General features: G+C 61.7%; 97 protein-coding genes (1 of these 97 running past the window's edge). 46 read left to right on the top strand and 51 right to left on the bottom strand.

Annotated features, from left to right (window positions below; genetic code table 11):
- Window positions 1–14 precede the first annotated feature (14 nt).
- From PQ627_RS11145 to PQ627_RS11125, 5 genes are all read right to left on the bottom strand, one after another.
- Window positions 15–1,811 carry a beta strand repeat-containing protein gene (locus tag PQ627_RS11145; RefSeq protein ID WP_274260962.1) on the bottom strand — a complete coding sequence of 599 codons (1,797 nt, stop codon included), beginning with the start codon at window positions 1,809–1,811 and terminating at the stop codon, window positions 15–17.
- A 97-nt stretch (window positions 1,812–1,908) separates the two neighbouring features.
- A complete protein-coding gene (locus PQ627_RS11140) occupies window positions 1,909–2,958 on the bottom strand; it encodes a hypothetical protein (RefSeq protein WP_274260960.1) in 1,050 nt (349 codons plus the stop codon).
- A 112-nt stretch (window positions 2,959–3,070) separates the two neighbouring features.
- The gene (locus tag PQ627_RS11135) at window positions 3,071–3,961 is read right to left on the bottom strand and encodes an MBL fold metallo-hydrolase (RefSeq protein ID WP_274260958.1); all 891 of its coding nucleotides are present in this window, start codon (window positions 3,959–3,961) and stop codon (window positions 3,071–3,073) included.
- Between the two features lie 84 nt (window positions 3,962–4,045).
- Entirely contained in the window at window positions 4,046–6,217 is a 2,172-nt protein-coding gene (locus PQ627_RS11130; protein WP_274260956.1) for a S8 family serine peptidase, read from the bottom strand.
- Window positions 6,218–6,458: 241 nt separating this feature from the next.
- Complete coding sequence (locus PQ627_RS11125) at window positions 6,459–7,532, bottom strand: hypothetical protein (protein ID WP_274260954.1); 1,074 nt, start codon at window positions 7,530–7,532, stop codon at window positions 6,459–6,461.
- A 954-nt stretch (window positions 7,533–8,486) separates the two neighbouring features.
- On the opposite strand from PQ627_RS11125, the gene PQ627_RS11120 reads away from it, so the two are divergent.
- A complete protein-coding gene (locus tag PQ627_RS11120; RefSeq protein ID WP_274260952.1) occupies window positions 8,487–9,899 on the top strand; it encodes an MFS transporter in 1,413 nt (470 codons plus the stop codon).
- Between the two features lie 272 nt (window positions 9,900–10,171).
- Here PQ627_RS11120 and PQ627_RS11115 read toward each other — a convergent pair whose 3' ends face one another.
- The 3 genes from PQ627_RS11115 to pdhA are packed head-to-tail and all read right to left on the bottom strand — an operon-like array spanning window position 10,172 to window position 13,937.
- Window positions 10,172–11,656 carry a dihydrolipoamide acetyltransferase family protein gene (locus PQ627_RS11115; protein WP_274260951.1) on the bottom strand — a complete coding sequence of 495 codons (1,485 nt, stop codon included), beginning with the start codon at window positions 11,654–11,656 and terminating at the stop codon, window positions 10,172–10,174.
- Between the two features lie 2 nt (window positions 11,657–11,658).
- The gene (locus tag PQ627_RS11110; protein ID WP_274260949.1) at window positions 11,659–12,747 is read right to left on the bottom strand and encodes an alpha-ketoacid dehydrogenase subunit beta; all 1,089 of its coding nucleotides are present in this window, start codon (window positions 12,745–12,747) and stop codon (window positions 11,659–11,661) included.
- On the bottom strand, window positions 12,744–13,937 hold the full coding sequence (pdhA, locus tag PQ627_RS11105; protein ID WP_274260947.1) for a pyruvate dehydrogenase (acetyl-transferring) E1 component subunit alpha: 1,194 nt from the start codon (window positions 13,935–13,937) through the stop codon (window positions 12,744–12,746). The genes PQ627_RS11110 and pdhA overlap by 4 nt, the downstream gene beginning before the upstream one ends.
- 172 nt (window positions 13,938–14,109) lie before the next feature.
- On the opposite strand from pdhA, the gene PQ627_RS11100 reads away from it, so the two are divergent.
- The 3 genes from PQ627_RS11100 to wecB all read left to right on the top strand — a co-directional run bounded on the left by PQ627_RS11100 (window position 14,110) and on the right by wecB (window position 16,361).
- The gene (locus PQ627_RS11100; protein ID WP_274260945.1) at window positions 14,110–14,574 is read left to right on the top strand and encodes an Lrp/AsnC family transcriptional regulator; all 465 of its coding nucleotides are present in this window, start codon (window positions 14,110–14,112) and stop codon (window positions 14,572–14,574) included.
- Window positions 14,571–15,119: a YdcF family protein gene (locus PQ627_RS11095; RefSeq protein ID WP_274260943.1), complete on the top strand. Its 549-nt coding sequence runs from the start codon at window positions 14,571–14,573 to the stop codon at window positions 15,117–15,119. The genes PQ627_RS11100 and PQ627_RS11095 overlap by 4 nt, the downstream gene beginning before the upstream one ends.
- A 99-nt stretch (window positions 15,120–15,218) precedes the next feature.
- Window positions 15,219–16,361 carry a non-hydrolyzing UDP-N-acetylglucosamine 2-epimerase gene (gene wecB, locus PQ627_RS11090; protein WP_443192755.1) on the top strand — a complete coding sequence of 381 codons (1,143 nt, stop codon included), beginning with the start codon at window positions 15,219–15,221 and terminating at the stop codon, window positions 16,359–16,361.
- A 68-nt stretch (window positions 16,362–16,429) separates the two neighbouring features.
- Here the strand turns inward: wecB and galE are convergent, their stop codons facing one another.
- The gene (gene galE, locus PQ627_RS11085) at window positions 16,430–17,446 is read right to left on the bottom strand and encodes a UDP-glucose 4-epimerase GalE (RefSeq protein ID WP_274260938.1); all 1,017 of its coding nucleotides are present in this window, start codon (window positions 17,444–17,446) and stop codon (window positions 16,430–16,432) included.
- A gap of 206 nt (window positions 17,447–17,652) precedes the next feature.
- Between galE and PQ627_RS11080 the strand changes: the two genes are divergently transcribed.
- Window positions 17,653–19,227, top strand: a complete 1,575-nt coding sequence (locus PQ627_RS11080) for a polysaccharide biosynthesis tyrosine autokinase (protein WP_443192753.1) — start codon at window positions 17,653–17,655, stop codon at window positions 19,225–19,227.
- Window positions 19,228–19,676: 449 nt separating this feature from the next.
- Here PQ627_RS11080 and PQ627_RS11075 read toward each other — a convergent pair whose 3' ends face one another.
- The 5 genes from PQ627_RS11075 to PQ627_RS11055 all read right to left on the bottom strand — a co-directional run bounded on the left by PQ627_RS11075 (window position 19,677) and on the right by PQ627_RS11055 (window position 26,146).
- Entirely contained in the window at window positions 19,677–21,065 is a 1,389-nt protein-coding gene (locus PQ627_RS11075) for a hypothetical protein (protein ID WP_274260934.1), read from the bottom strand.
- Between the two features lie 1,141 nt (window positions 21,066–22,206).
- Window positions 22,207–22,629 carry an acyltransferase gene (locus tag PQ627_RS11070; protein ID WP_274260932.1) on the bottom strand — a complete coding sequence of 141 codons (423 nt, stop codon included), beginning with the start codon at window positions 22,627–22,629 and terminating at the stop codon, window positions 22,207–22,209.
- Between the two features lie 87 nt (window positions 22,630–22,716).
- Window positions 22,717–23,826 carry a glycosyltransferase gene (locus PQ627_RS11065; protein WP_274260931.1) on the bottom strand — a complete coding sequence of 370 codons (1,110 nt, stop codon included), beginning with the start codon at window positions 23,824–23,826 and terminating at the stop codon, window positions 22,717–22,719.
- Entirely contained in the window at window positions 23,826–25,061 is a 1,236-nt protein-coding gene (locus PQ627_RS20010; RefSeq protein ID WP_443192752.1) for a glycosyltransferase family 4 protein, read from the bottom strand. The genes PQ627_RS11065 and PQ627_RS20010 overlap by 1 nt, the downstream gene beginning before the upstream one ends.
- On the bottom strand, window positions 25,049–26,146 hold the full coding sequence (locus tag PQ627_RS11055) for a glycosyltransferase (RefSeq protein ID WP_274260929.1): 1,098 nt from the start codon (window positions 26,144–26,146) through the stop codon (window positions 25,049–25,051). Before PQ627_RS11055 ends, PQ627_RS20010 begins: the two co-directional genes overlap by 13 nt.
- A 372-nt stretch (window positions 26,147–26,518) precedes the next feature.
- On the opposite strand from PQ627_RS11055, the gene PQ627_RS11050 reads away from it, so the two are divergent.
- The 5 genes from PQ627_RS11050 to PQ627_RS11030 all read left to right on the top strand — a co-directional run bounded on the left by PQ627_RS11050 (window position 26,519) and on the right by PQ627_RS11030 (window position 32,667).
- The gene (locus PQ627_RS11050; RefSeq protein ID WP_274260927.1) at window positions 26,519–27,955 is read left to right on the top strand and encodes a sugar transferase; all 1,437 of its coding nucleotides are present in this window, start codon (window positions 26,519–26,521) and stop codon (window positions 27,953–27,955) included.
- Window positions 27,956–27,990: 35 nt separating this feature from the next.
- Complete coding sequence (locus tag PQ627_RS11045; protein ID WP_274260925.1) at window positions 27,991–29,304, top strand: UDP-glucose dehydrogenase family protein; 1,314 nt, start codon at window positions 27,991–27,993, stop codon at window positions 29,302–29,304.
- Window positions 29,305–29,982: 678 nt separating this feature from the next.
- On the top strand, window positions 29,983–31,164 hold the full coding sequence (locus tag PQ627_RS11040) for a DUF4012 domain-containing protein (RefSeq protein ID WP_274260974.1): 1,182 nt from the start codon (window positions 29,983–29,985) through the stop codon (window positions 31,162–31,164).
- A gap of 173 nt (window positions 31,165–31,337) precedes the next feature.
- The gene (locus PQ627_RS11035; RefSeq protein WP_274260923.1) at window positions 31,338–31,961 is read left to right on the top strand and encodes an LPXTG cell wall anchor domain-containing protein; all 624 of its coding nucleotides are present in this window, start codon (window positions 31,338–31,340) and stop codon (window positions 31,959–31,961) included.
- Between the two features lie 238 nt (window positions 31,962–32,199).
- Entirely contained in the window at window positions 32,200–32,667 is a 468-nt protein-coding gene (locus PQ627_RS11030) for a VanZ family protein (protein WP_337993562.1), read from the top strand.
- Window positions 32,668–33,699: 1,032 nt separating this feature from the next.
- Here PQ627_RS11030 and PQ627_RS11025 read toward each other — a convergent pair.
- The 3 genes from PQ627_RS11025 to PQ627_RS11015 all read right to left on the bottom strand — a co-directional run bounded on the left by PQ627_RS11025 (window position 33,700) and on the right by PQ627_RS11015 (window position 36,164).
- Window positions 33,700–34,509 (bottom strand): alpha/beta fold hydrolase, encoded by an 810-nt coding sequence (locus PQ627_RS11025; protein WP_274260921.1) that lies wholly within the window; start codon window positions 34,507–34,509, stop codon window positions 33,700–33,702.
- A gap of 44 nt (window positions 34,510–34,553) precedes the next feature.
- A complete protein-coding gene (locus PQ627_RS11020) occupies window positions 34,554–35,462 on the bottom strand; it encodes an alpha/beta fold hydrolase (protein WP_274260919.1) in 909 nt (302 codons plus the stop codon).
- Between the two features lie 249 nt (window positions 35,463–35,711).
- On the bottom strand, window positions 35,712–36,164 hold the full coding sequence (locus tag PQ627_RS11015; protein ID WP_274260917.1) for an SRPBCC domain-containing protein: 453 nt from the start codon (window positions 36,162–36,164) through the stop codon (window positions 35,712–35,714).
- Window positions 36,165–36,236: 72 nt separating this feature from the next.
- On the opposite strand from PQ627_RS11015, the gene PQ627_RS11010 reads away from it, so the two are divergent.
- Window positions 36,237–37,436 (top strand): glycoside hydrolase family 26 protein, encoded by a 1,200-nt coding sequence (locus tag PQ627_RS11010; protein ID WP_274260916.1) that lies wholly within the window; start codon window positions 36,237–36,239, stop codon window positions 37,434–37,436.
- A 75-nt stretch (window positions 37,437–37,511) separates the two neighbouring features.
- Window positions 37,512–38,249, top strand: a complete 738-nt coding sequence (locus tag PQ627_RS11005) for a GAF and ANTAR domain-containing protein (RefSeq protein ID WP_274260913.1) — start codon at window positions 37,512–37,514, stop codon at window positions 38,247–38,249.
- Here the strand turns inward: PQ627_RS11005 and PQ627_RS11000 are convergent.
- Window positions 38,246–38,626: a DUF7793 family protein gene (locus tag PQ627_RS11000; RefSeq protein ID WP_274260912.1), complete on the bottom strand. Its 381-nt coding sequence runs from the start codon at window positions 38,624–38,626 to the stop codon at window positions 38,246–38,248. The two genes, PQ627_RS11005 and PQ627_RS11000, sit on opposite strands and share 4 nt — an antisense overlap.
- A 148-nt stretch (window positions 38,627–38,774) precedes the next feature.
- Here PQ627_RS11000 and PQ627_RS10995 point away from each other — a divergent pair, with 148 nt between their 5' ends.
- The 4 genes from PQ627_RS10995 to PQ627_RS10980 all read left to right on the top strand — a co-directional run bounded on the left by PQ627_RS10995 (window position 38,775) and on the right by PQ627_RS10980 (window position 40,747).
- Window positions 38,775–39,356 carry a DUF1349 domain-containing protein gene (locus PQ627_RS10995; protein WP_274260910.1) on the top strand — a complete coding sequence of 194 codons (582 nt, stop codon included), beginning with the start codon at window positions 38,775–38,777 and terminating at the stop codon, window positions 39,354–39,356.
- A gap of 165 nt (window positions 39,357–39,521) precedes the next feature.
- A complete protein-coding gene (locus PQ627_RS10990; protein ID WP_274260908.1) occupies window positions 39,522–39,989 on the top strand; it encodes a hypothetical protein in 468 nt (155 codons plus the stop codon).
- Window positions 39,990–40,067: 78 nt separating this feature from the next.
- Window positions 40,068–40,472 (top strand): VOC family protein, encoded by a 405-nt coding sequence (locus tag PQ627_RS10985; RefSeq protein ID WP_144659229.1) that lies wholly within the window; start codon window positions 40,068–40,070, stop codon window positions 40,470–40,472.
- On the top strand, window positions 40,469–40,747 hold the full coding sequence (locus tag PQ627_RS10980) for a winged helix-turn-helix transcriptional regulator (protein ID WP_274260905.1): 279 nt from the start codon (window positions 40,469–40,471) through the stop codon (window positions 40,745–40,747). The genes PQ627_RS10985 and PQ627_RS10980 overlap by 4 nt, the downstream gene beginning before the upstream one ends.
- 18 nt (window positions 40,748–40,765) lie before the next feature.
- Here PQ627_RS10980 and PQ627_RS10975 read toward each other — a convergent pair whose 3' ends face one another.
- Window positions 40,766–41,380, bottom strand: coding sequence for a hypothetical protein (locus PQ627_RS10975; protein ID WP_274260903.1), 615 nt, complete (start codon window positions 41,378–41,380; stop codon window positions 40,766–40,768).
- A 122-nt stretch (window positions 41,381–41,502) separates the two neighbouring features.
- On the opposite strand from PQ627_RS10975, the gene PQ627_RS10970 reads away from it, so the two are divergent.
- Window positions 41,503–41,910, top strand: a complete 408-nt coding sequence (locus tag PQ627_RS10970) for a MarR family winged helix-turn-helix transcriptional regulator (protein WP_274260900.1) — start codon at window positions 41,503–41,505, stop codon at window positions 41,908–41,910.
- A gap of 144 nt (window positions 41,911–42,054) precedes the next feature.
- The gene (locus tag PQ627_RS10965) at window positions 42,055–42,234 is read left to right on the top strand and encodes a hypothetical protein (protein ID WP_274260898.1); all 180 of its coding nucleotides are present in this window, start codon (window positions 42,055–42,057) and stop codon (window positions 42,232–42,234) included.
- Window positions 42,235–42,295: 61 nt separating this feature from the next.
- On the opposite strand, the gene PQ627_RS10960 is transcribed toward PQ627_RS10965, so the two are convergent.
- Entirely contained in the window at window positions 42,296–43,759 is a 1,464-nt protein-coding gene (locus tag PQ627_RS10960; protein WP_274260896.1) for a protein adenylyltransferase SelO, read from the bottom strand.
- Window positions 43,760–43,880: 121 nt separating this feature from the next.
- Between PQ627_RS10960 and PQ627_RS10955 the strand changes: the two genes are divergently transcribed.
- From PQ627_RS10955 to PQ627_RS10940, 4 genes are all read left to right on the top strand, one after another.
- Complete coding sequence (locus tag PQ627_RS10955) at window positions 43,881–44,048, top strand: hypothetical protein (protein ID WP_274260894.1); 168 nt, start codon at window positions 43,881–43,883, stop codon at window positions 44,046–44,048.
- 129 nt (window positions 44,049–44,177) lie between these two features.
- Complete coding sequence (locus PQ627_RS10950) at window positions 44,178–44,405, top strand: hypothetical protein (protein WP_274260892.1); 228 nt, start codon at window positions 44,178–44,180, stop codon at window positions 44,403–44,405.
- A 508-nt stretch (window positions 44,406–44,913) separates the two neighbouring features.
- Window positions 44,914–45,162: a hypothetical protein gene (locus PQ627_RS10945; RefSeq protein ID WP_274260890.1), complete on the top strand. Its 249-nt coding sequence runs from the start codon at window positions 44,914–44,916 to the stop codon at window positions 45,160–45,162.
- Complete coding sequence (locus PQ627_RS10940) at window positions 45,104–45,460, top strand: mycothiol transferase (RefSeq protein ID WP_274260888.1); 357 nt, start codon at window positions 45,104–45,106, stop codon at window positions 45,458–45,460. Before PQ627_RS10945 ends, PQ627_RS10940 begins: the two co-directional genes overlap by 59 nt.
- 185 nt (window positions 45,461–45,645) lie before the next feature.
- On the opposite strand, the gene PQ627_RS10935 is transcribed toward PQ627_RS10940, so the two are convergent.
- Complete coding sequence (locus PQ627_RS10935; RefSeq protein ID WP_274260886.1) at window positions 45,646–46,242, bottom strand: TetR/AcrR family transcriptional regulator; 597 nt, start codon at window positions 46,240–46,242, stop codon at window positions 45,646–45,648.
- 159 nt (window positions 46,243–46,401) lie between these two features.
- Between PQ627_RS10935 and PQ627_RS10930 the strand changes: the two genes are divergently transcribed.
- The 11 genes from PQ627_RS10930 (at window position 46,402) to PQ627_RS10880 (ending at window position 57,908) form a co-directional block, all read left to right on the top strand.
- Window positions 46,402–47,175 carry an SDR family oxidoreductase gene (locus tag PQ627_RS10930; protein ID WP_274260884.1) on the top strand — a complete coding sequence of 258 codons (774 nt, stop codon included), beginning with the start codon at window positions 46,402–46,404 and terminating at the stop codon, window positions 47,173–47,175.
- Between the two features lie 92 nt (window positions 47,176–47,267).
- The gene (locus PQ627_RS10925) at window positions 47,268–48,164 is read left to right on the top strand and encodes a VOC family protein (RefSeq protein ID WP_274260882.1); all 897 of its coding nucleotides are present in this window, start codon (window positions 47,268–47,270) and stop codon (window positions 48,162–48,164) included.
- Window positions 48,161–49,765: an FAD-binding protein gene (locus PQ627_RS10920; protein ID WP_274260880.1), complete on the top strand. Its 1,605-nt coding sequence runs from the start codon at window positions 48,161–48,163 to the stop codon at window positions 49,763–49,765. The genes PQ627_RS10925 and PQ627_RS10920 overlap by 4 nt, the downstream gene beginning before the upstream one ends.
- Complete coding sequence (locus tag PQ627_RS10915) at window positions 49,740–50,909, top strand: acyltransferase family protein (RefSeq protein WP_274260878.1); 1,170 nt, start codon at window positions 49,740–49,742, stop codon at window positions 50,907–50,909. Before PQ627_RS10920 ends, PQ627_RS10915 begins: the two co-directional genes overlap by 26 nt.
- A 1-nt stretch (window position 50,910) precedes the next feature.
- Window positions 50,911–52,056: a sedoheptulose 7-phosphate cyclase gene (locus PQ627_RS10910; protein ID WP_274260876.1), complete on the top strand. Its 1,146-nt coding sequence runs from the start codon at window positions 50,911–50,913 to the stop codon at window positions 52,054–52,056.
- Window positions 52,053–52,775: a cupin domain-containing protein gene (locus PQ627_RS10905; protein WP_274260874.1), complete on the top strand. Its 723-nt coding sequence runs from the start codon at window positions 52,053–52,055 to the stop codon at window positions 52,773–52,775. Before PQ627_RS10910 ends, PQ627_RS10905 begins: the two co-directional genes overlap by 4 nt.
- Entirely contained in the window at window positions 52,772–53,122 is a 351-nt protein-coding gene (locus PQ627_RS10900; protein ID WP_274260872.1) for a hypothetical protein, read from the top strand. The genes PQ627_RS10905 and PQ627_RS10900 overlap by 4 nt, the downstream gene beginning before the upstream one ends.
- Complete coding sequence (locus tag PQ627_RS10895; protein WP_274260870.1) at window positions 53,112–54,272, top strand: MFS transporter; 1,161 nt, start codon at window positions 53,112–53,114, stop codon at window positions 54,270–54,272. The genes PQ627_RS10900 and PQ627_RS10895 overlap by 11 nt, the downstream gene beginning before the upstream one ends.
- A 206-nt stretch (window positions 54,273–54,478) precedes the next feature.
- Window positions 54,479–54,925, top strand: coding sequence for a hypothetical protein (locus PQ627_RS10890; protein ID WP_274260868.1), 447 nt, complete (start codon window positions 54,479–54,481; stop codon window positions 54,923–54,925).
- 126 nt (window positions 54,926–55,051) lie between these two features.
- Complete coding sequence (locus PQ627_RS10885; protein WP_274260866.1) at window positions 55,052–56,842, top strand: NAD(P)/FAD-dependent oxidoreductase; 1,791 nt, start codon at window positions 55,052–55,054, stop codon at window positions 56,840–56,842.
- A gap of 10 nt (window positions 56,843–56,852) precedes the next feature.
- The gene (locus PQ627_RS10880) at window positions 56,853–57,908 is read left to right on the top strand and encodes a 2,3-butanediol dehydrogenase (protein WP_274260864.1); all 1,056 of its coding nucleotides are present in this window, start codon (window positions 56,853–56,855) and stop codon (window positions 57,906–57,908) included.
- A 22-nt stretch (window positions 57,909–57,930) separates the two neighbouring features.
- Here the strand turns inward: PQ627_RS10880 and sigK are convergent, their stop codons facing one another.
- Window positions 57,931–58,629: an ECF RNA polymerase sigma factor SigK gene (gene sigK / locus PQ627_RS10875; protein WP_274260862.1), complete on the bottom strand. Its 699-nt coding sequence runs from the start codon at window positions 58,627–58,629 to the stop codon at window positions 57,931–57,933.
- Between the two features lie 112 nt (window positions 58,630–58,741).
- Window positions 58,742–60,028 carry a GAF domain-containing protein gene (locus PQ627_RS10870; protein ID WP_274260860.1) on the bottom strand — a complete coding sequence of 429 codons (1,287 nt, stop codon included), beginning with the start codon at window positions 60,026–60,028 and terminating at the stop codon, window positions 58,742–58,744.
- Window positions 60,029–60,470: 442 nt separating this feature from the next.
- Here PQ627_RS10870 and PQ627_RS10865 point away from each other — a divergent pair, with 442 nt between their 5' ends.
- On the top strand, window positions 60,471–62,021 hold the full coding sequence (locus tag PQ627_RS10865) for a hypothetical protein (protein ID WP_274260858.1): 1,551 nt from the start codon (window positions 60,471–60,473) through the stop codon (window positions 62,019–62,021).
- A gap of 34 nt (window positions 62,022–62,055) precedes the next feature.
- On the opposite strand, the gene PQ627_RS10860 is transcribed toward PQ627_RS10865, so the two are convergent.
- The 7 genes from PQ627_RS10860 to paaA form a co-directional block, all read right to left on the bottom strand.
- Entirely contained in the window at window positions 62,056–63,009 is a 954-nt protein-coding gene (locus PQ627_RS10860; protein ID WP_443192751.1) for a lipid kinase, read from the bottom strand.
- A gap of 78 nt (window positions 63,010–63,087) precedes the next feature.
- On the bottom strand, window positions 63,088–63,867 hold the full coding sequence (locus tag PQ627_RS10855; protein ID WP_274260854.1) for an enoyl-CoA hydratase/isomerase family protein: 780 nt from the start codon (window positions 63,865–63,867) through the stop codon (window positions 63,088–63,090).
- A gap of 9 nt (window positions 63,868–63,876) precedes the next feature.
- Window positions 63,877–65,082, bottom strand: a complete 1,206-nt coding sequence (paaE, locus tag PQ627_RS10850; RefSeq protein ID WP_144659207.1) for a 1,2-phenylacetyl-CoA epoxidase subunit PaaE — start codon at window positions 65,080–65,082, stop codon at window positions 63,877–63,879.
- A gap of 8 nt (window positions 65,083–65,090) precedes the next feature.
- A complete protein-coding gene (gene paaD, locus PQ627_RS10845; protein WP_260842315.1) occupies window positions 65,091–65,648 on the bottom strand; it encodes a 1,2-phenylacetyl-CoA epoxidase subunit PaaD in 558 nt (185 codons plus the stop codon).
- A gap of 5 nt (window positions 65,649–65,653) precedes the next feature.
- Window positions 65,654–66,571 (bottom strand): 1,2-phenylacetyl-CoA epoxidase subunit PaaC, encoded by a 918-nt coding sequence (gene paaC / locus PQ627_RS10840; protein WP_274260850.1) that lies wholly within the window; start codon window positions 66,569–66,571, stop codon window positions 65,654–65,656.
- The gene (gene paaB, locus PQ627_RS10835) at window positions 66,568–66,996 is read right to left on the bottom strand and encodes a 1,2-phenylacetyl-CoA epoxidase subunit PaaB (protein WP_144659204.1); all 429 of its coding nucleotides are present in this window, start codon (window positions 66,994–66,996) and stop codon (window positions 66,568–66,570) included. The genes paaC and paaB overlap by 4 nt, the downstream gene beginning before the upstream one ends.
- Complete coding sequence (gene paaA / locus PQ627_RS10830) at window positions 66,996–67,991, bottom strand: 1,2-phenylacetyl-CoA epoxidase subunit PaaA (RefSeq protein ID WP_144659203.1); 996 nt, start codon at window positions 67,989–67,991, stop codon at window positions 66,996–66,998. The genes paaB and paaA overlap by 1 nt, the downstream gene beginning before the upstream one ends.
- Before the next feature lie 201 nt (window positions 67,992–68,192).
- On the opposite strand from paaA, the gene PQ627_RS10825 reads away from it, so the two are divergent.
- On the top strand, window positions 68,193–68,789 hold the full coding sequence (locus PQ627_RS10825) for an arsenate reductase/protein-tyrosine-phosphatase family protein (RefSeq protein WP_274260847.1): 597 nt from the start codon (window positions 68,193–68,195) through the stop codon (window positions 68,787–68,789).
- On the opposite strand, the gene PQ627_RS10820 is transcribed toward PQ627_RS10825, so the two are convergent.
- Window positions 68,790–69,797 (bottom strand): LysM peptidoglycan-binding domain-containing protein, encoded by a 1,008-nt coding sequence (locus PQ627_RS10820; protein WP_274260846.1) that lies wholly within the window; start codon window positions 69,795–69,797, stop codon window positions 68,790–68,792.
- A 441-nt stretch (window positions 69,798–70,238) separates the two neighbouring features.
- On the opposite strand from PQ627_RS10820, the gene PQ627_RS10815 reads away from it, so the two are divergent.
- Together PQ627_RS10815 and PQ627_RS10810 are read left to right on the top strand one after the other, a co-directional pair.
- Complete coding sequence (locus PQ627_RS10815) at window positions 70,239–73,673, top strand: hybrid sensor histidine kinase/response regulator (RefSeq protein ID WP_274260844.1); 3,435 nt, start codon at window positions 70,239–70,241, stop codon at window positions 73,671–73,673.
- The gene (locus PQ627_RS10810) at window positions 73,670–74,581 is read left to right on the top strand and encodes a GGDEF domain-containing response regulator (RefSeq protein WP_274260842.1); all 912 of its coding nucleotides are present in this window, start codon (window positions 73,670–73,672) and stop codon (window positions 74,579–74,581) included. Before PQ627_RS10815 ends, PQ627_RS10810 begins: the two co-directional genes overlap by 4 nt.
- 17 nt (window positions 74,582–74,598) lie before the next feature.
- Here PQ627_RS10810 and PQ627_RS10805 read toward each other — a convergent pair whose 3' ends face one another.
- The 6 genes from PQ627_RS10805 to PQ627_RS10780 form a co-directional block, all read right to left on the bottom strand.
- Complete coding sequence (locus PQ627_RS10805) at window positions 74,599–75,693, bottom strand: hypothetical protein (protein ID WP_274260840.1); 1,095 nt, start codon at window positions 75,691–75,693, stop codon at window positions 74,599–74,601.
- 249 nt (window positions 75,694–75,942) lie between these two features.
- Window positions 75,943–76,740: a PIG-L deacetylase family protein gene (locus PQ627_RS10800; protein WP_274260838.1), complete on the bottom strand. Its 798-nt coding sequence runs from the start codon at window positions 76,738–76,740 to the stop codon at window positions 75,943–75,945.
- Window positions 76,741–77,883, bottom strand: coding sequence for a glycosyltransferase family 4 protein (locus PQ627_RS10795; protein ID WP_274260835.1), 1,143 nt, complete (start codon window positions 77,881–77,883; stop codon window positions 76,741–76,743).
- Window position 77,884: 1 nt separating this feature from the next.
- Window positions 77,885–80,986, bottom strand: coding sequence for a hypothetical protein (locus PQ627_RS10790; protein ID WP_274260833.1), 3,102 nt, complete (start codon window positions 80,984–80,986; stop codon window positions 77,885–77,887).
- The gene (locus PQ627_RS10785; RefSeq protein ID WP_274260831.1) at window positions 80,976–82,418 is read right to left on the bottom strand and encodes a glycosyltransferase family 4 protein; all 1,443 of its coding nucleotides are present in this window, start codon (window positions 82,416–82,418) and stop codon (window positions 80,976–80,978) included. Before PQ627_RS10785 ends, PQ627_RS10790 begins: the two co-directional genes overlap by 11 nt.
- The gene (locus PQ627_RS10780) at window positions 82,415–83,137 is read right to left on the bottom strand and encodes a glycosyltransferase (protein ID WP_274260829.1); all 723 of its coding nucleotides are present in this window, start codon (window positions 83,135–83,137) and stop codon (window positions 82,415–82,417) included. Before PQ627_RS10780 ends, PQ627_RS10785 begins: the two co-directional genes overlap by 4 nt.
- A gap of 268 nt (window positions 83,138–83,405) precedes the next feature.
- Between PQ627_RS10780 and PQ627_RS10775 the strand changes: the two genes are divergently transcribed.
- The gene (locus PQ627_RS10775; protein ID WP_274260827.1) at window positions 83,406–85,625 is read left to right on the top strand and encodes a S9 family peptidase; all 2,220 of its coding nucleotides are present in this window, start codon (window positions 83,406–83,408) and stop codon (window positions 85,623–85,625) included.
- Window positions 85,626–85,696: 71 nt separating this feature from the next.
- On the opposite strand, the gene PQ627_RS10770 is transcribed toward PQ627_RS10775, so the two are convergent.
- Window positions 85,697–86,509 carry a class I SAM-dependent methyltransferase gene (locus PQ627_RS10770; RefSeq protein ID WP_274260825.1) on the bottom strand — a complete coding sequence of 271 codons (813 nt, stop codon included), beginning with the start codon at window positions 86,507–86,509 and terminating at the stop codon, window positions 85,697–85,699.
- A gap of 20 nt (window positions 86,510–86,529) precedes the next feature.
- On the bottom strand, window positions 86,530–86,913 hold the full coding sequence (locus tag PQ627_RS10765) for a DUF7793 family protein (protein WP_274260823.1): 384 nt from the start codon (window positions 86,911–86,913) through the stop codon (window positions 86,530–86,532).
- A gap of 203 nt (window positions 86,914–87,116) precedes the next feature.
- Between PQ627_RS10765 and PQ627_RS10760 the strand changes: the two genes are divergently transcribed.
- Window positions 87,117–88,757, top strand: coding sequence for a sensor histidine kinase (locus PQ627_RS10760; RefSeq protein ID WP_274260821.1), 1,641 nt, complete (start codon window positions 87,117–87,119; stop codon window positions 88,755–88,757).
- Window positions 88,758–88,914: 157 nt separating this feature from the next.
- Here PQ627_RS10760 and PQ627_RS10755 read toward each other — a convergent pair whose 3' ends face one another.
- Window positions 88,915–89,085, bottom strand: a complete 171-nt coding sequence (locus tag PQ627_RS10755) for a hypothetical protein (protein WP_162239598.1) — start codon at window positions 89,083–89,085, stop codon at window positions 88,915–88,917.
- 106 nt (window positions 89,086–89,191) lie between these two features.
- Here PQ627_RS10755 and PQ627_RS10750 point away from each other — a divergent pair, with 106 nt between their 5' ends.
- Both PQ627_RS10750 and PQ627_RS10745 read left to right on the top strand, forming a co-directional pair.
- Window positions 89,192–90,244 carry a hypothetical protein gene (locus PQ627_RS10750; protein ID WP_274260816.1) on the top strand — a complete coding sequence of 351 codons (1,053 nt, stop codon included), beginning with the start codon at window positions 89,192–89,194 and terminating at the stop codon, window positions 90,242–90,244.
- A 2-nt stretch (window positions 90,245–90,246) separates the two neighbouring features.
- Window positions 90,247–91,800: a putative bifunctional diguanylate cyclase/phosphodiesterase gene (locus PQ627_RS10745; protein WP_274260815.1), complete on the top strand. Its 1,554-nt coding sequence runs from the start codon at window positions 90,247–90,249 to the stop codon at window positions 91,798–91,800.
- Here the strand turns inward: PQ627_RS10745 and PQ627_RS10740 are convergent.
- Window positions 91,793–92,371, bottom strand: coding sequence for a GNAT family N-acetyltransferase (locus tag PQ627_RS10740; protein WP_274260812.1), 579 nt, complete (start codon window positions 92,369–92,371; stop codon window positions 91,793–91,795). The two genes, PQ627_RS10745 and PQ627_RS10740, sit on opposite strands and share 8 nt — an antisense overlap.
- Before the next feature lie 108 nt (window positions 92,372–92,479).
- Between PQ627_RS10740 and PQ627_RS10735 the strand changes: the two genes are divergently transcribed.
- From PQ627_RS10735 to PQ627_RS10725, 3 genes are read left to right on the top strand one after another with little or no spacing between them, the layout of a single operon-like run.
- On the top strand, window positions 92,480–92,950 hold the full coding sequence (locus tag PQ627_RS10735; protein WP_274260810.1) for a hotdog fold thioesterase: 471 nt from the start codon (window positions 92,480–92,482) through the stop codon (window positions 92,948–92,950).
- Between the two features lie 8 nt (window positions 92,951–92,958).
- Window positions 92,959–94,296, top strand: coding sequence for a phenylacetate--CoA ligase PaaK (gene paaK, locus PQ627_RS10730; RefSeq protein ID WP_262275846.1), 1,338 nt, complete (start codon window positions 92,959–92,961; stop codon window positions 94,294–94,296).
- Between the two features lie 36 nt (window positions 94,297–94,332).
- On the top strand, window positions 94,333–94,935 hold the full coding sequence (locus PQ627_RS10725; protein ID WP_274260806.1) for a TetR/AcrR family transcriptional regulator: 603 nt from the start codon (window positions 94,333–94,335) through the stop codon (window positions 94,933–94,935).
- Window positions 94,936–95,173: 238 nt separating this feature from the next.
- On the opposite strand, the gene paaZ is transcribed toward PQ627_RS10725, so the two are convergent.
- From paaZ to PQ627_RS10680, 9 genes are all read right to left on the bottom strand, one after another.
- Window positions 95,174–97,273, bottom strand: a complete 2,100-nt coding sequence (gene paaZ, locus PQ627_RS10720; RefSeq protein ID WP_274260804.1) for a phenylacetic acid degradation bifunctional protein PaaZ — start codon at window positions 97,271–97,273, stop codon at window positions 95,174–95,176.
- 406 nt (window positions 97,274–97,679) lie between these two features.
- Entirely contained in the window at window positions 97,680–98,663 is a 984-nt protein-coding gene (locus PQ627_RS10715) for a glycosyltransferase family 2 protein (protein WP_274260802.1), read from the bottom strand.
- A gap of 54 nt (window positions 98,664–98,717) precedes the next feature.
- Window positions 98,718–99,425, bottom strand: coding sequence for a tyrosine-protein phosphatase (locus PQ627_RS10710; protein ID WP_274260800.1), 708 nt, complete (start codon window positions 99,423–99,425; stop codon window positions 98,718–98,720).
- Window positions 99,426–99,515: 90 nt separating this feature from the next.
- Window positions 99,516–100,424, bottom strand: coding sequence for an SGNH/GDSL hydrolase family protein (locus PQ627_RS10705; RefSeq protein WP_274260799.1), 909 nt, complete (start codon window positions 100,422–100,424; stop codon window positions 99,516–99,518).
- A gap of 256 nt (window positions 100,425–100,680) precedes the next feature.
- On the bottom strand, window positions 100,681–101,277 hold the full coding sequence (locus PQ627_RS10700; protein ID WP_274260796.1) for a GNAT family N-acetyltransferase: 597 nt from the start codon (window positions 101,275–101,277) through the stop codon (window positions 100,681–100,683).
- A gap of 26 nt (window positions 101,278–101,303) precedes the next feature.
- Window positions 101,304–102,167, bottom strand: coding sequence for a 3-hydroxyacyl-CoA dehydrogenase family protein (locus tag PQ627_RS10695; protein ID WP_274260795.1), 864 nt, complete (start codon window positions 102,165–102,167; stop codon window positions 101,304–101,306).
- On the bottom strand, window positions 102,164–102,964 hold the full coding sequence (locus tag PQ627_RS10690; protein WP_274260793.1) for an enoyl-CoA hydratase/isomerase family protein: 801 nt from the start codon (window positions 102,962–102,964) through the stop codon (window positions 102,164–102,166). Before PQ627_RS10690 ends, PQ627_RS10695 begins: the two co-directional genes overlap by 4 nt.
- Window positions 102,964–104,190: a thiolase family protein gene (locus tag PQ627_RS10685; protein ID WP_274260791.1), complete on the bottom strand. Its 1,227-nt coding sequence runs from the start codon at window positions 104,188–104,190 to the stop codon at window positions 102,964–102,966. The genes PQ627_RS10690 and PQ627_RS10685 overlap by 1 nt, the downstream gene beginning before the upstream one ends.
- Before the next feature lie 130 nt (window positions 104,191–104,320).
- Entirely contained in the window at window positions 104,321–104,977 is a 657-nt protein-coding gene (locus PQ627_RS10680) for a pentapeptide repeat-containing protein (RefSeq protein WP_274260789.1), read from the bottom strand.
- A 142-nt stretch (window positions 104,978–105,119) separates the two neighbouring features.
- Between PQ627_RS10680 and PQ627_RS10675 the strand changes: the two genes are divergently transcribed.
- The gene (locus tag PQ627_RS10675; protein WP_274260786.1) at window positions 105,120–105,848 is read left to right on the top strand and encodes a dienelactone hydrolase family protein; all 729 of its coding nucleotides are present in this window, start codon (window positions 105,120–105,122) and stop codon (window positions 105,846–105,848) included.
- A 73-nt stretch (window positions 105,849–105,921) separates the two neighbouring features.
- Here PQ627_RS10675 and PQ627_RS10670 read toward each other — a convergent pair whose 3' ends face one another.
- On the bottom strand, window positions 105,922–107,385 hold the full coding sequence (locus PQ627_RS10670; protein WP_144659176.1) for an amino acid permease: 1,464 nt from the start codon (window positions 107,383–107,385) through the stop codon (window positions 105,922–105,924).
- A 370-nt stretch (window positions 107,386–107,755) separates the two neighbouring features.
- On the opposite strand from PQ627_RS10670, the gene PQ627_RS10665 reads away from it, so the two are divergent.
- A protein-coding gene (locus PQ627_RS10665) for an Nramp family divalent metal transporter (protein WP_274260783.1) crosses the window boundary here: on the top strand, window positions 107,756–108,051 show its 5' portion. The gene runs 955 nt beyond the window's last position; 296 of the gene's 1,251 nt are visible here — the first part of the coding sequence; its start codon is at window positions 107,756–107,758; its stop codon lies off the right edge, out of view.

The following is a 108,051-nucleotide window of genomic DNA, read 5'->3' as shown; positions in this document are numbered from 1 at the left end:
TTTACCGCTCAGCCCTAGCGACGGCTGGCTGCTGCCTTCCGACGACCAAGGGCGGTCAGTACCAGGCCCATGAGGAGCATTGCTCCTGCCCAGAGTACGAAGCTGTTGTTCAGACCAGTTGCAGCCAAGGTCTTGGCGCTTCCGACGGCGGTGGAGGCTGCCGCGGTCACGGAACCTTGGGTAGTAACCAGTGAGTGAACACTGCCCGCGGTCTGGATGGTTCCGCCGGTGAGGCTACCGTTAGTAGCGCCACTGTTCGTTGCGCCACCTGTTACGGCGCCACCGATGGGCTCATCAACACCGGTTTCTCCACCGGTCGAGGGGCTTCCGGTGATCGGGGTCTCGGTCGGAGGCGTAACTACCGGCGGGGTGACAACGGGAGGCGTAACTACCGGAGGGGTGACAACAGGAGGCGTAACTACCGGAGGGGTTACAACAGGAGGGGTTACGTTGCCGGTAGAACCGCCACCGATGCCTACCGAGGTCGAGCCAATGGTGACAGGAGCGGTGATCGGAACGATCAGCTGCGTACCTGAAAGGAGTCCGTCAAAGCCGGAAGTGCTGGCACCCGAAGTGGTACCGGTTGAGCCACCGGTGGAACCGGTCGAACCCGACGTAGCCGAGGAATCACCCAACACCCCAGCCCCGACCGAACCAACGCTCACCGGAGCAGTAATCGGAGCAACAACCTGGGTCCCAGAAGCAATACCGTCAGAACCAGAAGTGCTGGCACCCGATGAAGCAGGAGCCGTGCCGCCGGACGTTCCGTTCGAACCGGACGTAGCCGAGGAATCACCCAACACTCCAGCACCGATGGAGCCAACGCCTACCGGAGCAGTAATCGGAGCAACAACCTGGGTCCCCGAACCAATGCCGTCAGAACCGGAAGTGCTGGCACCCGAAGTGGTACCGGTTGAGCCACCGGTGGAGCCGTTCGAACCGTACGTAGCCGAGGAATCACCCAACACACCAGCACCGACCGAACCAACATTCACCGGAGCAGTAATCGGAGCAACAACCTGGGTCCCCGAACCAATGCCGTCAGAACCGGAAGTGCTGGCACCCGAAGTGGTACCGGTTGAGCCACCAGCGCTTCCAGCGGTGCCGGTCGAACCCGAGGTAGCCGAGGAATCACCCAACACCCCAGCCCCGACCGAACCAACGCTCACCGGAGCAGTAATAGGAGCAACAACCTGCGTCCCCGAACCAATGCCGTCAGAACCGGAAGTGGAAGCACCCGATGAAGCAGGCGCCGGGGCCTGTGCAGGAGCTGTTGTTCCCGAAGTGGCTGCCGAGTCACCCAGGACGCCGACCGACGTCGACCCAACCGTGATGGGAACCGTCACCGGTGCCACAACTTGGGTTCCTGAGGCGATACCGTCGCCGCCGCCTGTGGTGGCTGTCGGCGTCGAACTTGTTGACCCAGCGGGGGCGGCAGGTGTGGCTGAGCTCGTCGCAGTGGAGCCCCCCAGCAGACCCACTGACGACGAGCCCAGGCTTACGGGCACCGTGACCGGAGCGACAACTTGTGTTCCGGAGCCGATGCCGTTGGAACCGGTGGTGGTGGCGGGCGCTGAACCCGAAGCGGCAGCGGGTGCTGCCGAACTGGTTGCTGCCGAGTCCCCTGCCAGGCCCAAAGAAGTTGCGCCGAGACTGACTGGCGCTGTTACTGGCGCCACCACCTGCGTGCCGGAAAGGAGTCCGTCGCTGCCGCTGGTGGTATCTGCGGCGTTTGCCGCGGTGGCGCTGAGGACAATCATGCCCCCGGCAAAGCAGGTGCCGATCAGGCACTTGCGAATGGTCGTGTTCATGGTGTGTTTCTCCTGAAGATCTAGTTTCCGGAGACGTCCAATCACGGATCGTCTGTCGAGCCGTCTGCCGCTAAAGCTGGTCAGCAAGGCAGGGGAACTAGTCAGGAGATGAGCCGGGGTCGAATGAGACCGGCTTTGGATGTTGTTCATCGCTGGCCGTCGCGAGGCCAGGAAGTGCGTCAGCGGGAATGATCAGTGCGTCGTGAAGAAATGCTGCCGCCGGGTTTGGCGGCCCATTGGAGGACGCACCGGAACCACTGCCGGCGAGGCCGGAGGGGAGGGCGTCGAAGTCGCCCGGCAGCCCGGACGGGGCCGCAGGATCGGCAACAGGGGAGGATCCGCCAAGCACCGCTGTGATGCCTGTGGGCCCGAAGTTCCGCGTGTTGGCCAGCCACGACGCGTCCACCGAGAGCCCGGCCTCAGAGGACTGTTCGGCTTGCACAGCCAGGCTGCTTCCGGTTGGCTCCGGAGAACTTTCGACGCCGGCTGATGGCTCGGTGCCCGCGTCCGGGGAGGCCGGAGCTACTGAAGCATCCGCGCCAGGAATGCCAGGCAGATCGGAGTCAGGGACCGTAACCGGTGGCACCACAACAGGTGGAATCGTGATGGGCGGAACCACTGTGTCCAGCGGCGGCAGGACGGTGTCCACGACGCCCACAATGGGTTCCACAACCGGGTTGACTGCGTCAGTGACCGGCTCCAAACGCACCGGTTCCACGAGGGAGTTCACCGGCGGAACCACTACGTTGACGGTTTGGTCCACAGGATCGGTGACAGGTGTCACCACGGTGTTCACGATGGTTCCCGCTGTGTTTGCGGGGAGAATTTGGTTGGCTACCGGGACGGCGCCCACTGCATCATCCACCGCGCCGGCCACGTGCTGAACCACGGGAGTGACTGCGGGGACGGGAACGTTGACCAGATCAGCCGGCAGCAACCCTTTGACAGAGGCCGGGAGAGGAACGTTGGGCACCGGGACGGTGATGGAACTGGACGATGTGACACTGTCCAAAAGGTTCTTGTCCGAGCCTGTGTTCGCATCGGCGGCTGTGGCTGAGAGTGCCATCCAGATGGCGGTGCCTGCGCCCGCGACCATGACAGAGCGGAGAATGCTGGCAGCACGCGGGAAAACGCGTGAACCGCTCATCTCGACACCCCCAGGTAGTCGCGAACCAATGGTCGAATTCATCCTAAGACGGTCTTACGCCATTAGTCCATGCCTGGGAGTAAACAAGATGACAAATTTGTAAGGAACCTTGTTACGAAGGGTAGGAACCCGTCTCACTCGGGCCGAAGTCCGCCGTTCCCAAGGTGGTGCGGCCATGGGCGTTGGTTTCCTGGAGCCTCTTGATGAACCAACGCGACTGTTCCGGGCCGTATGGAAGCACGGGAATGGCCTTGGTTGCGTCAGAGGGCATGTCACGGATGGACTGGGTTGCCTGGCGAACCGCGGTGCTCATGGTGTGGGCCATGGTCTTGACGAACTCGTCGCTGACATGTTTTCCGTGGCCCGGGACCAGGAACTCATAACGGTGACGCAGGGCGGAAATGTGCCGCAGGGCATCAGCCCACTCCTCCGGGTAGGAATCCTCGAATGAAGGATGCGCTCCCTGTTCGACGAGGTCACCAACGTAAAGGGTGGTGCTGGTTCCTACCAGCAGGTCGCCGTCCGTGTGGGCACGTCCCAGGTAGAAGAGCGTTGCAGTGATGCCCCCCAGGTCAACCAGCACAGGCTGGTCGCGGACGAGCGCGTTCGGGACGACGATCTCGACGGCGTCGCCCTCCCCCGCTGCCATCTCGGGTTCGTTGGTGGCCACGAAGCGTCGCTGGTTATCGGCGTCGCGTTCGATAGTGGCCGCACAGTTGGCGTGCGCCCAAAACTCGGTAACGCCGTCGTCAGCGAAGACGGCGTTACCGAAGAAGTGGTCGTAATGCGCGTGGGTGTTCACGACAACCAGCGGCAGCTGGGTTTTTTCACGCACCGCAGCAAGGATCTCGCGGCCTTGGCGCGGGCCGCAGCCGGTGTCGATGACCATGGCGAGCTCAGAGCCCACCACCAGCCCGGTGTTGAGTAACGATCCCTCGGTTTCCAAGACGTAGTTGTCCGGTCCAAGTTCCAGCCAAGCTGACAATGCGTTCTCCGTATCCACTGCAATCCGGCGATGTTCAGGCCTCTACTCTACCCACGGAAAGCTGGGAGAGCGCGGAATGAACCGAGCCGTTGGTACAGGGATTTAGAGAATGGCCGTCATGACGTTCCAGCCTGCGCCTACCTGTGCGGAGTACAGCCACCAGCCTGCGCCGTTGCCTGCGTACAGGATCAGGTCACCGCCCGTGGTGCGGCCGAGAACGTCAACCTTGCCGTCGCCGTCGAAATCGCCGGGAGCTTCGAGGGCGTTGAAGATGTTCCAGCCCGAACCGATCTGGCTGGTACCAAGCCACCCACCCGAGCCGTTGCCGGGGTAGAGCAGAAGTGCGCCGGAGCCATTGCGGGCAATGACGTCAGCTTTGCCGTCACCGTTGAAATCCCCGACGCCGTCGATGGCGGTCATGACATTCCAGCCGGCGCCGATCTGACGCGGCTGCAGCCAACCGCCAGTGCCGTTGCCCGGGTAGAGCCAGAGCACGCCGTTGCCATCGCGGGCGATGATGTCAGCTGTCGCGTCGCCGTTGAAGTCGCCCGGCGCCTTGATGGAGGTCATGACGTTCCAGCCGGCACCGATCTGACGGGCACCCAGCAGACCACCGAATCCGTTACCGGGGTAGAGCCAGAGCACGCCGTTGCCATCGCGGGCGATGACATCTGCATAGCCGTCGCCGTTGAAGTCACCCGGCGCCTCGATGGAAGTCATGCCGTTCCAGCCCACACCGATCTGGGTGCGGGCGCCCTTCCATCCTCCGTAGCCGTTGCCGCGGTACAGCCACAGTGCCCCACTGCCATCGCGTGCAATAACGTCGCTTGTGCCGTCACCGTTGAAGTCGGTGAGCTTCTTGTTCGGCGCTATGGCGGGAGCCGTCCCGCCGAACTTCTTCAGTGCCGCCGTCGCATCCACCAGGCCCGCGCCGCAACCGACGGAGCATCCCCCAGGCAATGGCCGCGCCGTTTCCTTGAGCTGCTGCTCCACCTGGGCAGGGGTAACTGCGCCGCCTTGCGCGGACATGAGAAGCGCTGCAACACCGGCCACATGGGGAGCGGCCATGGACGACCCCTCCATCCAGGCGAAAGCAGGCTCACCAGGAGTGGTTGTCCCGTAGTTCAGCGTGGACAGAATGCCACGGCTGACGTCCACGGACATGTCGCCGCCGGGCGCCGTGATGTCCACGGTGGGGCCGTAGTTGGAGTACGAGGCCCGGGCTCCAGTTTTGTCGCTGGCTCCCACGGCAATCACGTTCTGGCAGTTTGCGGGACTCGCGTCAGCTGCTGGAACGTTGGAGTTTCCGGCAGAGGCCACAACCACGGCGCCTGCGTTGTAGGCAGTATTGATGGCGTTCTGGTACGTGGCGGAGCACACTGCGGTGCCGCCAAAGCTAAGGTTGATCACCTTGGCCGGGTTGGGGTTCACGGGAACATCAGTAACCACGCCACCTGCCGCCCAAATGATGGAATCTGCGATGTCCGATGTGTACCCGCCACAGACGCCGAGGGCCCGGACCGGAAGGATCTTGGCGCTTGGAGCAACGCCGGAGATGCCGATTTTGTTGTTCCCAAGCGCTGCCACGATTCCAGCCACGTGGGTTCCGTGCCAGGAAGAGTTCATGGCAGGACTGCCGGCTTCACACTCTTCCGCGGGTACCCAGTCACCCTGGTCGCTGGGATCGGGGTCCCGGCCGTTTCCATCACGCGCATCTGCAGCACTGGAAATCATGTCGTAGCCGGGCAGCACGTTGGCGTTGAGTTCCGGGTGGCTGGTGATGCCGGTATCCACCACCGCAACCACTACGCCTTCGCCATGGTTGTAGTCCCAGGCTCCGGGAGTGCGGATGCCGGAAAGGTTGTCCCACAGGTTCCACTGCTCCAAGTACCCGTAGTCCTGCGAATGCGAGGTCGGGCGCATGATGGCGTCGGGCTCTGCGTAGGCCACGTTGGGATCTGCACGGAGGGTTTCAACGAAGGCCTGGGCTTCAGATCCCGAGAGTGCTTCGTCGAGCTTGATGACGTGGCCGCCGGTGGCATTCTCGCGGGAACTCTTGGCGGCGACACCCAGCTTGGTAGCTGCATGATCCGCTGCGTTCTCGGCCTTCACTGCGGCTGTTTGGGCGGCGCTGTCCCGAATGCCCACAATGAATTGGTCCGTGGGGACGTCGGCGGCGGGCTTGAGGACCTTCGGGGTGCTCGGAATGATGTCGATCTTATCGGCTGCGGCAGGCTGAACGGCCAAGCCAGCGCCAATTAGAAGAGTGGTCATGGCTATGCCAACGGCTCTTACAGGGCGGAGTCGGGGATTTTTCACTGGGCATCCTAGGGAAAATCGCGGGCAGCCTTGAACGGCTGATCGCGGGCAACTGGAGACCACCAGCTGACCCCCAGAGAATTGTAAGCGGACTATCGGCTCTCTGGTGTAAATGGAGCGATTGTGACGGGGTACAGTGCGGCCCGGAAGCATGAGCTTCCGGGCCGCACTGTTGCCACAGACTAAGCGTCAGGCGTTAGCTGTGACGCGATGCTGCCCTGCGGCGAGCGAGGATCATCAGGACGATACCGAAGGCCAAGAGTGCCGCAGCTGCCGCAACGAAGGGAGCAACCTGGGTTCCCGTGTAGGCCAGACCGCTGCCGGAGCCACCGGTTTTCGATGAATCGCCTGCCGGAGCGTCCGTTGTAGGAACGGAAATTACCGGAGCACCATTCGTCGGCGTGCCCGATTCGCTCGGCCGCGGGGTTTCCGAGTGGCTCGGCCGCGGGGTTTCCGAGTGGCTCGGCCGCGGGGTTTGAGTCGGCGTATCCGTCGGCGACGGGCTCGGCGTCGGCGTCTCAGTCGGGGTATCCGTCGGCGACGGGCTCGGCGTCGGCGACTCAGTCGGGGTATCCGTCGGCGACGGGCTCGGCGTCGGCGACTCAGTCGGAGTCGGCGTCGGCGTCGGCGTTAGGCCGTAGTTGATCTGGGCAGATGCTGAGATCGTCTGAGCCTCGGCGCGGGCAAACACGGCAAACACTTGGCAATTGTCGTCACCGTTGCTGTACCAGTTCAAGCTGTCTTCTGTCACCGGCAGAACCGAGAGGTCAACAGAGACTGTTCCAGCAGCCTGGCTGGTTGTGCAAAGGTCTACGTCCACCGAGGATCCGGCTGAGGAGGGAGTGCTGACCGTCAGGACATCTCCGTTCAAAACGGCGTCAGACTCTCCGGGGCACAGCACAAAGGTACCGTTGGTCGCGGAGAGCTGGATTGGTGTCTCTGCGATGTTTGTGGTCACAGTGATCCTGCTTTCCTGCCCGACGACCTGCGACTGGGAAACCGGCGTGACACTGATTTGCGGCACTGACGGCTGGGAAAGGAAAGCGAACGTCTCGTTGATCTTGTCAGGACTCAGACCAGCATTGTCACAGATGGTAATGCTCGTGCCGGTCAGATACTCGTAGTCCTTGACGCACCAAGCCAGGCGCTGCAACCTGTATCGATCAGCGGAATCGGTGTCCGGCCTAACAAATTTATTGGTGACACCATCGTTGTACTGATAGCCGTTCTGAACAACGTAGGCGAATACACGCCGCTGGAAATCGGTCATATCGGCATTTTTCTCAGGATCATCGTCCAGAGGTCGACCGTCGAAGCACGAGTGCAAGATGACGTCAGTACAGAACATCCAAGCACTAACCGGGCCACCGCCTACGGGACCCCCCTCTGCTTCGGTTTCGTAACGCGTACCGCAAAGAGGCGGAAGAGTGGTGAGACCCTCCGGCCCCTCGCCCTGGTAATTGTAAAGCGGGACTACCAGCCCGTTGTTGTAATTGTCCAGATTCGTTCCGTTGACCGTGGTGTCGGGGGAAGGTTCACTAAACGTAGTCCCCGGACACAGTGGTGCCTCAAAAGTAGTTGCAGCCACTGAGGGTGTCGATGCCACGGCGGCTGGCGATATTGCAAACTGTGCAGCGAACACCCCCGCTGCCAATGTCGTGGTCGCGGCAAGGGCCCCGACGAATCGCTTAAGCATTTTGTTCCTTCATCGAATGAGTTGCGAGACGAATGGGAAGGCATCAAGAGCTGATCACTCCGGGCTGTGTCCGGTCAGCCGGGTTCGTCGCCTGATGCGCAACCACTTATGAAGTAGTAGTCGGCTCCTAAAACGTGACGTGAAAGCCAGTCATAGTGAGCAAGCTCACGGCAGGGGAAGCCTCGGATGCGAAGGGCTGCGTCGAAGAAACAGACACCGCTGGTGAGAACTAATTAACACTCAGGCTATTGACCGAGGCCGATCACACCCCTAGAGTTCTGATATATGAGTCGTATGTCACATTTTTGATGCGCCCGGGTTCGAGGCGCTGATCTCAATGGGTCTCGCGGGAGTGCCGGGCATCAAAACGTGGCTCCGGCGTCGCGGGCCCAGCGCGGCAATCCGCTGGCATCGAGCCAGCCGGCCTCGTCCACTGGTCGCTAAGGTCTGCGACTGTCCGCACGTCTAGAAAACGGCGCTCTGGTGCCGTCAGCGTTTTTCGCTGAAGCCAGAAGGGAACACACCTCCATGATCCACCCGACCAAGACGACGGCCGCCGTCGACGCCCCCGTACCAAAAGAGACCAGCTCCACATTCAAACGCCGCTTCATGTTTCGGCTGGTCGCTGTCTTCATCGGCGGTATGTTCCTCGATGGCTACATCCTCGGAATCATCGGCCCGGTCACGGGACTCATGCGCTCAGACCTCCAGCTCGACGCGCTGTCTTTGGGTTTGATCGCTGCAGGTCCGCTGGTTGGCATCTTCGTCGGCTCCCCGATTGCCGGGTGGGCTGCTGACAAATTCGGACGTAAGCCCATGTTCCTCGTGGACATGGGCCTGTTTCTGGTCGCCTCAGCTGCCCAGTTCTTCGTAACCTCCGGAGACGGCGCAGTAATCCAACTGGCCATCATCCGGTTCTTCATGGGCGTCGCAATCGGCGGCGAGTACTCAATCGGCGGACCGCTGCTGTCAGAGTTCTCCCCTCCCAAGCTCCGCGGGCGACTGCTCGGGCTGACTCTGATCGCCTGGTACGTCGGCTTCATGATGGCGTTCATCATCGGCACGCTCCTGCACGACGCCGGCGCCCCGTGGCGCATCGTCATCGGCACGAGCACTGTACTCGCAGCCGTCCTGTTCGTCGCCCGTATCGGCCTCCCCGAATCGCCGAGCTGGCTCATCACTAAGGGCCGGCGCGACGAAGCGCTGGCGATCGCACGCAAGTACGTCGAATCACCGCAAATGCATGACAGCATCACCGAAGAGATCAACCTGAGGATGCTCCAGGAGGCCCAGGCGGCGCAGAGCAGGAGCACCATCAAGAATGCCTCCTTCTCAATGCTGTTCTCCAAGCAATACTGGAAGACAACACTCTTCACCGCAGGTTTCTGGTTCTGCGCAGTCACCCCCTACTTCGCAATCGCAACGTTCGCCGACGAGGTACTCAACCAATTCGGCTTCGGCGGAGGGTGGGCCGGCGGCGTCGGCCTGTCTGCACTCGCGGCTGCTGGTGTTGTCACCACTGTTCTACTGATCGACAGGCTCGGCCGCCGGATCCTCACAGTCCCTGGGCAGTGGCTCTGTGCGGGAATCCTGCTGGTCATCGGAGTCTGGGCGGACGCACCGGCCATCCTGGTTCTGGCGCTGTTCCTGGCCTTCTCCTTCTTCAATGCCGGCTACACCACGATGACCCAGGTCTATCCGGCAGAGGTCTTCCCCGGTCATCTGCGCGGCGTCGGCATGGGGTTCGCCGCGGCTTTCAGCCGCATCGGAGCCGCGCTCGGCACCTTCGCCTTGCCTTGGGCGATCGCCAACATCGGCATGGGTCCCAGCATGGTGGTGGCCGCCGTCGTCGCATTCCTCGGCGCAATCCTCTCGCAATGGCTCGCTCCCGAGACCAAGGGGCGCACGCTCGCCGAGATCTCGGCAGACTTCAAGCACTGAGGAACTTATAGGAGAAGGACCCCGATTGTTCAAGTCGGGGTCCTTCTCCATGTTTTAGCGGGGGATGTGAGCGAGGGTTCGGCTCAAGCCCGCGGGATGTGAGCGAGCGTTCGGCTCAAGCGCGGGATGTGAGCGAGCGTTCGGCTCAAGCCCGGGGGATGTGAGCGAGGGTTCGGCTCAAGCCCGCGGATGTGAGCTAGCGTGCCGCCCAAGCCCGGGGGATGTGAGCGAGCGTTCGGCTCAAGCCCGGGGGATGTGAGCGAGGGCCGGGGCTACATGTCCGCCAGGGCGCCGCCGGGGTTCTCGATGGCGTCGGCTACGTAGCGGAGGAAGCCTGCGGCGGTTTCGCCGTCGCACACGCGGTGGTCGAACGCCAGCGTAAGCTCGGTCACCTTGCGGACGGCCAGCTCGCCGTTGACTACCCAGGGCTTGTCGATGATGCGGCCCACTCCGAGCATCGCGACCTCGGGATAGTTGATGATCGCCGCGGAACCGTCGACGCCGAACACGCCATAGTTGTTCAGCGTGAAGGTGCCGGAGCCCAGTTCCGTCGGGGTCGCCTTTCCGTCACGCGCGACGGCGGTGAGTCGCCGGATCTCGGCGTCCAGTTCGCGGGCACTCATCGTGTGCGCGTTCCGTACAGACGGAACCACGAGTCCGCGGTCGGTCTGGGCAGCGAAGCCGAGGTTGATTCCGTCGAAGCCCACGATCTCCTGGGACCCGTCAACTCCAGTTTCAAAGCGCGTGTTCAAGGCCGGGTACTTTTTTAACCCAGCCGTGACAAAACGAGCGATGAAGGCCAACAGACCGGGGGTATCGTGCGGCGCGCGCTTCTTGAGTTCGGCACGCATCTCCAGCAACGCCGTGGCATCGACGTCCACCCACACGGTCGCTTCGGGGATCTCAGAACGGCTCTTCGTCATGTTCGCAGCTACGGCCTTGCGCACTCCACGAACAGGCGTCCGCGCCGACACAGCCAGACCTGTCCGGCCATCAACGGAGCCCTCGGCAGCGGAGGCGGCAGCCGGAACAGCAGGAGCCGGAGCCGAAGCAGCCGGAGCCTCCGGCGCAGAAATCGCAGCTTCAACGTCCCGGCGCATGATCAGCCCACTGGCGCCCGAACCCTCGATCGAGTCCAGCGAAACACCGTGGTCACGCGCCATCTTCCGTACCAGCGGGGAAATGACGGCGCTGAGCTTGCCCGGGATACGCGTCCCGGCCACAGCCGGCTCAAACGACGCCTCAGGAACAGCGGCAGGCTCGACGACGGCGACACTCGCCTTCCGCGGTCGGGTCCGGCCACCCGTGGCTCCCCCAGGCGTGCCGTAGCCGATGAGCACGTTCCCCGAGCCAGCCTTCTCCTCGGTCCGGTACGTCTCGGCAGCTGCGGAAACCTCAGCCGAGGCCGGAACACCAGTAGACACAGCATCATCAGCAGCCGCCGGGGCAGCAGCCGGCGCGCCGGCAGCAGCAGCCGAGCCAGCAACCGGACCCGGACCCGACCCCGCACCAACGCGAGCAATCGAGATCAGCGGCTTGCCGACGTCGAGCGTCTGGCCGGCCTCCCCGTGCAGTTCGGCGACGGTGCCGGCGTACGGCGAGGGCACCTCCACCATGGACTTGGCGGTCTCGACTTCGGCGATGGGCTGGTCTACTTTGACCTGGTCCCCCACGGCCACGAGCCAGTTCACGAGTTCGGCTTCGGTGAGGCCTTCGCCGAGGTCGGGCAGACGGAATACCTGCAGATCTGAGCTCATGGTTAGTCCTCCCACTGAAGGTCGTCGACGGCGTCGAGTATGCGGTCGACGCTTGGCAGGTAGTAGTGCTCCAACTTGGGAGACGGGAACGGGACGTCGAAGCCGGTGACCCGGAGGATCGGCGCGGCCAGGTAGTGGAACGCCCGTTCCTGGACGCGGGCCACGATTTCGGAAGACACGGACGCGAAGCCGTGGGCCTCGGCGATCACGACGGCGCGTCCCGTCTTGCGTACGGACGCGCAGACGGTCTCGTCGTCGAAGGGGACGATGGTGCGGACGTCGATGACTTCGAGCGAGCGGCCCTCCTCGGCGGCGGCAGCTGCGGCTGCGAGCGCGGTGGGAACGGACGGGCCGTAGGCGATGAGCGTCGCGTCCGTGCCGGGACGGGCGACAGCCGCGCGGCCCTCGGTGGAGGTTCCGGCGTCGTGCTCTGCGCGCAAGGCACCCAAGTCCACCTGGTCCTTGGACCAGTAGAGCTTCTTGGGTTCCATGAACATCACGGGGTCATCGGAGTCGATGGCTTCGCGGAGCATGCGGTAGCCGTCGGCAACGGTGGCCGGGGTGTAGACCTTCAGGCCAGCGGTGTGGGCGTAGTAGGACTCGGAGGAGTCGCAATGGTGCTCCACTCCCCCGATGCCGCCAGCGTAGGGAACACGGATGACCATGGGCATTTTGAGCTTGCCCTTGGTGCGGTTGTGCATTTTGGCGACGTGGCTGACGATCTGTTCGAAGGCCGGGTAGGCGAAGGCGTCGAACTGCATTTCGATGACGGGCCGCATGCCGTTGATGGCCATGCCCACGGCCATGCCGACGATGCCGGACTCGGCCAGCGGGGTGTCGAAGCAGCGTTGTTCGCCGAATTCGGCCATGAGGCCGTCGGTGATGCGGAAGACGCCGCCGAGCATTCCGACGTCTTCGCCGAAGACCAGGACTGAAGGGTCGGCGCGCATGGCGTCGGCCATTGCCGTGTTGAGTGCTTTGGCCATGGTGAGGCTCTGCGGGCCGCTCGCCTCGGCGGTCGCTGCGGCTGAGGCGGCGGCACTGGCGGTGGCGGCGCTGACGTTTCCGTTCACGGACGTGGTGATGGTCATTTTGCACCCTCCTCGCGGGCGAGTTCGTCAGCCAGCAGCTCAGACTGTTCTTTCAGCTGCGGGGTTTGCTTGTCGAAGACGTACTTAAAGAGGTCCAGCGGCTGCACCGGAACGTCCTCACCAAGGCCTTCGCGGAGCTGGGTGGCAACGTCCTCAGCATGCGACGCAATGCGCGAGGATGCTGCGTCATCCAACAGGCCCTTGTCCGTCAGGTACGACTTCATACGGGTCAGCGGATCCTTGGCCTGCCACTCGGCGACTTCGCTGTCCGGGCGGTAGCGGGTGGCGTCGTCGGCGTTGGTGTGGGCCTGCATGCGGTAGGTGTGGGCCTCGATCAGCAGCGGTCCGGATCCTTCGCGCGCCAGCTTCACAGCGCGGTCCATGACGGCGAGCAGTGCGACGAGGTCGTTGCCATCCACACGCTCACCGGCCATGCCGTAGCCGACAGCCTTGTGGGCCAGCGACGGCGCCACGGACTGGTGGCTCAGCGGGACCGAGATGGCGTATTTGTTGTTCTGCACGAAGAAGATGACGGGCAGGTGGAAGACGGCGGCGAAGTTCAGTGCCTCGTGGAAGTCGCCTTCGCTGGTGGCGCCGTCGCCGCACATGGCCATGACCACGGTGTCTTCGCCGCGCAGCTTGGCGGCATGGGCGACGCCGACGGCGTGCAGCAGCTGGGTGGTCAGCGGCGTGCACTGGATGCCGACGTTGTGCTCTTTGGGGTCGTACCCGCCGTGCCAGTCCCCGCGGAAGATGGTCATCACCTCAACCGGGTCCACGCCGCGGGTCATGACGGCGACGGCGTCGCGGTAGGTGGGGAACAGCCAGTCGCCTTCCTTGAGGCACATGGCAGCTGCCACCTGGCAGGCTTCCTGGCCGTGGCTTGAGGGGTAGACGGCCATGCGGCCCTGCCGGACCAGCGCCGAGTTCTGGTCGTTGACGCGGCGTCCGACGACGAGCTGCTCGTAAGCGGCCATCAGTTCAGCATCGCTGGGCGTGGGGTACTCGTGGCCGGGTTCGGTGCCTTGCTCGTCGTGCGGGCGGAGGGTGCCGTCCGGGTTCACCATTTGGATCTGGTGCCGGGCGGGGAGCATGTAGTCCTCAACGCTGATGCCGAATTTTGTCCGAACGTCAGCAGCCTGGTCCTCTACAGCCGTTTCGGGCGCAGAGTGGTCTGCGTGGATCGTCATTGGTCCGTCCTTCTCTAGCCACTATGTGCTTCCAGTATGTTCCCCGGCGAAGTTTCGTATCCAGCTTTCCGCCAAATCATGGAAGCCCTTGCCTGAACTGGGTATTCTGAAAGACAGATTGTATTTGTGAGCTGGGTTACGCGCCCGTGCTGTAGACGAATTGGAGCGTGCTTTGAGTGAGACGGAGGCGGAGCAGACCGCCATACCGCTGGACAGTGTGGACCGGGACATCATCCGTGAGCTCACCACCGACGGGCGCATGTCCATTACCCAGGTGGCGGAGAACGTGCACATCAGCCGCGCGCATGCCTATACCCGGATTGCCCGGCTCACCGGCGAGGGCGTCCTGACCAAGTTCACGGCACTGGTGGATCCCATCAAAGCCGGCCTGCGCTCCTCCGCGTACGTGACGTTGAAGGTCCAGCAGCATTCGTGGCGTGAGCTGAAGGAGCAGCTGCGGGCCATCCCGGAGATCCATCACATTGCGTTGGTGGGCGGCGACTTCGACGTCATCCTCCTGGTCCGCGCCACCGACAACATCCATCTGCGCCGCGTGATCTTCGACCAGCTTCAGTCCATGGAGGGCATCCTGGATACGCAGACGTTCCTGGTATTCGAAGACGTCGATACCCGGTGACGTTCCGACGGAAGGTTGCCTGGACACTTATTGCCGGCGTGCTCGCCGGGCTGCTGTGGCTTATTGGGGCGTACCAGCTCTTCCATAACCCGCCCCATGCCACTCCCCAGCGGACCGACGCGATTGTGGTGCTGGGCGGGATGAGCGACGAGCGGCTCCCGGCGGGCTTGTCTTTGCGGGAGCAGTTGGACATTCCGGACCTGGTGGTGGTTACCACAGGCCTGCCCGCCAACGCCGGTTCGGATGAGTACTGCCAAACGCACGACGGCGACGCCCATCTTGACTGCTTCCGTCCGGATCCGCTGAACACCCGTGGTGAAGCTGCCCGTCTCAGGGCGCTGGCGGCGGAGCGAGGATGGAAATCGGTGACTGTGGTGACGTCCGATTATCACGTGCTCAGGGCCGGCACGTTGATGAAGCAATGCATCGCTGCGGACGTGCAGATGGTGGGCACCGAACCGCAGCTCTCCCCTGCCGGTTGGTTGTGGCGGTTCGTGGTGGAAACCGGGGGGCTTTTCGATGTATGGATTCGCCCGGAATGCTAAGGGTTCTGGTGAATTTCGGGTGTTTTTGAGCGATTAGGATTGCACTAGTTTCTGGTGCCTTCGGGCCGGTCTTTATGGGGGTAATACGTGCACACCATCATGCCTATTTTTGGGACGCGGCCGGAAGCCATCAAAATGGCCCCGATTGTGCGCGCATTGATGGAGTCGGAGCTGTTTGAGTGCGTAGTGACGGTCACCGGGCAGCACCGCGAAATGCTGGACCAGGTCAATGAGCTCTTTGGGATCACCCCGGACCACGACCTCAACATTCTTCAGCCCGGCCAATCCCTCACGGACATCATGACCCGCACGATGAGCGGGCTCGACACCTTGTTTGCTTCCGGCCGGCCAGACGCGGTGATTGTCCAGGGCGACACCACCACCTCTACTGCCGGCGCCATCGCTGCTTTCTATCACGGCATTCCGGTGGTCCACGTGGAGGCCGGCCTCCGCAGCGGGAACCTGCTCTCCCCCTTCCCCGAGGAAGCGAACCGCAAGATCACCAGCCAGATCGCATCCTTGCACTTGGCCCCGACGACCACCAGCCGGGCGAACCTGCTGGCCGAGGGTGTTTCGGCCGCGGACATCGTGGTGACTGGTAATTCGGTGATTGATGCGCTGCTGACCACGGTGGACAGGCAGGTGCCGTTCTCTGATCCTGCGTTGGAGGCGCTTGCTGCCAGTGGGCGACGTATCTTGCTGGTGACGACGCACCGCCGCGAGAACCAAGGCGATGCGATGCGCGGTGTTGGCCGGGCATTGGCCCGGATCGCCGACGCCGAACGCGAGCTGACGATCGTGCTGCCGGCGCACAAGAACCCCGTGGTCCGTGAGGCGGTGCTCCCTGCTTTGTCCGGGAAGCCGAATGTTTTGGTTACGGAACCGTTGGCCTATGGCGAGTTCACGAGGATGCTCTCCCTTGCCCATGTTGTCCTGACCGACTCCGGCGGTGTCCAGGAAGAAGCACCGAGCCTGGGCAAGCCCGTCCTGGTAATGCGCGACAACACTGAGCGCCCCGAAGCCGTTGAGGCTGGGACGGTTGCCCTGATCGGCACGGATGAGGAGCGGATCGTGGCCGAGGTGAGCCGGCTGCTTCACGACACTTCCCACTTTGAGGCCATGGCGAACGCCGTAAACCCGTATGGGGATGGGTTGGCTGCGGAGCGCACTATTGCGGCTATTGCGGAGCTTTTGGGTGTTGGCCGGCGCGTGGAGGAGTTCGGGATGGAGCGGGTGGGGTAGGGCAGGAACTCGGGGTTTCCCATTCAAATATAGGCTGCGGGCCGATCACATCTCGATCGGAAAAGAACTCATGGCGAGACAAAGCCATTGGGGTTTGCTGCCTGCCAACGCCAGTGGTCTTGGCACATTTGATCCAAACCTCGGCGAGCAGACCACCCTAAATCGGCCAATGCTGCAGAAGGGTCGGCGTAGCTGACTGCGGCATCGCCGGGCCGCCGTTGCACAATCTCATAGGCTATCGGGCGCCCAGCCGCCCGACTGAAAGCATCAATGACTTCCAAAACGGATATCCCCTTGCCCGTCCCGAGGTTCCACCGGAAGATTCCTGTTCTCTGACGGATGTATGTCAAAGCCGCGAGATGTCCGTCAGCCAAATCCATAACGTGGATATAATCCCTGACTCCAGTGCCATCAGGCGTCGAATAATCACTACCGAAGACAAAAACCCGCTCACGCAACCCGACAGCAACCTGGGCTACGTACGGCAGGAGATTATTAGGAACCCCCTGAGGGGACTCACCGATAAGCCCGGACTCGTGTGCACCCACGGGATTGAAATACCTTAGAAGCGCCACGCTCCACCGTTCATCGGAAGCACAAAGATCAGTGAGTATATCCTCAATCTGTTCCTTAGTTCGTCCGTAGGGATTAGTAGCGCTCATTGGTAGCTTTTCAGCCAAAGGAACGTGGGGTGAATCGCCATACACCGTGGCCGAAGAACTGAACACTAAGTGCCTGACGCCCGAAAGTTCCATGCAGCGTAAAAGGTTGAGAGTCCCAACGACGTTGTTGTTGTAGTACTTAAGGGGATTCCCCACGGACTCACCTACGGCCTTTAGACCCGCAAAGTGAATCACCGCGTCAAAGCTGTACATGCTAAACACTTCTTGGAGTGCAGCGACGTCCAAAAGATCAACCTGCTCGAATGCTAGGTCCATCCCCGTCAGCTCCTGAATGCGGCGCAAAGACTCGCGGCTCGAGTTAGCAAGATTGTCGAGGACGACTACGTCGTGCCCTTCCTGCAGAAGGACGAGTACGGTGTGGGAACCGATGAAACCGGCGCCGCCTGTGACCAATATCTTCATGAGGACATCCTAAAAGTTCGAAGCAAATCGCCGGAAAGTGATTGCAAAATTCGATCTCGTTTCGTCATCTTCTGGTGCCAGTCTCAGATGGGTGTGCGGCGTCCCTTCTACCAACACAATTGACAAATCGCTGTGGGTGGTAGGGAGACTTGAGGTTTCCAGGTTACGACTCAAGAGTACGGAGCGGTCCGGATGGCCGGTAGACTTTGTACCATCGTGGGCTTGACAGGCGCTCGTTACCAGACACTATACAAGGGGACTCAGGTTTGGACCTTCGCGATTACGTGCGCACAATGCGGCGCAACTGGATCCTTCTCGTTTCAGCAACTTTGCTAGGACTTCTCGTCGGTGGGGGCCTCTCACTTGCGGCTAAGCCCACATACACTGCTGAGACCCAGCTCTTCGTCGCAATCCAGAACACAGGCACGGTCCAAGAGCTCCAGCAAGGGAACACCTTTAGTCAAGCGCGGGTTCAGTCATATGTTAAAACTGTCAATTCCCCTATAGTTCTCCAGCCAGTCATTGATTCCCTAGGACTTGATATGAGCGCCGAAGAACTAGGTAAATCGGTCAAAGCAACCGCAGATCTGAACACAGTCTTGATCAACATCGCTGTCACGGATGGTTCCGCTGTACGCTCGGCTGCGATTGCTCAAGCGATCTCAACCAGCTTAATCGACACCATCGGGCGTCTTGAGAAGCCACAGACAGGCGGATCCTCTCCCTTCAACGTTTCGGTTATTAAGCCTGCCGTAGCCCCCGCCATGGCAACAGCGCCCAATACCAAACTGAACCTAGTCTTGGGCTTAGTTGTCGGTTTGGGACTGGGAGCGGCCGGCGCCATTTTACGAACACGGCTGGACACTAGGATTCGTGGTGAAGCCGAGCTACGACGGATAACCGACCAACCCGTTTTGGGAGGGATCGCATTCGACCCGGATGCAGAGCGCAAACCACTACTGACCCAGGCCGCACCCCAAAGTCCACGCGCTGAGTCATACCGCCAGCTGCGAACAAATCTGCAGTTCGCTAATGCGGCAGACAGCGCTAAGACCGTCCTAGTCACGTCGTCCCTGCCCGGAGAGGGAAAGAGCACCACGGCTACCAATCTGGCGATCTCCTTGGCTGAGGCTGGCCAAGCGGTCTGCCTGGTTGATGCGGACCTACGTCGGCCCATGATCAACGAATACCTGGGCTTGGACCGGAATGCGGGCCTTACTACCGCTCTAGTTGGATCTGCGGACGTCGAAGAACTCTTGCAGCCTTGGGGACAAGATAATCTCTATGTGTTGACCTCCGGTCAGATACCCCCGAACCCGAGCGAGCTTCTCGGCTCAGCTCTCATGAAGAGACTCATCGACCGACTAGAGGAAACCTTCGATACCATCATTATCGATGCACCCCCTTTGTTGCCCGTGACCGACGCAGCCGTGCTTTCTCAACACGTTGGCGGCGTGATTCTCGTTGTGGGATCTCACAAACTTAGGCAACAAAACCTTGAACAATCACTAGGTGCTCTCAAAATGGTTGGGGCGAACATCCTTGGCATCGCGTTGAACCTCCTACCAACCAAGGGTCCCGACGCCTACGCCTATAGCTACTATGCAACCAAAAACGATGATACGCAGACGAGCAAGCCTACGCTTGGAGCGACGACTGATAGTTTGCGTGCTCCGTTAGCGGCTGAAGATTCGCTTATAAACGACCGCAGTCTCAGTAATGAGCAACGGCAAACGAAGCGCTCAGCGACTACGTTCCCTTCGGCTCGGATCCACCAGTAATCATCCGTGGTGCAAAAGGCACCTTGCTGCGGAGGGGGTTCCGCTACTCGACTGGACACTCCGCAGCGCCGGCGCATCGCCTGCCTGCAAGCCGAAAGCAGGTGGGGGTGCTATGCCTACCGGTCACGTCTCGATGAATGGCATGCACCTTCTGTCATTTGGGTTTCGACCTGATGGCCGATACCGTGCTCAGAGAGAAACAACGTCCGTGGCACGCCCTGCCCGTCAGTTATTCCCCTGAGTCCGTACAGTGTGCAGATCAACCTCGCCGCACAAAATGGGTTGCCCTTACATCCCGCGGCCATCCATCGGAACCGGCCAAGAGACGCGGTGGCTGAATCTCCAGGCTCGGTTGCAGCAGCGCTTCAGATGGTGGCATGGCTCCTACGGACTAGCCATCAACGCAACCGCTCCCTATAGTGTGTGAGCGACAAAGATTCGAACGGAAACTAAACAAACTCCGTACGCCTGGACGGCGATGAGACGCTGAAGGACGGCGGCCCGCCCTCTGGTGGCTTCCATGACCCGAGGCTCGCCAGCACGGCAATGACGGCCATAGAGCCCGTGAGTCCCCAAAAAGATCCCGAGAGCATGATGGCCGCCAGAAAGCTGACAACAGCTCTGGGGGGCATTCTGTCTTGTGGCGGAAGAACCACAAAACCGCCATCCCACACCCACAAGGCGAGAAGAAGAACGAAAACGGCTAGTCCTGGCAAACCTACCTGCAGGGCTACGAAAAGGTAGCCGTTGTCAGCAGCTAGACCGCCAAGAGGATAGGCAGCCAGCGGACCGGCAGGTGCAAAACTAGATGCCACTGGGCCTGACGCACCCAGGCCGTAACCTAGCGGCTGCTCACCGATAAGTCTCAGCGCAACGGGTAGGGTGATCTCTTGTCGCACGCTGAATGAGTAATCAGTCGATAACCCGAACAAAGACTGGAAGCGGGCCAACGCAAGGTCCACCCTGTCCGGTGCTACTAGGGCTAGCCCGACCACGGCAAAGATGCATCCTCCTGCGATAGAAGCAATACGGCGAACGGCCCGGCCACCACTGTTGACGGCTTGGGTCCCGATGCCGAGCACAAGGATCGCGATGGCGGCTAATGCTCCAATCAGGGCACTCCGCTGGAGCACAACTAGTGTCACGACCGCTGAAGTACCGCCCAAGATTAACATGAACAGGCCGACCTGCTTGAACCCGCGGACAACTACGACTGCGCAGACCCAAACAAAGGCGCTTCCGGCCACCATAGACAGTTCTTGCCCGGTTGCTTGTAGGCCCAAGAGACGGGTCTGAGAACCCACCTGGAAACTAGAACCAGCCTCAACTAGGCTCTGTAACTCCACAGCATTTAGTCCAACGACCGCTTGAAACAAGGCCACAAGCATATTTGTAACGAGGACCCCGATCAACACACGACGAATTCGAGTGCGTGACCGAATAGGGAGTGGACTCGTCTGTAGGAGCAAGGCGATCACCAGGCCCCAAAGCATGCTTCTCAGTCCGTAGACACCCTGCACAGCCAGGGTGGCTATGGACGGGATGGCTACTAGCAAACAGAGAAGAATGAACAACCAAGCCACTCTGCCAGCGTTTGTGAACCGAGTGTTGTACCTGGGCACAAAAATTGCCAGTATCACAAGCAGGACGACACAGATATCAGGAATTAAGTTTAGGACCGGCTTGATTACCGGAAGATAGCGGCCCAGACCTGGGCCCACTCCACAAACCACAAGCAGGAGAGCAGTAACGACAGAAAACGCCAGCGCAACTAGGGATTCGCGTTCTTTCACAAATGCCGACCTCTCATACGCTTCATCGCCAACATAATGATCCATATGAGCCCCAACGCTACGATACAGGACCACAAAGCTAGTCCGACTGCGACATGCCCCAAAGCAAATGGAGTTAGGGCAGCCCAAGCCCCGGCAATCACTAACAGCTCTATGACAATTACCGAACCAAGACTTCGCCGCGCAGTCAGTATATTGATTGCTGACGCACCCACCGCTTGCATGGCTACACCGAGGGTAAGCAGCCCGACGAATAGAGGTAGATCAGAATAGGCCTCGTCTAGAAACTCACGGGCGACGAAGGCGAGAACTAAGACAATTGCTGTTCCGGGCAACAAAGCTCGAAGGGAAAGGCTCAGTTGGCGTCTCGTAAGCTGAGGTCGCTCAGAAGCGCTAGCCTCCTTGAACGAGATTGCCGACCTCATCTGAGGGAGACTCGCCTGGAGTTCCGCCAAGCTCAAGCTTATTGATATCACCGCAGTCAGCCTCGGATCAAGCCATATACCCGATGCAAGGACTGGCGTTCTTGCGAGAACCAAGGACTCCGTCTGACATAAGAAGAACCCACCTGACTGCTTGTAGACGGCCAGCATCTTTACATGAGCTTTAGGCTCGCCGCCCCAACGCCAAGGAATCACCAGGAAAAGAGACCCTAGTTGAAGAAATGCGTAGGTCATTGCGATAGCTTCTGCGCTGACGCCGCCGGCCAGGTGCATGCCGAAAGCGACACCAAGAGTTAGGAGTGGTATAAATCCCCGCAAAGCTGTACTAAGGAAGAACCTGCCCGACCCGTACTGGCGCCAGCTCAAGTTATTGAAGAGGGAGCCTGTCAGCACTCCGGCGCAAGCCCAAAGGGCCAAGACATCTGACATGCCCTTAAACGGTTTGAAAAGTATCAACGCAATTGCTAAAACAACCGCGAACAGAAACTGTAACGGGATGTGCTTTCGGATTATTGCATCTGCCACGGATAACTTATCATTCGCAGCACTCTGGAGGACTTCCGACTGCACTCCTAGGCACGCCACATAGCTGCCGATGCTTAGGATCGCCAGAAAGATAGCAACCAATCCGCGGTCCCCAGGCGAGAGGAATAGCGCACTAAAGAATGTAAGCGCAGCACTCCCGCCAAGACTGAGAAGTTGTGCAAAGTACGGGCTGCCTATAGCTCTACGCAGAACTATCACTACCTCGCTCGGATGAAGCGAGCGGGCACACCCGCGTAAATAGCGGACTTGTCTAGGTTCTTAGTTACTACTGCACCGGAGCCAATAATCGAGTTGTCTGCAATGCTAGTCCCTGGCTGCACTATGCAACGAGCACCAAGCCAGCTACAAGCACCGATAGTAACAGGTCCAAAAAACATGCCTTGCTCATGAACCGGCAGGTCTGCATGTCCGGAATTATGAGTAGACGTCAGAATGATGGATTCAAAACCGATTAGGGCGCCACGGCGTAGCGTTAGCTGCCCTCGCGCGTCCAGGACAGTGCCGCGCGCAATAGAAACATCATCCTCTAGTGTCAGTTTGGTAGCTCCAAGGATCCGCACACCTTGCGCAATAACTACATTGTTACCAACAGTTGCGCCTGCTTTTCGCAGCAAACTCACGCGAAGTATTCTGGCAGCCCGGCCCGGCAGAAGCCGCAGAACACGCTCATCAAGAAGACCAAGCAACCTGAGTTTTATACCTACCATTTACTGTCCGTCCTCAGCTACGAGCAGGCTCGCCAGAGTCCGCGAGTTTACGGCAAGATCGAATTTTGATCGTGCCCAATCAAGTTGCCGCATCGCCAGTACATTCCTCAACTCTGCATCAGCAAGAAGCAACAGACGAGCGCGCCAAACTGCGATATCATCACGGTCAGTCCGCGGCACGACCAGATATTGTCTATTATCAGGATGAATGGCTTCGGCGCAACCGCCAACATCTGCCACGAGCGGAATGATCCCGTAGAAGCTGGCTTCAACGAGCACCATAGGCAATCCCTCTGATTTGGATGTCATCATTAATACATCTATGCCGCTGTATATCTCTTCCTGCGATCTAAATCCCATTACCTCAATGTCAGAGGCTAATCGATCAACCTCAGGCCTCAGCGGACCATCTCCATATATCTTTGCAGAAACTTCCACTAAACCATTGGTAATGCTACAAAACAGCAGTGGATCCTTTTCAGGAGAAAGGCGTCCGACAAAACCTACTCTCAACAGGCTCACATCGGAACTTACAACAGACGTTGGCCTAGCATTCGCATTAAGGATAGAAGGATAGGCAGTCCTTATATCAGCATTGGGAACTCCATCCGAGATGATCCCGGCAATGTAATCACTCACGGCGATTATCCGGTCCGCACGACGACCGGCGATGAGCCATAGCTGTTTCCAGATCGATCGCTTGAGACGGCCGGTTTGCCCTAGCACCGGATACGGCTGACCAAGGACGTATACAGTCCAGTGGACTTTGGAAAAATGGCGAACGATCAATCCAAATATTATGTCTGCCTGAGAAATAGAGGTCACAACATGGGTAACATTATTTCGCTTTAAAATGCTTCGGAATTTAGTAAGCGACCACCAAACGGAACGGTAGTTTAGCTTGATCTGTGGGTTCGCTACGGAGTCCGCTTCATCGTGCCCACGAAGCACACACACCCTAGGGATGATATTCGAGAGAGGAGCTCTGTAGTTTTCCCAAAGCTGGTACGCGCCAGCGCCCTTTGTTGAGGGCGACGACCAAACCAGAAGAACAGGCTGGTTGCTTGCATCCGGCAACGAGTTACGGTTTGTTGGCTTGGTTTGAGCCATCACAGACTTCCTTCTCGGAGGCCGGGCTCTGATCGTGTCTTCAGCTCCATGAGATCCCGGAAGACTCTGTAGTGCTCTGCCGCAACCTGCTTGTCGAGCATCAATCCCTCAGTACTTCGTGCACACGACTGCAGACGACCGAATAGCCCAGGCTCATTAGAAACCCGGCTTAGCGCTGCCGAAAGGGATTTCATATCTCTCGCTTCAAACAAGAGTCCATTGACTCCATGGTTTATCCATTCCGTGGGCCCACCTTCGTTGGATGCGATGACTGCCTTACCCGCCGCTAGATACTGCAAGACATTTTGGCCGAGAGGTTCTGGGCGGACAGAGGCTTGAACACAAACATCGAAGTCAGATATGACTCCACTGACCTCGGCCACGTGCCCTAGGAAATGCACTCGCCCCTCGAGGCCTAGTCGGGCGACATCATTCTTAAGCTCTTGTAAGTAGTTGTCGTGGCCAAAAAGAGTGCCCCCGGCGAAGTAAAGCTCGTGGGTACCCGTAGAAAAGGCGTCTGCAAACGCCTCAAGGAGAAGTGACTGACCTTTCCAAGGGTCGATCCTTGCGATCATGCCAATCTTCAAGCCACGTTCCGAGACCTGCGACGGTGGGCTCAGGGGCACCTGAAAGAATTGATCGCCAATCGGGCTCGGGATAACTGACGTGTACAAGGGCCTCGACTGAACGTGGCGCAGTGCGGTGGCCAATGTCGACCTTGAATTTCCTATCAGGGCATTTGCCCGGCTCAGGGCGACTAAACGATATGCCCAGAACCCTGCGCTGCCCATACTTTCGGGGGACACATGATCCCTTAAATGAAGAACGAGCTTTTTGTCGGTTCCCAGGCAGGCGAGGGCACCATAAAGACTCGATCGTGACGTGTTGGCATGCACTACAGCCGCCTCGTGAAAATCGTCTGAACGGCGAATAGCCCACGCTTGACCGATCAACTGCCTAGCAAATCTGAGAATAGACCTTGGTGACTTCCGCGACGAAACCCCGGGCGTTTGGATGGGACCAACGGTGTGTACCGCTACAGTTGGATCAGCTTGGGCAAAGACACCCAGCCCCGTTTGAGGGGCTTGTTTGGGAAGCAACACCCGAGGATTCCAGTCACGTGCTTCCTTGACGAGTCGAAGGAGCGCAAGTTCAGCCCCGCCAGCCTCTACAGTGTGGTCCAAGTGCAAGACTTGTAATCGATCTGGGCGGTCCACCACTGCTAGTTCATCCATTCTGCGATACGTCGTCGGAAGACTTTTTGATCAAAAGATTCAGCCCGTGTCCGCGCGGCGTCCGAGCTCAATACCAAAGCATCACCGACAGCAGCCCTCAGCGAACTGGCGCTGAAGTCATCCAAGAGGATACCTGATCTGCCATGCTCAACACTCTCTCCAGCACCACCCCTCCGATTGGCAATGACGGGTGTTCCGGAGGCCATAGCTTCGACAGGCATGATGCCGAAATCTTCAATTGCTGGAAATACGTAAACTGCCGCTCGCTTATATAGAGCGCGCAAAAGAGGCCTAGATGGAGCGCGTAGGACATGCACAGGAACACGCGCTGCCTCCGCCCGTTGTCGGAGACTTTCAAACTCCGGACCATCACCAGCCAAAACGACAGGGATATCCGCTGCTTCGCCAGCCTCTATGACCTTGTCCAGGCCCTTATACGGAACAAAACGCGATGCACCCAAAATAAACTGTGAGGGCAGAGCATCCACTGTCAGCAGATCAGCGTCGCTTAGTCTGGACTCTGCGCCATCCTCTGCGAAGTAGGCTACATCGACGGGTGGAAAGATGACGGATGCCTCTTGACCCCATGTTGCTTCAATTCGAGCTTTTACAAACTCGCTGTTTGCAGCGATGGCGGTGGCTTCACCGGCTCGCTTTCGGTCAATGCCACGAAGCAGAGATGCAGCCGCTTTGGCGTGAAAACCCTGGCCGCGCTTATCGAGTTCAGGACTCCAAATATAACGCGCAGGAGTATGAGCGTACACGTACTTTCGAACGCTTGAGTCGTGATTCGAAAGCCTCGCATGATGCGCAAACAGATGTGAGCTGCAAAGTACCCATTCAACTTCAGTTGCCGGTATCCGGCGCCAAGTAGGAAGCATGAAGGGTAGAGCTAGTGGTTTAGACTTCCGAAGCGGTGTGGCTCCAAGCCACGACTCCCGCACTCTCCGATCACGGAATCGTTCCGGGAAGTCGTCCCACAAGCAGAAGATTGGAGCCGCGGGGTACAACTCGCCGAACTGCTCAACCACAGATTCGGCGCCGCCATGCTTTTCAAGCCATTCATGAACAATCAGACCGGACAAAAGAGACCCCCCGCAGTGTTATTATTCGGCGCATCGCACACCTGCCCCACACAGGTAGCGCTCGTCTTGAACTGGCACGCATTCGTGAGATTTCAAGGCGCTAGATGACCGGTGCCACCGAGTCATAGGATAGTTCACCCAGCACGTCAGTGGGAAACTGCCCTTAAGGGCACGCAACAGAAGCTGCTTCGATGACTGAAAAATTCAGAACAGACGATCTTCCGAAGCTGGAACCCGAAGTGCGGCCTCCGGGCAGCTATAGTCATGATGTCATGGACGTGCTTATATCTTTCCGCCGGGCTCTCCCGAGCCTCGCTGATACTTGATTGCCGCTAGTGACCGGCGAATCTACTACAACAATGGGGACATCATATGGGGCCGTTACCGGACTGGCGGGTGCGTACTTCACGCCGCCTTCAAGCGGTTGATGCGTTCACTGTCACATGGGCCGTAGGCGGCGCCTACATCCTTCGATTCGGCCTCGAATCTGACTCTTCAGTGTCGGATGACAGCGCTAATTACTTATGGTTCTCGATTGCCTTGGCGATTGTTTGGTGGCTCATGCTCGGGGCCTGGAACAGCAGACAAAGCCGCATCCTCGGCTCGGGGCCAGATGAGTACAAAAGAGTAGCAGCCGCTTCACTATGGCTTTTTGGTCTAGTTGCAATAATTTCCTACGTCTTCAGGATTGAAACAGCACGTGGTTATGTGGGTATTGCTCTTCCCGTCGGCCTCGCAGGGCTCCTTCTCGCCCGGTGGCTTCTTCGACAGCATTTGAGTCTCGCGCGACAAAAGGGTGACAGCATGTCCCGCCTGCTGCTCTTGGGCGGCCCCAGTGCCGTCGCCCATCTAGCCTCATCTTTACATCGAGCTAAACACGCTGGATATCTTCCGGTGGCCGCTTATACCCCCGGGGACCAAACTTCGCTTGCTATCGAGCCAGAATCAGGGTTGCCCATCCTCGGTCATGGAAGTGACACTCGGTCTGTCCTGTCAGCCATCGAAACTTGCGCGGCTGATGCAGTAGCCGTTTCAGCGGGAGTCCAGCTTCACCCCCACACTCTTCGGCAGTTGGGCTGGGAGCTCGCATCCCGAAATGTCGGGCTTATCATGGCTCCCGCGCTAACGGATATTGCCGGGCCCCGAATTCACACCCAGCAAGTCGCCGGTCTTCCTCTTGTTCACGTAACTACCCCCACGTTAGAAGGCGGTCAGCGCGTAGCAAAGCGGCTGTTCGATATCGTGGTTTCGGGAATGCTCATTATCTTGGCTTCACCGATTTTGGCTGTTGTGGCCGTCCTAGTCCGAATCGACAGCCAAGGACCAGTCTTGTTCAAGCAGGACAGGGTCGGGATGGAGGGACGTCACTTTCAAATGCTCAAGTTTCGCTCCATGGTTGTGGACGCCGAGGCACTCCTTCCTAGTCTCAAGGACCAAAATGAAGGACAGGGCGTGCTGTTCAAGATGAAAAATGATCCTCGCATTACTCGCATCGGTGGGATTCTGAGGAGATACAGTCTTGATGAGCTGCCTCAACTGTTCAATATTCTCGGCGGGTCGATGAGTTTGGTTGGTCCCCGCCCCCCGCTCCCTCGCGAAGTTGAAGCCTATGAGCAAGACGTCCGTCGGCGTTTACTTGTAAAGCCTGGTCTTACAGGCCTTTGGCAGGTTAGTGGCAGATCCAATCTTTCTTGGCAAGACTCTGTGCGTTTGGATCTTTACTACGTAGAGAACTGGTCTCTCGCCGGCGATCTCGTCATCCTGCTTCGCACCGTCCGTGCCGTGTTTCAAAGCACCGGCGCCTACTAGAACACTCCCCGCAGAGAACTGCAGAAGGAACGACAATGCGTATTTCAGTAATCGGCTGCGGCTACCTTGGCGCTGTGCACGCAGCATGCATGGCAAAACTCGGCCATCAGGTTGTGGGAATCGATGTAGACGAGAATAAAATCGCGGCTCTTTCCTCCGCGAAAGCTCCCTTTTACGAGCCGGGCCTGGACACTCTTCTGCAAAGCGTCCAGGAGACCGGGCGCCTCGCGTTTACTACTGATATGGCGGCAGCCGCCGGGAGTGACGTTCACTTCATCTGCGTGGGAACGCCACAAAAAAAGGGGGAAAATGGCGCTGATATGACTTATGTCAACGCCGCCCTTATTGACCTCCTCCCCTTTCTAGCTCCGGGTAACGTAGTGGTAGGCAAGTCAACGGTGCCGGTCGGTACTGCTGCTCGTCTGGCGGAGCTGGTGACGGATCATCAGCCTGACGCTCACCTTGTATGGAATCCCGAATTCCTTCGTGAAGGGCATGCTGTGTCTGACACCCTTCAACCCGACAGGTTTGTGTACGGCGTCAACGACGGTTCCGAAGAACATCCTGCTGTGCAAGTACTCGACGAGGTATATGCGTCGCCACTTGGCGCTGGTGCGCCGAGGTTGGTTATGGACCTTCCTACGGCGGAACTTGTGAAAACCGCTGCCAATTCCTTTCTCGCGACCAAGATCTCATTCATTAACGCTATGGCCGAACTATGCGATGCAGCGGGTGCAGACGTCACTCATCTGGCCGAGGCAATCGGGATGGACGACCGAATCGGTCGCAAGTTTCTCCAAGCGGGGATCGGTTTCGGGGGAGGATGCCTGCCAAAGGACATACGGGCATTCATGGCTCGGGCCGGCGAGCTCGGTGCAGATCAGGCTCTAACCTTCCTCCGAGAGGTCGATGCCATCAACATGCGTCGCCGAACACGTGTCGTGGAGCTCACAAGAGAGCTCTGCGGCAATAGCCTCCTCGGTAAGCGCCTAACTGTTTTGGGAGCAGCCTTCAAGCCGGAAAGCGATGACGTTCGAGACTCGCCGGCTCTTAGTATTGCCGCTCAGCTGCAGCTCCAAGGCGCAGTTGTCACCGTGACCGATCCCAAGGCGCTAGAAAACGCGGCACTGCGGTTCCCGGAACTACAGTATGTGCAAGATCCTGAGCGGGCAGTTCGAAATGCGGAAGCCATTTTGCTGCTTACAGAATGGCAGGAATATCGAGACCTCGACCCCCATCTACTTAAGGAATCCATGGCGACACCGCGAATTCTGGACGGACGAAACGTCCTCGATCCCGCCAAGTGGCGCGCAGCAGGGTGGCATTATCGCGGTCTCGGACGACCATAGCTCATGACCGAAATCAAGGACGCTCAGAAGAGACCGAGCACGGGAAAAAGGGCCACGTCTCGACGGAAGCTGCGGAAGCGCCTTCTTCTCGCAAGTCTTCTCACTGCGGTTGCGGCATTAGTTGTGTTGGCCGTGACAGGCTGGATAGCCGCCAAAGTCACAACAGTTAAGACTGAACTGCAGTCGGCTACAGGGCTACTTCCTACGCTCAAGGCGGAGCTGTCAACAGATGACCCCAGCGCCGCGAGTAGCACCGTTCAGTCCCTAGCCCAGCACACGAGTACTGCTCGCGAAGCAACTGAGGATCCAATCTGGAAGGCAGCGTCGATACTTCCATGGATTGGACCCAATCTTCAGGCTGCAGGAGAAATCGCCACTGCAGCAGATGATGTTGCACGCCTGGGGGCCGTCCCGCTGGTGCAGGCTTTCCAGTCCTTAAACTGGCAGTCCCTTATGCCGACCTCAGATGGACTGGATCTTTCCCCTCTGAGAAAAGCCGCGCCGCAGGTGCAATCCGCCGCTTACGCAGTGCGAGAGTCGAGCAATAGGCTAAATAGCATTCAGGCTGGAGACCTAGTTCCCCAGCTGTCCGCTCCCCTACTTGATGCCCGCGGCGAACTAAACACGCTCAGTCGAGAATTGGACTCAGCAGCAGACGCGGCGCGACTTGCGCCAGCAATGCTGGGGGATGACGGCCCGCGGCGATACTTGCTACTGGTGCAGAACAACGCTGAGTCCCGAGCGACTGGCGGCATCCCAGGTGCACTGGCCGTGCTCAGCTTCAGTGAGGGTCGGTTAAAGCTTGAATCTCAAACGAGCGCAAGTGCCCTAGGTACAACAAATCCCCCGATATCCATTGGGGCAGAGCAACAGGCCATCTACTCGGCGCGGGTTGGCAAATTCATGCAGGATGTCAACCTAACCCCTGATTTTCCGACTAGCGCCAGCACAGCGAAAGCTATGTGGGAGTCCAAAACGGGCCAACAACTCGATGGAGTGGTCTCTCTCGATCCCGTAGCGCTCAGCTTCCTGCTTGATGCAACTGGGCCCGTCAAGATCAACGACCCCCTCGTGAAAAGTATCGGTGAAGGCCTTCCCGCTGAACTGAGCAGCAAGAACGTAGTGCAGACGTTGCTCTCTGACGTTTACGCCGCTATAAAGGAACCCGCCCGCCAGGACGTTTACTTTGCCAGTGCAGCCCAAGAGATTTTCTCAGCGGTCTCCGCAGGCAAGAGTGACCCCAAGCGATTAGTCGACAGTATCTCGAAGGGTGTAGCCGAACGTCGTATCCTGCTTTGGTCGGCGAAAACTACTGAACAGGGAACCATCGCCAAGTACTCCATCGGTGGGCAAGTTTCGGGTTCAAGCGTTTCACCTGCACAGTTTGGCGTCTACTTCAATGACGGCACTGGCGCCAAGATGGACTTTTGGATTAAGCGTACTGTTCAGATCGTCAGGGACTGCACACGAGACGGATACCGCGAGGTCGCCATCCGAGTCACCAGCACGAACAGTGCGCCCTTGGATGCAGCCACCTCACTGCCCACTTATGTAACGGGTGCCGGAATTTACGGGGTCCCAGCGGGAAGTGTCCAGACCAACATCGTGGCCTACGGGCCTGTTCAATCAAATATTGACACCGTGATTAAGGACGGCGCGAAGGTTCCCTTCGCTGCGCAGCGGCACAATCAACGAGCCGTCGGAACGTCCACTGTCCGGTTGGCCCCTGGGGAAAGCACAACACTGGAGTTCAATTTCGGTCACATCGTGCAGGATGCGCAACCGGAAATCGTTGTCACACCTACAACTGAGCCAGTCAAGGACGTGATACACCCGGCCAGCATGTCGCAGTGTGAATAAACGAGGGCAAATGCGTTAAGGCTTTGTAACGGGTCTTGATTTTCTTTGCCGCAGGGAAGCTATGAATGGTAAGTTCTACGTGGGCAGCAAAATGAGATTTCACTTACGGTCTCGTAGGGTCTCGGAAATCTCCAACACCACGTCGTACCACAAAGGTCTCAGGGGGGACACACATGAGGAAATCTCTTGCAGCGCTAACGCTTGCAGGCTCCATCGCACTTCTCGGCGCAGTTCCGGCCGTAGCAAATAACGCCAACTACCCGGCACCAAACACCTCCGTCGCTGTTTCCGATGCTTCCGTGGCACCGGGTGAAGCATTTGTTTTCAGTGGCACTGGCTTCACCCCGGGCGAAGGCATCACGATCACCGTCACGCCGACGGGGACACCGGCGGCCAGCGGCAGCGTTTCGGCCGGTAGCCTTTCGGTTTCTGCTCGCATTCCGTTGGCCCCGTCCACTCTGTCGGCCACGGCTGATGGAAACGGTGCATTCTCGGCATCTATCGTCATCAATGAGCCGGGTGCATACGCTGTCACCGCCACGGGCAACTCCTCTGGCGTCACCGTTGGACCCGTCACAGTCGTCGTCGGCGGTGCGGCTCTGTCCAACACTGGCGGCAACGCCGGTACCGGCACGGGAACTGGCCTGGCGAATACTGGCGGTGTGCCGCTGGCAAACACCGGCGCTGACTCAAGCCTTATCTTGTGGTCTCTCGTGGGCGCAGGCGCATTGGCGGCTGGTACGGCATCTGTCGTAGTAGCTCGGCGTCGCGCTAAGGGCACCGAGGTTTCTGCCTAAGCGACTTGAGCCACGTAGGGTGGTTTGCCAACGGGAGTCTTGTTGGCAAACCACCCTTTTTTTGATCCATTTCCCCGAGGAAGTCTCATGTGGTATCCATAGGGACTATGGGGCGACATTGGAGAAGGCGTGGGTGGCGCATCAAGTTGCCCATTCCCAGAATCAGTAGACTCCGTGCGCCCCGGGAACTTTCTCAATACGTCCTGCTGGGCATGTTGGCTGCTTCCGCGATCAGTGTGTGTGCCTGGGCACTATCTCGAACTTCCTGAGGGCATGCTTGAAAGACTTATTCGTGTGGCGATTAGCCCTTACAGTGTACTTAGGCGGCCTCTCGCTGATCGGATTTTGGCCGACACCGGTAGACCGGCCAATTCAAGGGACGCTTGCTTCAGTCTTGGGGTTTCTTCACGGATTCGGTGCACCAAGCTGGTTTGACTATCATTTTGTCGAGGCTTCGGCGAACGTCGCGATCTTCGTTCCACTCGGTATTCTGGCGTCCTTAGCCCTTCCCACGAAGTCATGGTGGCAACTTGCGGGTATCGGTTTATTGGCTTCAACTTGTATGGAACTCGGGCAACTGCTATTCATTAGCTCCCGGTACGCCAGCTACCTAGACGTTGTCACAAACTCCTTCGGTGCTGTCACGGGGATCTTGTCCACCCGCCTTGTTGTACGACTCAGGAACGCGCGTGAAGCGAAGGCCTAGATTCGACGGATTCCCGCAAGTCCTCTTCCTCGGAACGGTGTCTGGTTGGCCGACTCCTGGGGACCGACCTCGGAACCGACCGTTGTAACACGTCTTTCTCGGTCGCCAGGTTTGCTTGGCAGTTTGGCGCCCGGATGTAACAGGAACCATAGATATCAAGTGGCGGATGCCATCTCGCCGCTCGGCTAAAGACGCAGAATTGTTAACCCTATCCGGAATATGGACCTGCGGGATATCGGATTTTTAAAAAGTACCCTTATGATTGTGCGGGCGGCACGTCCCAACTAAATGTTGCCCAAACAGGGGCGTGCCGCTTCGCCCAGGCCGTTTTTGCGCACTGCGCAGAAACCAGACCCCACTCCACCCAGGTTCAGCAATGCTGCTGGACGAAAGGACGCTCTTTGCCTTACGTCGACATCAACCCTCACAAGTCAAAGCCAAAATGGCCTGCCTATATTGGCCTTGCGTTGCTCCTCGTCGCAACGATATCAATCGTCGCTTACGTGCTGGTTCATCACTAAACCAGTCATCCCGCCCATGCCCTGACACTTTCCCGCGATCTCCCCCGCGTGCGTGTAGTGGAGGTGAGGGTCGTTGGAGAGAGGCACCACAGTGCCGTCGGCGACGCCTGCAGCCTGGCGACCGTGCGGCCTAGGTCCGCCACACGGAACAGCAGCATGGGTAGATCGTTCGGGAAACTGGTTTCCAGGGCGCGCTGAAAGTTCGAGGAAATGTGGGCCATCACGTTAAAGTACGTGTGCGACATGAAATTCCGATTGCTGAGCAGAAACATCTGCACGGGCGAAGAGGGTGCCGGCGGGTTGTCGTCCGCGGAGGTGAAGCCGTCAACACCCGGAGCAACCCAAGGTTTGTCGCCGCCGGCGTCAGCCCTTGTAGGAAACTCTCTATCCATGCCACGTCACTCGGGGACAGAAGTATCGATGTCAACGAACGCGCTCATTTCCTCCGCGTAGCGGCTGGCGAAGTCCATCCCGTAAAGGCCGGCAAACATCGGCGAAGTTACCGGCGTTTCTACAGCGCTCCGAGGAAACTCCTCAAGTCCTCGGCGACTCTCACCGGGCATTCCCAGAGCACCAGATGGCCGGTCTCCTCGTAGATCTGCAGTCGTGGGTCCTGAATACGGTCCACCAGGGTTTCCTGATGCTGTCGTGGCACAAGGTGATCGTGGGCGCCCCAAAGCATGAGTGTCGGCACGGAAATGACGCCAGTCTCCGTTGGAGGGTCGGCCTCGTAGAATCCCCGCAGTGAAGCCTTCCAAATCGAGGCCGGCATAGCGAGACCGTCCTGCACCCGATCTTCAATGTATGAGGTTGGCACTGCGTGCAGCATTCTGTACCAGGCCAAAGTTTCACGAACCCAGTTCTCTGAGATCGGTTCGGTGAGCTGCTCGACCTCGGCCGCAAAGGGTGGCCTGCCGTGGAGCGTCAAGGGTGCGCCTACCAACGTCAAGGATGCGACAAGGTCCGGATGAGAGACGGCCAGTTGCTGGGCAACGTAACCACCGCTGGATGAGCCCAGAACGTGTGCATGCTTCACGCCGAGTGCCGACAGCAGGGCCACGATGTCCTCAACAACTTCGGAAAGCGAATAGCCGTCTGGCGGCTTATCCGCCGCACCATGACCCCGTAAGTCAGGCGCGACGATCACAAACCCCGGGAGCGCAGCAATGAGGCGATCGAAACTCCGCCAGGATTCGCCCCAGGCGTGCACGAGCAGCAGTGGAGTGCCGCCGTCGTCGACTGCTTGTTCCAGGTTCCCCTGCACAAAACAAGGCACGCTGATCCCTGTTTTCAACGACACGGTCCTGATTTCGGACTCCATGGCCTCAGCGTACGCTCGCCCGGCCGCTGGCAGGAAGGCAAGTGCTAACCCCGCCCCACCTCCCACGCCCGTACTCCATCCGCGATCTCCTCCGCATGCGTGTGGTGGAGGTAGTGCTCGCCGGCGATGGGCACCACCGTGCCGTCGGTGACGCTGGCGGCCTGGCTCCGATGCAGCTCGAGCCACTCCGGGTTCTGTTTGTTCTCCGCAACGGCGAACAGCAGCAGCGGCAGCTCCTTCGGGAAGCCGGTTCCCTGTGCGCGCTGAAAGTTCCTGCCTATGTGCTCCATCTCGTTGAGGTACGTGGGCGCCATCGAATTCCGGTTGGTGAGCATCTGCATCTGCTCACGGACGTAGGGGGTGTAGACGGGGTTGTCGTTCGCGGAGGTCAAAGCCGTGACAACCCGCAGCAGCCCAAGATTCTTCGCCATCGCCATCAGCCCCGTAGGGAACTCCGTATCCATGCCCGGTTGCCCGGGGACGGAAGTATCGATGCCGACGAATGCGCTCACCTCGTCCGGGTAGCGGTTGACGTAGTCGATGCCGTAGATGCCGGCGATCGAGTGTCCCATCAGGATGTAGCGATTGACGTGGAGGGACTCCAGCGCGCCATGGACTTCCTGCACGATGTTCTCGGTGGTCCGCTCACGGTCGGTCCCGTCGCTCAACCCGTAACCGAAGGGTTCCACCACGATCACCCGATGGTCCGTGGCAAGCTCCCTCACCAAGGGCGCGAAGTCCAGAACAGGCGACGACGTTCCAAACCCGGGCAAGAGGACGACGTCTTTGAGCCCGCTGCCGGTCACCAGGACGTTCATCTTGCTGCCGTTCACATCCACCCGCTGGCCGTAAGACTCGATCTTGGTGATCTCGGCGTTGCTCGCGACCACGTTCACCACGGTGGTTGTGGCCAGACCCGCTGCCAGAACGGCTCCAATGGCCGAGACTGTCACGAGTAACTTCTTAACTGACCTCTTCAAAGATCCCTTTCCAGCACGCGCCGTGCGCCCTCTATCCAGCCTCGCGTTTTCCAGCCGGGAGCGCGTCACCCCAGGGTTCTGACTTGGGTAGTCCGTTCGGGGTACGTGGGCAGGATCGTCAGGATGAGAAGGACCGGGCAGATGCTGGTTTCACGCCGCATAGCAACGCTGGAGTCCGACGCCTGCCTGCAAATGGCGGCGGCAGCACCGCCGTCGTGATTCTCAAGCTTTTTCGGCAGCGGCCTTCAGGTCGGCCGCGAACTGGGTAAAGCTGTCGTCAAATGACGGAATCTTGCTGGCAAAAAGGGGGAAGACAGGGCCGCCGATTTTCTCGGCCATCTCGAAACGGGAGCGGCCGTCGTTGGTTTCGGTGATGGTGTAAGTCCGCGTTCCCAAGGCGTCGCCCCATGCAAGCTTGGTGGGCGCCTGAAATTCCTTGACTTTCAGTTTAAATGTGCGGCTTGGGTCCAAAGTGGAAACCAAGGTGATCTTGGATCCCGGGGCGATGTCACCATCAATGGAGACCACTGTGGAGTTCCATTTCGGGTAGTTCTTGGCGTCCGTCAACAATCCCCACACCGTGGACGGAGATGCGTCGATAGTAGTGGCGACGCGCGTTTCCCGGCTGAAAGTCTTGCTGGTAGTGGTGGCAATTCCATCGGATATTTCAGGCATGGCTTCCGGCTCCTCTGCGCGGGAATGCGGTGATAGTGATGATGGTACAGCTGCGCTGCTACATTGAAACCCATGACTTGGGGTCCACAAAAGATCGGTGCTGTCATTGCTGCGGGCATTGTGCTGGGAAGCTGCTTGAGTGCTTGCGTTGGGTCGCAGCCAGGTGCCACCCCTCCCCCGCTCCCCACCTGCCAGCCCACGCCGCCGTCGGCTCCCAAGGACGGCATCCTGGCCGGCGTAAACCTCGACTGGGAACACGAGACCCTGGAGCAGTACGCCAAAAACCTCGGCGAGCGCCCTGCAGTCACCGTGACCTTTACGGACTTCCCCATGGCGGATACCGACAAACGGAACGTCGACGCCGCATACGAACAAATCCGTGCCAACGGCGGCACAATGCTGCTCACCCTTGAACCCAAGCTTGGACTGGCCTCTGTCACTCCAGAGGTCGCGGAAGAACTGGCGTCCACGCTGGCACGCTTCAACAACGCGGGCGTGCCCGTGATCGTCAGGTTCGCGCACGAAATGAACGGCTCTTGGTATGCCTGGGGCCAGCAACCCACCGCCTACGTGGCCGCCTATCAGCGGGTTGCCACCGCAATCCACGCAAAGGCTCCGGGCAGCGCCATGATGTGGGCGCCGAACTACGGCGGCGGTTACCCCTTCAGCGGCGGCAAATATGAAGCCGTGGCCGGAACCCCGGATTACGCGCTGCTGGACACCGACAAAGATGGCGAAGTCACCGGGGCTGACGATCCATACGCCCCCTACTACCCCGGCGACGCAGCGGTCGACTGGGTCGGCATGTCCCTCTACCACTGGGGCAACACCTACCCCTGGGGTGCCAACGTCATTCCCGAGCCGGGGAAGTTCATCCAGCAACTCACCGGCAACTACAACGGAGCCGGCGGTAACGACCTCGCAGTCCCCGACTTCTACACGGAGTACGGAGCCAAGCGAAACAAGCCCGTCGCTATCCCCGAAACGGCTGCCCTCACCACGGCGTCCGGCGAAGGCGCCAACCCCTTGGCCATCAAGGAAGCATGGTGGGGCCAGCTCTTCGACCCCGCAATTCCACGGGACTACCCGGAACTGAAAATGATCAACTGGTTCGAGTGGGACAAGAACGAGGTAGAGGTCAAAGGCGTGGTGGACTGGACCTCCACAAAGGATCCCGAGGTGCGTGAGGCCTACACCTCAGCCCTGCCGGACTGGTTCAAGTTCGCCCCCGCACCCGAGGCCTGCACACCCGCCCAAGATGGGGGCTCCTAAGCCCGCGGACAGCCCTTCCGCGTAACCAAGCAAAAGCAGGTCCAGTCTTGTCGGGAGTGGCCTACCATTGGCCCCATGGAGACCTTTGATCATGGCGAACACATCCGCGGGCTGCACGAACTGGTAGCCGGCTCCGCCGACATCAAAGGGACCCTCGACGGCCTGACCAGATTTGCCGCGACTGCCATCAGCCAAGGCAGCGGGGCTCCCATCGACTGCGCGGTGACACTTCGCCGTCGCAAGCGCACGGCCACTGTTGCGGGCAGCAGCGAGAAGGCAGTGGAGCTGGACAATCTTGAGCAGACGCTCCAACAAGGCCCTTGTCTGGATGCCTTGGACAAGGGCCGTACGGTTCTCCTTGCCGACGTCGAAACCGACACGAACTGGCCCGAATACAGCAAGCTCTTGGCCGAACATGGGCCGCGCAGCGCCCTGGGCGTGCCCCTGCTGCTGGGTGAAACGTCGGAGGCCGTGCTGAACTTCTTCGCCCCGGCACCTGGGCTTTTTACAGAGGAAGTCATCAAGGAAGCAGAAGCCTTCGCCGAAGTCGCCGGCAGCACCCTGCGCCTGGCCATCCGGATCGAGGCCATGGAACAGCTCAATGCCGACCTGAAAGCTGCAATGGCCAGCAGAACGGCCATCGACCTGGCCTGTGGTGTGATCATGGCCCAAAGCCGCATCAGCCAGGACGAAGCATTCCGGCTGTTGACCCAGGCCTCCAGTCACCGCAACCAAAAACTCCGCGATGTGGCCGAGGAAGTCGTGGAAAAGGTGGCCGGAAGCGCCGACGCCAAGCTGAACTTCGAGGACTAGCCCGGGATCGCCTGAACCGCTTCGGTAAGCCACGCCACGGCCTCAGGCCGCGACGTGAAGAACCGGGTGGGACACGGAACGTGGCTGGTTTGTAGTTGGAACTGGACCACAGTTCGGTCAACGGGGCTCTCGCCGAGCAGCGCGATCCTCGAAGCTGCACACGGTTCTTCGAAGATTTCACGCGCCTGACGACTCAGGAATCCGGTCTGCGCCATGTCCACCAACAGCGGCAAGGACCGGCCGTTGGCCAGCTTATTGACAGCATCCATCGCCGCCCGGGCATTTCCCCCGTCGATGCTCACACCGTGGTTCCACACCAGGTGCAGGAGTCCGTTTTCGAGAATGAGGACGCTGTCGTCCAACTCGATGCGCTTCATCCTGCACCTCCTTGTGTCCTGCTGTGGCGTGGATCCACTGAACTCAGTAAAGGGCAATTGCCCGGCTTCTGCACGGGTAGCCTGTACTCACCTTTTGCCTATGACAACGAGCGAACTACCTGCCCGATTCCGCACAACAAGGAGCACAGTGAGTATCGACATCCCGTGGAACCGCGGCCAGTGGACCAACCAGCCGGCCGCCGTCGTCGAGCATGAAACTGACCTGCTGGTGACCGCAGCCGAAAGCAGCGACGCCTGGCGCGTCACCTCCTACGGTTTCGTACACGACACCGAACACGCTCTTTTGACTCCGTTTCCGCAGGACAGCGCCATGGAGGTTGAGTTCACCGCCGCGTTTTCGGAACAGTTCGACCAGGCGGGGATTTTCGTCCGCGTCAGCGCCGATCATTGGGTGAAGGCGGGTGTGGAATTCGCCGACGGCGCCGCTCAACTGGGCGCGGTTGTCACCGACCGCTTCTCGGACTGGTCGTTGGCGCCCGTCCCGGAATGGAATGGTGGCCTGGTCCGCGTACGCATCAGCCGCTCCGGCGACGCACTAACCATCCGCGCTGCCGCAGGGTCGGGCGACCTTCAACTGGTCCGGGTCGTGCCGTTCGCACCGGAACTGACCGCGTCTGCCGGTCCCCTCGTCTGCGCCCCCACGCGAGCTGGCCTGACCGTTCCCTTCCATTCTTGGCGCGCCACTCCCCCGGACAGCCAGCTCCACTGAGGATCGACTTGCGGGGTGGGGACTTCATGAGATTATGGAGACTTCCGTAGCTAGCCGTCGACGGCGGTTGCGAACCCAGTCGGCTCCGTAACAGTCCTATGGGGGCATATCACGGTGGAAGATACTGCAAGTCTTTGGCGTACTGACCCTTCGACATTCCGCGACGTGGTGATCAACCGCGCCGCACTCGAAGCTGCACTGGAAGGCGACTGTCCGCCTGTGGAGCGCGTAAGGTTCCTGGGCTTGCTGCGACGTGACAGCCAGGCCCTGGAGGAAGGCCTCAAGCTTCTGTCCGACGCCGACTCATCCGATCGCCGGGAGCTGCTCCTGATACTGGCCCAGATCCATCAACGGCAGTACCACTGGCACGACGCCGCAGTGCTGCACGAAAAGGCACTCCGGACAGTCCGTACCCCTGAAGAGGAAGCCTACGTCCGCCACCACATTGGACGCCGCCTCTTTGACGAAGCCCGCTTCCGGTCTGCAGCCGACGAGTTTCAATGGGCCGCTGACCTCTACCGTGTTGCCGGCCAACCGGAAGCAGTGGAAGAAAACCGCCAGGCCATGCGCCGCGCACTGCAGGTGCATGGCGACGAACGAAATGGCGGACGGCCGGCGTACGAGCTGTCCTGAATCAGCGGTTTTGCCCGCAAGGATTTTCGTTAGCGGCAAACCCTTGACGGAGCACTTGCATTTTGCAAGTATGGCCGCATGAGCCTCTTTATCACCTGCCCCGTTGAGAGCGTCGAGCGCTCCACTGCCTTCTATAACGCCCTTGGCTGGACCCTCAACGCCAAGATGTCAGACCACAACGTCTCATGCTTCGAGATCGCGCCCGAGCAATACGTCATGCTCGGCAGCCGGGAGATGTACGCGAGCGTAGGTGGTTTCGAGGAACTGGTCGGCGGACCCGACACGCCGTCGAAAGTCACGGTTTCGTTCGACCTCGGCAGCCGCGAGGCGGTCGACGAACTCACCGAACGCGCCGGCGCCGCAGGCGGCCGGATCGGTGACACCGACGACTACCCGTTCATGTACCAGCGCCAATTCGACGACCCCGACGGCTACCACTACTCACCCTTCTGGATGAAGCCGGACACCGAACCGACCGCGTGAGCGACCTCGCCGCGGCCCTCGACAAAGTCGGCGCACGATGGGCCTTGCTCATCGTGGAACGGCTGCTCGAAGGGCCACAGCGGTATGGCGATCTGCAGCGCGACCTGGGAGTGCCGACCAACATCCTCGCAACCCGCCTGCGTGAGCTCGAAACGGCCGGAGTATTGTTTCGCCTGCCACTCAAGCACAACACACGAGCCTACGCACTGACTGATCGGGGGCTCGCCTTACGCGAGCCGATCGAGGCGCTGGCGCGGTGGGCCGACGAGAAGTGATCATGGGGCGTCATTCACTCATGAGTGACGGTGCTGCACAATCGTCGGGTCGATGACCTGGATGATCAGTGGCGCACTATCCGCCCCGGGCACCCGCCAAACGAGCACGTCAGAGCCAATTCCGGGGACCTGCGGTTGAAGCGGCAACCTTGAGGACGCCTTCGCCGGGCGCCAGCGGCCTCTGGCGTTCGAACCGTCTTCAAGAGCAATCGTCAGCTCGAAGGAAGAAACTGATCCTTCTTCGGCCAGCTGAATATCCCTTGCCACTACCGAACCACGCCACGCCCGGGCTGAGTCACGGGTTTCTTTCCATTCGGCTTCGCCTTGGCCATCAGACTTCGCCTCCACACCGGAGCCGAACAGGAAGATCCACAGGACCGCCGGAATGGCAGCAACGACCACCGTGAAGAGCACGTTGAACCACAGCCCGGGAGTCTCTTCTGTCCACAAAAGATACACACCCCACCCCGCACCGACGGTAGCCAGCGCATTGACTACGACGAAGACGAGCCGGCCAAACACGCCAAGGTGCTTGGGCAGCATCAGAGATTGGGGAGCCGACCCTGTTGCATCAAGGTGTTCGACGAAGTGCACAACGTGGCCCGCGGTGTCTTCTACGTAAGGCTGCGACATAGCGAAACCCTAGCCCACCAGCGCATACGTAAGGTGATCAACTTCCCTCGGGCAGCAATTCATGTAATGTAATAAGCAACCTGATCATTAGCGACAAGGCGGGGGGTGCCTGAATGCCTGATATGGAACGTTGGCCGACCAGCCGGTTGCTGTCCACTGCGGCACGGCTGGTGGAACTTGCTTGGAATGAGAAACTCCGCCCGCTGGGTCTGACCTACCCGGCGGTCCTGACACTTGACGCCGTCGCGGCCGCCGGCCCCATCGCCCCGGGGAAACTGGCCCAAAACATCCGCGTGCAAGCCCAGACCATCGGACCGCTCCTTGCGAGGCTCGAGTCACGCGGCTTCATAGTCCGTGAGGCCAACCGCTTCGACCGCCGCGGCCAACTGGTCTCCATCACCGCCCTGGGCAAGGATCTGCTGGAACAGTCCCACGGCCTGGAAAATGCAGCACTTGCCAACGTAGACCTCGACTCCGAGAGCCTGCGCAAGGAGCTCATCGCTATCGTGAGGGAAACCGAAATCGGCTAGTCCAACTGATGGCCACGTGGACGTGAGCCATCCAACAAGGCAGTATGGAGTTATCGCTGATGAAGTCCGGCGCGCACAGGAGAAGTCTCTCCAAAATCCCGGGCAAGCAAAGCTTAGCGATGCCCGGACAAACAAAAGGGCATCATGAGTGAACTTCACATAGGCGACAGCCTCCCAGTAGACCTTCTGAGCTTCCAAGCTGCTGAATGCTTGGTATCCACCGGGCCGCCCGAGGCCGAGGACGTATGCGTTCTCGATGCAGGACACACAGGCAACCATCTTGCTGCGGGCGCAGACCTGGTGGTCAGGGCCGTCTGGAGCTAAAGGCAAGAGACATGCCAAGGGCAAGCGATTCCCTTCGGGACGCTTGCCCTTGGCATTTAACTCAGGTGCCGCAGAACGTACGGTAGGGGCCAAAGCTCTCAGGTGCCGGAGTAGCGAACTTCTCCAAACCAGGGCGTTTAACGAAGGGTGAAGCGAGCGCCTCAAGCAGTTCCGCCGTCGGGCCCATATCCCCTGTTGTTGCAGCCGCAAGGGCCTCTTCCACCAGGTGATTGCGCGGAATGTAGATGGGATTCACCCGGTCCATGGCATCAGCGTCCGGCCCTACGGCCCGCCAGCGTTCCAGCCAGTCATCGAACGCGGGAAGGTCAAGGACCGCGCCGCGGACGGGTTCGGCATCGCCCCGGGCGGCCTTGCTGAGATTACGGAAGAATGAGGTGTAATCGGCCCGCGCCTCCTTGACCAACTCAAGGAGGTCATCCACCAGAGGCGAGGCGCCGGCGTCGTCCATTCCCTCAGGCAACCCAAGCTTGGCCTGCATGCCGCTGAACCAGACGGCGCTGTACTGCTGCCGGAAGCCGCCCAGCGCCTCCACCGCGAGCGCCACGGCCTGCTCCTCGTCCTCGTGGATCAAGGGCACCAGCGACTCGGCGAAGCGGGCGAGGTTCCACTCGGCCACCAACGGCTGGTTGCGGTAGGCGTAGCGGCCCTGCTCATCGATGGAGCTGTAGACTGCGCCGGGATCGAATCCGTCGATGAAGGCGCACGGACCGTAGTCGATGGTTTCGCCGGACACCGTCATGTTGTCGGTGTTCATCACGCCGTGGACGAAGCCGACCAGCATCCACTGGGCCACGAGCCGCGCTTGGACCGCTATGACCCCCTTGAGCAGGGCGAGGTACGGGTTCTCTTCAGTGCTCGACGACGGGTGGTGGCGTTCGATTGCATGGTCGGCGAGGCGGCGCAACAGTTCGATGTCGTTGCTGGCCCTCGCGTACTGGAAGCTGCCGACCCGGATATGGCTGCTCGCCACGCGGGTAAGGACCGCGCCGGGCAGGACCGTCTCGCGTGGAACCGAGCGACCGGTCGCGACGACCGCAAGGGACCTGGTCGTCGGGATATTCAGGGCGTGCATCGCTTCACTGACGATGTACTCGCGCAGCATGGGCCCAACGACGGCCCGGCCATCACCGTTCCGCGCGAACGGCGTCCGGCCCGAACCCTTCAGGTGGATGTCGCGGAGCCTCCCATCAGCGTCGGCGACTTCGCCCAAAAGGAGTGCACGCCCATCGCCCAACCGCGGCGAATACCAGCCGAACTGGTGTCCCGCGTAGCCCTGCGCAACAGGGGTAGCGGCCTCCGGGACGGCATTGCCCACCAGCAGCCGCACGCCCTCCGGGCTCCGCAGGAACTCAAGATCAAAACCAAGTTCGACGGCGAGTGGCTGGTTGAGCAGCAGGAGCTGCGGATCCGGGGCCTCCTCCGCACGCCACGGGATGGCCAGCTCGGGGAAGTCGCGGGCGAACTGACCCTCGAAAGCGATGGTGGATTCGGCTGAGTGGCTCATCAATTAAGGATAGGGCGGTTTCCGGCGGGGGTGGTAAGGCTACTTAGCGACACGGACTGCAGGAGTTGGGGCGTCCGCGGGTTATCCTTCAAGCCGAATACCAAGAAAACAGGGGGAAACCATGACGACTGTAACCGACTCCACTGAGATCGACATTCAACGAAGGCTCGGCCGGTCATACAAGAAGACGTCGATCATCCTGGGCGTCATTGGGATCTTCATCCTGGGAATTCCCCTGGGCATCGCTGCCTTTATCTTTGCCCGCAAGGCGGAGGTGCAGGGGGGTTAAGGCTACCGCCGGGATCGTGCTGGCGGTGCTCGATATCGTGCTCGCGATCGTGATCATGGTGGTAATGAGGCCGTTCAACATTTAGTCACGGGCAATCCGCCGGCTGGCACGTCGCAGAAAGATCTACGTATGAAGAAGCCATTGTTTGTGTTCCTTTTTGCGGCCGGAGTTACCGCTGCGGGTGTGCCTGTCGCGTGGTTGGTGCTCTCTGTTCTCGGAAAGGGCAATTCAAGTCTGGTGGTCTTGGCTGTGACTGCCCTCGTTGGAATTGGTGGAGGTGCCCTTATCGGCGCCAGGCTCTGGGAAGACCGTCAGGTTCTTCGACAGCGTGCAGCGCAGGAGAACGAAGAAGAGTAGGACCTGGGCACCCCAACATTGGATGAAATCAACTTCTGGTCGAAGCAAAGCAGGCATGGGCATGAATCCAGCAGTCAGCAATTGGGACAAGGTCAGTCCAAAGCGCGCCAGAAGCGCCGCTCGTGCCTACGCGGCTCTGGGAGCCCGCAGCCCAACACAAAGGTGGAGCGCCGCGGCTTCCGCCGCATACACCCTTACGGTGGCATCCCTTGCCGGTCTGGTTATTCGCCGCGGTCAGATCACAGCACTAGCGGGGGCTGAGAGGGACTACACGAGGTTAGCTCGAATCAGGCTCCTAGTGGTGGCAGTAACTGGCATTGGACTATTAGTCCTGGTGAACGTGACCGTTCCGGCAGCATACAGATTTTGGATGTTCGTGGCGGTTGAGGTGATCCTCCTCGGCTTGATGGCCGCTATCCTGCCATCGCGCCGGTTCCACCGCGCACGTGGCCTCCTCCCAAATTTTCGGGCGTGGAAAAAGACCCACGGGGCGAAGGAGACATGGGTCTTGTTTGCGTTGATTCACGATCCGGCGACTACTGCTGACGATCTCGAAGAGGCGATGCGCTCACTGATACCCGTCGTCAGTGCCGGCTGCGCGGCCATAGTGCTCACCACCACAGAGGTGCAAGTTCAGGCCTTGCGCCGCCTCGGGTTCGGCCGTGACAGCGAAGATTCGGGGCTGATGTATCTCATGGGTGGACAAGCACCCGAGTCGGCCAGCAGCCTCCCAGCGTCGAGCGACTCACCTGCTTGAGGCAAGCCCTGCTGACCTCGGCCGAGCACCAGCGGCCGGTGACGCGAACGCCGTCGTACTTGTCGCCGTCGCGGGGTTGCTGGCGCTTCGATCGATATTAATCAAAGGCGAACTACCGTGTAGCGTTCAGTTCTTGCCGATCGCTGACCATGACCAAGGGGCACAGCTTCGTGAGTATCTGAACGATGCCCGGGAAGCAATCTTATGGAAATGTGAGGGCTTGAGTGACGCCCAGGCCCGCACTCCCCTGACTCCAACAGGCACCCATGTCATGGGCTTACTGCTCCACCTACTGTAACCGAATCCCAGTACTTCATTTCATGTCTTGGACGGGACATTAAGAATGTACTTATACGGCACGTTATCGAAGCAGGGGACGCTCGGGCAGACTTCCTCCCACCGAATATTCCCGACCTCACTCCGGGGCAGTGGGAAGAGCAGCATCTCCGGCTGAAAAAGCTAGCCGACGGGGGTTAGAGCCGGTCAGGCTCCGATGGCACTGATGGCGTAATGGGCGATGCGGAGCAAGTCTTCTTTACTGGCGCCGTCGCGGGCTTGCTGGCTCATTCCCTGCAGGGTCGCTCCAACGAAAGCAGCCATTGCGTTCGTGTCGGTGTCTTGGGGGATCCTGCCGGCGTCGCGGTCGCGGGAGAGTGCCTCTGACATGGCCAAGATGTTGTCGTTGCGCATTTTGGCCAGACGCTCTGCGACGTGCCGGTTCGCGGAGGTAACTGCGACGGCGGAGCTGATCACCAGACAGCCTCCGGGAAAGGTTTTTGACGGGTAGTGGTCGGCGGCTTCTATCAGCAGCCGACGCATGAGCTTCAGTCCGGTTTCTTCTTCTGCGAAGGCGATGGACATGAAGTTTCCGTGGGTTGCGTTGTAGTGGTCCACGACGGAGAAGAAGAGATCCTCCTTTGAACCGAAGGCTTTATAAAGGCTGGGCGGATTGATGCCCATGGCCTTTGTGAGCTCCGCCAGAGACGTGCCCTCGTAGCCGCTGTCCCAGAAGACCAAAGTAGCTGCTTCCAGGGCTTCGTCGATATTAAATTTCCGGCCCTGGCCTGCTTTACCTGACATCTTCGTCCTCTCGTCGTTCCTCTCAATAAGAGCCCCCAGCAGCGGATTTCTATTCCGACTGCCTCCACGAGAGTGGTTTTCATGCTGTGGCGAGCGCCACACATAAGTTTTCGACATCTTTCTTGTAGTGATCACTAAACGTATGCAAGTATCTCATCCATGAGCGAAACACACAAAGACAACATCGCCGTCGTAACCGGGGCCAGCCGCGGGATCGGCGCGGCAATCTCCGCCCGCCTCGCCACAGCCGGCCTGACCATCGCTGTCCACTACGGAAAGGACAAGAAGGCAGCCGCCGACGTTGCAGCCTCCATCGAGGCCGCCGGAGGCAAGGCATTCCCCTTCCAGGCGGACCTTGGAAGCGATACCGCAGCACAGGATTTTTGGGCCGCCTACGACAAAGCCGCTGCCGAAGCCGGAGTTCTAAACCAGACGGTTCAGGTTCTCGTGAACAATGCAGGGGTTACCTTGCGCGGGGCCATCGAGGACTTCAGCCGGGAAGACTTTCTTACCCAGCAGGCCATCAACGTCAACGCACCCTACTTCATCGTCAAGGAAGGCCTGTCCCGCATCGCCAACGGGGGCCGCATCATCAATGTCTCATCCGGCGTCACCCGCATCGCATTCCCTGAGATCATCGGTTACGCCCTGACCAAGGGCGCAATTGAAGCCTTCACACTGACCCTCGCCAAACATCTCGGGCCCAGGGGAATCACCGTCAATTCGGTCGCCCCGGGCGTGGTAGACACCGATATCAACGCTGGTTGGCTGCGCGACAACGAAGAAGCCCAAGCAGGGGTCGCTGCCAGCAGCGCTCTGGGCCGGGTCGGACAGCCCGACGATATTGCAAGCATCGTCGCTTTCCTTGCGTCCGATGAAGCTCGCTGGATCACGGGGCAGAAGATCGACGCCACCGGCGGCACCAACCTCTAACCCACCAGAACAATCCTGACGCTTATCGAATCTGCGTCACATCCACACAGGGCCCAATCTAGGCCCCATTCGCATCACATCCAGGGGGAATCATGAACCGTGCCCAAATTCGCGGCATAGACCATTTCGGTCTCACTGTCAGATCACTTCGCCAAGCAATCCATGACCTCAAGAACGCCCTCGGCGCTGAGGTCTGCTACGTCGAAGGGCCGATCACCGATCGGGAACCGGGATGGATGGCGGCGAAACTCGGAGCACGGGGAACCTGCTCATTAACGGTCACCGCAATGAACGTTCGTGGTATCAACCTCGAACTTTTCGAGTACGCTGGCGCCGAACGCCGCTCCTGGGACTCTCCCCCGGGAGCGGCAGGCAGTTTCTTCATCCTCTTCCAGACCCCGAACCCGGACCGCGTGATCGCCAGACTTTACAACGAGAACGCGACAGTTCGCCCTATCGAGCACCCCATCAACGGCTATGAGGTAGCACTTCCTTCCGGGATCCATCTGGCAATCCAGCACAAACCAGTGGAGCGCCTCCTCGGAGCAGTTGCTTTGAGCCGGTACGACTTCGCAAAGGCCCAGCACGAGCTGGAATCCACGCTCGGTTTCAGCCAATACGAGGCCATCAACGCGTTCGGGGCCACTGGTTACCTCTTCAGCAGCAAGCATGGACTTCCGGTGGCAGTACTCCACGGGAACTCCCCCTCACCCCGTCCGGCAAACAGCGACGTGGGCGGCCATCATGTTGCCTTCCACGCAGACGACGTGGACCAGGCGGTTAACTCCTTTCGGAGCATTATTGGTTACACCACCTTGGGCGAACCCGAGACCATCACCGACGGACCCATCGCCGGGGACAGATGGGTATACCTCCACTCGCCATTCGGGCTCCAACTCGAGATCATCAACATGCCCGACGGCGCCCTGCCCTACGAAAAGGACGCTGCCGCGCTCCGGACACCCATCGCGATCGGAGCGTTTTCGTGAGCCTCACCGCCTCCCGCCGGTCGATGCTCAGCGCAAGCGGCGCACTGTTGGGTGCCATCGCCCTGAGCGGTGCACCTGCCCGCGCCGAGGCGGCCGAAACCCAGGCCCGAACCGGGAGCTATCAAGTCATCACCTCCGCCTCCGAACAGTTCGATGACCTGCAGCAAGGTACGAACCTGCGGTGGAAAGGAGAGGCCACGCGCATCGCATTTCCACGCACTGCAGCCGAGGTCGCCGAAGAACTTCGCACCGTCCTGCGGCTTGGACTGAAACCATCTGCCCGCAGCGGAGGGCACTGCTATGAAGCATTTGTCGCCAACCCTGCCGTGGAGTCCATCATCGACCTCTCCGCTATGGACCAAGTCCGCTGGGACCCGGAGATGAAGGCCTTCGAGGTAGGAGCCGGCGCGCAGCTGGGACTGGTCTACCAACTCCTCTACAAACAATGGGGCGTCTACGTCCCTGCCGGGAACTGCCCCACCGTTGCTGCCGGCGGTCACATCGCAGGCGGCGGTTACGGATCGATGAACCGCCGCGACGGCCTCGTCGTTGACCACCTCTTCGCCGTAGAAGCCGTCCACGTCCGCCGGGACGGTTCAGTCGCCGTCAGCCGCGGAACCCGGGACCCACAGGACCGGAACCATGAGCTGTGGTGGGCCTATACCGGCGGAGGGGGTGGGAACTTCGGCGTCGCAACCCGCTACTGGCTCCGCAGCCCCTCAGCCACGGAAGGCCGGCCGGAAAAGGCCTTGCCATCACCTCCCCGTCACGTTTGGCTCAGCACCATTTCCTGGTCCTGGGATGACATCGATGAAGGATCATTCACCCGCCTGTTGAACAACCACGGTCAGTGGCACGAGAAGAACGCGACCCCCGGAACGCCGGAAGCGAACCTCTTTGCCCAGCTCAAAACCTGGCACCGCTGCAACGGCTCCATCACCATGGACACCATCGTCGATGCCGCAGCACCTGATTCCAAAGGCGTCCTGGATCGCTACCTGGCAGCCATTTCAGAGGGAGTCCCTGCAGCAAAAGTAGTCCAGCGCCGAGTCGTGCCATGGATGCAGGCCACACAATGGACCGGGTTCACCGGGCCAGACTCCACCCGACGCTTCAAAGGCAAATCCGCGTACCTGCGTCGTACCTACACACCCGAGGCAATCTCCGCCGCGTACCGCGGGCTGAACGACCCGGCCATGACCAACCCTGGAGCGTTGCTGATGATCGCCTCCTACGGAGGGGCCGTCAACACCGTTGCCCCGGACGCGACGGCTGTTCCCCAACGGGACTCCATCATCAAATTCCAAGTGGTCTCCATCTGGGACAACCCTGAAGATGACCAAAGCAACGTCGCCTGGACCCGCAACACCTACCAAGGAATGTTTGCCTTTACCGGCGGAGTCCCTCCGCTGAACTCCACAGCGGACGGCGCTTTCGTCAACTACGCGGACACTGACCTGGATGACAACAACTGGAACACCTCCGGACTGACCTCGTTCGACCTCTATTACAAGGGCAACCTGCCCCGCCTCAAACGCGCCCGTGCCACTTACGACCCGAAGGGAGTGTTCTCCCATGCCCAAAGCATCCCTCTTGCCTGAACCGACCGGAACACTCCCGGTAACCGCACGCCGCTTGGACGCCCTGACAGGGCTCCGGTTCTACGCCGCGCTGCTTGTTTTCGCCTTCCACATCAGCCTGAGTCGTTTCTACATCGGCAATCCAGACATCGTTGAACCGTTGCAGTTCATCCTCAAAAACGGCGGATGGTTCGGCGTCACATTCTTCTTCATCCTTTCCGGGTTCGTCCTGATGTGGTCAGCCCGCGCCGGGGACACCCCAGGACGGTTTATCTGGCGACGAATTGCCAAGATCGTTCCGAACCATGCCGTGACCTTTGTCATCGCCCTGGCCATCGGCGGACTTGGAGCCTCCACAATGGGTGAGGCGGTCGCAAACCTCCTGCTTGTCCACGCCTGGATACCGGCCGATACTGCGTTCTTCAGCATCAACCACCCCAGCTGGTCGCTCTCAGCTGAACTTTTCTTCTACCTTGCGTTCCCGTTTGTGCTGCCGATGGTGAACCGCATCCCACGACACCGGCTGCTTCTCATCGGTGGAGGTCTGGTCGCGCTGATCACTTTGGCGCCGTTGGCGGCCGGGCTCCTCCCCACCGGAGAAGCCTTCGGCCCCAACCACGCCCAATCGCCGTTGTTCGGCGCCTCCATTCCGCAAATCTGGGCCGTGTACGCACTCCCGCCGGTCAGGCTGCTCGAATTCACCCTGGGCATGCTCGCGGCCAGGGCGGTTCGCGAGCAAACCCTGCCGACCATGCCGCTCGGTCCGGCCCTCCTGCTCGCAGCCCTCGGCTACGCAGGGTCGCTCTTCCTGCCGATTACCTGGCAAATGGACGCGGCCTATGTCATCCCCGTGCTCCTGGTTGTGGTCGCGGCAGCACAAGATCCTTCCCCACCGGCAGTCTTCGCCTCCCCGGCAGCAGTCCGTTTAGGCGAGTTGTCTTTCGCGTTTTACATGGTTCACGACATTGTTCTGACGCTGGCCCGCACGATCATCGGACCGGCCGCGCTGCCGCCATTGCCCGCCGTCATCACCATTCTCGCTGCCTTTGGGCTCAGCCTCGGCTGCGCCTACTTGCTGTGGCGGCTGGTCGAAGTCCCGGCCAACAACGCACTGCGTTCCCGTAACCCCTTTTCCGCACGACCCACCATCTCCCGAGAGGCCTGAAATGACTACCATCAACCGCGCATGGACCGTCTCCGCCCAGCAGGACGTGCAATACCGCGTCGAAACCACCTTTGACATCCTCGACCCCGCCAACCCGACGTTGGTAGATGGAGAACACGGCTCACGACGGCTCATCGTCACCGACACCACTGTCAACGACCTCTATGGCGAGAAGATCCGCGCCTACGCCGCTGCGAATCTTTCCGAATACCGGATCCTGGTCTTGCCGCACGGCGAAACAAATAAGCGTTGGAGCGCAGTGGAAACGGTCCTCGAAGCCATCGAAACCTTCAAGCTCGATCGCCGGAGGGAACCTGTGATCGCCATTGGCGGCGGGGTACTCACCGACATCGTTGGCTTTGCCTGCAGCATCTACCGACGCAACACCCCCTTCGTCAGAGTGCCGACTACGCTGATCGGAATCGTAGACGCGAGCGTCGGAGTCAAGACCGGTGTGAACTTCCATGCCGGTAAAAACAAGATCGGCACCTACTTCGCTGCCTCCCGCAACCTCCTCGACACCTCCTTCCTCAGCTCCCTGGACCAGCGCCACGTCTCCAACGGGCTGGCGGAAATCCTCAAAATTGCATTGGTCAAGGACGAAGAACTCTTCAACCTGCTCGAAGAGCACGGCACCGAAGCCCTGAATGGCCGGTTCCAACAGAACACCGAGGCCCAGCAACAGATCATCGACAAGGCCATCACCGGGATGCTCGAAGAATTGGAACCCAATCTCTGGGAACAGACCCTGGAACGCTTGGTCGACTACGGCCATACCTTCTCCCCCACCGTGGAAATGACTGCCTTGCCTGAACTGCTCCATGGCGAAGCCGTGTGCTTGGACATGGCCCTCACCACCGCCATCAGCGTCCACCGCGGCCTCGTGGCCCCCGAGCAGTCCAGCCGGATCTTCAGCGTCATGCGCGCGCTTGGTTTGCCGGTAAACCACCCCTCCATGAGCGTCGAAGTTCTGGTGACGGCCCTCATCGACACAACCAGGCACCGCAATGGACTCCAGCGACTGCCTCTGCCCACCGGAATCGGATCGGCGACCTTCGTCAATGACCTCACTTCCGGGGACATCGAAGCTGCGCTGGAAATTCTTACCCTTGCCATGACCCGCGACCTGGCAGGTTCCGCGGCATGAATATCCTCACCAAGGTGCCACCGAGACCCCGCACTCCTTCCGGCCACGCCACCGTCCTGGGAGTACACGGCGCTGCAGGCACCACCGGATGGAAAGCCTTTTACACGCGGCGCGAGCTCGAATCCGCGACAGAAGCCGTGGAATGGGCGACGCTCCCTCCCGGCGGCGTTAGCGGTGAACACCGTCACACCCGGACCGAGGAGATTTACCTGGTTCTGAATGGAACCGGCGAGTTTTTCCTCAACGGATCTCCGCACCAAGTCAGTCCGGGAACCCTCGCGCTGACAACGCCCGGGAACACCCACGGCTTGCGCAACACCGGAACGACGACCCTGAATTGGTGGGTCATAGAAACACTTACACCACGGACTCAGAACTGCCTTGAAGGCGTCCCACTCGAAGAAAGATCACCCATGCCGGCCAGCATCCATGACCTCCACTCCACGCCCCGCGTCAGCACACACGGGACTTTTGACGGTCCTCTTGCCGCCATTGAACGCCACACCCTCAGCCAAGGACAGGGCCTCGACCTCGGAAAACCGGGGACGGAAATTGCAGGGTTCCTGAACAAAGGCAGCGCCACACTTTCCTTCGCTGACACCACCGCTACTATCGATGCGCCCACCTCGTTCCTGGTCCCGAACGGATCCAATGCCGTGCTGACAGCACACTCCGATGTGGAACTGTTTGCCGTCGAGCTCAGGACGCCAGCCTCATGATCATCAAGACACCGGACACGGAAGATTACTGGAGCTGCCTGATCCGCCGCGGAATGCTGCACAGCGAAACCGAAACCATCGAGCATTGGGCCTTGGCGCCCCAACAAAGCCTGACGCTAGGCAACCAAGGCGTGCATGAAGCCGTCATCATCCTTTCCGGTCACGCCGATGTCGAAGGTCGGAAGCTTGAAACGGGGTCCGTGCTGCTGGCCCCAGCCCAGCAACATGCGACGCTGAGGGCAGAGACTGAGACAATCCTGCTAAGCGTCAGAACGTACCCTGAATCGGTCACCCGCAACCTCCCGCCCAGGATCCCCGAGTTGCCCGAAAGCGAACGTGCCATCTGAAACGCGAAGGGCAGGGCTGCTGACAGCTTGGTCCCTGCCGTTCGCACTCTTTTTCGCCGTCACAGTCGAGATGGCCCCCACCGGCTCGCTGGAACACATCGCCAGGGCATTTGGTTCAGACATCGGAACAGCCGCAGCCGGTTCCAGCCTCTACGCACTCAGCACGGCAGTCTTGGCGCTTCCCCTTTGCGCTCTCGCCCAACGGTTCGATCTCCGCCAAGCCGCGATCCTCACAGCCGCCGCGTTCGCAGCCCTTGGCCTCGCCACGACCGCGGCACCGGACATGTCGACGTATCTGGTCCTTCGGGCGATCCAAGGAGCCGCCCACGGTGCGTTCTTCCCGCTGGTCTTGTCACTTGCAGCCGCGGCCTCACCCAACAACACCGGTAAAGCGACCGCAAAGGTACTGCTTGGGAACGGCTGCGCACTTGCCCTCGGCGTACCCGCGGCCGAATCGCTAAGTCACCTTGACTGGCGCATCCCCCTTGCCATCGCATCCTGCGGCGTCCTTGCGGTCATGATCTACGCACCACGACCGCAAACCCCGACGACGCGAATAGAGACCACGCCACAGGAAAGTTCCAGCCGCCACTTCCTGCCCATAGCCCTCGTCCTCGCTGTGGCACTGGCTGGACACTTCGCCTATTACACGTTCATCGCGCCCCTGGCCAGCCACGCTCAAGTCCAACCGTCCCTTGTCCTGGCGGTTTACGGAGGATCCGTCATCATTGCGACAGCAATGTCCGGGCGCCTGGCAGGGAGCAGACGCTTGCAGAGAGCCCTAATGGTCATGGTCGCCGAAGCTGTCATCCTCGCTGGAGCCGCTCTGCTCTCAGCACCCATCATTGTTTTCGCCACTTCGGTACTGGCGGGTACGTGCTTCGGGCTGCTACCCACTCTCTTGCAATCAGAAATCCTCGACCGCTCCCTCGGTAACCAAACCATCGCCTCTGGGGCCGCAGTAGTCGCGTTCAACGCAGGAATCGCGGCAGGATCCGCCGGTGGTGCAACGCTGGTGGGGATTTCCGTCCAAGCACCCGCGCTCCTCGGCGCTTGTCTTCTCGGTATCGCCGCCATCATGCTGGCCTTCGGGCAAAGACGCACAAGCACACGGGACCCTGCAATGTCAGGCAGCGCCGCAAGTCCCTGATCCAATCGCGCGTTCCACGCACCTTGGACAGATCGGGCCGAACTCTCCGCGACACCCCCAAGCTCACACACGCTCAACGCGGCACCAGCGGACGGTGACGCGACCGCCGTCGGCCGGTGCCGCCGTCGACCGTTTCTACGTGCAAGTCCCCACGCCCCTCACCTGCGGGTACATTGAAAGGACGTCAACAACCTTGGGGGGTATGCGTGATGGAGCGCAAGCGTTCAGTGGCCATTGGAATCGTGTGCCTGGCAATTGCCGGCATCACGGCATGCACAGGGCAACAGGACCCAGCCGACCTCCAATCCTTCAACTCCATCGATGAGGCGTTTGCCGTCGTGGATGACGTCCTGGAGTGCGATCCGCAGCCCGCAGGCGATCCGATAGTTCCGATGAGCGACGGCGTGAAATTGGCCTCGGCCCAGCGGCTGTGTTCCGAGCACGTGCAGGTGGACCTCTACCCGGACCCAGAAAGCGTTGAGAAGAGTTACAAGATCCTGGCCGGCTCCCGGCAGGGCGACATCAACGTTGTGCGCGGGAGGAACTGGATGGTGATCGACTTCAGCGCGATGACCTCCGGGAGTCCGTCAACGAAGAACATCGAACGCCTGGCCACGAAACTGACGAGCGAATACTCGGTTGTTGGGTCCTAGTTTCCACCGGCGACGCATCGTGTAACCCTCTTGTAACCCCCTCCGACCTTTACTTGTGACGTGGGCCACTTTCCAGCCAATGACATGCCGGATGGTGTCCCCTCGCCAGCAACGGAAAGAGGAATCATGCCTGACACAGCCAACGGTGCGGTGGAAGCCTGGTTGACGCAGTTCGACGACGCTCTGCGCAGCCAGGACATCCACGCCGTATTGGAACTCTTCGAAGACGAATCGTATTGGCGCGACTTCGTCTCCTTCACCTGGAATCTCAAGACCCTCGAGGGCAAGGACGCCATCAAGGACATGCTGGAAGCCGTTCTCGCAGACGTCCAGCCTGCCCAGTGGACCTTGGCCGAAAACGCCACGGGCGACGCCGCCAACCCCGAAGCCTGGGTGAATTTCGAAACACTGCAAGGAAGGGGCTATGCACACCTGCGGCTCCGCAACGGCAAATGCTGGACGCTCCTCACAACCATGCAGGAGCTCAAGGGATTCGAAGAAAAGAAGGGACCCAACCGCGAACAAGGGGTCACCCACAGCATCGAAAAAGGCCGGAAATCCTGGCTGGAACGCAAAGAGGATGAGGCTGCACGCCTCGGCTACGAGGACCAGCCGTACGCGGTGGTCATCGGCGGCGGCCAAGGCGGCATTGGACTCGGCGCGCGGCTTCGCCGGCTGGGCGTGCCCACCATCATCGTGGACAAGAACGCCCGTCCCGGCGACGCCTGGCGCAACCGGTACAAGTCCCTGCACCTGCACGACCCCGTCTGGTATGACCACCTGCCGTACCTGAACTTCCCCGACGACTGGCCCGTTTTCGCAGCCAAGGACAAGATCGGCGACTGGCTGGAGCACTACACCAGCATCATGGAGCTCAACTACTGGTCCAACACCGAATGCACCAAGGTGCGCCGGGACGAGGAAAGCGGCACCTGGGAGGTCAATGTCATTCGCGACGGCGAAAGGGTCACCTTGCGTCCCCGGCAACTCGTCTTCGCCTTGGGCGTTTCCGGCTACCCGAACATCCCGGTCTTCGACGGCGCGGAGACCTTCCTCGGTGAGCAATACCATTCCTCCAAGCATCCTGGCGGCGGCGACTGGACCGGCAAGAAGGCCGTGGTCATCGGCTCCAACAACTCGGCCCACGATATTTGTGCCGACCTCTGGGAGCACGGCGCCGACGTCACCATGGTCCAACGCTCATCCACCCACATCGCCCGGAGCGAATCGCTGATGGACCTTGCCCTTGGGGACCTCTACTCCGAGAGGGCCCTGGCCAACGGCGTGACCACCGAGAAGGCCGACCTCCTCTTCGCCTCACTCCCCTACCGCATCCTTCCGGACGCACAGGTGCCTGTGTACCAGGAGATGGCAAAGCGCGACGCCGACTTTTACTCCCAGCTCGAAGCCGCCGGTTTCGAGCTGGACTTCGGGGTGGATGGTTCAGGCTTGTTCCTCAAGTACCTGCGACGCGGCTCCGGCTACTACATCGACGTCGGCGCTTCGCAGCTGATCATCGACGGTCGGGTGAAACTCGCCAACGGCCAGGTCAGCAAAATCACCGGGAACGCCGTGATCATGGACAACGGCGACGAACTCGAAGCCGATGTCATCATCTATGCCACAGGCTATGGCTCCATGAACGGCTGGCTCGCGGACCTCGTCTCCCCCGAAGTAGCAGATCAGGTGGGCAAGTGCTGGGGCTACGGCTCCGACACCCCCAAAGATCCGGGCCCATGGGAGGGCGAACTGCGCAACATGTGGAAGCCCACCAATGTTGAGAACCTTTGGATCCACGGCGGGAACCTGCATCAGAGCAGGCACTACTCCAAGTACCTGGCCCTGCAGCTCAAGGCCCGCATGGAGGGATTGCCCACCCCCGTGTACAGCCTGCAGCCATCCCACCACACGCGCTAAGGAGCCAGCCTTGAAAGCAGCACGATTTCACGCCCGGAACGACATAAGGATCGACGACGTCGACGAGCCGCAGGTGCGGCCCGGCACCGTCAAGATTCAAGTCGCCTGGTGCGGCATCTGTGGAACCGATCTCCACGAGTTCCTCGAAGGCCCCATCTTCGTACCCTCACCGGGGCACCCCCATCCCCTGTCACAGGAAGAAGCACCGGTGACCATGGGACACGAATTTTCGGGGACCATCGTGGAGCTTGGAGATGGCATTCAGGCCCTTGAAGTGGGCGACAACGTGGTGGTGGAGCCCTACTTCGTCTGCGATGAGTGTCCGCCCTGCAAAGCCGGCAACTACCACCTCTGCACCAAAATGGGCTTCATCGGGCTCTCCGGTGGAGGCGGCGGCCTGGGGAGCATGGTGGTGGTCGACACCCGTTGGGTTCACAAAATCGGCGACATTCCCCTGGATGAAGCGGCCCTGATCGAGCCGCTGTCCGTAGCCCATCACGCCGTGACGCGCAGTGGGGCCAAACCCGGCGATGTCGCCCTGGTGGGCGGCTCCGGACCCATCGGATTGCTGACGGCGGCCGTTCTGAAAAGCCAGGGGGTCACCACCGTCATCAGTGAACTCAGCGCGGCCCGAAAGGAGACGGCGATCTCGAGCGGAGTTGCAGATCACGTGATTGATCCCGGCCAGGAAGATCTTCAGGCGCGGATCCTGGAGCTCACCGACGGCGTCGGCGCGGACGTGGCCTTTGAATGCGCGGGGGTCAATGCGGTGCTGGACACCCTGCTGACGGCAGTGAAGCCCGCCGGCGTGGTGGTGAACGTGTCCATTTGGGGGCATCCCGCCACCGTGGACATGCAGAAGATCGTCTTGAAGGAAATCGATCTGCGTGGCACCATCGCCTACGTCCGGGATCACGCTGAGGCCATCAAGCTTGTCCAGGAGGGAAAAGTTGACCTTAAGCCCTTCATCACGGGCAGGATCGCACTGGAGGAACTGGTGGAGAAAGGGTTCGACACTCTGATCCACCACAACGACACGGCGGTGAAGATCCTCGTTCATCCGTGATGGTTGCTGGCCGTTCCCACCGTCAGGCGGGCTTGAGTTGCTCCCGGAGTAGATTCAGGCCATCCCGGATGCGGGACTTGACGGTGGGTAGCGGTTTCGAAAGGCTCTCAGCGACCTCCCGGTAGGTGAGGGGGCCGAAGTATGCCAGGACAATCGCCTCGCGTTGCAGCGGCGACAGTGCCGCCAGCGAGTCCATGAGTTGCAGCGATTCCATGCGGTCCAAGGAGGACGTTGCGACCTCGTCATAGGGGCGGGTGTACGAGGCTGTTGCCCATCGTGCGTTGCGGTCGGTACTGCTTTGCTGCGAGCGCACCCTGTCCACAGCTTTGCGGTGGGCGATCGTCAGCAGCCAGGTAGTCGGGCTTCCCCGTGCAGGATCGTATGCCGCCGCGTGCCGCCACACCATAATGAAGACTTCCTGGGTCACTTCCTCGCTGAGGCCCGGGTCGACTACTACACGGCGCACCATCCCGAACACGCGGGGCGAGGTGCGCCGATAGAACTCCGTGAAAGCCTCATGGCTTCCCTGACCGGTTTCCCGAAGCAGCCCGCCGAGATCCAGGCTGCCGCAGTGAGCCACCCGTCCGCCCTGCGGCGCAGAGGTGCCGTCCAGGGTAGATCGGGTGAGGTCCGTGCGGCTGTCGATGTGGTCGCCGATTTCATCCGGGACGATGAAGGGCCCAGGCGGTGGAACTTCGATGAAAGTAACCAAGACACTCACGACTCCGGGGCTAAGCAACGTCAGGAACATTCGTAAGCATACATATAACTAGAATAACTAGCTAGTTTTCCTAGTGAAATCTATTTATTCACCGACGCACCTTGGACCTCGGCTAGGCTCCGAACTCGCGATCCCTCCGGGCCATCCGTGCCTGCAGCAATCCAAAGCGTGGATCATTGCCAACAGTTGCTTCGGCCGCAGCCCACGCATCGAAGTCATCGGCCCCCAGGTCGGTGGAACACCAACGCAGCATGAGGTCCCGGTTGCCACTGGCCCGCACGGAGGCGCCGACTGCTGCGTTGAGTTCGTCGCGGAGGAGCTCGATCGCGAGGTTGCCCGAACGCGCAAGAAGCGGTGCTCTGTAGACCTCCAGCGCCATTCCAACCCGCCCAGCCCGCAAATGCCCAGTCACCGTGGAAACGTCCGTGACCACCTCCATGCCGGCCGCGAAACGATAGGGATTGGCCTCCACGACCTTCCCCAGGGCCGCACGGATCCGGTGCATCTCCGTGCGTACCGACGCGGCCGCGCCGTCCTCACCATGCACGTGATATGCCAGTTCCTCAGCGCTCCAGCCACCCGAACGCGAGGCCAGCAAAGCCAGGATTTCCGCCCGGCGGAGCGTCAACGGTAGGCGTGCACCGCCGTCGACCTCTGCTGTTGGCGTGTCCCCCAAAAGGTTCAGTTTCAGCGTGGCGGGCGGACCGTCTCCCGCGCTGACAGCCGGCATACTGGACCGCAGCAGCTCCTCGGCCAGGCGGACAGCGCAACGCACCATGCGCAGACTATCGGGGGTGACGGTATTGATTGGCCCGGACAGATCGAGGATTCCAAGAATCCGGTTGGTGTGTGGGTCCCGGATGGGCGAGGCCGTGCAGGCCCACTCGTGATGGGAACGGACCAGGTGCTCGGCGGACAACAGTTGCGCCGGCGCCCCAGTAATCAGGGCCTCGCTGATGGCGTTGGTGCCGATTCCCGACTCCGACCAGTCGGCACCCTCAACGAATTCCAACGAATCGGCTTGCCGGAGGGCATGGCTGCTCCCCACGCGCCACAGCACCTCGCCTTGATGGTCTGTGACGATCAGGAGGTGCCTCCCGTCCGGGGTTTCGTCGGCCAGAAGTTGCGTGAGCGCCGGAATCACGGGCGCCAACGGGTGACCTGCGCCGAGCGTCCGGGCCTCCTCCACCTCGTGCCGACGCAAAGGGCTGTGCCGCTCGGGGTTGATTCCAAGCGCCAAGGATCGCTGCCAGGACTCCAACAACGACGCCGGAATATGGGGATCCGGACGGCCGGAGATGGTGGCTTCATGGGCTTTGCGGAGGATGCGCGCGTACTCAGACGGTGCGGATAGCCTCAGGCCATCAATGCGCGCTGCGTCAGCAGTGACACTTGGCATGCAGATTCCTCCAACTCACCATCGAATTGCCGAACCACGTCCGGGGGCGTGTGCCGCCTCTCCAGTGTAGCCGGGGTCGCGCCACTGTGTGTTGCGGGTCACAAACGCCGTGCCTGCGGAATCTCCCCAAAATTGCGACACGATTCCGCCGCGACAAGCACTTCTTTGATGTGAGGCTGTCCGATTTATGGGGGACGGGGGACGGCCGCAGTTGGGAGGCTGGAGCCTCGCCAACCAATCACGGAGCACCGCCTGGCCTTTGGACGACGAAGCCGGCGGCGCCTTTGGCTGCTTTCCCCCCTTCCCCAGCAGCAGCCAGTGTGGCCGGCCCTGACGTAAGACGCCCTCAGGTCCGGCCACACAGCCAATGGCTGTGACTTGACTCCAGTGGCTGTATTCTCTATGTGAGCCACGTCTCGATGGCCATTTTTCTGGGGGAACTTTGACTCATTCTCGACCCGCGATGCTCCGCGCCCGCTTCACATCGTTCGGGCTCGGTGCGTTGGCCATCGGCACAGCCGTCCTGCTTTCTGCGTGCACCATGCTTCCGTTGCCTCGCCCGGCCGAATCCAGCGCAACCACACCACCAGCCACCGCAGAAGTCCCGGACCGCAACAAAGAAACCGCGACGGCGGCCTGGGAGGTTGCGCTCGAACCCATCGGTCAGCCGGTGGTAACCGACGGCGTGGCACTGGTCTACACCCGTGTTTCCGGCGGCGTCGAAGCGCACGCCCTCTCCGTGGCCACTGGCAAGGAATTGTGGAAGCAGCCCGTGCACCCAGGTTTGGACACCCCCGGAACTCCCTTGGAACCCGTTGTTACCAAGACCTATTCAGGGAAGAGCGCAGCCATCTTCCTGCAGGCAGCCACTCCGCCGGCCGACAACGGCGGCTTCACCTGGTGGACCTCCCCAGTGGCCTTTGACCTCACAACGGGCAAGGAACTCTACCGAGGCACAACAGAACTGGTCACCACCCGCCCCTATGCCTGCGAAGACGTGGATGACATGTGCTTCATCACCTTCGACCCGGAGTACGGGTCGTTCGAGCACTGGGTGGATCTGGACCTGGGTGAGGACGAGCCGGACATTACCCCACTTTCGGGATTCTTCCGGCCGGTCGGCAAGGAGCTGTACTCCATGGGGTCCGGGGGTGTTGAATCACTGGCCCATGTCCGCCACGGCAAGGTCGTCTGGGACGTGGAGCTGGAAAAGATCTTCGGGAAGGGAGCCAGCACGGATCTGGGTGCGCATTTCGTTTACTCCGAAAAACTGGACCTCTACGTGGGCTCGGTCGGCATCAACCCAACTCCTTACGCACGCGACAAAGTGACCAAGGAAACCCACTCGATGAACCTGCGGGACACTACAAAAACAGTAGGGTTCCGTGCATCCAGCGGTCGGGTCCTGTGGACAGCGGACGGTTCGCAGGTTGAGTGTTCTGACGCCATGGGCACTCAGGCCACCAAGCTGGAAGGTGGCGACGCTTTCCCTGTTCGCTGCGAGTATGTAGACGGCTTCATCGAATTTCCCGCCGGCACCTACCGGGGAGGACATACGAAGGTAGTTGGCTACGATCCCCTCACGGGAAGTGCCGCCTGGGAGAGCAAGCCCGTAGAAGTGCACAGCTGGGGAGTTACTGGCCTCATACCCTCGGCGAGTCACGGCGAGTTCTTGATCGCAGGCACCTACTGGGCCTCAAATCTGGTGGATACCCGCACTGGAAAATACCGCGGAGCCAGCTTCGAGGACGCTTTCGTGTGCTGGGAGTACGGCTCTTACGAAGTGCCGACGACCCACACCGAGAAGGATTACTCCGGCGACGGCACTGCCGCCGGAGAATACATCGCCTTCCCGTGCCTCAAGAGCGGCTCCCCTGCCCCGGCCTTCACTTACGGCGCCCTGACCGACGTGAGCACCACAGACCACGACATGGCCGTCATCTCCCTGGAAGACAAAGTGGCCGGGTACAAACTCCTCAAGGAATTCGTCTAGCCCTTTTTGCTTGGCCGTCTTGAATAACTCCCGCTCAGCCCGCTGCCGGACCATCGAATGTCGCGCTCGTGGTCCCCTGTGCCACGACCACATGCACCGCGTTCCGCTGCACCGTGAAGTCCGTCGGCGTTTCGGTGGCGATCTCGCCGTCGAGGTTCACCGACATCGGACGCTCGGTGACCAGACGCACCCGCCGCGTCGCCAGATGGAACACGCGATCGTGGTCAATGAAGCTTCCGTCCTTGAGCAACCGCGCGATCTTCACGTGCTCCCGGAGTGGTGCCGCAAGGATCGCATAGATGTCGAGCATGTGGTCATCGATTCCAGCCATCGGGGACACCGTGTTGCCCCCGCCGTAGTGCCGGCCGTTTCCCACCGCAACCTGCAGCAAGTCCTCGAGTTCCAGGGTGGAGTGGTCCCCGTCAGGGAACTCCAGCCTGGCACGGAACGGTTTGTGCCGCGCGTAGGCCTTCACCGTGGCAACCCCATAAGCCAACGGGCCGATGCGCTTCTTCAGTTGGGGACTCAGCGCCTCGGTCACACCTACGGAGAGACCTACGGAAGCGACATTCAGGAACGGTTGCTCGTTCGCCCTGCCAAGGTCTATGTCGACGACTTTTCCGTCAGCGATCACGGCACAGGCATCAGCGAGTACGCCAGGTATCTCGAGCGTACGGGCAAGGTCATTGGCGGTGCCCAGCGGGAGGACACCCAAGGCGGTCCCGGTTCCCGCCAACAATCCGGCCGCATAGCTCACTGTGCCGTCCCCGCCACCGACCACCACCAGGTCATGCTGCTCGGCAACGACCCGTTCAAGGGTCGGTCCCAATTCCGCGCCCGAGGAAACGGCATGCGCCGAAGCAATGGGCAGTCCTGCCTGACGGAGCATGTCCACCGCCGGCCCACTGGCCGCGGCACCTCGACGCGAGGCTGCGTTGATCACGACGGCGGCGGAGCGCACCTCACGGACGGACTTCATGGGGACCATCGTAGGCGGACGCACCTTGGAGAAACCTCCAAGCGTAGTTGGGCCGCCCCGGATGGAGTGCCGTCCGGGCTGGGTGCTCTACCCCTTGAAAGCCGGCGCCCGCTTCTCCTGGAACGCCCGGAAACCTTCGGCATAGTCGTCGGTCTTGCAGAGGCGGGCCTGTTCGGTGTTCTCCTCGGCCATGGACTCCCACAGGCCCAGCCGCTGATCACGGATGTGCGCCACCAGCTCTTTGGAGGCAACGAAGGCCTGGGTAGCGCCGGAAGCCACCCGCTCCACAATGGAGCGGGTCATGGCCAGCAGTGCGTCATCCGGCATGGCCCTGCTGAAGAGTCCCTGGGCCACGGCCTCGGTTCCTGAGATGAGGTCCGCTGTGTAGATCAGGTCAAGCGTGCGGTGCATTCCCAAGCGCTCGGTGAAGTACCAGTGCCCGCCTGAGTCCAGCGTCGCCCCGAGCTTGGCAAAAGGCGAGCCGAACTTGGCATTCTCCGCCACATAGACCACGTCTGTCGCGAGCAGGAGACCGAGGCCAACACCCAGGCACGCCCCATGCGCAGCAGCGAAGGTGGGTGCTGGGAAGGCCGCCATCTTCTTCAACAGCGGCTCAACCAAACCACCGAGGTAGGCCTGCGCGTCGTCGGTTTCCGGCGTGACGCCGGCGATATCGCGGCCTGCGCAGAAGGCACGCCCCTCTCCGCGAAGCAGCAGCGCCCGCACCTCGCCACGGGAGGCGGCGGCAGCGGCGTCGTCGTACGCCTTGCCCAACTCAAGCAGCGCGTCCTCGTTGAGCGAGTTCAGCTTTTCCGGAGCGTTGAGGACAATTTCGGCAATGCCGTTGGCAATGGAGAGCTCGATCATGGGGACTCCTTAGACGTCGAAGTCGACGGTCACTTCTTCGCTGGTGGGGTGGGACTGGCAGGTGAGGACGTAGCCCTTGTCCAGTTCGTCCTGCTCCAGGGCGTAGTTCTCGTCCATGGTCACGGTACCGGTGATCAGCTTGGCGCGGCAGGTGCCGCACACGCCGCCAGCACATGCGAACGGAACATCCGGACGGACACGCAGCGCGGCGTTGAGGATGGACTCGCGGGCATGGGTGGGGCTGGCGACGTCGCCGGTGAGGCCGTCCAGCTTGAACGTGATCTTGTACGTCTCCTGCGACTCGTCCTCCACGACCGGGCGGCCGGCATGGCCCTCGGGGCGGTCCGGGCGGCCGGTGGTGAACAGCTCGAACCGAATGTGCTCCGGCTCAACACCGCGGGCGGCCAAGGTGTCGCGGCACAACTGGACCAGCTCGAACGGACCGCACAGGAACCACTCGTCAACGTCGTCGGAATGGATCGCGGAGGACAGCAGCGCCTGCAGCTTCTCGGCGTCGATGCGGCCCGTCATCAGCGGCGCAATCCGCTGCTCCCGGGACAGCACGTGGTGCAGTGCCAGGCGGGACGGGTACTTGTCCTTCAGGTCCGCCAGCTCCTCCAGGAACATGACATCCATGGCGGCCTTGTTGGCGTACACGAGGTCGAACGTGGTCTCGGGGTTGGCGGCAAGCAGCGTCCGGGCAATGGCAATCACCGGAGTGATGCCCGACCCCGCCGCGATCGCCACGAAGTTGCCCGGCTCCCCCGCCAGCTCCTCCGGATGGTTCATGGAGTTCATGACGTTGTGCTGGACAGCAGAGCCGTCCTTGCCGTGCCGCGAGATGAACGCGCCCTGTGGGCTCATGACGTCCAGGACGTCGCCGGCCTTCAATTCAGCGTTGGCCCATGTCGAAAAGAGGCCACCGAGGTCCTTCTTGATGGCCACCCGGATCTCGCTGCTGCCGTCCTCGAAGCTGCGCGGCTCTGCACAGATCGAGTAACTGCGCCGGACCTCATGCGGCTCACCGTTCTCATCGGGCAACGTGGTGCGCAAGGCGACGTACTGGCCGGGAAGGTAGTCGTACTGGCCGGCCAGTTCGGCCGGAACACCGAACGTGACTTCGATGGCATCGTCCGTCAGTCGCCGGACTTCCGCGACGGTCAGGTTATGGAAAGACGCACGACGGCGGCTGGCCGTCTGTGTTTCGGTGGTCATGGATTTCCTTAGAGGACTTTGAAGTAGTCGAACGGTTCCTTGCAGTCCTGGCAGACAAAGAGCGCCTTGCAGGACGTGGAACCGAAGCGGGTGAGTTCCTTGGTGTTCAGCGATGAACACTGCGGGCACTTGACCGCCAGGCTCAAGCGGACAGGACCGGAGTGGCCACCAGCGGCCGCACGGCCACTCGGCGGCGCGATGCCGTACTCCTCCAGCTTGGCCTTGCCGGACTCGGTCATCCAGTCCGTGGTCCACGCCGGGGACAGCACAAGGTTGATGGCCACGCTGGCATAACCGGCGTTGGTGAAGGCCGTACGCAGGTCATCGCCGATGGCGTCCATCGCCGGGCAACCCGAGTACGTGGGCGTGATGGTGACCTCGACGGCGGTACCTGCGGGGCCGCCGTCGTGCGCGCCTTCAGCGGTTGCTGCCTCGGGCGAGTCAACAACCCGCACGCCGCGCAGGATTCCCAGGTCCTCTATGGTGAGGACCGGGATCTCCGGATCGCAGACCGTGGAGGCGATCTCCCAGGCCTGCTGCTCGGCGGTCTTTGCGATGGTAGCCATCACCATCACCAGCTCGCGCCCGGGTGTTCGCGGGCCAAGACCTGCATTTCGGCCAGGATGAAGCCCAGGTGTTCGGAGTGCTTGCCGCGCCGGCCGCCACCCAAGGACTGGGGAACGTTGGGGAGCTCCAGCTCTGCTTCGGCGAAGATCCCACCAGTCAGGCGGTCAAAGGCCTCGCGGAGGCTGGACGGCTGCACGGTGACGCCGGCTTCGCTGAGGCGCGTGGTGAGCTCGTCGTCCTCGAAGATTTCCTCCACGTATGGCCACACCAGCTTGAAGCCCTGGATGATCCGCTTCCGGGATTCGTCCGTGCCGCCGGCCAGTCGCAGGACCCACTGTGCACTGTGGTCGCGGTGGTAATCCACTTCCTTTACGGCCTTCGCGGAGATGGCGGCGATGGTTGGATCCGTGGACGCGGTCAGCGCCGTGTAGAGCTCGAATTGGTAGAAGCTCACAATGAACTGGCGGGCAATGGTCACCGCAAAGTCGCCGTTGGGCTGCTCAAACAGGTGGGCCGAGCGGAATTCGTGCTCCCGGCGGAAGTAGGCGAGGTCGTCCTCGGACTTTCCCCAAGCGGCACCGGCGTAGGTCAGGAAGGAGCGCGCGTGGCCCAACTGGTCCAGCGCGATGTTGCCCAGGGCGATGTCTTCCTCAAGCTCGGGAGCGCGGGAAATCCAGTGTCCCAGGCGCTGGGCGAGGATCAGTCCGTCGTCGCCCAGGCGAAGGGCAAACTCTGCCACGTCCTCACTGGGCTTGACCTGGCCGCGGCTGATTTCCAGGGCAATGTCCTCCGGGCGCAGCGCGTTCCCCGGAGTGATGCGGGTGGCGCTGGCGGAACCATCGCCGGAGGCGCCGGCGCCGTGGACGCCGACGGAGATGTCGCCGTGGCCTTCGATGGCGAAGTCGGTCTCGTTGGTACTCACAGGTGCTTCACGCCTTCGCTCTTGGTGTAGTACGTCGCATGGCGGTAATCCTTGCCCTGCGGCGACTCGAAGAAGGAACCCTTGGAATCGGGATCACTGGAGGAAATGGCCTCGGCCGGGACAACCCAGATGGACACGCCCTCGTTGCGGCGGGTGTACAGATCCCGGGCGTTACGAAGGGCCATGGCGGCGTCCGGAGCGTGCAGCGAACCAGCGTGAACGTGGGACAGGCCGCGGCTGGAGCGCACGAAGACCTCCCAGAGGGACCAGGGGTGCTCTTCCTTGGCCCCGCTCGAGGCGACCGAGGCCGCAGAGGCGGGTGCCGCCGTCGTGCTTTCCGCCGTGGCGGCAGCAACCTTGGGAGCTTCGCGCTTGATCTCGCCGGCAGCGCTTGCCGGTTCTTCAGGGTTACCGTGGGGAGCCATTATGCTGCGTTCACTTTCTCTGCTTGCTTGCGGGCGTACGCCACTGCTGCTTCCCGAACCCAGGCACCGTTCTCGTGTGCCTCGCGGCGGCGCTCGATGCGCTGCGAGTTGCAGGGGCCGCGGCCGGCCAGGACTTCCTTGAACTCGTTCCAGTCCAGGGGTCCGTGCTCCCACTTCTTGGTTTCTTCGTTGAAACGGATGTCTTTGTCGGGCAGGGTCAGGCCGAGGACCTTGACCTGCTCCACCATCATGCCGACGAACCGGCTGCGCAGCTCGTCATTGCTGAACCGCTTGATGTTCCAGGCCATGGACTGCTTGGAGTTCGGTGAATCGTCATCCGGCGGGCCGAACATCATCAGCGACGGCGCGTACCAGCGGTTCACCGCGTCCTGGGCCATCTGCTTCTGCGCGGGCGTGCCGTTGGAGAGCTCCAGCAGGATCTCGAAACCCTGGCGCTGGTGGAAAGACTCTTCCTTGCAGATGCGCACCATTGCGCGTCCGTAAGGACCGTACGAGGCACGGCACAGGGGCACCTGGTTGCAGATGGCCGCGCCATCAACCAGCCAGCCAATGGCTCCCATGTCTGCCCAGGAAATCGTGGGGTAGTTGAAGATGGACGAGTACCGGGCCTTGCCGGCGATGAGGTCTTCCATCATCTGGTCCCGGGACTGCCCCAGCGTCTCTGCTGCGGAGTAGAGGTACAGACCATGGCCTGCCTCATCCTGGACCTTGGCCATGAGGATGGACTTGCGCTTGAGGCTCGGCGCCCTGGTGATCCAGTTGGCTTCCGGCTGCATGCCGATGATTTCCGAGTGCGCGTGCTGCGAGATCTGGCGCAGCAAAGTCTTGCGGTAAGCCGCCGGCATCCAGTCGCGCGGTTCGATGCGCGAGTCTTCCGAGATGATGCGATCAAAATACGCCTGACCGGCTGCCTCCCGCTCCTGTTCCTCCGGGGACAGCTCAGCGGGCACTGACTGCAGATTCTGCGATGCCATGGTTGCTCCTAATAAATTACCGACCGTTCGTTCAGAATATGCGGAGCGGGTGATTGCCGTCAAGCGTTCGGCGCATGGCGCTGTGGATGATTTCAGCCTCTTTCGGCACTCTGGCGTTGTTGACAAGGCTCCTGAGAATCCCCGTGTTAACTTGAGGTGGGGCCTCAACCGCCCCGCGCCATCGCAAGGAAAGAGCTCTACGTGGAATCGCCCCAGCCCTTCAGTATCCTCACCGTCTGCACCGGAAACATCTGCCGCTCGCCCGTGGCCGAACGACTCCTGCAGGCCGGGCTCAACCAGGTAAGCCCTGGCTCATTCGAGGTCCGCAGCGCCGGCACCCGGGCCTTGGTGGGCGAACCCATCCAGCCGCTGTCCGCCAAGATCATCAGCACCTTCCACGGAACACCGGACGACTTTGCCGCCCGGCAGCTGAACCAGAAGATCCTCCGCGAAACCGACCTCGTGCTGGCCATGACCTCCAAACACCGGGGCGAGGTCTTGCAGCTGGACGCGTCGCTGCTGAAGCGCACCTTCACCGTCAGGGAATTCGCCCGCATGCTTGCCGTCTTGGAAACGCGCGACGACGCCCCCTCCACCGGGAACATCGTTGACTTCTGGCGCGCCCTCCCCGCCCGGGCCGCCTCTGTGCGGCACCTGGCCCTGCCGTCCGATCCTTCAGACAACGACGTGGTAGACCCCTACCGACGAGCGGAAGAGGTCTACCACCAGATGGAGGATCAGTTGGCCCCGGCCATCCTGGGTATCCTCCGGTTCGCGCGCCTGACGGCGCCGGCCTGACTAGTTAAGGGCGATCACCAGCATCTGGTTGGTGCCCGGGATGCAGGTCTGCAGGACGACGGCGGGGAAGCCGCCGAACACTGCTGCCACATCATTGGTGGTCCCGGGGTTGGGGACCTGTCCCCTGCCCGTGGCGGTGAACGTTCCGTACCCCGGAATGGACACCGTCTCCCCTACACCGATTCCCGAGAAGCGGGCCCACCCTCCGCAGAAGTCGTGTTCGGTGATGAACAAGGCATAGGCGTTGGTTGGGGTGTAGTTGATCGGTCCGATGCAGGCATCCACCAGGGATTGGCCGCCGGCGCCTGCGACGTAGATGGTCCTGACGGCCGGTGCCGGAGCAGGGGCAGGGGCGGCGACTACTGCCGGTGCTGCGGGTGCTGCCGCCACGGGAGCTTGAGCAACCGGAGCCTGCACCGGCGCCGCTGCTGCAACGGGGGCAACGGGTGGGCCCGTGAGCTTCAGGACCTGTCCCGGGACGATCACCGAATAGGCGCTCAAGCCGTTGGCAGCCAACATGGCGTTGACATCCACCCCGAACCTTGCGGCGATGCTGCCAACCGTGTCACCGGACACCACCGTGTACAGGTTGGGATCACCGGCAGGAGCAGCAGGAGGAGCCGGCTCGGCAACCGGGGCTGCTTCAGCAGCCGGGGCCGGCGCGGCAGCGGGTTCAGCCGCGGGAACGGCGGCCGGTACGTCAGCCGCGGGGGCCGCCGCCGGAGCCACCTGGGCGCCCGCATCCTGGGCCTGCGCAGTTGCTGCCGCACTGCTCGCCGGTGCTGATGGCACCGCCTCGGGTGCGGCCGCATGTTGGTTCGACACCGTCTGATCGGTGCCCGTGGGATTGGCAGCCCAGTTGACCACCCCGAAAATTACGGGAATCAACGCCAGAATTGCCAGAACCGCGCCGGCAATCATGAGCTTGGATTTGCTGAACGGTGGTTGGCGGCCGACGCCGCTGTTCTTGTTCAGTGAGGTTTGCAGCTCTACATCATTCATGTTCATGGGAACTCCGGGACTCCATGGCTGGGACCGCGCGTTGGAGCCGTATGGCCCTGGTACAGAAAGCGCAGCTATGTATTGGGAGGTGCACCGCCGCACAAGGACGGGGTGCGATCCACCGCTGAGCCGGAGGAACGGAATTGCAATAAACCCCTGCAAATTCAAATATAGGAATTGGGTATTGCCGCCTGCACGAGTAGGAGCTACTCGACTTTCCCCTTGGCACAGACGCACGGCCATCAGGTATTACGCAGTTTGGGGAAATGGGCTACTTGGCAGTACTCAGGCCCCGGGCGCCGGAGTACGTGTTGTCAAGCGTTCTTAACAGGACATTTATTGTGCCCTGAAGGGGTGTTTTCAGCGTATGCTCTCCTCAGCGCAGCTAAGACGGCGTTGTTCGCTTTTGGTGGGGCCACTTTTGAAGGCAGGGGTTCAGTGGCGGGAGTGAAGCACGAGGTTCTGTCCAAGCGCTCGTGGTCGGGACGCGGTTTGCCGCTTTTCCTGATCGCGGCCGGCTTTTGCGCAGTGCTGCTGGTCGTTGGGCTGGCCAGCGGAATCGGTACACCCACAGCACAGCTTGCAGGTGACCTGGCGATCCTGACAGCAGTCCTTACTGCACTGGCAACCCACACCCGGGCAGCCCTCAAACAGCCTCACTCAACGGCCGGACGCTGGTTCGTCGTGGCCGGGCTGGCCCTCTGGGGCGCCGGACAAGCCATCTGGACTTTCAACGGCATCACCCTTGATCACGACTACCCTTTTCCGTCATTGGCCGACGTCGGTTTTGTTTGGTACGCGCTGCCGGCCTCCATCGGCCTGGTGCTGCTCTTGCGGGGGCAGGGCCTTCGACTGCCGCTGCGGCGCACCATCCTGGATGCAGGCGTGGTGGCAAGTTCCACCTTCTTCATCGCATGGAGTTCCGTATTGGGTCCTTTGGCCGGCGCAAGGAACAGCGACCCGTTTGCCCGTGCCACCCAGATGGCCTACCCCATCGCGGATGTCTTCATGGTTTCCGTGGTCATCGTCCTCACCATGCGCGCAGCCCGCGGGCGCAGGCTGCCCTGGCTGAGCCTGGGCGTCGGCTTCTGGGTCCTTGCCTTGACGGACCTCGCGTACATGCGGCTCACGCTGGAAGGCATCTCAGGCGTGACAGGCTCGCCCCTGGCCTTGGGCTGGGTGTCCGCCTTCCTGCTGGTCGCGTTGAGCCCGCTCATTCCTGAAGCAGACAGCAGCCGCAAAGATGGCCGCGGCTACGCAGTGGCACTGGAGCTACTCCCCTATCTCCCCGTCTTCAGCGCGGTGTTCTTCTCCCGGACCGGCCCCATCGGCGCAGACCCCATCCTGTTGGTCACCGGGCTGATAGTCCTGGCGTTCGTCGTCGTTCGCCAAGTGCTCATCGTCGTCGAAAATGTCACGCTGACCCGCGACCTCGAGTCCAAGGTGGCCGAACGCACGGCCGAGCTTGAGGGGCTCGGCGCGATCGTCAATTCCTCCGGCGATGCCATTGTTGGCGAAACCCTGGATGGCGTCATCACCAGTTGGAACCCCGGCGCCGAGAAGATCTTCGGATACCCGGCAGCTGCGGTGATTGGCACAAAGGGCGACTTCTTCATCCCCGAGGGGGTGCGGGAGAAAGAGCGGCAGGTGCTGGAAACCACGGCGCGCAACGGCGATATCCAGAATTACGAAACGCAGCGTCAACGCGGTGACGGTGTGACCATCCCCGTGTCGGTCACCCTGTCCCCGGTTCGGAGCGGCACCGGGATCCGTGGCGTCGCCTTCATTTCGCGGGACATCACCGAACGCAAAGCCGCCGAGGCAGAGCTGCTAGCCGCCCGGGAAGCCGCCCTCGAAGCGAGCAGGCTCAAGTCGGAGTTCCTGGCCACCATGAGCCACGAGATCCGGACACCCCTGAACGCCGTCATCGGACTGACGTCGCTCATGATGGACACGCCGCTCACTGACGGACAACGGCAGTACGCCCAAGGCGTGAAGGGCGCCGGGGAGGTCCTCCTCACCCTGATCAACGACATCCTGGACTTCTCCAAACTCGAAGCCGGAAAAGTGGACCTGGAGGTCACGGCCTTCGATCCGCGGGCTTTGGTGGAAGAAGTGGCCGGCCTGGTTGCCGAAGCCGCGCAAGGCAAAAACCTGGAACTCATTTCCTACTGCCACCCGGATGTCCCCGGACGGCTCATGGGCGATTCCGGCCGGATCCGGCAGATCCTGGTGAATCTCTCCTCCAACGCCGTGAAATTCACGCCATCGGGAGAAGTCGAGATCAAAGTCTCCCTGCTGGCCTCCGAAGCCGACAACGCCTCGCTGCGCTTTGAAGTCCGGGACACAGGAATCGGCATCAGCGCCGAGGACCACCACCGCCTGTTCGAATCCTTCGCCCAGGCCGATGCGTCCACCACCCGCCGGTATGGAGGCACAGGGCTGGGACTGGCCATTTCCCGGCGGCTCACCGAAGCGATGGGCGGACGGATTGGCCTGGACAGCGAGCTGGGCGAGGGCAGCACCTTCTGGTTTGAATTGTCACTGCCCATCGGGCCCCCTTCAGCTGACACCCTCACGCTACCGGCCACCCTTGCGGGCCGCCGCGTGTTGGTGGTGGACGATAACGCCACCAACCGCCTCGTGCTGGAGACGCAGCTGGACAGCTGGGGAATGGCACCCGTTGCAGTTGCCGATGCAACCGCAGCGATGATCGAGTACCGCAACGCCGTCCGGGAGGGCCACCCATACGACATCGCCGTGGTGGACATGTGCATGCCCGACACTGATGGCCTGGAACTCGCACGTCAGATCAACAGCGAAAGCTCCCATCCCGGGCAGCCAGGGATCATTCTCCTGACCTCAACCATGATGGTCGACAAAGTTGACCTGGCGACGGCCGGAATCCGGGAGTACCTCACAAAGCCCGTGCGCAGTTCCGAGTTCTACAACCGGCTCCTACGCCTCATGGCCACCAGGACCACCGGTGTATCGGCCCCACCGTCTCCGGTACCTTCGCTTCCGGCCGAGGAGCCGGACGGTCGGCTGGGCACATTGCTGGTGGCAGAGGACAACGAAGTCAACCAGCTTGTGGCCCGTGGCATGGCCAACCGGCTCGGTTACGCCGTGGACATCGTTGACGACGGCGCCCAGGCAGTCACGGCTGCGCTGACTGGGCGCTACGCAGCGGTGCTTATGGACTGCCATATGCCGGTCATGGACGGATTCGACGCCACCCGCGCCATACGCGCCCGCAACGGACACTCAGCCCGCATCCCCATCATCGCCATGACCGCCGGAGCCCTGAACGAGGACCGCGAGCGCTGCTTCGCGGCCGGCATGGACGACTACATCAGCAAGCCTGTGGATCTGGCAACGCTGCGGGCAGTCTTGGCGCGTTGGGTTCCGCAGCTTGAAGAACCGACGACGGCGGGAGCCGGGACCCCCGGCACGCCGCCTTTCGGTGGGGAGGCCGCCGGGGAGCCGGCGCAGGCGGCGGAAGCACCGCCGTCGGACGCTATTGTTCTTGACACCGGGCGACTGCAGATCCTGCGCGAACTCGGTCCCGACGACGGCGTGGGACTACTGCCGGCGGCCATCGAGGCCTTCCGGCAGGATGCCGCGGGCACCGTGGCGGCGCTGCGTTCCGCACTCGACGCCGGTCAGGCTGCCGGAGTGCAGGCGGCGGCACATAAGCTGGCCGGCGCAGCGTCCAACATTGGAGCTGTCGGAGCGGCGGCCTTGTGCAAGGAACTGGAGATGCTGGGACGGGAGGCCGCCCCTGGGCTGGAGATCGAAGGACTCCGGCTGCTGGAACGGCTGACGTTGGAACTGGCCGGGGTGGACCACGCCCTCGAGCGCATACTGTTGGGGGCCCTGTGAAGATCCTGATTGCGGACGATGATCAAATTTCGCGGATGATCACCAAGGCAGCCGTGGAGCAATCCGGGCATGAATGCATCGTGGCCGTGGATGGCGACTCGGCCTGGCAGCTCTTCAAAGAGCACAGCCCCGAAGCGGTTGTGACCGACTTGATGATGCCGGGCCTCAACGGACTGGACCTGTGCCGTGCCATCCGGGCCGCGGAAGAGGACCGGTACACATACGTCATTCTCGTGACCTCCCATGGCTCGCGTCAGGACGTCCTCGCCGGGATGGAAGCCGGAGCCGACGACTACGTCACCAAGCCACTGGACCCGTTCAACCTGCACATCAGGCTGCTGGCCGCGCAGCGCATCACGTCCTTGCACGCGGACCTTGCCCGTTACCGGTCGGCATTGACGGAGCAGGCACGCACGGATCCCCTGACCAAGGTGCACAACCGGCTCAAGTTGTCGGAGGATCTGGGCGACCTTCAGGATGGGAGCCGCGGCTACTGCCTGGCCATGGTGGACGTGGATAACTTCAAGAGCTACAACGACATCTACGGGCATCAAGCAGGGGACGCCGCGCTGGTGGCCATCGCGGCCACCCTGACCGGCGAGATCCGGACGTCCGACGCCGTCTACCGCTTTGGCGGAGAAGAGTTCCTCTTGCTGCTCCGGGAACAGACGGCCGCTACCGCGGAGAAGGTCATGGAACGCGTTCGCTCAGCCGTTCACGATCTGCGGATCGAACACTCCGGCGACCCCGACGGCGTCCTGACCATCAGCGCAGGAATCTCCGCGTTCAAGGACGGGCGGCGGGCCGGAACCGAACAACTTTTGCGGGAAGCCGACCTTGCCCTGTACGCGGCCAAAGCTGCGGGCCGGAACAGGGTGGCGTTGGCTGATTCCTTCCACGCGCAGTGACAGCTGGGTGTCAGCGGTCAGCAGGTTGCCGTCTGAACGGTGTTGCTCTGGTTGAGGTTGCCGGTGCCGGATGCGACATAGATCTTCCCGGCTGCGCACGCCTTGTTGTTGGTGGCGACAACGCCCGTGATCGGGCCTCGGGCACCGAAGTCGCCTATGTGGATGGCGTCATAGCTGCCTTGGGTGACTATGTGGCCGGCTTTCAAATCGTGGATGTAGTTGCCGGTCAGGCTCACCCCGGTGACCGCTCCGGTGCCGTTGTCGTAGTAGCCGGTACGGATACCGTACGGCGCCCCATAGAATTCGTTGTCGGCAATTGTCAGGTTGTAGATCGAGTAGTTACCGACGGCCAACTGCATGCTGTTGCCCCGGTGTCCGCCCCGGACCTTGTTCCCGATGTAGTTGACGTCGTGCGTGGGTCCGTTAATGCTGTGGGCTACAAGGCCATCGTCTCCGTCCGTTCCCGCGCGCTGGTCGACGGTGTTGCCGGTGACGTCACCAAACGATGAGTCCAGGACATGGATCCCGTCGAGCTGGTCATATTTGCCACTCGTAGCAACGATGGTGCTGCTGTTCTTGATGCAGAACTTTGTGGTTCCCGCCGCAGCTATTGAGTACGTGAAGGGGTTCCTGACGTTTACTCCATCAACGACGTTGTTCGAGCCGCCCCGGACGTCAACGACGTATTCGTCCAGGCGCTCGCCCATATTGATGCTCACTGGGAGGGTGTCGCCGGAATGGTCCGCCGTGAGGTTGGCGATGGTGGTGTTCGTAGCGTAATTGGTGGTGATGATCGGGTAGGCGCCCGCAGGTCCCCTTGTAGTCAGGAAATTAGGGCCTGCTTTGAGGATCGTGGCAGGGCCTGCGCCTTCCAGTTTGACGTTGTTGGCCATCCGGAGTTTGCCGTTGATGATGTAGGTCCCGGCTACGAGTTTCACGACGCCGCCCCCAGCTGCTCCTGCGGCGTTGATGCGGTTCTGGATGGCGCTCGTGTCGTCCCCGGCGTCGTTGACGGTGGTGGTGACCGTGTAGGCGGTGGTGGCGTTGCTGCCCGTGGCGCCGCTCTTGGTGCACGACGCCGCGGTGGCGGCTGTGGAGGGCGCAGCAGGCACCCCAGCCAAGGCGAGTGACGCGATTGTGGCAGCAACCGCGAAAGCGGACCACCGCCGTCGTGGTTCGGCCCAAGTACTGCGCGACGGTAGTCCGGAATTAATGTCAACAGTTCCCACTGCAATCCCCCAAAGTTTCGTGGCGCTTCGTTGCGCACCGTTGGCTGGAGCCTACATTTGGACACCCGCACCGCGAAAACCCCAACGCGTTGCCCTGTGGATAACTTCCGCCGGGTTTGTCCTGGGGCACCGCTAGCCGGGCCTGGGCACAAAATAGGTTTCCGGACTCTGCGGGATCTTTCGGCCGGGGAACAGGGCATCCACCTGCGTTGCGTACTGGCTGATCCGTCCAGCTTTGACATCCAGTCCCGTGTCCCAGATCCACGGCACAAACCCCGTTCTCGACATGTGGCGTTGATCGGGGGCAGCCACCAGGTCATAAGGGAAATCCGAGTACATCACTACGTTCCCGGGGTGCCCGCTACCCAGCTCGCGGGCAATGAGATGGTCTACGTGTTTGCCCACTCCCGCAGGACAAAACAGCAGTTCCGCTTGCGTCTGAGCCATGAGCCCGGCCACAGCGGTACGGAGCCGGCGAATGAGTGCCTGGTCGCCCCTGGCGATCCTGCCCATCGCGATGTCAAAACGATAGGTGGGGTAACGGTGGGTCAACTCCGGAAGGAGCCTGTCCCAGGCGCTGCTGCCCACCATCGGTGGCTGGCGCCGTCGGCGAAAGAGCGCATCCGCTTCGCCGAGATGGATGGCCTGGACTCCCATCGCTTCCAGGACGGCAAGGTCTTCACTTTTCCGGGCCTCAAACAGTTCCCCGGCGTCCGCTACCGTGCATTGGCGCAGGAAGGAACTGGCTGCCCGCGTGTGCGGCGCCGTCTGTGCCTCCGTGAACAGCGTGACCACGATGATCTCGCGTTCCCGGGCCTGTGCCTCAAGCAGTGCGCCGCAGGACAACACCGCATCGTCGAGATGGGGCGACAGGACCAGCCAGGGGGCGTCACCCGCCATGGACCTTTCAACGCGGGATTGCATCGGCATCTATGGCCTCCTCGCCTGATTGGCTCGAGTTTGGCCATTCCTCATTTCGACAAGAGCGGCGCGATAGGCGTCAGCTTGCTCGGCGGCGAGCGCGTCCCAGCTGTAGTCGGCAGCGAACTTGCGGCCTCGGGCAGCTACTTCTTCCAGTCCGTCCTGGGCATAGCTGCGGACTACTTGTTCTGCGAATTCTTTGACATTGAACGCCTCGATGAGCCACCCAACGCCAGGGGGAATGATCTCCCGCAAACAAGGGATGTCGAAGGCGACCACCGGTGTGCCCGCTGCAAGTGCGTCGATGGCCACCAACCCGAAAGTCTCGTGCCGCGAGGGCACCACCAGCAACCGTGCACTGCTCAATGTCCGGAACTTTTCTTCACCGGCCAGCCAGCCGAGCATCTGTACGGAGTCCGAAAGGCCCGCATCTTTTATGGACGCGCGCAACCGTTCCTCATCCGGACCGGTGCCGGCGATCAGAAGCTTCCCATCTATCCGTCCCCGGATCTCGGCCCACACCTGCAAAAGGAGGTCCAAACCCTTGTGCCCCACTTCGAGGCGGCCTATGAAGAGAACATCCTGGCCGGCGCCGAGATGGGGCTCGATCTCCCAAATACCAGGGTCCACACCGTTGCCGATGACATCGACCTGAAGGTCCGGGTTCAGCTCTTTCAGCCGTTCACTGATTCCCTCCGACACGGAGATAAGCCTGCGGTGTGTGCGGACGCCTACGCGCTCGATCCAGTGCAGGGGCAGTTTGTACTGCCGCGCTTTTTCCGCCGCATGAAGCCACTGGACGACGCCGATTGTGGGGCGACGCGTCCACAGCGGAGCAGCCATCGTTGAGAATGGAGCAAAAAAGTCCTCCACTACCAGCTCTGTCGTTGACCGGCGTTTGCGCACCTCAACAGGCAAACGCATGACGTAGCCGGCCAGCCGGGTCAGCCGGTTGGTTCCACTCCCGAAACCGATCGGGATGTAGTGCACACCGTCCTGGGTGCGTTCCTTCCAGCCCGGATAGCGGGTTGTCAGCACAGTAACGTCAAAGCCCTGGGCAGTCAGCCGTCGGTTTATCTCATGGGTCCGTACGGAGCCCCCGCCCGCTCCTGGCATGAGCGGATCTTCGAAGCCCAAATGCAGCACTCTCATTTTATCGTTCCGTTCCGTAGCTTTTCGACGGCTCACCGATGTTGGCCAACGCCGCAGACTCAAGGTCAGCCGGGTCAACAAACCAGATGGTGGTTTCGCCGTTGGTCGGGCCCGGGGTTGTGATCATGGGAGTTGCGTGCTGCTTCAACCAAGCGAGCATGGTGGGATTCGCATAGCCGTAGCCCTGGCTGGTTGGCGCGGATTGAGTCAGTATGTAACTCGCCCCGTTCTGCTGCATCAGCGGCGCCGATGGCCAGATGCCGAACCGCGGATCATCCATATAGGCAAACTGGCCCGTACTGTTCGTGACGCTGACTCTCGCGTCCGCGGGAAGATTCACCTGGATCCAGTCATCGGCCCGGGCAAAGCCGTCGTCGGGCGTCAGCTCAGTGCGCATGCCCAGCACCACGGTCGACACCACGAACAGGACGCTCAGGATGCCGAGCCCCTTGCGCATCCGTGGATATCGCTCCTTGAACTCCACCACCACAAGGACTGAGCACAGCACTCCAGCCACCATCACGCCGTATCCGTACTGTTCCTCGAAAGTGCCGAACGCAGCACTGTAGATACCGGCGGCCCCAAGAGCCAGACCAACCAAGCCGACCAGGCGTCTCGAATGGTGGCGGCTGAAGCACAGAAGGAGACCCACCAATGGGCACAAACCCAGCAGGATGTAGCTCGTACCAAAGTGGCCACTTTGTTCGATAAGACGGGACACCAGGCTTGGTGAGCCTTCAGCGGTGAACCCAGTGCTCTTCTCCAGCCCGGACATGCGCACCACGCCGTTGGTCTTGGCCCACAGCCAATCGTCAAAATGGCCAGTGACCGCAACCACCAGAAGGTAGGTTCCATAGGGCAGGAAACCGAAGACTGCCAGCACCAGCGCTTCCCGCCACGGCAAGGTCTTCTTCCACACAACGGCAGCCCCCACTGGAGCCAGTGTGCAAATAAAGAAGAAGTCCTTACACAAAATGGCATAGCCAAACAGCAGCCCCGATGCTGCCAGTCTCAGGAACCACCGCGTTCTGTTGCGCGGAACGCGGGCGCCCACCAGGATCAGCATCCCTCCCAGGGCAGGAACCATGGCCGAGGTTTCAAGGAATGCATGACTGTTGTTACGCAGGACGAAAGGCTCAAATGCCAGAAGGACAGCGGTAAGCCACGCAGCGGTGTTCATAGCCAATCTGCGCACCAGCAGGAATCCGAGGCCCACCGTTACGGCCCCCAAGATACTGTTGAGCCAGCGCAGGTGCAGTGTCACGTCGATGATGTCGCCTGTCGTTCCGAACACCCTGACAACGATGGCTTCGAGCATGAAATACCCCGGCGGATGCAGGAAAAACGGCCCGTCAGGCAGTGTGGGGAACCCGCCGTTGGTCATGGATTCGCCCAGCCGCACGTACAACATCTCGTCCACCCACAACTCAAAGCTGCGCTCAACGCCCAGCGCGCGAACGCCGAGGCCCGCGGCAACAACCACGATGAAGGCAAGCGATGTACTGGTTGCCGCCGTTCCTGCCCATGCGGGCACCTTTATCAAAGGCGCGGGTGACTTGGTCTTGGACCGGCGGCCGGTACCCGGGGCCGCCCGCCCCACCCGCCGCCGTCGTCGTCTGAAGTCGTTCCTGTGGGGCAGCAAGCCGCGCTGGTGGGCCAGGACGGCCACGCCGCTGACGATGGCAAGCGCAAGCCAAACATATGGCTGGAGGTGGGCAGCCACAGCAAGGATGACAATCAGGGCGGTGGCCACGACGGCGAACCGTCCCGCTCCCTTTCCTGGTTTGGCGGCGGCAAGAATCGGACGCGCCAGAACTGCCATCACCAGGCCAGCTGTCACCGCGCCGATAGCGGTGCCCACCGCCATCCCCGCCACCGCGTTGAGCTCCCAGCCGGCCCATAGCCCGCCAACGACCAGGAGGCAGGCGAGCGCCAGGCCGAGTTGGCAGCGGCGATAAGCACGCATCGCCAGAAGGACCGTGGAGAGCACCATGAGGACGGCATACCCGAGACCGGAGGCTGCCAGCCAAGGCAAGAGCCCCAGGGAGCCGTGGTACTTCTGTGGGATGAGCAGGCCGGCCATCAACGGCGGCGCAGTAGCGATGATGGCGAACGCCACGACGGCAAGTTGCGCGAAGGAGGCAAAGGATGCGGCGAGCACCTCGGCGGTCCTGACGCCGGGAGTGCGGAGCAGCGGAAATGCCACCAACGCCGTCCCGGCGGCAACATAGACCGGGCCTTTCGCGATCGTAGCGAGCGCCTGGAACCCCGCGGCGGCTGTGGAACCGCCGTCGAGATAACCCACCACCACAACGTCGATGCCCACCAGAACCGAGACCACGCAAAGGACCAGTGCGACATCGCTGGTTTCTGCCCATCGCCATTTCTCCAGCAGCACGCGGGGCCGCCATCGGAGGTCCCGGTAAAACGACCACGGGACAACCATCGGCGCCAAGCACCCTGCGACGAAGCCCAGAACCGCTCCCCCGGCACCCCAGGCCAGGCAAATGACCAACAGGCTGAAGATGAACCTGAGGCCAACTTCACCGATGGTGGACACCGCATACCACGTGAAGCGGAGTTCCCCTTGCAGCCAACCAGCAGGCGCGTTGGCCACGAAGATCGCAAGCGCGGCCAACGCTACGGCTGCAGCCATGGCAGGCGTGGCCACAGCGAGGGTTACGCTGCCCGTGACAATGGCCGCGGCAAGCCCCGCCAAACCGGAGACGTACACCGAGAATGCTATGCCGCTGCGCCGTTCCTCGGAGCCTTCCGCATGAACGGCCACCACATGTGACAGGGGCAGCGGAACCAAGGCGTTGGCCACGATTCCAACCACCCCCAGGATCATTGCGGCTGACGCGAAGTGGGTGTATTCCGTGGTTTCAAGCATTGTGGCCATCAGCAGGGTGCAGGCGTAGCTGACCGCACCCACCACTGCCGCGGAGATGGCTAGAAAGCCGCTGTTTCTGGCTACTTTTGAGTTGTGTTCCTGGGCTCCGTCCTTGCGTTCGGTCCGTGTCCTGGCCAGGCGTCTGGCCTGCACTTCGATGGTGTTGGTGCGCTGGGCTCCATCTATTGATGGGGTACTGCTACTGGCCATCGATGGCATCAACAGGAGCAAGCATGCTTTCCGGACCGGCCAAGAGGGCGTTGCCGTCCGCCTGGCGCAATTCGGCACTGGCTACTCCGATGTTTTGCAGGGCTGCGAAGGCTTCGAACTCATCGCGTCCCTTCATCAGGACGGCCACATGCCCGTCGTCGATAAGGGCGACTTCGTCCGTGGGCCGCAGAATGCTCCGCAGGGGCGCGCCGTCGGGCAATTCGAACCTCACCAGGGTGGAAAGATCCGAGTGGCCGGCGAGGGGATCCCCGCCATCCTTTCGCACCTTGACCTCCTCCAGCAGCACCCCGGTGAGCAGCCTGGTGCTGCGTTCCCAGGTAAAGCAACGGGCCCATTCCCGACACTGCGCCGCGATGTCGGCTGCGATGCCGGGCTTCGCCAACTCCGTGATGGCGTCAGCCAGGGCACCGGCCAGTTCGCGCGGACTGTCCACCAGCCAGCCCGTTCTGCCATCCACAACGGAATCGCGTATACCGGGAACCCGGAGTGCCAAGCAGGGAACTCCCCATGCAGCCGCCTCGATGACAGAGCAACCCCATCCTTCGGAGGCGGACGTGGACGCTGTCAGCCACGCCCTGCTGAGTATCAGGTCGCGGACATCATTGGGCTGGTAGCCGTGAAACGTCACGGCATGCCCAAGGCCAAGGTCCATGGCGAGCTGTTGCAGGCGTGCCCGTTCCGGCCCGTCACCGACGATGTCCAACTGCAGGCGTGGAACACTTCGCGCCGCAACGGCGAACTGACCCAGCAGCAGGTCCAACCGCTTGTGAGGTACCAAACGACTGACGACGGCGATGCTCGGCGCAGACGATCTGGTTCCCTCTTTTCGGGGGATATCGATGGTGCCGTTGGGGACCACATGAACCGGACCACCGAAGCCCAGCTTCCGCAGTTCCAGCCTCGTGGAGGGTGACACCGCCACAATGGCACGCTGCCCGTAAACGCGTTTGGCCCCTGTGTTTTCCAGGAACCGGCCGACCGCTGCCATAGGTGGAGAGAAGCGGCTGCGGAACTGTTCCTGATGGACGTGGTGCACCACCTGGACGATCGGAACGTCCTTAGGGAGGAACAGCGGGGAGAAGAACGGAATCCCGTTCTGGCAGTCCACCACGGCATCGAACCGGACGTTGCTGCGCAGAAGCCGGAGCGCGGTCCTGGCGTAAATGGACAACGGGCCACCGGCACGAAGTATGCGGATACCGTCGATGAGCTCCTCCGGCGACTGACCGGCGTCGCGACCCGTCAACCACGTGACTTTGACGCCGTTCTCAACCCACCTCCTGGAAATCTGGTGCATGTATTGCTCGGCACCACCGGCGAGGGAGTGCCGGACATCGCGCCAGTTCAGCACCAGCACATGCTTCCCGGCCAGCCGGCCGGGAGCGTTCAGATCGGGCAGGACAAAGGTCATGGCATGGCTTTCTGAAGTTGCAGTACTGAGGCGAAGCTGGCCACGCCATCCTGGAAGGGGCGGAAGGTCGACTCCGATCCGTCCGTCCAAGCGACCGGGATTTCGATGATGCTGGCTTTGTGGTCCTGGAGCCGCAGGAGTAGTTCGACGTCGAACGCGAACCCCGTACTGCGGCACTGCACCATGGCTGCGGTCAGGGCATCCCGCTCAAAGAACTTGAAGCCGCACTGGGTATCCTGGATGCCTTTGACCTTGGAACGGGTCAACACCCGGAAGGCGGTTCCACCCATCCTGCGTCCCAAATGCTGGGGACGGACGAAGGTGGATCCCGGTGCGTGGCGGGAGGCGATGACAGCCGCAGCACCCCGTGAGAGGTGGGCCATGGTTTTGGTGAGGGTTTCCAGTGGGGTGGCGAGGTCGGCGTCGAAGAACCCGGTGAACTTGGAGGTTCCACTGAGGAGGCCCCGCCTGACCGCCGCGCCCTTGCCCCGGCGGGCGCAGCCCACGACGGCGACCGGGACTCCCCCACGCTGCTCACGGGAGATCCGGCGGACGACCGCAGCGGTCTCATCGACGCTGCCGTTGTCCACCACTACGATGCGCGAAGACCATGACTGGGCAGCCAGGAATTCCATGGTTTGACGCAAGGTTCCGGGGATTCTCGAGGCCTCGTTGTAGGCGGGAATAATGACTTCCAAATCCACAAGGGACCGTCGCATGGAGTCGGAGTGCTGCCGGGCGTGCGGATTTCCTTTCCTGCCCGGCAGAGCACCGTGTGGATAAAACGTGAGCATCTGAACCTCCAACTTTCCGAGCACCTGACGAAATCGTGCTCGCAATAGATGGAGTGAGGGGTCGGCACAACTCATGACGCCAATTCAGGGTTGTCGTTTCAAGTCGCAGCCAACTATCAGCTCGCCCGGTCCGGCCCGGCGCTGTGAGCGAAATTGCTGGTTCACTGTCAGAGCAGATCTATAGAGTGGCCCCATGAGCCACACTTCTTCTGCATCTGCCGCCGCTCCGGAAACTGCCCTGGAGCCGCCGGTCGCCAAGCGCGTTCCGACACGCCGTGAACACCATGGAGATGTTTTCGTGGACCACTACGAGTGGCTCCGGGACAAGGAATCTCCGGAAGTGGTGGAACATCTCAAGGCGGAGAACGCCTACCAGGAGGCCGTGACAGCGCACCAGGAACCACTGCGCGAAGCGATATTCCAGGAGATCAAGGGCCGTACCCAGGAAACGGATCTGTCCGTGCCCGGGCGGAAGGACGGCTGGTGGTATTACAGCCGCTCGGTGGAGGGCAAGGAGTACAGCATCCAGTGCCGCGTCCGGGCCCAGGATACCGGCGATCGTGTAGCCGACTGGACCCCTCCGGCTGTTGAGCCCGGTGTCGCCATCGATGGCGAGGAAGTGCTCCTGGACGGCAACATCGAGGCCGAAGGACAGCCGTTCTTCAGCGTGGGTGGCGCCGCTGTGACCATGGACGGAAACCTCTACGCCTACGCTGTGGACAACGCCGGCGACGAGCGCTTCACACTGCGGATCAAAGACCTTCGGACCGGAGAACTTCTGCCGGACGTTATCGAGAACATCTTCTACGGGGTGGCCTTCTCCCCCGACGGCACCCGCCTTTTCTACACGGTGGTGGACGAGTCCTGGCGGCCGTACCAGGTGAAGTCCCACGTACTGGGCACGCCGGTCACCGAGGATGAGGTGCTTTACCAGGAGGACGACGTCGCCATGTGGCTGGGCTTCGACCTCGCCTCCGACCGCCGCCACCTGGTGCTCAGCATCGGCTGCTCGGAATTCAGCGAGACCCGGCTGCTTCGCTTTGACGACGACGAAGCGGGCCTCACCACGGTCATCTCCCGGGATGAACGGATCCTGTATGAGGCCGAGCCCTTCCTCCTCGACGGTCGCGAGACCCTTCTCCTGACCCACAACAAGGACGCCATCAACTCGATGGTGAGCCTGGTCGATCCGGAAGAACTGGCAAAGCCGCTGTCCGGGCAGCAGTGGAGGACCGTCGTCGCGCATTCAGACGAGGTGCGCGTCAACGGCGCCGGAGTCACGTCCTCGCATTTGGTGCTGTCCATCAGGAAGGACACGATCGAGCGCGTGCAGGTGCTGCCGCTCGCCGGTCTTGGGACTGCCGCGCAGGGTACGCCCGTCGAGCCTGCCTTCGATGAAGAGCTGTACACAGCGGGTGTTTCCGGCTCCGACTACGAGGCCCCCGTGATCCGCATTGGCTACACCTCCTACTTCACGCCGTCGCGCGTCTACGACTTCGTGCTGCCCACTTCGGAACTGCCCGCCGGCGACTTGCTCCTGCGCAAGGAGAGCCCGGTGTTGGGCGGGTACTCGCCATCGGATTACGTGGCCACCCGTGAGTGGGCGACGGCCGACGACGGCACCCGGGTTCCGCTGTCAGTGCTGCGGCACGCTTCTGTCCAGCAAGACGGGACCGGAGCGGGCCTGGTGTACGGGTACGGCTCCTACGAAGTGAGCATGGACCCCGGCTTCGGGGTGGCCCGGCTGTCCCTGTTGGACCGCGGAATCGTCATGGTCATCGCGCACATCCGTGGTGGTGGCGAACTCGGCCGGCACTGGTACGAGGACGGGAAGAAGCTCAGCAAGAAGAACACCTTCACGGACTTCATCGCGGCCACCGACTGGCTGGCAAGCTCCGGCTGGGTCTCGCCGGACCGGATTGCTGCCATGGGTGGCTCAGCCGGTGGGCTGCTCATGGGCGCCATCGCCAATATGGCTCCGGAAAAGTACGCTGCCGTGGTGGCACAGGTCCCGTTCGTGGATGCTTTGACCACCATCCTGGATCCGGAGCTGCCGTTGTCGGCATTGGAATGGGAGGAATGGGGAAATCCCATCACCGATCCCGAAGCCTATGCCTACATGAAGTCCTACACGCCGTACGAGAATGTGCGATCAGCCGCTTATCCCAAGATCGCTGCGGTGACATCCTTCAATGACACCCGGGTCCTGTATGTGGAGCCTGCCAAGTGGGTCCAGGCATTGCGTGCGGAATCGACAGGCAGCGAGCCGATCGTCATGAAGATCGAGATGGACGGTGGCCATGGTGGCGCTTCCGGCCGGTACGTCCAGTGGCGCGAGCGGGCCTGGGATTACGCGTTCGTGGCGGACTCCCTCGGAGCCACCGAGCTCCTCCCAGGGGCGGGCCTCAAGTAACCGCCTCCCCCTCACCCAACTAGGGGACAGATAACGTCGCTCTGAGCCGTCAGTGGAACGTTTGCTGTCCCCTAGTTGGGTTGGCGGGCGCGGAGGATGGCGTAGTAGCCGGGGATGACGTCGGGGGTCGAGGGATTGCTCAGCGGACGGGTTTCGATGTTGGTCGCGCCGTCCTCCACAAGGTTCCAGTCCGACGTCGGGAACGCCTTGGCGCGTTGCGCGGCACCGAAGTGACCGGGCATTGGCAAGCCCCGGATGGCCCACTCCAGTGGTGCCGGGATCGACTTCCGGGTGGCGCCGAGATGACTGACGTAGTCCACCGGCGTGCCCCGGAAGTTGGTCTCGGCCAGGAACACGCCGCCACGATGTCCGACGACGGGCGGCAAGTTCGCTGCCAAGGCCGCACGTCCGTTGCGGTCCAGTACGTGCAGGACGCCGCGGATGAAGACGTTGGCGTCGCCCGTCCAGCCGGCATCGGCCAAGGCCTTCGCCACGGTCCCGGGGGCGTCAGGCGAGGTCATGTCGCACACTGCAAATGCCGTCGAGGGAACATCTGCCGACTCCATGCGTGCGCGTTCCACCGCATTGGCGGAGTAGTCGAGTCCCAAGGCCAGGGGGAAATGTTCCGCCAGGAGCCGGGTGAAGCTGCCATTGCCGCAGCCAACGTCCACTATGGGAAGGGACGGATCCAGCTGTGCCAGCTTGGGGAGATAGCCGTTCATTTCGTGGTCGCTCCCGGAATCCCAGAGGACATCGCCGGTTGCACCGGTTGAGCGGACACTCCCCCAGTAGCGGTCCCAGGCCGTCCGTGGATCCTTCGGCGCCGCAGAGGAAAGCCTGATGAGGCGTGGAATCAGCAGGTACTTCCTCAGCGCAGAGAACATCCTCCAAATATAAGGGTGCTTCAGCTCTGTCCCAGCCACTCCAGCGCTTCCGTTTCGGAAGTAAAGAATTTGGTAGGGCATGGCGGCTTCATGATGCCCAGGAAGAAGTTCGCAATGACGCGGTCCACGGGAGACGAACCCCAAAGGGCAATACGGTTGGCTTGGCATGGCTTGGCGAAAACCGACCTTGCGCCGCGGGTGACGTCGTCCGTGGTGGCCATGTCCACGATCATGGGGTGGCGTTCGGGCCCACACAGCTCGTTGACCCGGTCCATGGCGCGCTGGGCGTCGGACTCCTTGATCTTGGCGCCGCGCGGCCAGGTCAGGCGCAAAATCCCGGACTCTTCGAGGTCAAGCTGAAACTTCACCTGCTGGTGATCCTGCGGTGTGGTGGGGTGGTCCACGGTGCTCCTCCTGCGGTTCAGTGCCGGTCACACGGCGCTGCAGTGCTTGTTCAAGGCTGTCGAATCCCTTGAACAAAGTAAAGCTGTGACATGCGACTCATCCAGCGCATTTTCATCGGGGCACCCGCACCGCCTCACGCCGCTGATAGGGTGTTGCCACATCTGGAATTTCCATGGTTGGTGGTAGAGAGGGAGGGGGCTCAGTGGGCCAGAAGGGCGCCGACATACAGCATTCCCTTTCCGTCGTTGTTGCGGATTCAGAGGCTGACCGCCTGACCGTGACAGCGGAGGCATTGGGAGCTGCGGGCTTCGACGTTTTCCGTGCGGCGGACGCCGAAGAACTCGCCTTGGAGCTCCAGCGCCATAGTCCCGCAGTGATAGTTGCCGGAAACACCCTTGGCCGATCGCTCCGCAGCCCCGGAGTTCCGGTCCTGCTGCTCCTCGACGAAGACGAGGTTATCGACGTCAAGGCCATCGAGTCCTGGCGCGTCGCCGACTACGTTATTGGCCCGGTGCGCGGCATGGAGATCGTCCACAGAGTGCAAACACTGCTTCGCCGGTCCTCGGAGCGGGAGCGCTCCCGGGGCGAGGTTGAGGCGCTGCGTGAAAGCCTGAGGAGTGTCTCATCGGCGGTTCGCGAGACCAACGATCCCCAGCAGATCGCGGACCGTGTAGTCCGCGGTTTCGGCGAAGCCCTGGGCGTGGACCATGTGTGGTTCGCTACTTTCCAGGACGAACGGGTCCCCAGCATCCGCGCCCAGTGGAGCCGCGACGGGCTGCCGATGCTCCCGGCACGACTCGGCGACAGCGGAAACACCATCATCGAGGTCGCCAACAAACTGTGGACTGCAGCTGATGTCCTGGCTGTGACGGACCACCGGGGCGACCCCGGATCGGACATCGCCAAGGCCCTGAAAGCTTGGTCCAGCGAACTCAAGCCCGTCTCCACAGTGCTTCTTCCAGTCGGCGAAGGCGCATCCGCCATGGGCATTGTCCTGCTGTCCACCGTGGAAGAGCGCCACGACTGGACACGGGCCGAAATCGCCCTCCTGCAGCACGTAGCAGGCAACGTGGCGCACGGGCTGATCCAAGGCCACCTCATCAGTGCGCAGCAGCGTGTCCTTCACCAGCTCCGCCAATTGGACAAGGCCAAGACCGACTTCCTGGCTACGGTGAACCATGAATTGCGCACCCCGCTGACATCCATCACGGCCTACCTGGACATGATCCAGGACGGTTCCGGCGGCCCGGTTCCCGAAGGCATCAACAAAATGCTGGACGTCATCGGCCGCAACTCCAGCCGGCTCCGGAAGCTCATCGAGGACATGCTGACGGTGTCCATGCAGGACGGCAGCAACCTGGACCTCAAACCGGTGGATATCGCCAAGCTCCTGCAGGTGGTGGTGGCTACCCTGCGACCGCTGGCCGAATCCCGGCACGTGTCCGTTTCAGTGACCGAAAGCCCGGAAGACATCGAGGTCACTGCCGACGAGGCCAAGCTCGAGCAGGTGTTCACGAACATCGTGGCCAACGCCATCAAGTTCACGCCCGAGGGCGGACGCGTGGGTATCAGCAGCGCAGTGTCGTCGTCGAAGGAAGGCGGAAAAGCAGCCCTGGTGAAGATTGCGGACAACGGCCTGGGCATCCCGGAACACGATCTGCCCCACATCCTGACCCGGTTCTACCGCGCTTCGAACGCCACCTCGGCGGCCGTTCCAGGCAGCGGGCTGGGCCTGGCCATCGCCCACGACATCGTCAGCCGGCACATGGGCCGCATGGTTTTCGACTCCACGCTTGGCTCCGGGACCACCGTGTCCGTGGAGCTGCCTGTGGGCGGACCGTAGGCAACAGGTTCTTGTGACAGGCCTGTCAATGCCCGCTCCCGGCCACACCCGGGAAGTCACTAATGCGCGACACAATCTGAAACAAAAATTGATGCCCCGGGCTCAGGCCCGGGGCATCAATTTCATGTCAAGTGGCCTTGAGAGGCGCCCCCAATGTTTAGTTCGGCCACCACCCGATGCTGGTGGTGTTCGTCTTCGTAGTGGTGGTGCTGTTCGGCCACCAGCCGATTGCCGTGCTGTCCTGGGAAGGCTCGGCGTTTGCCGGAGCAGCGAATCCCGTTACTGCCAGAACCGCTGCCATGAGCAGGGTTGCCGCAAATTTTTTCATCCGCTATGCCCTTTCGTACTGATGCGAATTGTTGGTCGTGACTTGAATAAAGTCACGGGGCAAACTATACGAGCTTTTCTTCGGCAATGACATGGATAATGGGCACATGAATAGTCCCCACCTCGCCGCGCACCTTGTGGCCGGCCTCACGGCGCGTGCCAAATGGAAGGAACGGGACTTTGACCAGGCCTTTCGACTGGCTGGTGAAGCCGCGGGCTTGGCCTCCGCCGCCGGGGATGAGCAGTCGTGGTGGAACATGCTGTACCTCCAGGCCGAATGCCTCCGCGACCAAGGACGGATCGAGGAATTCCTGCAACTGGCGACGGAGCTCAAGGACCATAGCTTCACCGCATCGTCGCCCGAACTCGGCGCCAAAGCCGGAACAATGGTGGCCGTGGCATTCCAAGGACTGGGACGGCTGGCAGAGGCGGCGGCGACTGCTGCCGATGCCGCCAAGCTCGCATCACTTGACTCTGATCTGGTGTACGTCCAGATCCTCGCCCAGAGGGCGCTGATTGCAGCCTTGGCCGAAAGCCGGCTGTTGGAGGACGCGTGGCGCGAATGCCTGGTGCTGGAAACGCTGATTACCGACGACGTCGATGAGGACACGGCGGGTAAAGGCTACTGGGTCATCGGAAATGTAGCGTTTCTCGCCGATCGCGTGAGCGACGGCGGCCGGTACCACGACCTCGCCGCGGAACGGCTCTCGCCGTCGAAGGACGTCGATCTCTGGGCACGTTTCAACCGCGCCTCGGCAGAGATGCGCCTCCAGGCCAAGCTCGACGGCGCCGCCACCTTGCGCTGCATCGAAAGGGCAGAACTCGCAACGGACATCGTGGGCGGTTCCGAACGCGACCACTTGGAGATGTCCTTGGTCCGCGCCCACTGGAATTTCCTCATTGGCGATATGAAGGAAGCGCTGGCCATCCTCGAGCCGTTGAGCGCACGTTCCTCTGTCCTGGCCACCCAAACCGCAGCCGAAACGCATTTCCTCCTTGCCCGCGCACTGCTGGATTCGGGTCGAACCGAGGAAGGCTTTGCGGCCTCCGACGTCGCTGCCCAGCTCTTTGACCAGGCCGCATTGCCGGAGCGGAGTGCAGCCGTCCGCGAATACCTGCAGCAGGTTGCTGGGCTGCAGGACCGACCGCACGGGGCGTGAACGTGGCCGACGCAAGCATGTACTCCGGGAACGACCCGCGCTTGGGGCAGCTCCTTGAGGGCATCGTCCGGCTCGCTGCAGGAGACCTGACCACCAGGATCGAGATCTCCGAGGCACGCGACGAGATCGACGCGGTCATCATGGGCACCAACCTGCTGGCCGAGGACCTTCAAATCGTCTACGAAGAGCTGGAGCAGAGGGTGCAGGCCCGAACCCAGCAGCTCAACGAAGCGCATCAGGCAATGCGGCGCATGGCCATGACGGACCCCCTGACCGGCCTGAGCAACCGTTCGGCCTTCGCTGCAGCCCTCAGCGAAGCTCAGAACCAGGAAGTCGAGGGAAAGAAGCGGGCCGCCATCCTGTTGCTGGACATGGACGGCTTCAAGGCCATCAACGATTCCCTCGGCCACACGATCGGAGACAAGGTCCTCGAAACCGTGGCGCACCGGATCAGCGGAGCGGTCCGGGACCAGGACATGGTGGCGAGGATGGGCGGTGACGAATTCGCGGTGTTGATCCCCGGGGTGACCCCGGCCGAAGCCGCGGTCATCGGCAACCGCATCTTGGCTGACGTTGTTGAACCCATGGAGATCGAGGGCCAGCACCTGCGGTGCGGGGTCAGCATGGGGCTGCGAATGGCCGATCCCGGCCAGAGCGCAGAGGAACTCATGATGGAAGCGGACATCGCCATGTACGAGTCCAAAGCCGACGGCCGTGGCAAGCTCAAGCTTTTCGCGCCGGAGATGCTGCTCGCCCGTCAAATGCGGAACCAGTTGGTGGGTGAGCTGAAAGAGGCGATCGCCGGATCCCAACTGGTTCTTTACTACCAGCCCATCATCAGGCTCGACACACGCGAAATCGAAGGCGTGGAGGCCTTGGTCCGCTGGAACCACCCCACCCGAGGGCTCATCATGCCCGACGAGTTCATCCCCATCGCCGAGGAAACAGGAATGATCTCCGACCTGGGCGGCTGGGTGCTCCGCACCGCCGTCGAGCAGTTGAAGCAATGGCGCAGCGACCCCCTCACGGCGAGCCACAACTTCAGCATGCGCATCAACGTTTCGGCAGCGGACCTGCAGCGGCTGGAGTTCGTCGAGGACGTGCGGGAGGCGTTGTCGGCCGCCGGGCTTGACCCATCCCTTCTGGTCCTGGAGCTGACCGAGAGCGCGGTGATCCAGGGCAACGACCTGGACCGTTACACGCTGAACAGCCTGCGCCGGCTGGGGGTTGGACTTGAAATCGACGACTTCGGCACGGGGTATTCGTCCATCAGCTACCTGCGGCAACTGCCGGTGGACACGGTCAAGGTAGACCGCACGCTGCTCTCAGCCCTCGGCAGCGATCCATCGCAGCCTGCCCTGCTTGCCGCGGTGCTGCAACTCATCAAGGCATGTGGATTGAATGCGGTCTGGGAAGGCATCGAGACCGCGGAGCAGGCCGAGTACCTGTTGGGCATCGGCTGCACCAGCGGCCAGGGGTACTACTTCAGCAGACCCCTGGCCGCGGCCCAGCTGACGGAACAGCTGAAGCACCACAAGGCATGGCCGGTCAGCTGACGCTCCGGGTCCAGGGGCGGTGCCGGTTGCGCCACTCGGAGTCCAGGATCGCGTAGATGTTCTCCGTGGCCCATTGACCCTTGTAGTGCCAGTTATCCACCAAGGTCGCTTCCAGGCGCATGCCCAACCGCTGGCAAATTCCCGCCGATCCCTCGTTAAGGGCATCAAGCTTGGCGTCGACGCGATGGAAGGACAAGTGCTCAAAAGCGAGTCGGAGGACGGCCTCGGCCGCTTCGGTGGCGAAGCCGTGGCCGCGTGCATCCGGGTGCAGAATCCAGCCCAGCTCAGCCTGGCCTGTCCCCTCGAGCCACTTCAGCACGACCTCGCCGATCAGGCCGGGCTGGTCCTGGCGCTCGATGGCCAAGCACACCCAGTCCCCCTCCTGGTTGAACTCGAAGTTGGCGTAGCGGCCCAGCACTTCCATGGACTTGGTCTTGGTCAATTCGTGGCGGAAAAGGAACCGCGCGGTTTCGGGCAGGGACTGGTATCCGTGGAAGCGTTCCAGGTCATCGACCTCGAAGCGGCGAAGGATCAGGCGGTCTGTGATAATCGGGAGCTCAATTTCGGGCATGCACTTGAGGCTACTAGGCCCGGACGAATCGTGGCCCAGTCTTGACACGTGGCGCGATCTGGGATTACCTAATGAACATTCGGTAAATAAAGCTGGAGGCAATGACGCATGGTTGAAACAACCCTCTCCGGTGCTTCGCACCACATCCTGACGAACGACTACGCGTCCGAATGGATGGGCATCGAGGTCCTCAAGCTCGACGACGGCCACGCCACCATCCGCATGCACCTCCGGCAGGAGATGCTCAACGGCTTCGGCATGGCCCACGGCGGAATGATCTTTGCCTTCGGTGACACCGCCTTCGCCCTGGCCTGCAACCCGGCCAACCCGACGCCCGAGGAGGCGGCCTCCATCACGGTAGCCTCCGGCGTCGACATCAATTTCATCAAGCCGGCCTTCCAGAGTCAGGTGATTACCGCCGTTGCAAACCGACGCGCAAGTACCGGCAGGAGCGGTCTGTACGACATCCAGATCTTCGCTGCCGCCCCCGACGCCGACGCCCCCTCCACTGCCGACGCCCAGCCCGGGGAGCTCATCGCTGAGTTCCGCGGCCGCAGCCGGACCATCTCCAAGAAGTAGGAAACCTCATGACCCAGAACACCGTGGCCGCACCCGTATCGCCCTCAGATGCCGTGCTGGACCGTGAAGAGACCATCTCCCGCGATGAGCTCGAGGCCCTGCAACTCACCCGCCTCCAGCACACGGTGGCCTACGCCTACGACCGCGTGCCGTTGTACAAGCGGAAGTTCGACGAAGCCGGAGTCCATCCGTCGGACCTGCGCGAACTGAGCGACCTCGGCAAGTTCCCGTACACCACCAAGGAAGACCTCCGCCTGGAGTACCCGTTCGGCATGTTCGCCGTGCCGCAGGACCAGGTGGCCCGCATCCACGCCAGCTCCGGCACTACAGGACGCCCCACGGTGGTCGGCTACACCAAGAACGATCTCGCCAACTGGGCCACGCTGGTGGCCCGCTCCCTGCGTGCCTCGGGCGTCCGCCCCGGCATGAAGGTCCACAACGCGTACGGTTACGGCCTGTTCACGGGCGGTCTCGGCGCTCACGCCGGCGCCGAAGCACTCGGCTGCACCGTCATCCCCATGTCCGGGGGCCAGACCGAACGCCAGATCCAGCTCATTCAGGACTTCAAGCCGGACGCCATCCTGGCCACGCCCACCTACCTGCTGACCATCGCCGACGCCATGGCCCACATGGGCATCGACCCCACCTCCACGTCACTCAAGTACGCCGTTCTGGGTGCCGAGCCGTGGACCGAGGAAATGCGCCACGAACTCGAAACCACCATGAACATCAAGGCCTCGGACATCTACGGACTCTCCGAAGTCATGGGCCCGGGTGTCGCCGGTGAAGCTGTTGAAACCCAGGACGGCTGCCATATCTGGGAGGACCACTTCCGCCCTGAGATCATCGATCCGTTCGACCACTCCACGGTCCTTGGCGATGGCGAGCCCGGTGAGCTGGTCTTTACCTCCTTGACCAAGGAAGCCCTGCCCATCATCCGGTACCGCACCAAGGACCTCACCCGCCTGCTTCCCGGCACCGCCCGCCCCGCACACCGCCGCATGGGCCGCATCACGGGGCGCAGCGACGACATGATCATCCTGCGCGGCGTGAACCTCTTCCCCTCGCAGATCGAGGAAATCGCGCTGCGCATCCCCGAGCTCAGCCCGCACTTCCAGCTGGAAATCACCCGGCCCGAGGGCAAGCGCATGGACTCGCTGACGGTCCGCATTGAGCGCCGCGAGTCCGTCCCCGTTGAGGCCGGTACGACGGCGGCACACACCTTGCGGGAGCAGATCAAGATTCACGTTGGGTCCTCTTGCGTCGTTGACGTCGTTGAGCCCGGTTCCCTTGAGCGGTCCAACGGCAAACTCCGCCGGATCTACGACATGCGCCCCAAGGGCTAGCGGCTTCTGCCGTTCAGAACGTGAGAAAATGCCAGCATGCCTACTGAGACCACCACCAAGCGCGGACGGCCCGGTTATGACCAACAGTCGGTGCTCCGCATCGCCGTCGACGTCTTCAACCGGCACGGTTACGACGCTACGTCCATGGGCATACTGGCCGAGAACCTGGGGATCTCCAAGTCAGCCATCTACCACCACGTGCCGTCCAAGGGCGATCTCCTGAAGCTCGCCCTGGACCACGCGCTGGGTGGCCTGGAGGCGATCCTGGAGGAGCCCGCGGCCACCTCCGGACCTGCCGACGTAAGGCTGGAATTCGTGCTCCGACAGACCATCGCCGTGCTGGTGGATCGGCTGCCGTTCGTCACCTTGCTGCTGCGGCTGCGGGGCAACACGGAGATCGAACGCGACGCACTGGAACGTCGTCGCGCTTTCGACCACAAGGTGGCTGCCTTGATTTCCGCGGCCCGCGACGACGGCTCGCTGCGCCAGGACATCGATCCCCGCACCGTGACCCGGCTGCTGTTCGGCACCATTAACTCGATCGTGGAGTGGTACAAGCCCGGCGGCTCGCTGTCCCCCGAAAAGCTCGCCGACGACGTCATCACCATGGCCTTCGACGGCCTCCACAGCGCCGCCTGACGCCGGCGCACATCCCCGGCGTTTGAGCCCAACGCTCGCGCACATCCCCCCGGTTTGAGCCCAACCCCCAATCACATCCCCCCTGCTTTCGGCGCACGCTCGCGCACATCCCCCCGGTTTGAGCCCAACCCCTCGCGCACAACCCACACGCGAAACGCCTTACCACAGCGCGTGGAAAGGCGTTTCGTCGGTTGTATGAGCGAGCGTCCGCCCCAATCCCGGGGGATGTGAGAGAGGGTTACTTCTCGACGAGGGTCAGGACGTCGTAGGTTGCCACGATCTCATCGTTCTGGTTGGTCAGGACAGCGTCCCAGGCAACCTCGCCGTATTCGTCGGTCTCGCGCGGAGTGATCTTCTTGGCCGTGAGGGTTACGCGGATGGAGTCGCCCGCAGCCACGGGCGTAATGAAGCGCAGGTTCTCCAAGCCGTAATTGGCCAGGACGGGACCCGGAGCCGGCTCCACGAACAACCCGGCGGCCCAGCTCAGGAGCAGGTACCCGTGCGCCACGATGCCCGGGAAGAACGGGTTGGCCTCCGCGGCTTCCTGGTTGGTGTGGGCGTAGAAGGTATCGCCCGTGGAATTCGCAAAGGCAGTGATGTCTTCAAGCGAGACCTGGCGCAGCTCCGAACGTACGGCGTCGCCAATACGCAACGTGGCAAGGGACTTGCGGAACGGGTGCTCACCCTCGGTTTCGAGGGTGAAGTTCCGATCGGCACCTGTGTGCCACTGGCCCGTGACTGCCGTGAGCATGTTGGGTGAACCTTGGATGGCAGTGCGCTGCATGTGGTGCAGCACGGAGCGGATGCCGCCCAGCTCCTCGCCACCGCCGGCGCGGCCAGGACCGCCGTGGACGAGGTGGGGAACAGGGGAACCGTGGCCCGTGGAGGAACGTGCGTCCTCGCGGTTGAGCATGTGCACACGGCCATGGTGGGCGGCGATTCCAGTCACCAAATCGCGTGCGACGGCGGGGTCATTGGTGCACACCGAGGCCACCAATGAGCCTGAACCACGGGCGGCCAGCCGCACGGCGTCGGCGACGTCGTTATAGCCAAGGACCGAGGAAACAGGCCCGAAGGCTTCCAGCGAGTGCACTTCTTCGGCTTCGGCATCGCTCCAACTCAGGAGAACCGGCGACATGAACGCCCCGTCCTCGACGACACCTACGGCGCCTCCAACCGAGGTGACCGACGGCGAATCCAGGCTTCCGTACGCAAGTTCACCTCCGGCGTCGAGCATTGACTGAACAGCAGCCCGAACGTCGGCGAGCTGTTCCAACGAGGCCAAGGCGCCCATGGTGACGCCTTCGGCGCGGGGGTCGCCAACCACGACGCGTTCCGTGATGCGCGCGCCGATGGCGGCGGCCACTTCGGAGACCAAGGACTTGGGGACCAGCACCCGGCGGATGGCCGTGCACTTTTGGCCGGCCTTGACGGTCATCTCCGTGACGACGGCCTTGACGAAAGCGTCAAACTCGGGGGTGCCTGGAACGGCGTCGGGGCCGAGGATGGCAGCGTTGAGCGAGTCCGTCTCCGAAGTGAACCGAACGCCGCCTTGGACAACGTTCGGATGTGACTTCAGGGAATTGGCCGTTGACGCCGAACCCGTGAAGGAGACGAGGTCGCGATAGTCCAGTTCGTCCAGGATGGTCCGCGCGGAACCGGAGATCAGCTGGATGGACCCCTCAGGCAGAATCCCGGACTCGACGATCGCCCGGACGGCGTCCGCGGCAATGTAGCCGGTGGGCGTCGCCGGCTTCACGATCGTGGGGACGCCGGCCAGGAACGCGGGGGCAAACTTTTCCAGCATGCCCCACACCGGGAAGTTGAAGGCGTTGATCTGAACGGCAACGCCGGGGATGCGGGTGTAGATGTGCTCGCCGGCGAACGAGCCGTCCTTGGACAGGATTTCCATGGGACCGTCCACCACAACCTGCGAGTTGGGCAGTTCGCGGCGGCCCTTGGAGCCGAACGTGAAGAGCACGCCGATGCCGCCGTCGATGTCGATCATGTTGTCGATCTTGGTGGCACCGCTCTGCGACGAGGATGCGTACAGTTCCTCGCGGCGGCCGTTGAGGTACATGGCGAGCTCTTTGAGCTTGAGCGCGCGCTGGTGGAACGTCAGTTTTCCGAGTTCGGCTTGGCCTGTGGTGCGTGCGAAATCGACGACGGCGGCCAGGTCCAGTCCGTCGGTGCTCACGTTCGCCAGGACTTCTCCGGTGCTGGCATCGCGGACCGGGACTTTCTTCGCATCAGCTGCCGGAGTCCACCAGGCATTCCTGACGAAGCTGGGCACGGTGGCAACGGCTGTGGTTTCCGGGGCGACTGCGGTAGTGGTCATCGTCGACGGGTCCTTCCAAGGCACGTGAGATCGGCACGGTCGGTGTTGACTCAATCGCCAACATTACTGACCGGCCGTTCGGTAATATATACAGGGTACATGAATGCCCGGGAGAGTACAGCAGGAATTTGCCGCGGTTGGCCTCAATGCGCGAGGAAGGGCCGGCCCCACTGTGAGTGGGACCGACCCTTGCTTGGTTGCTTTGGGCTTGGCTATTTGGCGCCGAACTTGGCGTCGAGCGAGCGTCCAACCCAAACCCCGGGAACATGAGCGAGCGTCCAGCCCAAACCCCCGGGAACGTGAGCGAGCGTCCAACCCAAACCCGCGGGTTGTGAGCGAGCGTCCAGCCCAACCCCCGGGAACACGAGCGAGCGTCCAACCCATACACGCGGGATGTGAGCGAGCGTCAGCTGCGGAGGCCGAGCTTCCTTGCCAGCAGCATGGGCTTTTTCAGGAACTCCCCCACGCTGGTCCGCGTCACGACCGTATGGTTGAGGGCTTCGATGCGGTCAAGGATGTGGTCAAGTTTGGCCGTGGTGTCATCCAGGCGACGCTGCTGGGCAACGATAAGTTCCTCCTGCTCGGCCAGGACCCGGGTCAGGTAGAGCACGGTGCCAAGGCCGTTGCGGGCAACGTCATCGCGAAGATGTTCATCACGGACCAGGGCATCGTAGTGGGCATGCTCGGCCGCCTTGGCGAAAATGCTGTTGCCGTCGTGCCCTTCGGATTCGGGCCGCTGGGACCAGAAGGCGAGGGGTTCGCCGTCGAGAAAGCCCACCCGCGAGTGGCTCAATACGCGCAGGTGGAACTCCCAATCGCCCACCACAGGCAGGTCCTCGTTGTAGAAGCCCACCGCTTCATGAACACTGCGGCGGTACAGGAAAGAAATAGGCACCGCCCGGTTGATCTTCAGCATGTCCGAGAGGGTTATCTGCCGCATTCCGGCCCAGAAGATTTCGCGTCGGACGGGCTCGATCCGGTCGCCCACCAGTTCCTCGATGACGATTTCCGTCCGAACCATCACGCCGGTCTCGTCGGCGTGTGCGGAGTCGTCAAGGTACGCCACGGTGCGGGCGAGGAAGTCGGGCGCCCAGAAGTCGTCGTCATCGTGAATCACCACAAACTCGCCCGTGCCCGCTTTCACGCCGGCGTTTGATGCCCCTTCCATTCCCACCGATTGGGAGTGGTGCAGCGTAGTGATGCGTTCCCTCTCGATTTCCGGCCGCTGGGAGGTGAGGCGATCGACGTCGGACGGGTCGCCACCGTCGTTGACGATGACCAGCTCAAAGTCCTGGAAGGTTTGCCCAAAGATGTCATCCAGCGCGCGGGCAAGGAAAAGGGGTCGGTTCTTGGTTCGGGTCACGATGGTGACACGGGCGCCGTGAGTCATGCGGTTCCGTCCGGGGTCGGGAGTGAGTCAACTCAGCATGTTAGCAGCGCCGCGTCACCGGAGTTTTGTGAGTACTGCCGTTACCTCCCGATCGCTAAGACCATTGGCCTTCAGGAAACCTCCAACATCAATCGATGCCAGGAAAAGCCGCAGACTCTGCGTGCGCTCCGCCAGCAAGGCCTCGAGCTGCTCATCGGGAAGATAGGGATCGTGGACATGGGGCGCCCCGTGCGTACGGTGCCTCTCGTTGATCCCCCGTGCCGCGAGTTCGTAGCCCCGAAGGATCTCGTCATCGGTGAACCCTGCAAGCCGCTGCAGCATCAACGCGATCATTCCGCTGCGGTCCCGGCCGGCTGAACAGTGCACCACCACTTTGCCCGGCGAGGCAGCTATTGCCTTGAACACCGCCGCGATTTTCTCCCCGAACAGCTGCAAATAGTCGCCATACTGTGCCGGGTCCTTCAAGTACGGGCCGAACAGCTCGCTGAAGCGCCCATGGTCCGGATCCTCCGTTGGGCAATGTACGACGGCGATCCGCGCCTTCACATCGTCCGGCACCTCGGGATCGGTGTCGCGTTGCCGCCGCTCCCGCGAGGCGCGCAGGTCGATCACGGTGCGGACGCCGTCGTCGTACATCTGCTGCCAACCGGTACCGGTGACCCATTCGTGGCGGCCCATCCGGTACACGTCGCCGGCGATCCTCCAAGCGTTGACAGCGCCGTCCCAGTGGACGCTTTGGTGGGTTGAAGAAGTCCCGTCCATAGGAGCCAGCTAAGCACACATGCACGACCCCGTGGTGAACCCGCTGATCCGTTGTTGGCCAGCAACGGATCAGCGGGTTGGCAACGTCAATTACTGTTTCACCAGCTTGGTGGGTTTAATCGTGGAGAGCAGTGCTGACGCGTAGGCCTGATGTCCGGCGTCGTTCGGGTGGAAGTTGGCATCCGCCTGCAGCTGCGCCAAGTCCAGTACGATCCATGAATTGTCCGAATTCACTGCATGGCCCAGGAAGCGCTTGGTCACGTCAACGAACACGGCGTTGGTCCCGCTCTCCGCCACGGCCTTCGCGATGGTGGCATTGAGGGCATTCACGGCCGTGTTCACTGTGATCTGGTTAGTAACCGGCACAACGGTAACCCCGCCGATCACAATATTCCCCCGGGACGGATCGAACAGACGCGGGTATCCCATGACAACGATCGTTGCGTTCGGAGCGGCGGCCTGGATCGACTGGTAGGTAAGTTCCAGTCCGCCTTCAAGACTCCCGAGGTTCTGGATGATTCCGGCGACGGTTGCCGCACAGGCCTGTGTGTTCGGGGTGGAGCAGGCCTGAAGTGCCAGCAGGCTACCCCCATCAATGGCTCCGGCTGTGATGCTCACCAGATCAATGTCACCGGACAGTGCCTGGCTGAAGGCCAAGCCGGCGATTTGCTCCGCGACAGTCGGTGCACCGTTGTAGAACGGACTCGGGTTCAGCGGATCGAAGGCCAGGAGAGAGCCGTGGCAAGCAGCGTTGGTTATGAGATCCACCCTCGCTGAAGCATCAACGAGGTCAACGTAGCCTCCGCTGCTCTGCCAGCAGACTGCAGTTCGCGTGGGCCCGTCCGCCCCCGTCCCCGCGGTGTACGAATCACCCAGCGCGACATAGTCCAGCGGCGGCGCTGCGGTGGCAGGAGCGGCGGTGAACCCCAGCGTGAGCGCCGCGATGGCGAGGCCGCCGACCAAAGCCGGGATCCGGCGTCGTGAATTTTGCTTTGCCATGACTAATCCCCTTTTTTATGCGGTGATGGGGCTCCGGCAATCCGAGCTTCAGCTGTTCGCGGATGTCGCGGCTCGCCCACCAGTCGGCCGCATACCGGGGCAATGTGTGGCTAGATTACGCCTGCCGGGAAGCGGGGAAAGACCTCGCAGCAGGGCGTTCATGCCTTGCCCCGCCGGCGGTAGAGGATATGGACGATGGTGATGATAGCTGTGCGGAGACTGAACCTCGGCTTCCGGACTGTAGTCACCCTGTTGGCTACGCCCCGTACTTGGCCAGCCGGTACTCCAGGCCGTTCCGCACCGCTGGCCATTCGTGCTCAAGGATGGAGAACACCACCGTGTCGCGCAGCACGCCATCCTTGGTACGAGAGTGGTTCCTGAGCACCCCGTCCTGCTTGGCCCCCAAGCGGGCAATCGCCTCGCGGGACTGGTGGTTCAGCCAGTGCGTGCGGAATTCGACGGCCGGGCAGCCCAGGGTTTCAAACGCGTGCCGGAGCAGCAGCAACTTCGAATCCGGGTTGGTTCCCGTGCCGTGCGCCGACGCCGCATTCCAGGTGGACCCGATCTCGACCCGCGGGGTGTCGGCGTCGATGTTCATGTAAGTGGTCATGCCGATGAGCTTGCCCGTGGCGTTGAGCCGCGTGGCGAAGGGCAGCATCGAACCTGCCTCCTGAAGCGACAGGCGGCGTTCGATCTCCGCGGCCATTCCGTCAGGCGTGGGAACGGAGGTGTACCAAAGCTTCCACAGGTCCCCGTCGCGGGTGGCGTCCACCAGCCCGTCGTGGTGTTCCGGCGCCAACGGCTCGAGGGTCACGAAGTTGCCGGTCAGGGTGATGGGTTCAATAGAAGTCACCCGGTTAGCCTAACCGGCTCCAACGCTTAGTCGTTCCAGTCGAAGAAGCCCTTGCCGGATTTTCGGCCCAGCTCGCCGCGGGCCACTTTGTCGCGCAGGATCTGCGGCGGGGCGAAACGGTCGCCCAGAGTGGAGTGCAGGTACTCGGCGATCCCCAGCCGGACATCCAGCCCCACAATGTCCGTGGTCTTCAGCGGGCCCGTTGGGTGTTTGTAGCCCAGCACCATCGCGGCATCGATATCCTCGGCGGACGCGACACCCTCCTCCACCATGCGCATCGCCTCCAGGGCAATGGCCACACCAAGCCTTGAGGACGCAAACCCTGGAGCGTCATTAACGACGACGGCGGTCTTGCCAAGTGCCTCGGTCCAGTTTTTCGCTGCTTGAGCGAGTTCGGGAGACGTCTCTTTGGCCAGCACCACTTCAATCAGCGTGGAGGCGGGCACCGGATTAAAGAAATGCAGTCCCACAAAGTAGGCGGGCCTGCGGAGTTCATTTGCGAGTCCCGTCACGGACAGCGAGGAGGTGTTTGAAGCCAGGAACGCATCCCCTGACAGGTGGTCTTCCACGGCCTTCAGCGCTGTGACCTTGAGGTCGAAATCCTCGGGGACTGCTTCCACCACCAGGCCGCAGTGAATGAAGGACTCGTAGTCCGTGGAGGTGCTGAAGCGGGACATGGCTTCTTCGGCCGATTCGCTGAGTGTGCCGCGGGCTGCGGATTTCGCGACGGCTTCTGCCACGCGTCCGTGGGCGCCCGCTGCAGCCTCGTGATCGCGCTCCACCACGACCACCGTGGCGCCCTTGATGAGGAAGGCATGCGCGATGCCGGCGCCCATCCGGCCACCGCCCAGCACTCCGACTACGTGCGGGATGGAGGGAACGGCTGTCATTTCTGGGTCCTGTCCTGGGTAACTTCGTTTGCGTTCTTCTTGTCCGAAGACTTTTTGTCGAGGAAAGCCTGCATGCGATCAAACTTTGCCTGGGATTCGAAGAGTATTCCCTGCGCCAAGGTGTCGATCAGGGGGTGGGCTTCAGCCGGGGCATGGAACACCGACTTGGTGATGCGAACGGCCATCGGATCCTGGCGGCCGATCCTGTCGGCAAGTGAATGCGCTGCGTCCATCAGCTCCGGCGCTTCAACAATGGAGGTGATGAGATTGATCCGGAGCGCTTCCTCTGCCCGCAACACGGCACCGGCCAGGAGGATCTCCTTGGCTTTCGGTTCCCCCACGAGTTCCTTGAGGCGCCACGTGGCACCGGCGGCAGCCAGGATGCCCAGGCCCGTCTCCGGGTTTCCGATCCGGACACTCGGCGTCCCGATCCGGAAGTCTGCCGCGTAAGCGAGCTCGGCTCCCCCACCCAGGCAGTATCCGTCAAGGGCTGCAATGACCGGCATGGGCAGCTTGGCGATACGGACAAAGATCGTTGAATTGATGCCCTGCAACGCGTCATCCCGGCGTCGTTCCCGCAGCTGCCCGATGTCGGCACCCGAGGCAAACACCCCATCGGTTCCGGCGATGATCAGCACTTTCGGGTTGCGCTCCAACTCGGCGCACACCGCGTGGAGTTCATCCACCATCGTCTGGTCGATCGCGTTGCGGACCTCGGGACGGTTCAGAAGAACGATGAGCCTGTCCTCGCGCTCTTCAATCAGGAGCGCCGTGAAGTCTTCAGGGTTCAGTGCCATTACACGCCTTCCAACAGCATTGCGGTGCCCTGGCCCACGCCGATGCACATGGTGGCCAGACCCAGCTTGGGTCCGGTCGCCGAGGCGAGTTCGCGCTCCATACGGCCCAGCAGGGTAATCGCGATCCGTGAGCCGCTGGAACCGAGGGGGTGTCCCAAACTTATGGCACCGCCGTCGTTGTTGACGATGTCCGGGTCCAGCCCCAGGCGACGCATGCTTGCCAAGGACTGCGTGGCGAAGGCTTCGTTGAGTTCCACGGCTCCAAGCTGGTCCACGGTAAGCCCGGTCCGGGCCAGGACCTTCTGCGTTGCCGGGACGGGGCCGATACCCATGATTTCCGGTTCGCAGCCGGCGGATGCACCGTCGATGATTCGGGCGCGGGGCGTGAGGCCGAATCTCTGGATGGCGGCCTCAGAGGCGACGATGATGGCCGAGGCGCCGTCGTTGAGGGTGGACGAATTGCCTGCGGTCACCACGGAACCGCCCGGGACCACGGGACGAAGCCCGGCAAGGACATCCATGGTGGTTCCCTCGCGTGGGCCTTCGTCGGTGTCCACTACGGTTTCGGACTTCCGGGTTTTGACGGTGACAGGGACGATTTCGTCCTTGAAGCGACCACCGGCAATGGCCGCCAGGGCGCGTTCATGCGAACGAACCGCGAAAGCGTCTGCATCCTCGCGGGAGATGTTGTCCACGCGGCCCACTTCTTCGGCAGTCTCCGGCATGGAGTAGGTCATCTTGCCGTCGCGCGACAGCTCGCCCTTGGTGAAGAGCGGGTTGGCGAAACGCCAGCCGATGGAGGTATCGAAGATCTGGCCCGGCTTGGCGAACGCTGTCGCGGGCTTCTCCTGCACCCACGGGGCCCGGCTCATCGACTCGACGCCACCGGCCACCACGATGTCCGCAGCGCCGGACTTGATCATCTGGCTGGCCATGATGATGGCACTCAGGCCGGAGGCGCAGAGGCGGTTCACGGTGATTCCGGGGATGTGGAGGGGAAGTCCGGCAAGGAGGGTTGCCATGCGGGCCACGTTGCGGTTCTCCTCACCGGCACCGTTGGCGTTGCCGAGGATTACCTCGTCAATGGCGTCAGGGTCGACGCCGGCTCGCGCCACCGCTTCCCGGACCACCAGTGCTGCGAGGTCGTCGGGGCGGACAGAGGACAGCGCCCCGCCATAGCGCCCGACAGGCGTACGAGCGCCGCCAACAAGAAAAGCCTCGACCATGAGAACATCCTTCGCGAAAGTAAAGGGACCGGCACGGAATAATATACCGACCGTTCGTTCTATAAAGATTACACGGCCCAGCGGGACGGTCAACAGATGAAGCTGCCCGCAGGACCACCCCTTCGCCGCCTCAAACCACCCGGATACCCAAGTGTCCGGCCAACAAGGGGGCCATCAAGCTCAGCTGGTAATCGTCGATGACCACCCCGGCAAGTCCGGCCAGTCCATTGATTCCGCGGAACTCCGAGGTCCGCAGGTCTACGTCCTTGAGCTTGGCACCTGTGACATCCAGGGTGCCGATGGTGCAGTTTTTCAAAGCCACCCGCGTTCCCGTGCAACCACCGAGGTCGAGCTCGTTAATGATGCAATCCGAGATCTGGACGTCCATGAGCTTGGAGCCCCTGAGGTTCACGTAGTCCAGCTTGCCGCCGTCGATCCGGACGGAACGCCAGGTGCCCTCGTAGAGTTCAGCCGAACCCCACCGTGGGTTGGTGATCTCCACGTCCTGCCAGGAGGTGCGCGCAGCCATCAGTACGGGCGCATACGGCTCGGCCAGAATGCATTCCCGGAACGTCGCCCCACGCAGTTGTGCCTCGTTGAAGGACACCCCGTTGAATTCGCACTCAATGAAGTCCGCACCACTGAGTTCCTCGCCGTCCGCGGAAACCCTGGTGAGCCGGACGCCGTCGTATCTTTCGCCACGCTGGAAGTCCGGGGCGTCGTCGTCACGCAGTTCTTCCAACCGCACCGGGGAAATCTTCGGGGCGGCAACCCTCGCTGCCGCCATCAGAGTGACTCCGCCTTCCCGGGCTTCACCGGTTCGGCGTTGGTATGCTGCGTCAAAGTGGTGGGTAATTGCATGCGTCGAGCCTATCCTTGGGCCCTGACAAAAAGCTTCATCCGCTGGAACCAGAAGGAGGGCCGCACCCATGGTCACCATCGATTTGAGCGCCAGGAGCAAGGTTGCGGGAGGCTCCACTGCCCTTCAGGGGTACCTCGCCGAGCCCACGGGGGATGGCCCCTTCCCTGGGGTGGTGATGATCCACGAAGCCTTTGGACTGAACGATGTGATGCTTCGTCAAGCAGACCGCCTGGCGGCAGCCGGCTACCTCACCCTCGCTGTGGACCTGTACAGCGACGGCGGTCCACGACGCTGCCTGGTCGCCACCATGCGCTCCATGCTCTCTGGCACAGGACGGGCCTTCACGGACATAGCCACCGCCCAGGAATGGTTGCGGGAGGATGAAAGGTGCACCGGGAAGGTGGGGGTCATCGGTTTCTGCATGGGCGGCGCTTTCGCGCTCCTGTCCGCTAACGACGGCTTCGACGCCGCGTCGGTGAACTACGGGCAACTGCCGCGGGACCTGCACAGCGCCCTCGAAGGTGCCTGCCCCGTGGTCGCCAACTACGGGGCCAAAGACCGGACCCTGCCGGGTGCCGCCGCCAAATTGGAGCATGCCTTGAGCAGCCTCGGCATCAAGCACGACGTCAAGGAATTTCCGACGGCGGGCCACGCCTTCATGAACGACGCGCCGGTTGGCCCCAAGCCCCTCCGCCCACTGATGCGGGTCATGGGAATCAAGCCGGATCCCGCCTCTGCCCCGGAAGCGTGGCGGCGCATCGAGGAGCATTTCGCCAAGTACCTTCGGGGCAATTAATGCAAACGGCGGGCGCCCCTCCAGGTGACGTAATCACCGGAAGGAGGCACCCGCCGTCGAGCCTTAATAAGGGCTAGCTGAACAGCTCGCTCTTGGGCTCGTTGTTCTTGACCTTCTGCCAGCCAAGCCACAGCACCAAGGCGAAGAACGGAATGGTTGCGAGGGTCCAGAGGCCCAAGAGGAAGACCTCCCCCGTGGCCTTGTCGGTCATGGTGTCGAAACCGATGAGCACAGTGATGGCCAGCAGCGCCACGAGGCCAAGCCAGCTGGTCCACGGCGAACCGGGCATCGGCAGGGAAGAGACCTTGCCCTTCTTGTGGCGCAGGGCGATCTGGCTTGCGAAGATCGAACCCCACGTGAAGATCACGCCGATGGACGCAGTGTTCAAGGCGAGATCGAAGGCGTGCGAACCACCGAGCCAAATGTTCAGCAGGATACCCACCAGGTAGACACCGCCGATGGCCAGGATCGCCGCATACGGCACGTGGCGTGAGGACATCTTGGTCAGCCACTGCGGGGCGTGCCCGTTGTTGGCCATGGTGCGGAAGATGCGGCCGATCGAGTACAGGCCGGAGTTGCAGGAGGACAGCGCTGCGGTGATGACGATCATGTTCATCACATCACCCATCCAGCCCAGGCCCATCTGCCCGAACACCGTCACGAACGGCGAGGTACCGGCCTTGTACTGGTCAGAGGGCAGCAGCATCGCGAGCAGGGACACGGATCCGACATAGAACACCACGATGCGGAGCACGACGGCGCGGATCGCCTTGGGAACTTCACGTTCCGGGTTTTCCATCTCACCTGCGGTGATGCCGACGAGCTCGATGGCGTTGTAGGCGAAGATCACGGCGTTGAGGACGAGGATCATCACGAGGCCGCCCTTGGGGAACATGCCGCCTTCGTCATGGAAGAGGTTGGCCACGGACGCGTGACCCTCACCGACCTTGGCGTTGGTGACAACCATGAAGGTGCCAACAGCCAGGAAGATGACGATCGCGGCAACCTTGAGGCAGGATGCCCAGAATTCGAACTCGCCAAATGCCTTGACGCTGAACAGGTTCACGGCCACAAGCAGCACCAATGCTGCGATGGCGGACAGTTCGATCGGCACGTTGGGGAAGAAGAACTGGAAGTACAGACCGATCGCAATGAGCTCGGCGATGCCTGTCATGGCCCAGTTGATGAAGTACATCCAACCGGAGAGGTAGGCGCCCTTCTTGCCGAACATCTCGCCGGCGTAGCTCACGAAGGAACCGGAGGTCTGGCGGTACATGATGAGTTCGCCGAGGGCGCGCATCAGCAGGTAAGCGATGACGCCGGCAATGGCGTAGGAGAAAATCAGGGCCGGGCCGGTGGAGGCCAGGCGGCCACCGGCACCCATGAAGAGGCCGACGCCGATGGCGCCACCCATGGCGATCATGGTGACGTGGCGGCGGCTCAGGGTCTTCTTGTATCCCTCGGCGCTGAGGGAGGAACCGACGGCGGTGGTTGAGGCCGTCTGGTTCTTGAGATCTGTGGGGGTACTTTGCGGCACAGCTGTTCCTTGTGGGTTGGGGTGTTGCTGTTGTGGTTGCGCCGGTGCCGGAGCACGGGCGGCTTTTGCACACAAAATTCGGGTTTTTCCCGTTTGAAGAATCCGCTGTGTGACGTAGGCCGCAGAACGCCGAACGTTCGCGCAACCCGTCCATCTTACGGCATGTGACGGCCGACCCGTGACGCAGGCAACAGCACCTCCCCGCGTTAGAAGCAACGCGGGGTCAGATATGGCCCATGTTTACCCCCTGGAAGGGCTATATCTGACCCCGCGTTGGAACTCTCCAACGGATTGCCTAAATAAAACTTTTCGGTATGCCTAAATTTCGCTATCCTCGTAATGAGTACCCCCCCAACGACGAGGAACCCCGATGGCTGCACCCACCCTGGAAACACGTGCCACTCCCGGAAAAGTATGGTCGCGGCTCCTGCTGCTGGGACCGGCGTTCGTTGCTGCGATCGCCTACGTCGATCCAGGAAACGTTGCTGCGAACCTCACCGCCGGCGCGAACTACGGCTACCTCTTGGTCTGGGTGCTGGTGGTCGCGAATGCCATGGCAGTGCTGGTGCAGTACCAATCCGCAAAGCTCGGCCTCGCCACCGGAATGAGCCTGCCGGAACTTCTCGGAAAACGCCTGGGTACCAAACGTCGGCGCCTCTACTGGGC

Origin of the sequence: Paenarthrobacter sp. AB444, assembly GCF_028736865.1 — a bacterium.
In the GTDB taxonomy this organism is placed as follows: Bacteria; Actinomycetota; Actinomycetes; order Actinomycetales; family Micrococcaceae; genus Arthrobacter; species Arthrobacter nicotinovorans_B.
Note: the sequence above shows the minus strand (reverse complement) of the source record. Positions and strands in the feature narration are given on the sequence as shown.

Excerpts from the sequence above, each read along its gene's own strand:
- PQ627_RS11130 (WP_274260956.1), bottom strand. The coding sequence starts at position 6,217 with ATGACCACTCTTCTAATTGGCGCTGGCTTGGCCGTTCAGCCTGCCGCA.
- PQ627_RS11065 (WP_274260931.1), bottom strand. The coding sequence starts at position 23,826 with ATGGCTCAAACCAAGCCAACAAACCGTAACTCGTTGCCGGATGCAAGC.
- PQ627_RS10860 (WP_443192751.1), bottom strand. The coding sequence starts at position 63,009 with ATGGTCCCCATGAAGTCCGTCCGTGAGGTGCGCTCCGCCGCCGTCGTG.
- PQ627_RS10955 (WP_274260894.1), top strand. The coding sequence starts at position 43,881 with ATGACGACTGTAACCGACTCCACTGAGATCGACATTCAACGAAGGCTC.
- PQ627_RS11125 (WP_274260954.1), bottom strand. The coding sequence starts at position 7,532 with ATGACCGATTTCCAGCGGCGTGTATTCGCCTACGTTGTTCAGAACGGC.
- PQ627_RS10675 (WP_274260786.1), top strand. The coding sequence starts at position 105,120 with ATGGTCACCATCGATTTGAGCGCCAGGAGCAAGGTTGCGGGAGGCTCC.
- galE (WP_274260938.1), bottom strand. The coding sequence starts at position 17,446 with ATGAAGATATTGGTCACAGGCGGCGCCGGTTTCATCGGTTCCCACACC.
- PQ627_RS10970 (WP_274260900.1), top strand. The coding sequence starts at position 41,503 with ATGGAACGTTGGCCGACCAGCCGGTTGCTGTCCACTGCGGCACGGCTG.
- PQ627_RS10900 (WP_274260872.1), top strand. The coding sequence starts at position 52,772 with ATGATCATCAAGACACCGGACACGGAAGATTACTGGAGCTGCCTGATC.
- PQ627_RS10780 (WP_274260829.1), bottom strand. The coding sequence starts at position 83,137 with ATGCGACGGTCCCTTGTGGATTTGGAAGTCATTATTCCCGCCTACAAC.
- PQ627_RS10905 (WP_274260874.1), top strand. The coding sequence starts at position 52,053 with ATGAATATCCTCACCAAGGTGCCACCGAGACCCCGCACTCCTTCCGGC.
- PQ627_RS10925 (WP_274260882.1), top strand. The coding sequence starts at position 47,268 with ATGAACCGTGCCCAAATTCGCGGCATAGACCATTTCGGTCTCACTGTC.
- PQ627_RS10915 (WP_274260878.1), top strand. The coding sequence starts at position 49,740 with ATGCCCAAAGCATCCCTCTTGCCTGAACCGACCGGAACACTCCCGGTA.
- PQ627_RS10820 (WP_274260846.1), bottom strand. The coding sequence starts at position 69,797 with ATGAACATGAATGATGTAGAGCTGCAAACCTCACTGAACAAGAACAGC.
- PQ627_RS10725 (WP_274260806.1), top strand. The coding sequence starts at position 94,333 with ATGCCTACTGAGACCACCACCAAGCGCGGACGGCCCGGTTATGACCAA.
- PQ627_RS11025 (WP_274260921.1), bottom strand. The coding sequence starts at position 34,509 with ATGGAGTCCGAAATCAGGACCGTGTCGTTGAAAACAGGGATCAGCGTG.
- PQ627_RS11075 (WP_274260934.1), bottom strand. The coding sequence starts at position 21,065 with ATGGATCATTATGTTGGCGATGAAGCGTATGAGAGGTCGGCATTTGTG.
- PQ627_RS11010 (WP_274260916.1), top strand. The coding sequence starts at position 36,237 with ATGACTTGGGGTCCACAAAAGATCGGTGCTGTCATTGCTGCGGGCATT.
- PQ627_RS11000 (WP_274260912.1), bottom strand. The coding sequence starts at position 38,626 with ATGAAGCGCATCGAGTTGGACGACAGCGTCCTCATTCTCGAAAACGGA.
- PQ627_RS10705 (WP_274260799.1), bottom strand. The coding sequence starts at position 100,424 with ATGGCAAAGCAAAATTCACGACGCCGGATCCCGGCTTTGGTCGGCGGC.
- PQ627_RS10795 (WP_274260835.1), bottom strand. The coding sequence starts at position 77,883 with ATGAGAGTGCTGCATTTGGGCTTCGAAGATCCGCTCATGCCAGGAGCG.
- PQ627_RS10975 (WP_274260903.1), bottom strand. The coding sequence starts at position 41,380 with ATGTCGCAGCCTTACGTAGAAGACACCGCGGGCCACGTTGTGCACTTC.
- PQ627_RS11140 (WP_274260960.1), bottom strand. The coding sequence starts at position 2,958 with ATGAGCGGTTCACGCGTTTTCCCGCGTGCTGCCAGCATTCTCCGCTCT.
- pdhA (WP_274260947.1), bottom strand. The coding sequence starts at position 13,937 with ATGACGATCCACGCAGACCACTCTGCGCCCGAAACGGCTGTAGAGGAC.
- PQ627_RS10750 (WP_274260816.1), top strand. The coding sequence starts at position 89,192 with ATGAATAGTCCCCACCTCGCCGCGCACCTTGTGGCCGGCCTCACGGCG.
- PQ627_RS10855 (WP_274260854.1), bottom strand. The coding sequence starts at position 63,867 with ATGATCGAGCTCTCCATTGCCAACGGCATTGCCGAAATTGTCCTCAAC.
- PQ627_RS11050 (WP_274260927.1), top strand. The coding sequence starts at position 26,519 with ATGGGGCCGTTACCGGACTGGCGGGTGCGTACTTCACGCCGCCTTCAA.
- paaZ (WP_274260804.1), bottom strand. The coding sequence starts at position 97,273 with ATGACCACTACCGCAGTCGCCCCGGAAACCACAGCCGTTGCCACCGTG.
- PQ627_RS11145 (WP_274260962.1), bottom strand. The coding sequence starts at position 1,811 with ATGAACACGACCATTCGCAAGTGCCTGATCGGCACCTGCTTTGCCGGG.
- PQ627_RS11120 (WP_274260952.1), top strand. The coding sequence starts at position 8,487 with ATGATCCACCCGACCAAGACGACGGCCGCCGTCGACGCCCCCGTACCA.
- PQ627_RS11040 (WP_274260974.1), top strand. The coding sequence starts at position 29,983 with ATGCTGGGGGATGACGGCCCGCGGCGATACTTGCTACTGGTGCAGAAC.
- PQ627_RS10785 (WP_274260831.1), bottom strand. The coding sequence starts at position 82,418 with ATGACCTTTGTCCTGCCCGATCTGAACGCTCCCGGCCGGCTGGCCGGG.
- PQ627_RS10755 (WP_162239598.1), bottom strand. The coding sequence starts at position 89,085 with ATGAAAAAATTTGCGGCAACCCTGCTCATGGCAGCGGTTCTGGCAGTA.
- PQ627_RS10710 (WP_274260800.1), bottom strand. The coding sequence starts at position 99,425 with ATGGACGGGACTTCTTCAACCCACCAAAGCGTCCACTGGGACGGCGCT.
- PQ627_RS10985 (WP_144659229.1), top strand. The coding sequence starts at position 40,068 with ATGAGCCTCTTTATCACCTGCCCCGTTGAGAGCGTCGAGCGCTCCACT.
- PQ627_RS10910 (WP_274260876.1), top strand. The coding sequence starts at position 50,911 with ATGACTACCATCAACCGCGCATGGACCGTCTCCGCCCAGCAGGACGTG.
- PQ627_RS10885 (WP_274260866.1), top strand. The coding sequence starts at position 55,052 with ATGCCTGACACAGCCAACGGTGCGGTGGAAGCCTGGTTGACGCAGTTC.
- PQ627_RS10680 (WP_274260789.1), bottom strand. The coding sequence starts at position 104,977 with ATGGCGGCAGCGAGGGTTGCCGCCCCGAAGATTTCCCCGGTGCGGTTG.
- paaE (WP_144659207.1), bottom strand. The coding sequence starts at position 65,082 with ATGACCACCGAAACACAGACGGCCAGCCGCCGTCGTGCGTCTTTCCAT.
- PQ627_RS10690 (WP_274260793.1), bottom strand. The coding sequence starts at position 102,964 with ATGGCACTGAACCCTGAAGACTTCACGGCGCTCCTGATTGAAGAGCGC.
- PQ627_RS11110 (WP_274260949.1), bottom strand. The coding sequence starts at position 12,747 with ATGACCATCACCACGTCCGTGAACGGAAACGTCAGCGCCGCCACCGCC.
- paaD (WP_260842315.1), bottom strand. The coding sequence starts at position 65,648 with ATGGCTACCATCGCAAAGACCGCCGAGCAGCAGGCCTGGGAGATCGCC.
- PQ627_RS11005 (WP_274260913.1), top strand. The coding sequence starts at position 37,512 with ATGGAGACCTTTGATCATGGCGAACACATCCGCGGGCTGCACGAACTG.
- PQ627_RS10770 (WP_274260825.1), bottom strand. The coding sequence starts at position 86,509 with ATGTTCTCTGCGCTGAGGAAGTACCTGCTGATTCCACGCCTCATCAGG.
- PQ627_RS10960 (WP_274260896.1), bottom strand. The coding sequence starts at position 43,759 with ATGAGCCACTCAGCCGAATCCACCATCGCTTTCGAGGGTCAGTTCGCC.
- PQ627_RS10695 (WP_274260795.1), bottom strand. The coding sequence starts at position 102,167 with ATGACAGCCGTTCCCTCCATCCCGCACGTAGTCGGAGTGCTGGGCGGT.
- PQ627_RS10775 (WP_274260827.1), top strand. The coding sequence starts at position 83,406 with ATGAGCCACACTTCTTCTGCATCTGCCGCCGCTCCGGAAACTGCCCTG.
- PQ627_RS11035 (WP_274260923.1), top strand. The coding sequence starts at position 31,338 with ATGAGGAAATCTCTTGCAGCGCTAACGCTTGCAGGCTCCATCGCACTT.
- PQ627_RS11015 (WP_274260917.1), bottom strand. The coding sequence starts at position 36,164 with ATGCCTGAAATATCCGATGGAATTGCCACCACTACCAGCAAGACTTTC.
- paaA (WP_144659203.1), bottom strand. The coding sequence starts at position 67,991 with ATGGCATCGCAGAATCTGCAGTCAGTGCCCGCTGAGCTGTCCCCGGAG.
- wecB (WP_443192755.1), top strand. The coding sequence starts at position 15,219 with ATGCCTATTTTTGGGACGCGGCCGGAAGCCATCAAAATGGCCCCGATT.
- PQ627_RS10950 (WP_274260892.1), top strand. The coding sequence starts at position 44,178 with ATGAAGAAGCCATTGTTTGTGTTCCTTTTTGCGGCCGGAGTTACCGCT.
- PQ627_RS10715 (WP_274260802.1), bottom strand. The coding sequence starts at position 98,663 with ATGACTCACGGCGCCCGTGTCACCATCGTGACCCGAACCAAGAACCGA.
- PQ627_RS10735 (WP_274260810.1), top strand. The coding sequence starts at position 92,480 with ATGGTTGAAACAACCCTCTCCGGTGCTTCGCACCACATCCTGACGAAC.
- PQ627_RS11045 (WP_274260925.1), top strand. The coding sequence starts at position 27,991 with ATGCGTATTTCAGTAATCGGCTGCGGCTACCTTGGCGCTGTGCACGCA.
- PQ627_RS10685 (WP_274260791.1), bottom strand. The coding sequence starts at position 104,190 with ATGGTCGAGGCTTTTCTTGTTGGCGGCGCTCGTACGCCTGTCGGGCGC.
- paaB (WP_144659204.1), bottom strand. The coding sequence starts at position 66,996 with ATGGCTCCCCACGGTAACCCTGAAGAACCGGCAAGCGCTGCCGGCGAG.
- PQ627_RS10790 (WP_274260833.1), bottom strand. The coding sequence starts at position 80,986 with ATGGCCAGTAGCAGTACCCCATCAATAGATGGAGCCCAGCGCACCAAC.
- PQ627_RS10930 (WP_274260884.1), top strand. The coding sequence starts at position 46,402 with ATGAGCGAAACACACAAAGACAACATCGCCGTCGTAACCGGGGCCAGC.
- PQ627_RS10935 (WP_274260886.1), bottom strand. The coding sequence starts at position 46,242 with ATGTCAGGTAAAGCAGGCCAGGGCCGGAAATTTAATATCGACGAAGCC.
- PQ627_RS10965 (WP_274260898.1), top strand. The coding sequence starts at position 42,055 with ATGAGTGAACTTCACATAGGCGACAGCCTCCCAGTAGACCTTCTGAGC.
- PQ627_RS20010 (WP_443192752.1), bottom strand. The coding sequence starts at position 25,061 with ATGGATGAACTAGCAGTGGTGGACCGCCCAGATCGATTACAAGTCTTG.
- PQ627_RS11115 (WP_274260951.1), bottom strand. The coding sequence starts at position 11,656 with ATGAGCTCAGATCTGCAGGTATTCCGTCTGCCCGACCTCGGCGAAGGC.
- PQ627_RS10800 (WP_274260838.1), bottom strand. The coding sequence starts at position 76,740 with ATGCCGATGCAATCCCGCGTTGAAAGGTCCATGGCGGGTGACGCCCCC.
- paaK (WP_262275846.1), top strand. The coding sequence starts at position 92,959 with ATGACCCAGAACACCGTGGCCGCACCCGTATCGCCCTCAGATGCCGTG.
- PQ627_RS10740 (WP_274260812.1), bottom strand. The coding sequence starts at position 92,371 with ATGCCCGAAATTGAGCTCCCGATTATCACAGACCGCCTGATCCTTCGC.
- PQ627_RS10870 (WP_274260860.1), bottom strand. The coding sequence starts at position 60,028 with ATGCCAAGTGTCACTGCTGACGCAGCGCGCATTGATGGCCTGAGGCTA.